This is a genomic window from Enterobacter sp. 18A13, from assembly GCF_007035975.1.
GTDB classification, from domain to species: domain Bacteria; phylum Pseudomonadota; class Gammaproteobacteria; order Enterobacterales; family Enterobacteriaceae; genus Enterobacter; species Enterobacter vonholyi.
The window spans coordinates 3,429,598-3,544,940 of sequence record NZ_AP019634.1 but is presented as its reverse complement, the minus strand read 5'-3'; the positions used below and the strand labels follow the sequence as shown (position 1 = coordinate 3,544,940).

Annotated in this window: 105 protein-coding genes, 1 tRNA gene, 3 rRNA genes, 1 other RNA gene and 1 other annotated feature (2 of these 111 only partly in view); of the genes, 67 read left to right on the top strand and 43 right to left on the bottom strand. The window is 54.2% G+C overall.

Annotated features, from left to right (window positions below; translation table 11 throughout):
• Window positions 1-179, top strand: partial view of a DEAD/DEAH box helicase gene (locus FOY93_RS17055; protein WP_143345424.1) — the end only. 2,632 nt of this gene lie to the left of the window's left edge; 179 of the gene's 2,811 nt are visible here — the last part of the coding sequence; its start codon lies off the left edge, out of view; its stop codon occupies window positions 177-179.
• Window positions 180-508: 329 nt separating this feature from the next.
• On the opposite strand, the gene FOY93_RS17050 is transcribed toward FOY93_RS17055, so the two are convergent.
• The 7 genes from FOY93_RS17050 to FOY93_RS17020 all read right to left on the bottom strand — a co-directional run bounded on the left by FOY93_RS17050 (window position 509) and on the right by FOY93_RS17020 (window position 5,841).
• Window positions 509-871: a hypothetical protein gene (locus FOY93_RS17050; protein WP_143345423.1), complete on the bottom strand. Its 363-nt coding sequence runs from the start codon at window positions 869-871 to the stop codon at window positions 509-511.
• Between the two features lie 35 nt (window positions 872-906).
• Window positions 907-1,347: a YfjT/YkfB family phage-associated protein gene (locus FOY93_RS17045; protein WP_143345422.1), complete on the bottom strand. Its 441-nt coding sequence runs from the start codon at window positions 1,345-1,347 to the stop codon at window positions 907-909.
• 8 nt (window positions 1,348-1,355) lie between these two features.
• Window positions 1,356-2,042 carry a WYL domain-containing protein gene (locus tag FOY93_RS17040; protein WP_143345421.1) on the bottom strand — a complete coding sequence of 229 codons (687 nt, stop codon included), beginning with the start codon at window positions 2,040-2,042 and terminating at the stop codon, window positions 1,356-1,358.
• A gap of 19 nt (window positions 2,043-2,061) precedes the next feature.
• The gene (locus tag FOY93_RS17035) at window positions 2,062-2,799 is read right to left on the bottom strand and encodes a YaaW family protein (protein ID WP_143345420.1); all 738 of its coding nucleotides are present in this window, start codon (window positions 2,797-2,799) and stop codon (window positions 2,062-2,064) included.
• Window positions 2,800-2,939: 140 nt separating this feature from the next.
• Window positions 2,940-3,530: a hypothetical protein gene (locus tag FOY93_RS17030; protein WP_143345419.1), complete on the bottom strand. Its 591-nt coding sequence runs from the start codon at window positions 3,528-3,530 to the stop codon at window positions 2,940-2,942.
• Between the two features lie 608 nt (window positions 3,531-4,138).
• Window positions 4,139-5,323, bottom strand: a complete 1,185-nt coding sequence (locus tag FOY93_RS17025) for a Rieske (2Fe-2S) protein (RefSeq protein ID WP_143345418.1) — start codon at window positions 5,321-5,323, stop codon at window positions 4,139-4,141.
• 302 nt (window positions 5,324-5,625) lie between these two features.
• Window positions 5,626-5,841: an AlpA family transcriptional regulator gene (locus FOY93_RS17020; protein ID WP_039024835.1), complete on the bottom strand. Its 216-nt coding sequence runs from the start codon at window positions 5,839-5,841 to the stop codon at window positions 5,626-5,628.
• A 191-nt stretch (window positions 5,842-6,032) separates the two neighbouring features.
• Here FOY93_RS17020 and FOY93_RS17015 point away from each other — a divergent pair, with 191 nt between their 5' ends.
• Window positions 6,033-6,833 (top strand): hypothetical protein, encoded by an 801-nt coding sequence (locus tag FOY93_RS17015; RefSeq protein WP_143345417.1) that lies wholly within the window; start codon window positions 6,033-6,035, stop codon window positions 6,831-6,833.
• A 127-nt stretch (window positions 6,834-6,960) separates the two neighbouring features.
• Here the strand turns inward: FOY93_RS17015 and FOY93_RS17010 are convergent, their stop codons facing one another.
• The gene (locus tag FOY93_RS17010; RefSeq protein WP_143345416.1) at window positions 6,961-10,164 is read right to left on the bottom strand and encodes an Eco57I restriction-modification methylase domain-containing protein; all 3,204 of its coding nucleotides are present in this window, start codon (window positions 10,162-10,164) and stop codon (window positions 6,961-6,963) included.
• 367 nt (window positions 10,165-10,531) lie between these two features.
• On the opposite strand from FOY93_RS17010, the gene FOY93_RS17005 reads away from it, so the two are divergent.
• From FOY93_RS17005 to FOY93_RS16995, 3 genes are read left to right on the top strand one after another with little or no spacing between them, the layout of a single operon-like run.
• Window positions 10,532-11,848: an ABC-three component system protein gene (locus FOY93_RS17005; RefSeq protein ID WP_143345415.1), complete on the top strand. Its 1,317-nt coding sequence runs from the start codon at window positions 10,532-10,534 to the stop codon at window positions 11,846-11,848.
• Window positions 11,832-12,536 carry an ABC-three component system middle component 1 gene (locus tag FOY93_RS17000; protein WP_143345414.1) on the top strand — a complete coding sequence of 235 codons (705 nt, stop codon included), beginning with the start codon at window positions 11,832-11,834 and terminating at the stop codon, window positions 12,534-12,536. The genes FOY93_RS17005 and FOY93_RS17000 overlap by 17 nt, the downstream gene beginning before the upstream one ends.
• Window positions 12,520-14,871, top strand: a complete 2,352-nt coding sequence (locus FOY93_RS16995; RefSeq protein WP_143345413.1) for an AAA family ATPase — start codon at window positions 12,520-12,522, stop codon at window positions 14,869-14,871. The genes FOY93_RS17000 and FOY93_RS16995 overlap by 17 nt, the downstream gene beginning before the upstream one ends.
• A gap of 236 nt (window positions 14,872-15,107) precedes the next feature.
• Here FOY93_RS16995 and FOY93_RS16990 read toward each other — a convergent pair whose 3' ends face one another.
• The 3 genes from FOY93_RS16990 to smpB all read right to left on the bottom strand — a co-directional run bounded on the left by FOY93_RS16990 (window position 15,108) and on the right by smpB (window position 17,489).
• Window positions 15,108-16,349 (bottom strand): integrase, encoded by a 1,242-nt coding sequence (locus tag FOY93_RS16990; protein ID WP_143345412.1) that lies wholly within the window; start codon window positions 16,347-16,349, stop codon window positions 15,108-15,110.
• A 204-nt stretch (window positions 16,350-16,553) separates the two neighbouring features.
• Window positions 16,554-16,917: a transfer-messenger RNA gene (gene ssrA / locus FOY93_RS16985) on the bottom strand.
• Between the two features lie 89 nt (window positions 16,918-17,006).
• Entirely contained in the window at window positions 17,007-17,489 is a 483-nt protein-coding gene (smpB, locus tag FOY93_RS16980; RefSeq protein WP_008502505.1) for an SsrA-binding protein SmpB, read from the bottom strand.
• A 156-nt stretch (window positions 17,490-17,645) separates the two neighbouring features.
• On the opposite strand from smpB, the gene FOY93_RS16975 reads away from it, so the two are divergent.
• Both FOY93_RS16975 and FOY93_RS16970 read left to right on the top strand, forming a co-directional pair.
• A complete protein-coding gene (locus FOY93_RS16975; RefSeq protein ID WP_014832955.1) occupies window positions 17,646-18,083 on the top strand; it encodes a type II toxin-antitoxin system RatA family toxin in 438 nt (145 codons plus the stop codon).
• Window positions 18,073-18,360: an RnfH family protein gene (locus FOY93_RS16970; RefSeq protein WP_023325903.1), complete on the top strand. Its 288-nt coding sequence runs from the start codon at window positions 18,073-18,075 to the stop codon at window positions 18,358-18,360. The genes FOY93_RS16975 and FOY93_RS16970 overlap by 11 nt, the downstream gene beginning before the upstream one ends.
• Before the next feature lie 98 nt (window positions 18,361-18,458).
• On the opposite strand, the gene bamE is transcribed toward FOY93_RS16970, so the two are convergent.
• From bamE to nadK, 3 genes are all read right to left on the bottom strand, one after another.
• Window positions 18,459-18,797 (bottom strand): outer membrane protein assembly factor BamE, encoded by a 339-nt coding sequence (gene bamE / locus FOY93_RS16965; protein WP_008502502.1) that lies wholly within the window; start codon window positions 18,795-18,797, stop codon window positions 18,459-18,461.
• A 138-nt stretch (window positions 18,798-18,935) separates the two neighbouring features.
• Window positions 18,936-20,597, bottom strand: a complete 1,662-nt coding sequence (gene recN / locus FOY93_RS16955) for a DNA repair protein RecN (RefSeq protein ID WP_023616819.1) — start codon at window positions 20,595-20,597, stop codon at window positions 18,936-18,938.
• An 85-nt stretch (window positions 20,598-20,682) separates the two neighbouring features.
• The gene (gene nadK, locus FOY93_RS16950) at window positions 20,683-21,561 is read right to left on the bottom strand and encodes an NAD(+) kinase (protein WP_008502500.1); all 879 of its coding nucleotides are present in this window, start codon (window positions 21,559-21,561) and stop codon (window positions 20,683-20,685) included.
• A 122-nt stretch (window positions 21,562-21,683) separates the two neighbouring features.
• Between nadK and grpE the strand changes: the two genes are divergently transcribed.
• The gene (gene grpE, locus FOY93_RS16945) at window positions 21,684-22,277 is read left to right on the top strand and encodes a nucleotide exchange factor GrpE (RefSeq protein WP_136195203.1); all 594 of its coding nucleotides are present in this window, start codon (window positions 21,684-21,686) and stop codon (window positions 22,275-22,277) included.
• Window positions 22,278-22,329: 52 nt separating this feature from the next.
• On the opposite strand, the gene FOY93_RS16940 is transcribed toward grpE, so the two are convergent.
• Window positions 22,330-23,616, bottom strand: a complete 1,287-nt coding sequence (locus tag FOY93_RS16940; protein ID WP_025759264.1) for an HlyC/CorC family transporter — start codon at window positions 23,614-23,616, stop codon at window positions 22,330-22,332.
• A gap of 18 nt (window positions 23,617-23,634) precedes the next feature.
• Window positions 23,635-24,426 (bottom strand): cytochrome C assembly family protein, encoded by a 792-nt coding sequence (locus FOY93_RS16935; protein WP_032623031.1) that lies wholly within the window; start codon window positions 24,424-24,426, stop codon window positions 23,635-23,637.
• A gap of 166 nt (window positions 24,427-24,592) precedes the next feature.
• Between FOY93_RS16935 and ffh the strand changes: the two genes are divergently transcribed.
• The 7 genes from ffh to FOY93_RS16900 all read left to right on the top strand — a co-directional run bounded on the left by ffh (window position 24,593) and on the right by FOY93_RS16900 (window position 30,010).
• Window positions 24,593-25,954 carry a signal recognition particle protein gene (gene ffh, locus FOY93_RS16930; protein ID WP_014884878.1) on the top strand — a complete coding sequence of 454 codons (1,362 nt, stop codon included), beginning with the start codon at window positions 24,593-24,595 and terminating at the stop codon, window positions 25,952-25,954.
• Between the two features lie 116 nt (window positions 25,955-26,070).
• Window positions 26,071-26,319: a 30S ribosomal protein S16 gene (rpsP, locus tag FOY93_RS16925; RefSeq protein ID WP_003863133.1), complete on the top strand. Its 249-nt coding sequence runs from the start codon at window positions 26,071-26,073 to the stop codon at window positions 26,317-26,319.
• A gap of 15 nt (window positions 26,320-26,334) precedes the next feature.
• Complete coding sequence (rimM, locus tag FOY93_RS16920) at window positions 26,335-26,874, top strand: ribosome maturation factor RimM (RefSeq protein WP_164850638.1); 540 nt, start codon at window positions 26,335-26,337, stop codon at window positions 26,872-26,874.
• Window positions 26,875-26,905: 31 nt separating this feature from the next.
• Complete coding sequence (trmD, locus tag FOY93_RS16915) at window positions 26,906-27,673, top strand: tRNA (guanosine(37)-N1)-methyltransferase TrmD (protein ID WP_014832949.1); 768 nt, start codon at window positions 26,906-26,908, stop codon at window positions 27,671-27,673.
• 43 nt (window positions 27,674-27,716) lie between these two features.
• Window positions 27,717-28,064: a 50S ribosomal protein L19 gene (gene rplS, locus FOY93_RS16910; RefSeq protein ID WP_002914145.1), complete on the top strand. Its 348-nt coding sequence runs from the start codon at window positions 27,717-27,719 to the stop codon at window positions 28,062-28,064.
• Window positions 28,065-28,196: 132 nt separating this feature from the next.
• Window positions 28,197-28,601, top strand: coding sequence for a DUF2946 domain-containing protein (locus FOY93_RS16905; protein ID WP_143345411.1), 405 nt, complete (start codon window positions 28,197-28,199; stop codon window positions 28,599-28,601).
• 38 nt (window positions 28,602-28,639) lie between these two features.
• Window positions 28,640-30,010 (top strand): PepSY-associated TM helix domain-containing protein, encoded by a 1,371-nt coding sequence (locus tag FOY93_RS16900; RefSeq protein ID WP_143345410.1) that lies wholly within the window; start codon window positions 28,640-28,642, stop codon window positions 30,008-30,010.
• A gap of 2 nt (window positions 30,011-30,012) precedes the next feature.
• On the opposite strand, the gene FOY93_RS16895 is transcribed toward FOY93_RS16900, so the two are convergent.
• The 4 genes from FOY93_RS16895 to FOY93_RS16880 all read right to left on the bottom strand — a co-directional run bounded on the left by FOY93_RS16895 (window position 30,013) and on the right by FOY93_RS16880 (window position 32,788).
• Window positions 30,013-30,498: an OmpA family protein gene (locus FOY93_RS16895; protein WP_115876096.1), complete on the bottom strand. Its 486-nt coding sequence runs from the start codon at window positions 30,496-30,498 to the stop codon at window positions 30,013-30,015.
• 12 nt (window positions 30,499-30,510) lie between these two features.
• Window positions 30,511-31,731, bottom strand: a complete 1,221-nt coding sequence (gene dgcN / locus FOY93_RS16890; protein WP_115876095.1) for a diguanylate cyclase DgcN/YfiN — start codon at window positions 31,729-31,731, stop codon at window positions 30,511-30,513.
• Window positions 31,724-32,275, bottom strand: a complete 552-nt coding sequence (gene yfiR, locus FOY93_RS16885) for a regulatory sequestration protein YfiR (RefSeq protein ID WP_223580273.1) — start codon at window positions 32,273-32,275, stop codon at window positions 31,724-31,726. Before yfiR ends, dgcN begins: the two co-directional genes overlap by 8 nt.
• A gap of 138 nt (window positions 32,276-32,413) precedes the next feature.
• Complete coding sequence (locus tag FOY93_RS16880; protein WP_115876094.1) at window positions 32,414-32,788, bottom strand: DUF2799 domain-containing protein; 375 nt, start codon at window positions 32,786-32,788, stop codon at window positions 32,414-32,416.
• Window positions 32,789-33,002: 214 nt separating this feature from the next.
• Between FOY93_RS16880 and aroF the strand changes: the two genes are divergently transcribed.
• The 3 genes from aroF to FOY93_RS16865 are packed head-to-tail and all read left to right on the top strand — an operon-like array spanning window position 33,003 to window position 36,138.
• Entirely contained in the window at window positions 33,003-34,073 is a 1,071-nt protein-coding gene (gene aroF, locus FOY93_RS16875) for a 3-deoxy-7-phosphoheptulonate synthase AroF (RefSeq protein ID WP_143345409.1), read from the top strand.
• Window positions 34,074-34,083: 10 nt separating this feature from the next.
• Window positions 34,084-35,205, top strand: coding sequence for a bifunctional chorismate mutase/prephenate dehydrogenase (gene tyrA / locus FOY93_RS16870; protein WP_143345408.1), 1,122 nt, complete (start codon window positions 34,084-34,086; stop codon window positions 35,203-35,205).
• Window positions 35,206-35,265: 60 nt separating this feature from the next.
• A complete protein-coding gene (locus FOY93_RS16865; protein WP_115876091.1) occupies window positions 35,266-36,138 on the top strand; it encodes an SMP-30/gluconolactonase/LRE family protein in 873 nt (290 codons plus the stop codon).
• On the opposite strand, the gene pheA is transcribed toward FOY93_RS16865, so the two are convergent.
• The 4 genes from pheA to bamD form a co-directional block, all read right to left on the bottom strand.
• On the bottom strand, window positions 36,135-37,295 hold the full coding sequence (gene pheA, locus FOY93_RS16860; protein WP_021242003.1) for a bifunctional chorismate mutase/prephenate dehydratase: 1,161 nt from the start codon (window positions 37,293-37,295) through the stop codon (window positions 36,135-36,137). The two genes, FOY93_RS16865 and pheA, sit on opposite strands and share 4 nt — an antisense overlap.
• A gap of 30 nt (window positions 37,296-37,325) precedes the next feature.
• Window positions 37,326-37,451: a sequence feature (Phe leader region), on the bottom strand.
• The gene (gene pheL / locus FOY93_RS16855) at window positions 37,403-37,450 is read right to left on the bottom strand and encodes a pheA operon leader peptide PheL (RefSeq protein WP_100249759.1); all 48 of its coding nucleotides are present in this window, start codon (window positions 37,448-37,450) and stop codon (window positions 37,403-37,405) included. It overlaps the preceding feature by 48 nt.
• A gap of 110 nt (window positions 37,452-37,561) precedes the next feature.
• Window positions 37,562-37,903, bottom strand: a complete 342-nt coding sequence (raiA, locus tag FOY93_RS16850) for a ribosome-associated translation inhibitor RaiA (RefSeq protein WP_003863162.1) — start codon at window positions 37,901-37,903, stop codon at window positions 37,562-37,564.
• A 268-nt stretch (window positions 37,904-38,171) separates the two neighbouring features.
• A complete protein-coding gene (gene bamD, locus FOY93_RS16845; protein WP_023308867.1) occupies window positions 38,172-38,909 on the bottom strand; it encodes an outer membrane protein assembly factor BamD in 738 nt (245 codons plus the stop codon).
• Between the two features lie 131 nt (window positions 38,910-39,040).
• Between bamD and rluD the strand changes: the two genes are divergently transcribed.
• The 8 genes from rluD to FOY93_RS16805 all read left to right on the top strand — a co-directional run bounded on the left by rluD (window position 39,041) and on the right by FOY93_RS16805 (window position 50,360).
• Window positions 39,041-40,021, top strand: coding sequence for a 23S rRNA pseudouridine(1911/1915/1917) synthase RluD (gene rluD / locus FOY93_RS16840; RefSeq protein WP_111964900.1), 981 nt, complete (start codon window positions 39,041-39,043; stop codon window positions 40,019-40,021).
• The gene (yfiH, locus tag FOY93_RS16835) at window positions 40,018-40,749 is read left to right on the top strand and encodes a purine nucleoside phosphorylase YfiH (RefSeq protein ID WP_133294950.1); all 732 of its coding nucleotides are present in this window, start codon (window positions 40,018-40,020) and stop codon (window positions 40,747-40,749) included. Before rluD ends, yfiH begins: the two co-directional genes overlap by 4 nt.
• A gap of 129 nt (window positions 40,750-40,878) precedes the next feature.
• On the top strand, window positions 40,879-43,452 hold the full coding sequence (gene clpB / locus FOY93_RS16830) for an ATP-dependent chaperone ClpB (protein ID WP_045909253.1): 2,574 nt from the start codon (window positions 40,879-40,881) through the stop codon (window positions 43,450-43,452).
• Window positions 43,453-43,879: 427 nt separating this feature from the next.
• Window positions 43,880-45,421, top strand: a 16S ribosomal RNA gene (locus FOY93_RS16825).
• A gap of 84 nt (window positions 45,422-45,505) precedes the next feature.
• Window positions 45,506-45,581, top strand: a tRNA-Glu gene (locus FOY93_RS16820).
• Between the two features lie 183 nt (window positions 45,582-45,764).
• Window positions 45,765-48,668, top strand: a 23S ribosomal RNA gene (locus tag FOY93_RS16815).
• A gap of 71 nt (window positions 48,669-48,739) precedes the next feature.
• Window positions 48,740-48,855: ribosomal RNA gene (gene rrf, locus FOY93_RS16810) — 5S ribosomal RNA — on the top strand.
• The 16S, 23S and 5S rRNA genes sit together here with 1 tRNA gene alongside, the layout of an rRNA operon.
• Before the next feature lie 209 nt (window positions 48,856-49,064).
• Window positions 49,065-50,360, top strand: a complete 1,296-nt coding sequence (locus tag FOY93_RS16805; protein WP_115876030.1) for an MFS transporter — start codon at window positions 49,065-49,067, stop codon at window positions 50,358-50,360.
• Here the strand turns inward: FOY93_RS16805 and FOY93_RS16800 are convergent.
• The 5 genes from FOY93_RS16800 to trxC all read right to left on the bottom strand — a co-directional run bounded on the left by FOY93_RS16800 (window position 50,357) and on the right by trxC (window position 56,078).
• Window positions 50,357-50,680 carry a YfiM family lipoprotein gene (locus FOY93_RS16800; protein WP_133294948.1) on the bottom strand — a complete coding sequence of 108 codons (324 nt, stop codon included), beginning with the start codon at window positions 50,678-50,680 and terminating at the stop codon, window positions 50,357-50,359. The two genes, FOY93_RS16805 and FOY93_RS16800, sit on opposite strands and share 4 nt — an antisense overlap.
• Window positions 50,681-50,725: 45 nt before the next feature.
• Window positions 50,726-52,081 carry a CDP-diacylglycerol--serine O-phosphatidyltransferase gene (pssA, locus tag FOY93_RS16795; protein ID WP_143345735.1) on the bottom strand — a complete coding sequence of 452 codons (1,356 nt, stop codon included), beginning with the start codon at window positions 52,079-52,081 and terminating at the stop codon, window positions 50,726-50,728.
• Between the two features lie 110 nt (window positions 52,082-52,191).
• On the bottom strand, window positions 52,192-54,855 hold the full coding sequence (locus tag FOY93_RS16790; RefSeq protein ID WP_133294947.1) for a bifunctional acetate--CoA ligase family protein/GNAT family N-acetyltransferase: 2,664 nt from the start codon (window positions 54,853-54,855) through the stop codon (window positions 52,192-52,194).
• A gap of 35 nt (window positions 54,856-54,890) precedes the next feature.
• Window positions 54,891-55,589: a tRNA-uridine aminocarboxypropyltransferase gene (gene tapT, locus FOY93_RS16785; RefSeq protein ID WP_127731990.1), complete on the bottom strand. Its 699-nt coding sequence runs from the start codon at window positions 55,587-55,589 to the stop codon at window positions 54,891-54,893.
• 69 nt (window positions 55,590-55,658) lie between these two features.
• Entirely contained in the window at window positions 55,659-56,078 is a 420-nt protein-coding gene (gene trxC, locus FOY93_RS16780; RefSeq protein ID WP_111965120.1) for a thioredoxin TrxC, read from the bottom strand.
• A 204-nt stretch (window positions 56,079-56,282) separates the two neighbouring features.
• Here trxC and FOY93_RS16775 point away from each other — a divergent pair, with 204 nt between their 5' ends.
• Window positions 56,283-57,416 (top strand): tRNA/rRNA methyltransferase, encoded by a 1,134-nt coding sequence (locus tag FOY93_RS16775; RefSeq protein WP_133294946.1) that lies wholly within the window; start codon window positions 56,283-56,285, stop codon window positions 57,414-57,416.
• A 40-nt stretch (window positions 57,417-57,456) separates the two neighbouring features.
• Here the strand turns inward: FOY93_RS16775 and ung are convergent, their stop codons facing one another.
• Complete coding sequence (gene ung / locus FOY93_RS16770; protein WP_133294945.1) at window positions 57,457-58,146, bottom strand: uracil-DNA glycosylase; 690 nt, start codon at window positions 58,144-58,146, stop codon at window positions 57,457-57,459.
• Between the two features lie 314 nt (window positions 58,147-58,460).
• On the opposite strand from ung, the gene grcA reads away from it, so the two are divergent.
• Window positions 58,461-58,844, top strand: a complete 384-nt coding sequence (gene grcA, locus FOY93_RS16765; RefSeq protein WP_047652709.1) for an autonomous glycyl radical cofactor GrcA — start codon at window positions 58,461-58,463, stop codon at window positions 58,842-58,844.
• A 51-nt stretch (window positions 58,845-58,895) separates the two neighbouring features.
• Here the strand turns inward: grcA and srmB are convergent, their stop codons facing one another.
• Window positions 58,896-60,224 (bottom strand): ATP-dependent RNA helicase SrmB, encoded by a 1,329-nt coding sequence (srmB, locus tag FOY93_RS16760; RefSeq protein WP_023344704.1) that lies wholly within the window; start codon window positions 60,222-60,224, stop codon window positions 58,896-58,898.
• Window positions 60,225-60,356: 132 nt separating this feature from the next.
• Between srmB and trmN the strand changes: the two genes are divergently transcribed.
• Window positions 60,357-61,094, top strand: coding sequence for a tRNA(1)(Val) (adenine(37)-N(6))-methyltransferase TrmN (gene trmN / locus FOY93_RS16755; RefSeq protein ID WP_115876025.1), 738 nt, complete (start codon window positions 60,357-60,359; stop codon window positions 61,092-61,094).
• Here the strand turns inward: trmN and nadB are convergent.
• Window positions 61,079-62,698, bottom strand: coding sequence for an L-aspartate oxidase (nadB, locus tag FOY93_RS16750; RefSeq protein WP_143345407.1), 1,620 nt, complete (start codon window positions 62,696-62,698; stop codon window positions 61,079-61,081). The two genes, trmN and nadB, sit on opposite strands and share 16 nt — an antisense overlap.
• A gap of 343 nt (window positions 62,699-63,041) precedes the next feature.
• Between nadB and rseD the strand changes: the two genes are divergently transcribed.
• The 12 genes from rseD to acpS all read left to right on the top strand — a co-directional run bounded on the left by rseD (window position 63,042) and on the right by acpS (window position 72,456).
• A complete protein-coding gene (rseD, locus tag FOY93_RS24085) occupies window positions 63,042-63,125 on the top strand; it encodes a rpoE leader peptide RseD (protein ID WP_223605340.1) in 84 nt (27 codons plus the stop codon).
• The gene (gene rpoE, locus FOY93_RS16740) at window positions 63,122-63,697 is read left to right on the top strand and encodes an RNA polymerase sigma factor RpoE (protein WP_006176728.1); all 576 of its coding nucleotides are present in this window, start codon (window positions 63,122-63,124) and stop codon (window positions 63,695-63,697) included. Before rseD ends, rpoE begins: the two co-directional genes overlap by 4 nt.
• Before the next feature lie 31 nt (window positions 63,698-63,728).
• On the top strand, window positions 63,729-64,379 hold the full coding sequence (gene rseA / locus FOY93_RS16735) for an anti-sigma-E factor RseA (RefSeq protein ID WP_008502186.1): 651 nt from the start codon (window positions 63,729-63,731) through the stop codon (window positions 64,377-64,379).
• Window positions 64,379-65,332, top strand: a complete 954-nt coding sequence (gene rseB, locus FOY93_RS16730; protein ID WP_023308851.1) for a sigma-E factor regulatory protein RseB — start codon at window positions 64,379-64,381, stop codon at window positions 65,330-65,332. Before rseA ends, rseB begins: the two co-directional genes overlap by 1 nt.
• On the top strand, window positions 65,329-65,805 hold the full coding sequence (gene rseC, locus FOY93_RS16725) for a SoxR-reducing system protein RseC (protein WP_023308850.1): 477 nt from the start codon (window positions 65,329-65,331) through the stop codon (window positions 65,803-65,805). Before rseB ends, rseC begins: the two co-directional genes overlap by 4 nt.
• Before the next feature lie 185 nt (window positions 65,806-65,990).
• Complete coding sequence (lepA, locus tag FOY93_RS16720) at window positions 65,991-67,790, top strand: translation elongation factor 4 (RefSeq protein ID WP_023308849.1); 1,800 nt, start codon at window positions 65,991-65,993, stop codon at window positions 67,788-67,790.
• A gap of 15 nt (window positions 67,791-67,805) precedes the next feature.
• Window positions 67,806-68,780: a signal peptidase I gene (gene lepB, locus FOY93_RS16715; RefSeq protein WP_023308848.1), complete on the top strand. Its 975-nt coding sequence runs from the start codon at window positions 67,806-67,808 to the stop codon at window positions 68,778-68,780.
• A gap of 222 nt (window positions 68,781-69,002) precedes the next feature.
• Window positions 69,003-69,683 carry a ribonuclease III gene (gene rnc, locus FOY93_RS16710; protein ID WP_003860711.1) on the top strand — a complete coding sequence of 227 codons (681 nt, stop codon included), beginning with the start codon at window positions 69,003-69,005 and terminating at the stop codon, window positions 69,681-69,683.
• Window positions 69,680-70,585 (top strand): GTPase Era, encoded by a 906-nt coding sequence (gene era / locus FOY93_RS16705; RefSeq protein ID WP_087449597.1) that lies wholly within the window; start codon window positions 69,680-69,682, stop codon window positions 70,583-70,585. Before rnc ends, era begins: the two co-directional genes overlap by 4 nt.
• A gap of 18 nt (window positions 70,586-70,603) precedes the next feature.
• Window positions 70,604-71,311: a DNA repair protein RecO gene (gene recO / locus FOY93_RS16700; RefSeq protein ID WP_133295452.1), complete on the top strand. Its 708-nt coding sequence runs from the start codon at window positions 70,604-70,606 to the stop codon at window positions 71,309-71,311.
• Window positions 71,312-71,344: 33 nt separating this feature from the next.
• Window positions 71,345-72,076, top strand: a complete 732-nt coding sequence (gene pdxJ / locus FOY93_RS16695; RefSeq protein ID WP_143345406.1) for a pyridoxine 5'-phosphate synthase — start codon at window positions 71,345-71,347, stop codon at window positions 72,074-72,076.
• Window positions 72,076-72,456 carry a holo-ACP synthase gene (acpS, locus tag FOY93_RS16690; RefSeq protein ID WP_023294331.1) on the top strand — a complete coding sequence of 127 codons (381 nt, stop codon included), beginning with the start codon at window positions 72,076-72,078 and terminating at the stop codon, window positions 72,454-72,456. The genes pdxJ and acpS overlap by 1 nt, the downstream gene beginning before the upstream one ends.
• Here acpS and FOY93_RS16685 read toward each other — a convergent pair.
• Both FOY93_RS16685 and FOY93_RS16680 read right to left on the bottom strand, forming a co-directional pair.
• On the bottom strand, window positions 72,453-72,713 hold the full coding sequence (locus FOY93_RS16685; RefSeq protein WP_008502177.1) for a YfhL family 4Fe-4S dicluster ferredoxin: 261 nt from the start codon (window positions 72,711-72,713) through the stop codon (window positions 72,453-72,455). The genes acpS and FOY93_RS16685 overlap by 4 nt on opposite strands.
• Window positions 72,714-72,759: 46 nt before the next feature.
• Window positions 72,760-73,608, bottom strand: a complete 849-nt coding sequence (locus FOY93_RS16680) for a MurR/RpiR family transcriptional regulator (protein WP_136195575.1) — start codon at window positions 73,606-73,608, stop codon at window positions 72,760-72,762.
• 117 nt (window positions 73,609-73,725) lie between these two features.
• On the opposite strand from FOY93_RS16680, the gene murQ reads away from it, so the two are divergent.
• The 4 genes from murQ to tadA are packed head-to-tail and all read left to right on the top strand — an operon-like array spanning window position 73,726 to window position 77,194.
• The gene (gene murQ / locus FOY93_RS16675; protein WP_133294941.1) at window positions 73,726-74,619 is read left to right on the top strand and encodes an N-acetylmuramic acid 6-phosphate etherase; all 894 of its coding nucleotides are present in this window, start codon (window positions 73,726-73,728) and stop codon (window positions 74,617-74,619) included.
• A gap of 11 nt (window positions 74,620-74,630) precedes the next feature.
• Window positions 74,631-75,992: a PTS transporter subunit EIIC gene (locus tag FOY93_RS16670; protein WP_136195574.1), complete on the top strand. Its 1,362-nt coding sequence runs from the start codon at window positions 74,631-74,633 to the stop codon at window positions 75,990-75,992.
• Between the two features lie 3 nt (window positions 75,993-75,995).
• Window positions 75,996-76,631: a phosphatidylglycerophosphatase C gene (gene yfhb / locus FOY93_RS16665; protein ID WP_039263757.1), complete on the top strand. Its 636-nt coding sequence runs from the start codon at window positions 75,996-75,998 to the stop codon at window positions 76,629-76,631.
• A 56-nt stretch (window positions 76,632-76,687) separates the two neighbouring features.
• The gene (tadA, locus tag FOY93_RS16660; RefSeq protein ID WP_220123739.1) at window positions 76,688-77,194 is read left to right on the top strand and encodes a tRNA adenosine(34) deaminase TadA; all 507 of its coding nucleotides are present in this window, start codon (window positions 76,688-76,690) and stop codon (window positions 77,192-77,194) included.
• Here the strand turns inward: tadA and mltF are convergent.
• Window positions 77,082-78,632 (bottom strand): membrane-bound lytic murein transglycosylase MltF, encoded by a 1,551-nt coding sequence (gene mltF / locus FOY93_RS16655; RefSeq protein WP_111965132.1) that lies wholly within the window; start codon window positions 78,630-78,632, stop codon window positions 77,082-77,084. The two genes, tadA and mltF, sit on opposite strands and share 113 nt — an antisense overlap.
• 266 nt (window positions 78,633-78,898) lie before the next feature.
• On the opposite strand from mltF, the gene purL reads away from it, so the two are divergent.
• The 5 genes from purL to glnB all read left to right on the top strand — a co-directional run bounded on the left by purL (window position 78,899) and on the right by glnB (window position 87,230).
• The gene (purL, locus tag FOY93_RS16650) at window positions 78,899-82,786 is read left to right on the top strand and encodes a phosphoribosylformylglycinamidine synthase (protein WP_115876016.1); all 3,888 of its coding nucleotides are present in this window, start codon (window positions 78,899-78,901) and stop codon (window positions 82,784-82,786) included.
• Between the two features lie 534 nt (window positions 82,787-83,320).
• Complete coding sequence (gene qseE, locus FOY93_RS16645; RefSeq protein WP_136195571.1) at window positions 83,321-84,748, top strand: two component system sensor histidine kinase QseE/GlrK; 1,428 nt, start codon at window positions 83,321-83,323, stop codon at window positions 84,746-84,748.
• A 1-nt stretch (window position 84,749) separates the two neighbouring features.
• Window positions 84,750-85,487 carry a two-component system QseEF-associated lipoprotein QseG gene (gene qseG / locus FOY93_RS16640; protein WP_143345405.1) on the top strand — a complete coding sequence of 246 codons (738 nt, stop codon included), beginning with the start codon at window positions 84,750-84,752 and terminating at the stop codon, window positions 85,485-85,487.
• A complete protein-coding gene (gene glrR / locus FOY93_RS16635; protein WP_021241871.1) occupies window positions 85,474-86,811 on the top strand; it encodes a two-component system response regulator GlrR in 1,338 nt (445 codons plus the stop codon). The genes qseG and glrR overlap by 14 nt, the downstream gene beginning before the upstream one ends.
• 80 nt (window positions 86,812-86,891) lie before the next feature.
• Complete coding sequence (gene glnB, locus FOY93_RS16630; protein ID WP_003860685.1) at window positions 86,892-87,230, top strand: nitrogen regulatory protein P-II; 339 nt, start codon at window positions 86,892-86,894, stop codon at window positions 87,228-87,230.
• Window positions 87,231-87,302: 72 nt separating this feature from the next.
• On the opposite strand, the gene hmpA is transcribed toward glnB, so the two are convergent.
• Window positions 87,303-88,493 carry an NO-inducible flavohemoprotein gene (gene hmpA / locus FOY93_RS16625; RefSeq protein WP_133294934.1) on the bottom strand — a complete coding sequence of 397 codons (1,191 nt, stop codon included), beginning with the start codon at window positions 88,491-88,493 and terminating at the stop codon, window positions 87,303-87,305.
• 304 nt (window positions 88,494-88,797) lie between these two features.
• Between hmpA and glyA the strand changes: the two genes are divergently transcribed.
• Entirely contained in the window at window positions 88,798-90,051 is a 1,254-nt protein-coding gene (gene glyA, locus FOY93_RS16620; RefSeq protein WP_008502165.1) for a serine hydroxymethyltransferase, read from the top strand.
• A gap of 54 nt (window positions 90,052-90,105) precedes the next feature.
• Here the strand turns inward: glyA and FOY93_RS16615 are convergent, their stop codons facing one another.
• Window positions 90,106-90,528 carry a DoxX family protein gene (locus FOY93_RS16615; protein ID WP_133294932.1) on the bottom strand — a complete coding sequence of 141 codons (423 nt, stop codon included), beginning with the start codon at window positions 90,526-90,528 and terminating at the stop codon, window positions 90,106-90,108.
• Window positions 90,529-90,701: 173 nt separating this feature from the next.
• Between FOY93_RS16615 and FOY93_RS16610 the strand changes: the two genes are divergently transcribed.
• Window positions 90,702-91,841, top strand: a complete 1,140-nt coding sequence (locus tag FOY93_RS16610) for a 3-phenylpropionate MFS transporter (protein WP_133294931.1) — start codon at window positions 90,702-90,704, stop codon at window positions 91,839-91,841.
• Here FOY93_RS16610 and csiE read toward each other — a convergent pair whose 3' ends face one another.
• Window positions 91,842-93,119 carry a stationary phase inducible protein CsiE gene (gene csiE, locus FOY93_RS16605; RefSeq protein WP_133294930.1) on the bottom strand — a complete coding sequence of 426 codons (1,278 nt, stop codon included), beginning with the start codon at window positions 93,117-93,119 and terminating at the stop codon, window positions 91,842-91,844.
• Between the two features lie 125 nt (window positions 93,120-93,244).
• Between csiE and FOY93_RS16600 the strand changes: the two genes are divergently transcribed.
• Together FOY93_RS16600 and FOY93_RS16595 are read left to right on the top strand one after the other, a co-directional pair.
• Window positions 93,245-93,883 (top strand): DUF1007 family protein, encoded by a 639-nt coding sequence (locus FOY93_RS16600; protein ID WP_143345404.1) that lies wholly within the window; start codon window positions 93,245-93,247, stop codon window positions 93,881-93,883.
• Window positions 93,874-94,854: a nickel/cobalt transporter gene (locus tag FOY93_RS16595; RefSeq protein ID WP_136195566.1), complete on the top strand. Its 981-nt coding sequence runs from the start codon at window positions 93,874-93,876 to the stop codon at window positions 94,852-94,854. Before FOY93_RS16600 ends, FOY93_RS16595 begins: the two co-directional genes overlap by 10 nt.
• 40 nt (window positions 94,855-94,894) lie before the next feature.
• Here FOY93_RS16595 and suhB read toward each other — a convergent pair whose 3' ends face one another.
• A complete protein-coding gene (gene suhB / locus FOY93_RS16590; protein ID WP_003860668.1) occupies window positions 94,895-95,698 on the bottom strand; it encodes an inositol-1-monophosphatase in 804 nt (267 codons plus the stop codon).
• 131 nt (window positions 95,699-95,829) lie between these two features.
• Here suhB and trmJ point away from each other — a divergent pair, with 131 nt between their 5' ends.
• The 11 genes from trmJ (at window position 95,830) to sseB (ending at window position 104,541) form a co-directional block, all read left to right on the top strand.
• Complete coding sequence (trmJ, locus tag FOY93_RS16585) at window positions 95,830-96,555, top strand: tRNA (cytosine(32)/uridine(32)-2'-O)-methyltransferase TrmJ (protein WP_143345403.1); 726 nt, start codon at window positions 95,830-95,832, stop codon at window positions 96,553-96,555.
• 216 nt (window positions 96,556-96,771) lie between these two features.
• On the top strand, window positions 96,772-97,263 hold the full coding sequence (iscR, locus tag FOY93_RS16580; RefSeq protein WP_045399615.1) for a Fe-S cluster assembly transcriptional regulator IscR: 492 nt from the start codon (window positions 96,772-96,774) through the stop codon (window positions 97,261-97,263).
• Window positions 97,264-97,382: 119 nt separating this feature from the next.
• Window positions 97,383-98,597 (top strand): cysteine desulfurase, encoded by a 1,215-nt coding sequence (iscS, locus tag FOY93_RS16575; protein WP_008502157.1) that lies wholly within the window; start codon window positions 97,383-97,385, stop codon window positions 98,595-98,597.
• A gap of 24 nt (window positions 98,598-98,621) precedes the next feature.
• Window positions 98,622-99,008 carry a Fe-S cluster assembly scaffold IscU gene (gene iscU / locus FOY93_RS16570; RefSeq protein WP_003860661.1) on the top strand — a complete coding sequence of 129 codons (387 nt, stop codon included), beginning with the start codon at window positions 98,622-98,624 and terminating at the stop codon, window positions 99,006-99,008.
• A gap of 13 nt (window positions 99,009-99,021) precedes the next feature.
• Entirely contained in the window at window positions 99,022-99,345 is a 324-nt protein-coding gene (gene iscA, locus FOY93_RS16565) for an iron-sulfur cluster assembly protein IscA (RefSeq protein ID WP_003860659.1), read from the top strand.
• A gap of 79 nt (window positions 99,346-99,424) precedes the next feature.
• The gene (gene hscB, locus FOY93_RS16560) at window positions 99,425-99,940 is read left to right on the top strand and encodes a co-chaperone HscB (protein ID WP_024908642.1); all 516 of its coding nucleotides are present in this window, start codon (window positions 99,425-99,427) and stop codon (window positions 99,938-99,940) included.
• A gap of 14 nt (window positions 99,941-99,954) precedes the next feature.
• Entirely contained in the window at window positions 99,955-101,805 is a 1,851-nt protein-coding gene (hscA, locus tag FOY93_RS16555) for a Fe-S protein assembly chaperone HscA (protein WP_143345402.1), read from the top strand.
• 1 nt (window position 101,806) lies between these two features.
• Window positions 101,807-102,142 carry an ISC system 2Fe-2S type ferredoxin gene (gene fdx / locus FOY93_RS16550; protein ID WP_003860652.1) on the top strand — a complete coding sequence of 112 codons (336 nt, stop codon included), beginning with the start codon at window positions 101,807-101,809 and terminating at the stop codon, window positions 102,140-102,142.
• Between the two features lies 1 nt (window position 102,143).
• The gene (gene iscX / locus FOY93_RS16545; RefSeq protein WP_003860650.1) at window positions 102,144-102,344 is read left to right on the top strand and encodes a Fe-S cluster assembly protein IscX; all 201 of its coding nucleotides are present in this window, start codon (window positions 102,144-102,146) and stop codon (window positions 102,342-102,344) included.
• Between the two features lie 60 nt (window positions 102,345-102,404).
• Complete coding sequence (pepB, locus tag FOY93_RS16540) at window positions 102,405-103,691, top strand: aminopeptidase PepB (RefSeq protein WP_047173878.1); 1,287 nt, start codon at window positions 102,405-102,407, stop codon at window positions 103,689-103,691.
• Window positions 103,692-103,764: 73 nt separating this feature from the next.
• Window positions 103,765-104,541 carry an enhanced serine sensitivity protein SseB gene (sseB, locus tag FOY93_RS16535; RefSeq protein ID WP_133294923.1) on the top strand — a complete coding sequence of 259 codons (777 nt, stop codon included), beginning with the start codon at window positions 103,765-103,767 and terminating at the stop codon, window positions 104,539-104,541.
• Between the two features lie 17 nt (window positions 104,542-104,558).
• On the opposite strand, the gene FOY93_RS16530 is transcribed toward sseB, so the two are convergent.
• From FOY93_RS16530 to FOY93_RS16515, 4 genes are all read right to left on the bottom strand, one after another.
• Window positions 104,559-105,329, bottom strand: coding sequence for a MurR/RpiR family transcriptional regulator (locus FOY93_RS16530; RefSeq protein WP_136195563.1), 771 nt, complete (start codon window positions 105,327-105,329; stop codon window positions 104,559-104,561).
• Window positions 105,329-106,174 (bottom strand): 3-mercaptopyruvate sulfurtransferase, encoded by an 846-nt coding sequence (gene sseA / locus FOY93_RS16525; protein ID WP_143345401.1) that lies wholly within the window; start codon window positions 106,172-106,174, stop codon window positions 105,329-105,331. The genes FOY93_RS16530 and sseA overlap by 1 nt, the downstream gene beginning before the upstream one ends.
• 90 nt (window positions 106,175-106,264) lie before the next feature.
• Complete coding sequence (locus FOY93_RS16520; protein ID WP_143345400.1) at window positions 106,265-107,632, bottom strand: 6-phospho-alpha-glucosidase; 1,368 nt, start codon at window positions 107,630-107,632, stop codon at window positions 106,265-106,267.
• A 12-nt stretch (window positions 107,633-107,644) separates the two neighbouring features.
• Window positions 107,645-109,189, bottom strand: a complete 1,545-nt coding sequence (locus FOY93_RS16515) for a PTS transporter subunit EIIC (protein ID WP_143345399.1) — start codon at window positions 109,187-109,189, stop codon at window positions 107,645-107,647.
• A gap of 286 nt (window positions 109,190-109,475) precedes the next feature.
• Between FOY93_RS16515 and FOY93_RS16510 the strand changes: the two genes are divergently transcribed.
• Together FOY93_RS16510 and pbpC are read left to right on the top strand one after the other, a co-directional pair.
• Window positions 109,476-114,428, top strand: coding sequence for an alpha-2-macroglobulin family protein (locus FOY93_RS16510; RefSeq protein ID WP_143345398.1), 4,953 nt, complete (start codon window positions 109,476-109,478; stop codon window positions 114,426-114,428).
• Between the two features lies 1 nt (window position 114,429).
• On the top strand, window positions 114,430-115,343 hold the start of the coding sequence (gene pbpC / locus FOY93_RS16505; RefSeq protein WP_143345397.1) for a peptidoglycan glycosyltransferase PbpC. It continues 1,411 nt past the right edge of the window; only the first 914 of its 2,325 coding nucleotides appear in the window; its start codon is at window positions 114,430-114,432; the stop codon falls past the right edge of the window.

The following is a 115,343-nucleotide window of genomic DNA, read 5'->3' as shown; positions in this document are numbered from 1 at the left end:
ATAGCGTTGTTGGAAATTTCCTACCATGGCTTCTCAGAGGCCTTGAGAGGCTTAGTAAGTTCGGAAGCGAGGAGGCAGCAGCAATCAATTGGTCGAATATGGCCAAGGACATCGAAGCTGCGCTAAGTGCTACGGGGGGCGAGACGGCAGCCGATGATTCTCTGGTGCCCATCGAATGAACAACTTAATATAAGGTTTTAGGTATTACATGATTGAAACACAAACATTCATGGTTACTATCACGTATTATTTCGAGCTGGCTGCCTAACAAAGTCGTTAACTTCCGCTTCTGGCACACAGCAGTCAGAGGCGGAGTTACAGTACACTAACGAACTGAAATAATGAGATGCATATTATGGTGAACCTGTTAAGGGGAGGGACCTTACGGGGGAGGGGTTTATAATGGCTATTAATACGCAGTATTAATACCTGATTTCTTTGATATTACGATTGATAGCACAACAGGGTCTGACAACTGATTGTCAGACCAGATATCGTGCATTCGAAGTTAGTACTTCATCAGCCAGTCCCCCTGACTGGTGATGACGTTAATCTCTGCCACACTGCACGGGCCTTTAATGTAGACGGCAATCTCTTTCCCATAGGGCAACGTTGAAGGTACCAGTGCTTCAGGTTTACTACCTGCGTAGACCGTGGGCATCTTCTGAATGGGGCAGTTACCCCGGTTAACGACAACATCGTTAATGGTGACGCTGTCAGTCAATGACTGAACATGAACACGCTGCTGATGCAGATTCGGGTAATACGGATTTTTAACCTGCTCAAGACCAATCCTGACCGGTGCCTCTGCTGCATGTGTCAGAGGAGTAATTATCAGTGCCAGGGTGAGGGCACTAATTGCTGTTTTCATTATTTTTTCCTTATGTTTGCTGGAGTAGTAAGGGTTCACATCCGGGTCAGACAGCCTGATTTATCAAACTCAGGCAGAATTATTGCGGTATTGCTGAAGGTGAAGGTAGTTGAGGTCAGTCCGGTCGCCGTTATATGAATCCGGTGTGACTGACGGACAGCGTCCCAGAAGGCTTCGAAGTTACTCCCTCCGGCATCAGACAGAGTGTCGTTAATCAGAAAGATGTCGCCTCTGTCGATTTGTGCCCGAACGCTGCGCCCGTCATCATTACCGCTGGTGAGCGTTTTGCCATCTGGTGATGTGTACTGGACGAACACATTGTCCTCCGGTGAACAGGTCAGCAGCAGTTCAGCGCCATTTTTCTCCTGTATGCGGTATTCCGTGACACCCTGAACCCAGGTACGGGTCCACTGGTTTACGGCTGCGCTGGCCTGCGCTGAAGAAAGCAGCGCCAGCAAAAATGCGATTTTTTTCATGATTATCCTTAATTTTCCGTTTCTGCCAGTACCGTGCGGATATACTGGAAGTGCGGCAGTGAGTGAATGAAATGTGGGTCGGCGGTCAGTGCATCGATGTGTTTTCTGCGCAGAAACTGTCTCGGTGTCAGGCAGACATCGGTAATGCTTTCCAGCAGAAAGACCTGCAGTTGCCGGGCGTACTCTCCGACCAGATACCAGCCGTTCTCGAAATAAATCAGGCGATAAGGTGCGAACCAGCGGTACTGCTGCCCCTCTGCGATCAGATCCAGCAGAGTTCGCTCCAGAATGGCCTGTGTGATACGCCAGAAACTGCCGAAGGGACCGGGCTTGCGCTCCGGTGGAGACTGCCAGACGATAAAAGGTGGCTCTACGGAGCTGTCAGTCAGCACCGATATCAGACGGTTATCCATCGCCGGGAACAGCTGCTCCGTGCGGGTTACTCGTGCAAAGTGCTGAATATGCCGGTTGGTGCGCAGGCCTTCGTGCTGGTGAGCCAATGACCAGCAACCCTGCTGGTATGTCAGTTCGAGGCAGCTCAGGCGTTCACGAAAATCCCGGCGTAGAGTGCGCTCCGAGATATGAAACTCCTGAGACAACCCACTAACTGACAACCGTTCCCCCATCAGCAGGCGACTGATGATGATCGCCAGCCGTGATGCCATGCGATCGTGCTGTTTTTCTTCCGCAGACATATTGAAGGGTTTCCGTTGATTACATTGATTTGTATAGATATTGCTGACGAAGACAAGCGACCAGTAGGCAGGCCGGAACCGTAACCCGCCGTGCTGGGCCTGCCATATCGGCAATCAGCCAGCCGGTGCTCAGGGCGATACCAACCGGCCCGGCCAGTACACTGATAGAGCGGGTCAGGGTCAGATAAGTCACGATGGGGAGCGTGCGCCCCAGAACAACCTTCGCAAGCGTACTGAGCATCACGACCGATAGACGATAGGCTGCAAAACCAGAAGACCGGACTGCAGTCTGTATCGCCATCAGTATCAGCGGCACCGTTGGTGCGGTCAGTTCCGTGCCCATGCTGTCAGCAAACTCCCGCAGCTCAGCCGAGGACATTTCGCTGAGGCTTTTTTCGAGCATCTTCATCAGCAGGGAGAGCTCGATGGTTTCGGTTGCCTCCTCTTTTTTGTATTTCACGCCCGTATGGTCACAGACATCGCATAACACTTCCCGGTACAACACGCCTTTCCCGCCCCTGAACATACTGGCAATACTGCTGGCACCAAAGGTCTGGATTTCAGCGGCAATCTCCTGCCAGTAATTACGGTGCGCCGGGTGAAAACGTTTGTAGTTGTCGCTGCTGGACAGCGTTTCCGTCCAGCGCAGGGTTTTATCCCTTGGGTCATGGGTAATTAGACTGACCAGTAAATCCAGGTCCTCATTATCACAATACCCCAGAAACCGCAGGTCAGCATCTTCGCGATAAACGGCCATTACCCCTCCATTCCGGTCTGTATCGTCAGGGTAAAACGATAACAAACCCGCCTGTAAGGACATGGCCGATGTGTCAGGAAAATCAGTGTGTTATACGAGTAATGACGGACAGGTGATGTCCGAAAATGAAATACAGAAGATTATGCTGTGCAGGGCGGAGTTACCGGTGGAATAAACAAACGAATGGCGAGTTGCCCCGTCAGGCGGGTGACGAGCCAGGCGGCACCACCGTTGATTACCCCGCCCAGTAACGGGAGCAGAAGGCTTTCCCTGAGTAACGCATTACTGCTTTTCAGCAGTAATGCGTCGCAAACCACCGTCAGCAGAGCGGTCTCGGCCTGAGGGTGGCTCAGTGTGCGGGTCAGTAACCGGGTGATGATGCCACTGATGGCATCATAACAGGCATCCCCGGCCAGCGCGCCCCAGCAAAGCAGGCGTACCCGTGGATCTGCTGTGTCATGGCCTCCGATGATGGCAACGGCGGCACACAGCCGCATCTGAATGAACAGCGAAGAGCAGACATCGGCGGTGACGGTCAGTGGCAGCAGAGCACCTCCGGCGAGCCCGCAGGAAAAGCCGGAGCCGCAGGCTTTCAGGGACTCGTACAGCACAAGTGATTCAGCCGCATCCACGCGACTCGTTTCGTTCTGCAGGTAACTGTCTGCCAGTACTATGGCAGAGTCCGTGACGGCGGTACCTTCCACCGCCAGGGCATACATCCCGTCGAACAACTGACGTAATACGGTAATATCCAGAGTATCCTCCTTAGCAATTGCCTCTGTGGTGTATCGCTGAGGTGATATAGGTCTGTCATTTTTTTATTTACGGTTTGTTCACGCTGACAATTGCTTACTGCATCTGAATTCGACAGCCTTAAACCTGATGGTCGTAAATCTGAATGGAACAAACCTGTGTGAATAACATCATTCCGGTGTGAATATTATTCTTATTGCACCGCTCTGAAATGTTGGCGAAATGTATGCTTTTTGTTTGCTAATTTCGACGGTGGCGGAAGTTAAAAACTCCTGAACTATGAAGAGCGCTATTATTTAAACAGTGAAAAGGACATGCCGTCTTTACGTTCACAGCGAACAGGATAATTTTCCGTCCGGTGCTTCAGGGAGCGTGGTTTCTGTGTAAATTATCAGATGGCATTGTGCAGACTGTAGGTGATTGGTGTTATAAAAATGTTGTGTATATGTTTGCTGGGCTCTTTGTCTAATAAAGACTTAAATGGTTTTAAGGAGGAGTTTTAATATTTTAATCGTCTTACTATAAGTTAAAAAAAGCACCATCTATCCAGAGGTGCTTTTACGCTTATGATGACTCGTTATGAGAATCAAAAACCATTTGGGCTGATGATAATGTGACCCCCATCTTTTGCAAGTGCAGGCACCGTGAAAAATCTATTATAAAAATTAACACGCTCCTCCAGACAGGTCATATCAAGCCCAAAGTAACATTTCATATAGTTGTGGAGTCTACTGGTATACCAGCCATAAACCCCATTTTCTTGCATGTGAATTGGTATCGTTTCGGTTCTCTCCAGGTACCCAGGCAATTGTTGCATTTCTTTCAAAAAACTGTCGGCATCACCCTTTAACATTGCGTGAAAGCAGGCTACAGCAAGCAACTCATTATCAATGCCACCACTTTCTATACTCAGATGAGATGCCAGCGCCGTAATTGCGGCTCTGAGTTTAAAATGCCCCAGGCGCAGCGTCTCTTCTTTTAAAAGCTTCTCCAGCGGAGGTGAAAAAAACGTATTAATCGAAAACAGTCTGCGCGGCTTCTCTATGTCAACGAAGTTTAAATTCCGAATCCTTTTTAGCGCTATTTGTACAGTATCAACACCGTACCGGGAGGTCAGTGCTTTTAACAGTGTTGTTTTCACTGGTTCTTCATGACTGGCAGCAATAAAACCACGAAACTCATCTTCCGGTGTATAGGGCGGAATGGTATCTTTCAGCATCCTGTTGATCAGTTTAGGAGCAATGAGAAGATTTTTGCTTATGTTAGCGCCTCCTTTGGAGTTCGGATAGAGATGACTGACTTCAAGCTCAAGCCAGGGACGCAGACGAGAGAGTGGTAGCCCGTCATCACCTCTAATCCATTCATCATACAGAACATTGTAAGCCCTTTGATGACGTGACTTATTCCGGTACAACTGGAATATATCGACAACATCATCCGGGTCATTAATACTTCCTAACCCGCTAGGATTATTTTTCAGCATAGATTCGATGTTAAGCCACCAGGAGTGCTTCACCAGCTTAACGATATTGTCATCATCAATAATACGGTGAGCTTTATGGCGGCATTCATTGCTGCAAAAACGCTTATTACGGGAGTTCGACAGGTTTTTGTTACAACCTTTATAGTGGCATATTGCCTTCATCCTTTCTTCCCGTCTGGAAGCATTTTGTTTTCTCCCGTTATAATGCTCAGGGCAAAGACGGAGTTTACGCTCCTCATCTTTGACCCCTATGCTATTCTGGCAGTTATCCCGCTTACAAATAGCCATAATGTTTATACCATAAACAGAATGATAGAATAATAAAATAGGGTGTCATGCCACAAGCATAACACCTGATATAACTGGGGTATAAAAGTAATACCATAATCTATTTTATTGGTTAGGTGTTAATGTAACAGTGTTTATAATTTCTTATATGTGTTATCCTTAAATACTTATAAATATACTAGCAACCGATAAATATATATCCGGTGGCATTTTATTGGTTGCATCATTTCAAATGGCAGAAGCCGATATTGTTCTCTTTTTTCTGTGACACGCTGTCACGACAGGCCTGACCCTGTTGTGGGTTAGGGGGTTACGGGAGGGCAGTGCTCCAGTAACCACTGATCAATTTCAGACTCCAGCCAGCCAACAGATTGCATGCCCAGGCGACGTTGTTTCGGGAAAGTCGCATCATAGCGAGGCGACTTAGGGTTGAGCCAGTCGTAGATGGTTGCGCGGGCTATACCGGTTTTGAGCACGACATCGCGCATACGCAGAATTTTTACAGATTGTACGGTCATGGTGGTATTTATTCCTCTTTAGTAATGGGGTATCGCAATACTAGGCGTGATCAATCAGAAGAGATAGAACGGGAGCTCGCTAGACTTTCTACACCAGCACACGTAGTTTCACTTTTTTGTTAGTGTGGACTGTGTGCGCTAATTCGGGGAAACTTTCAAGAGGAAAACGGAAAGAGGGGGGGACTGATTACATGAAGGCTAATGATAACGATCTTCTGTTTGAAGAATTGTGTAGTGATTTTGAACGTAGGCTATCAAAGTTGACGGAGCCGACGGTCTACGGGGAAGGTTATGTTCAACATCATTATCCGGGTCTATTTGAAAGGGTCCTTAATGATGCTAAAACCTGGATAACCGACTGGTATCATCAATACGAAACAGATCCCGATGAAGAAAAGATAACCAGAGACATCATGATTCAGAGTATTGCTGCTCTTACTGGAGAAGTGATGTACAACGCCGAAGTTAATGGGATGTTTGATCGTTATCTTTTTTTATCGCAGGTGTTTCGTCATATTGGTGTGATGCAGTACAAGGCTGGCTGGAAGAAGGATGGGCGAGAAACGTTGCTTTCAGCACATTACTATTTGGGTAACTGGAAAGGGGCGATGGCATATGAAGAATGGCAGCTCTATGGAGATAACAGCCAGGCAGTCATTGAAGATAAAACCCGTAGGGGAGGCGAGGCCAGGGCGCGGAAGTTTGACTGGGTGAAATCTGAAGTCATCAGGCTCCTGGGTTCGGGAGCTGTGGCTGGTGAATGGAAATCAAAAGATGCGGCTATTCGGAGTATATCGGGTGAGCTAAAAGCATTCATCAGTCGTGAAGATAAAAAAATAAGGCAAGAGAACGAAAATATACCAAGAGGTAAGCAAGAAAGACAGCCAGTTGGATTAATTTTCAATAACTTACATCGAACCATTTCAGACTGGTCTAGGAATGATGAAAGAGTTAAAGCTGCATTTTTAGGCGTAATTAAACGAAGGAAATAAAGCAATTTATCTGGCGTGAATATTGGTGGTGTTTAATAATTTATTGTGAAATGAGTATAGCAATGTACAAGACGCCTAAACTAGGCGTCTTGTACAAATATGGTTATTAATGAATGTGAAATTTAACTTATGCTAAAAATTTATTACTCCAATTTGTAAGTATTTTTTCGGCTAATATTTTTATTTCTCCCACAATAGCTTTGCGGGTATTTCTATCATGTTCGTGGTGAGCTAACATTACTTTTTTTGCTAGAGTAATATGTTGATAGTCATCTTTAATAAACTCAGGTAAATCTAAGTGTTTGAATACATCAGCAACCTGTATAGAAACATTATGTGCCTCAATCCATTCTTTAACTGTTTGTGAATTCAGAAGTCCGCATAAATAGTAAGCAGTTTCTTTGTCATCAAAAGCTGAAAAATAAACTTTATGATCAGGTATGTAGGGACGAGTACCTATCAAGGGAACATCAGCGCTATCTGCTACAGCTGCATAGAATGATGAAGACATTTCGGGCCAGATTACTTTCCAAGGCTTGAATGTGTACTCACCGACATTATAAACGGCATGAAAAGGTGCACCTTTCATTTGTCTCCGATATGTTGAACGTGCTCGTAGTATTGGTTCAAATGAATCGAACCAAGCTGCAGTTTTTCTCAGTTCATGCCTATTTAAACGTTCTTCTGCTTCGGCATACTCGGCAGTTGATATTCCAGTATTGGGAACAAATGTGAAAAGACGGTCTTTATTATCAAAATCAGGCGCATTGATTTTGAGATAGCACTCTTCAAAATCCCCAGCGCCCTTAATTAGAGGGTAAAGATCTGTAGGCTCTACCCAAGCTTGTTTAACCGGACCTATATCTTTTTTACCAGCCTCGGGTCGGCTTCGAATTTGAACATGAGTTTCATTCACGTTGAGGATAGGTACGAAGAAAACACCATTAAGATCGGTCGTAATTCCTTTCCTGCCCTTGGTCCATGAGCATTGACGAGATAGAAATTTTATAGCTTCAAATCGGTCTGGAGTTAATATTGCCCATGGTGAGCCTGGTTCATTAACAGGGAAGGCCTCTTTTTCTTCATATTGGATAGTGTCCATGACCTCTTCAAGAGTCTGAGAGGATTTTATAGCCCTTTTGTTACCGATGCCAGGGCCCCAAACCCGGTATGATACGGGATACTCTGGCATATTTTTTGACTTCTCGAATACAGCAATCGTCGTGTGGTTACTGGCATCTTCGAAAGGTTTGAGGTCTTTCATATCATCAACAGATATAGGTTGAATGTATAAGGAATCTTCGCGTGAAGGCTCGATTTTGAATGTTCTGAAACCTGCTGATGATGGATTTTTAAACAACGTGCCTGTGATGACAAATGCTAAACGCCCACCGGCGTTAAGCCATTTATCTGCGACCGTATAGGTGATCATTGCGGAAATATCGAGCTCATTGCCTCCGTGCATTCGAGTATTCGAGAAAATCCCGTATTGCTCGCAGGTCGGTTTTACACGCTCACGATATAATTCTGGTAACTTTGACCATCTCACCCACGGCGGATTACCGATCACTAAGTCGAAATTACCTGCGGTGGCTGACCAGAAAAAGTTTCTGACAATCCTGAACCATATCCCATTCCAATTCTGGCGATGCAGATTCAAAATCTGATCGTAGGTGTAGCGCAGAGGGGCATCCCATTCTTTGAGCTGATCATCGGAAAAATAATGCCCTTTTCTAAGCTTCTCCATGGATTCATCAAAATCAAGCCCCAGCTCGACATCTTTACCCATGCGATTGAACATGACATCAAGACTGATGCGATCAAGCGCTAGTGCAGCTGGCAAGTGAATATCAAGCCTTGCAAACTGGCTGCCAATACGATACTGAATGATGGCGTCAGATGTTTGGGGTGACGATGCTGGAGAATATATCGCATCAGCCATTAGAACTGGGACTTCTAACTCTTGTCCTGGGCATTGCGACAATAAATCGGCGACTTCAATAAGAAAGTTTACTCTTGCTGTCTGTACAGCCAGTGGATTGAGATCAAAACCCCATACAGTGTCGCAGATAAGTTTCAATGTTTCCCTAGCGCTGAGATTTTTCTCTTTGGCCAATTGACGCTTCTTGCGAATAACAGCCAGCAAAAAAGCCCCTGACCCACACGTTGGATCAAGGACTCTTTTCGTCATAAGACTAGAATCGCTGACTTTATTCAAGGTGAAGTCAACTAACCAATCAGGTGTATAAAACTCACCCAGACTCTGACGCAATTTACCCGGCACTAATCCTTGATACAAATCACGTAATACATCACGTGTTTGAGAGAGCTGGTCAAGACGATAAAGTGATAAGACAGAGAGTAACCGCCTTAAGGTTGGTAGTAATTCAGGGACCGTGTTCAAGCTAGCTACATCGAGGTACCAACTAAAAATAGCCTCCTCAACGAAACCATTTATTCCAGCTTCTTGGAAAAGAGTGGAGCGTTCTATAGCCGAGCCGAGGAATTCAAGCATCTGAGCGTCATTCTTCAACGCAGCCATACTTTGTGCTGGCTGTTCTATTGAGGTAAGCCTATGTGCTGAAATTATCTCTGCTGCCAGCAATTTGATCAGCATCGAGTTGTAGGTATGAAGAACAAAAAGTCGAGCAGAAATTGAATCGGATGGTGATCCAGACCAGGTAAATTTCAGTTCTTTTGTAATGGCTTCAGCTTGCACTATGGATAGGTCAGCAACCTGACCATACAAAGTACGCCATTCTGCAAAAAGCATTTTTACTTTGTTATTTCCGCTGATAGCAAGTTGGTGAGCTAGCCCATCGGAGAGTTGTTGCATGAAAGCTCGCGCATTAGCGGAGCCATGTCCAAAATCTGCGAGCAAGTTTTCTGTAGTAAGCCCTTTACGGGTATCTGATCGAAGAGCATCAACTACCATTTCTACTGATTCAGGAGAAAATGGCATCAAGTGTTGGGTATTGATCTCACCATCAATGACTTGGGCAAAACAAATATGCTCGCCATCAATCGCAATACCGATGAAATCCGACACAGGGATTTTGGTCTCTGCTGCTTTTTTTTCTATATAAGGCAGCAATCGTTCTTTAGTGGCATTCAAAAACGCAGGACTGTCTTTCCTACCTTTAAAGTATCCAGGTGCTTTGTATTCAATGATGACGTGATTGTAACTAGCATCATTACGATCACGTTCTGCAAAAAGATGTAAACCTGTTGCGTCTTCTAAGGCTTTGTTCCAGGCAAACCGGACTTCTTCTTCTCCCTTCCATGGCTGAAGGCGTTTTTCTTGAATAGTGCTGTAAGCGGATTGCTTCATGTGCTCTGGCCTAGTAACAAAGTAAAAGTATGCAACCGGGCATTATGATCTCTGTACGGTTCTACTTCAAGGATTAGAGGTCGCACTTTGATTGTGTTGATAGGTTTACTTCTTAGAAGGCAAATGTGCTGCTTAAGTGGGACGTTATTGGGTGATGGTCGCTAGCGCTGGAAGTTAGTGAAAATTCTGTGTAAGACTTTGATTACCAACAAGCATGTAAATATAAGGGGTAGATCAATTTCTGTGTAAATTACAGAAGCATTTTATCTGTCAATAGGTTATACACTTAAAAATTGCTATTGGATGGGAAGAATCTCCGTGTTGAGAAGAACCCAGTTGATGCGAATCGAAGGTGATAAGGGATCTCATGGCAGTAGCTCCTCAAGTTTTACCACATACAGCTATTTCTACGTGGAGTGGATTTGTCTATCAGGGCAAGTTGGCGTTGTACCATTGTTTGAAGCTGATGTCGTCAGATTATGCCGCTAATCGGGATTTGAAACTGCAGTTAGAAAGCCAAGATGACTTCGCGATTTTTCGTCGCCAGCAATGCCTATCAATGCATCAGGTAAAAGCGTACAAAGACCCCCGCTTTTCTGCCTATAGTGATGGTATCAGCACTCAACGAGATAATGCGAGGCAACGGAGAGTACCACTCGCTTACTTTCATGTGGCACGTGAAGTAACAAACATTCCGGTAACGTTTGTGGCTGACTATGGACCAGTGAGATTTTATACTTACCCAATTCCGCCTGACGCAGATGGAAATGTCACACAATCGTTTTGTCCGCTGAATCAGGTAGATATGTTTATCCGGGATGAACTTTCCAGTCTGCTTGTGAATGCTGCAATGCAACCCGCCTGGAAGAATTATATTGTTGCGAATATTCAGAATACGCTTGAAGCAATAGTAAATTCGAAGGTCATTATGACCCACAGCAAGATACACGAGTCTACTCGTCATCAGACCGTAATTGCAGCCAGCGAATTCATTGAGTTTTCAGAACTGTATAGTGTAATCGAAGCAGATGATTATGCTCCGTTTGAGAATGAGGCATTCTTCCTTAGTCGTCTGCAGATTGATATTGGCACATACTACCAGGAGTTTTGTGAACGCCAAGACGGCCTCTCGCAGGCAGCATGCCAAAAGTTAGATGACTACCTGGCCGCTATTGCTGCGCTGAATGTTGGGGGAATGAAGGCATTCCTGCGAGCAACTATGCCGCATAAAAAGGGACGTTTTAAAACACTTAGTGAATTTAAGGACCAATCACTCGATCGTGATGCAATGCGACTTGGGATGTTTACGATTTTCTGGAAACTAGTTCAAGCTGCACGTAATGATGGTTCTGATGTTGCTTTCTCTTGGCTAAATGACGGGCTTTTCTACTATCCAACAGGTATCCACCATGCTGCAGAGCATCAAGATAGTATCTGTCATGACATCATGCAACAGGCAATTAGTGAAGATGTGGAGTGTTTATTTGAGTGTGGTGCACTTATCACTAGTGCCATAGACAGACCTTCAATTTCTGATGTAATCATAGGCATTGACGCTACTGAGGGAATGGATACCGCTGAATACGAATTGCTGAGGGAAAACCGCATTGGGAATTATAAGAAGGTGGCTATGATTTCTTTAAACAATGTACCTGAGAGTTTGAAAGATGCAGAACCTGATTGAACAATTGTTGGAATCAGAAGGATTAACGCGTCAGCTCTCCACTGACTTAGCGTTATACGAATACAGTAGTACTGGAAAGACAAATTATTGGTTGGTAATCCATGGCGAACCAATAATCACTCCTGAAGTTCAGGCTGGATGGTTAAGCAAATGTAAAAGTGCTACTGCCGATCCTGCTCTTGAGAAAAATATTAATTTATTGATTGTCTGGAATACTAATAGCAGCAAAGTGTTAGCCAGTAAACAAGTTAACCATATAGAGGAAGACAGCTATTTTTTTAAAAAGCATGTACTTCCTTACACCACCGAAGAATTAGAAGCGCTACGTCAACAGATTGAAACTCATGGTTTTTCAATAGTTTTCCGTGAATCAATTACTACTCCTAGCACCTTTACTGAATATAAATCAAACTATCTAGAAGGAGGCTGGCAAAGCCTATTATACAGGATTGCGATAAAGCTTCCCTTTATTGCAGTTAATAGTTCGGGTAATTCCGATCTAGCCAGTCTCGAGAGAAACATTCGAGAAAAAATCCAGCGTACATCGAATCCAGATGTACTGCTTACAACAGATTCGGCTATTGATTTTCTAGCAAATCAGATCACATCGCCGGATGTGCTGCCGGAAGATTTATTAACCTACATGGATGCGAAATTGTTGGAGGCAGGCTATGAAAGTGATAGTTAAGCGTCTAGAAGTACGTAATTTTAAAGTTTTTGAAAAGCTTGAGTTAACCCTTGAAAGCGATCATCTCGTCGTTCTTGATGGCCCCAACGGTTTCGGTAAATCATCTTTTTTTGATGCTATGGAGCTCCTGCTGACAGGAAAGATTCGCCGCTATATTGAGCTTGAAGAACTGACAGTGGATAGGCGTAGCCTGAAAACAGGCTGCCCTTGGCTATTCAAACAAGCAAAGGTAAATTCCTGGCTTTCCATTCGTGCAGAGATTGTAGTTAATGGTCAGAGCCATTTCCTTGAGAGAGCGGCCAGTAAAGCTGTACTGGACGAGCATAAAGGTGTAACTGATCTAAGGTTACCTCTTTATGAATTAGTAGACTTTAGTGCGGAGCGGGTTGAAGCCATTTCACATGAAGAAATTTATCTTTCTACCTTACTCGGTGAGCAATATCAGCGTGATTTTGAATTATTCCATTATGTTGAGCAGGAAGAAAATACTCGCTTATTAAAACAAAAGGAAAAAGACAGGCAGGGTCAGATTGCACATCTTTTCGATATTGGTGATATTCAGGGGAAAATTAATAACATTACACAGGCGTCGACCAAAATAGGAAATTTGTGTAACCCGCAGAAAAAAAACGAACTGAAAAAACTTAAAGATAAATGGGATACAGCTAAGCAGCAACTGTTACCGGCAGGTAGTTCTGTCACATACGAAAGAATTATCGAAGTTACGGATCAGCCATGGGATCGTGAAGTAGTAGAGTTTGGTGTAAAACAATTTGAACAGTGGCTATCTGCAGATGGGGAATTGTTTCGCGTTGGACGTTTTATAGATAATTTCAAGCATTATAAAAATCAACTGTATAATAATGAATTGGTGAATAAACTTCTTCCTAAAAAGGAACTGCAACAACGTCTGTTAATGTTTTATCGTCCACTTGAACACATAAATAAATGGGAGGAAGAGGTCGCTTGCTTTGATGCTGCACTAGCGATAAGTGACGCCTTCAAAGACCTAATAAAGTCTATTAGCGAGGATCGCCTGTCAATTACAGCTCCATTGGTACCACTCCTTCCGCCCAACATAACAGCAGAGGAGTTTCAGCAACAGGTCGCCGGACTCAAACAACAGTTGACTACCGCAGACAAAGTTCAGGAATGCTACGCGGAACTAATACAGACACGTGAACTCTTGTTGAATGCGTTCAGGGAGCATCAGTCACATTGCGATCCCACAAATATTTGTCCAACATGCGGACATCCTTGGCCGACGGCAGCAAAGCTTCTCGAAGGAATTGAAAGTCAGAGCAAATCACTTGAAACTTTAGCAGCTCAACAAAATAATCAATTCTCACAAACATTAGTAAGCTTCAGACGCAACTGGCAGGAGCCTATCGAACTGGCTCTGCAGTCCTGTCTAGAGCAAAAGAAAGAGATCGTTGAACGTAAGCGTCAACTCTTAAGCTTAACAGAAGAGCAAACCCAGTGGCTGGAAAATTATTATCAACATCTTCAGACGGCAGGTATCAATATTCAGGAGCTTCTGTCTGAAAATTTCGAGCCTGTAACGCAGCAAGCAACAGACGAACTAGAACGTCAGGTCCGGGAAAGGTTTAAATCCTTTGACGATAGCTGCATTTTTGATGATTACGAGAAGATTTATCGAGAAATTTTTAAAAACGATCCACTGGCCGTTGAACAAGTTACCCTCCAACGTCTTGAATTAAAAAAAGTATATCTGGAGCAACAGTATGCCATTGCGTCTTCTAAATTTATCTTGGAGTGTGAACAGGAGTATAACAAAGCAGATCTGCTGATCAAAAAAGCCATCAGATTTAAAGAGTATCTACGCAAACTCAAAAAAATATATGAAGACGAGAAAAGATTATATCTTGAATCTATCGTCAAAGAAATTGAGATCCTTTTTCATATCTATTCTGGCCGCCTTATGCAAAGTTATCAGCAAGGGCTAGGCATTTTTATAGAAAATGACGGTAATTCAATAGCTTTCAATGAAACACCTGGGCATGGGCATGATGCTGTCTTTTCCATGAGTTCGGGTCAGCTTTCAGCACTGGTGTTGTCATTTACGCTCGCGCTGAACCAGCGGTACGCAAAACATACTTTGTTGCTAGTAGACGATCCTGTCCAGACACTGGATGAAATCAATGTGGCAGGATTTGTAGAGTTGCTTCGTACTGAATTTCGGGACCGCCAGATAATCATGTCAACGCATGAAGATCGTATGTCGGCATATTTTCGTTATAAATACAAAAAATTTGGTATGTCGGCAGGAAGAATCAACTTCATGGAAGAAGCACGTGCAGGTATTAATGGTTGATAAGTGTAAAAGCCGCCTTCTTAGAAGGCGGTGCTGCTTTAGTCTATCCGTTTTTGCTGCAACATTGAAAGTTTACTTTAATATGTGAACTAAAGAGTTTCAATTTTTTAGTGAGTTAACGAATGACATTTAATTAATAGCTTTTTTATGGAACCTTACTTCCAATTGTAGAATATAGTGGGAATTAATATTAAACTTATTCGCCCCATAAATAAGTGCGCATCAGCCGATACTAATCAACCAACAAGCCGCATTCCTTTCATTCCCTCTTCAATTATACGCCCATGGTCTGCAGTCGTAACGAAGTCAGCCCACCACTGCATCATTGGGCGTCGTTGCTCAAGGTAATCGCTGCGGTTGTAAGCACGACGTACCTCATTCTTATCCACATGGGCTAATGCTGCTTCAATGGCATCAGGCAGAAACCCTTCCTCATTGAGGGCCGTACTAGCGATAGAACGTAAACCGTGTGATACGAGAACGCCTCCTAAGCCAGCACGCTTAAGGGCTGCATTCACAGTCTGGCTGTTCATCGGCTGGGTAGGCTTAATGCGACTGGGAAATATAAACTCTCGGCCACCACTGAGTGACTTCATCATTTCCAGAATAGAGAGAGCTTCATTGGATAGTGGAACAGTATGGTCCCGGTTCATCTTCATTCGGGCTGCTGGAATTTTCCATTCGCTAGCAACAAAATCGATCTCATCCCATCTAGCCTCAGCAGCTTCGGCAGGACGGGTGATGGTGAGAAGCTGCCACATGAACAGACACCGCGTGGACACACTGATACTTGCTGTACGCATTGTTTGCATTAACTGTGGAAGTTGATCCGGGCGGATACTCGGCATATTTTTCTTCTGCGGTTTCTCGAATGCTTTCCCGATGTTTACGCTGGGAACCGCATCAATCAGGCCCGTGTTCTGCGCATAAATCATGACTTCATTAATTCGCTGACAAAGGCGTCGAACAGTCTCTAATGCCCCTCTGGCCTGAACTGGCTGAACTGCTTTAACCAGGGTATTAGCCTTAATCTCAGTGACACTGATATCACCGATTGCTGGGAAAACATCTCTCTCAAGCGAGCGCCAGATATCGTAGGCATAGTCCTCTGTTACGCTGGCTTTCTTCACATTCCACCAACGCTCGGCAACTAACAGGAAAGTGTTGGTTTTAGCTTCTTGCGAATTTCTAACCTGTTCTTTCTGATGTTGCTGAGGATCAATGTCTTTCGCCAACAAAACTCGAGATTCAGCTCTGAGTTTACGCGCATCAGAAAGTGAGACAGCAGGGTAGGCTCCGAAGCTTTGCTTGGTTCGCTGTTTTGTCAAAGGTCGATAGTAACGGAACTGCCAGAGCTTACTACCGCTGGACTTGATTAACAGAGTAAGCCCATCACCATCATATAGCTGGTAATCGGCATCTTTAGGTTTGGCGGCTTTGATTTCCGTATCGGTTAACGGCTTGGTTTTTCGTGCCATGGGGGAGTCTCCATGCGTTTAGGCCCAACGAAAACAATAGAGCTTTTCGTTGGGCCTATCAATGGGCCTAAAAAGTTCGGATTTAATTAGTTCTCTTCGGACTTCGCGGGACAAATTCAAGGCACAAAAAAGCCCGCAGGGCTTGCGCCGTGCGGGCTCTTAGGACTTCATCGGATGACTCTGGTAATCATCGATGGAGAATTTTGGTGGAGCTGGCGGGAGTTGAACCCGCGTCCGAAATTTCTACATCCTCGGTACTACATGCTTAGTTTGTCTTTACATTCGCACGCCAGCTGCGGACAGACACGCCACTAACGAACTAGCCTGATTAGTTTTAACGCTTCAACCCCAGGCAGGGCTTCCACGCGATCTCTTTTGGGTTTGACCTCTCTTTGATCCCCGTCTTAAGAGCGGAAGCTAGGGAGAGAGGGCTCAGAGCAGGTTATTAAGCTGCTAAAGCGTAGTTTTCGTCGTTTGCGACTATTTTTTTGCGGCTTTTAACGAGGCAAACCGCCCCTCGGCATGCACCTTGGGTTTCGCAAATCCCGTCGAATCCAGAATCAGCCCCAATAGTGTTGAGCTAAGTATACCAGATTTCACTTCCTGGATACCAGCCCGGAACGCTAACTTATTGAATAGTACAATAAGTGTGCAGAATCAACGCCCTGCGTTTTTCATAATGCGCGCTTTGTCCAACTGCCATTCGCGCTCTTTCAGGTCAGTGCGTTTATCGTGCTGTTTTTTACCCTTCGCGACGCCAACTTTCACTTTGCACCAGGCGTTTTTCCAGTACAGAGACAGGGCGACCACGGTGAAACCTTCACGGTTGATGCGTCCGTAGAGGGATTCCAGTTCACGCTTGTTCAGCAGCAATTTACGCGTGCGCGTTGGGTCACACACGTAGTGTGAGGAGGCGACGGTCAGCGGCGTAAAGTTTGCGCCGAACAGGAAGGCTTCGCCATCTTTCAGGATCACGTAGCTATCGCCGATGTTGGCTTTCCCGGCGCGCAGCGATTTTACTTCCCAGCCCTGCAACGCAAGGCCAGCTTCGAATTCTTCTTCAATGAAATACTCGTGGCGAGCACGCTTGTTGAGCGCAATGGTCGCCGAGCCTGGTTTATGTGCTTTTTTCTTCGTCATAAGTGTCGTAAAGCCGTCGGTAATCTGATTTCAAAAAGTCACCTCATTGCGTCCTGTGAGGTCTAACGCGCTATCTTAGCACGAGATGAGGCTTAGCGTTTTTTTAACAGGTGATAAATGTTATTATTTGTCCGTTGTGTGACCATGGGAAATGCTATGCCTCAGATTAGCCGTACTGCGCTTGTGCCTTACAGCGCGGAACAAATGTACCAGTTAGTGAACGATGTTCAGTCTTATCCAGAGTTCATTCCGGGATGCACCGGGAGCCGCGTTCTGGAGTCCGGCCCGACGCAGATGACCGCGGCGGTGGATGTCTCCAAAGCGGGGATCAGCAAGACGTTCACCACCCGCAATACGCTGACGAGCAATCAGAGTATTTTGATGCATCTGGTGGATGGTCCGTTTAAGACCCTGATGGGGGGCTGGAAGTTTACGCCGCTGAGCGCTGACGCCTGCCGCATTGAGTTCCATCTGGACTTCGAGTTCACCAATAAGCTGATTGAGCTGGCGTTTGGCCGCATCTTTAAAGAGCTGGCATCGAATATGGTTCAGGCGTTCACCACCCGCGCCAAAGAGGTTTACAGTGTCGCATAAGATTGCTGTAGAAGTGGTGTACGCGCTGCCGGAGAAGCAGTATCTGCAGCGCGTGACGCTGGAAGAGGGTGCAACCGTAGAAGAGGCCATCCGCGCTTCCGGCATACTTGAGCTTCGCAGCGATATCGACCTGGCGAAGAATAAGGTCGGGATTTACAGCCGTCCGGTGAAGCTGGGCGATGTGCTGAAAGAGGGCGACCGGGTGGAGATTTATCGTCCGCTGATTGCCGACCCGAAAGAGTTGCGTCGTCAGCGTGCGGAGAAGGCCAGCAAGTAGCGCTTTCTTCCCCTTACCCTCTCCCCAAAGCGGCGAGGGGATCAACACAAAACAAAAAAGGTGCTCAATGAGCACCTTTTTGCATTTCTGACACCGGATTATTTGGTCAGGGCAGGCTTGTTGTCGATGTTGGTCAACACACCGGCGCTGCTGAAGGTCAGCGTCAGGGTCTGCTGGGTCGCATCTTCATGGCCCGGTTTCTGACGGAATACATAGAACCAGGTGTTAGTGCCGAACGGATCGGACATCATCGGGGTTCCCAGTGCATAAGCGACCTGCTGTTGTGTCATCCCCACGCGGATTTTGGACACATCGTTAGGGGTAAGGTAGTTCCCCTGGTTGATGTCAGGACGGTAAACCACTTTCTCCAGAGTGGAACAGCCTGCGGTCAACATCAGAAGAACCGCTGCGGCAGCGGTCAGCATTTTACAACGCATAGTGATTTGATTCCTTTTCGGGCCCGAGCAGAACGCGGCTCATATGTAATATGCCGATGATAATAGACCTTGCCCCACTTTGAAACCGGTCTGGCGGCGTTTTTGTTGTTCTGTATGACCCTGAGATCCCGAAAAAGTTTATGCCGCCAGCAGTTCTTTCGCGTTCGCAAGCGTATTACGCGTGACTTCGCTGCCGCCGAGCAGGCGTGCCAGCTCCTGCAGACGCGCACGTTTATCCAGCGGCTTCATGTGCGTTTCGGTCATTTCACCGTCGGTTTCTTTGCTGACGATAAAGTGATGATGACCGCAGCCCGCAACCTGCGGCAGGTGGGTGACACACATCACCTGCGTTGATTCGCCGAGCTGGCGCAGCAGTTTACCCACTACCGCCGCTGTCGGGCCGCTGATGCCGACATCCACTTCATCGAAAATCAGCGCCGGGGTGTCCATTTTACGCGCGGTAATCACCTGAATCGCTAGTGCAATACGTGACAGTTCACCACCGGAAGCCACTTTGGAGATGGCCTGTAAGGGCTGCCCTGGGTTGGTGGTGACGCGGAATTCGATGCGATCCGCACCTTCCGCCGTCAGGTGATTCTCTTCAAAGCGAACGTCAATGGTGAAGACGCCATGCGGCATCGCCAGCGTGTGCATGCTATCGGTAATATGCTGGCTTAACTCCTGAGCATAGTGCTGACGGATTTCATGCAGCTTTTGCGCTGTGGCCAGCGCCTGTTCATGGTGCAGGCTCACCGCCAGGGAGAGGGTTTCCAGCGAGTCTGCCTGATCGTCAAGCTGCTGCTGTTCTTCCAGCAGAGACTGATAGTAACCCGGCAGTTCTTCCGGCGTAACGTGGTGCTTGCGCGCCAGCGAGATCTGACGGGAGATACGCTGTTCCAGCTCAAACAGACGGTTCGGGTCGAGATCCAGACGCTCACAGTAGTGGCGCAGTTCATCACCGGCTTCAGAGATCTGAATGGCCGCCTCTTCCAGCATATCCAGGACGCCAGAAAGTTTGCTGTCCATGCCGACCAGTTCGGTAAGCAGCTGGCGGACGTTATACAGCTGGCTCTGCAGGTTCACGTCTTCGCCATCCGCCAGCAGGTTGAGCGCATTCTGACTGGTTGAGAGCAGATGCCCGCTGTTCGCCAGGCGCTTGTACTCTTCGTCGATTTGCTCAAACTCACCCGCCTGCGGGTTAAATTCATTCAGCTCTTTGAGCTGGTATTCCAGCAGCTCCGCGCGGGCGGCACGCTCCTGGCTTTGCTGCTGGTGCTGAGCGAGCTCGCGGCAGCTCTGATGCCACTGGCGATAGTGCTCGGCCATAAGCTGAGTAAGCGCGTACTCACCCGCATAGCCATCCAGCAGCGCTTTCTGCTGTTCGGGTTTGACGAGTTGCTGATGCGCGTGCTGACCGTGGATCTGAATAAGCAGCTGGCCGAGTTCACGAAGCTGGGAGAGCGGGACCGCCGTGCCGTTGATAAAGCCGCGGGAGCGACCGTCGCTGCTGATCACGCGGCGAAGTAAACACTCACGTCCATCTTCAAGCTGGTTCTGTTCCAGCCAGCGCTGGGCGGCAGGGGTATCTTTCAGGGAGAAGCGGGCGCACAGGTCGGCGCGGTTTGCGCCCATGCGTACCATGTCGCCCTCAGCGCGGCCGCCAAGGCACAAGCCGAGGGCATCAATGGCAATGGATTTACCTGCACCGGTTTCCCCGGTGATCGCCGTCATGCCGCTGTGGAAATCGATCTCAAGCTCACGAACAATGGCAAAGTTGCTGATGGTCAGTTGTGCCAGCATAATTGTTTTCCTGTATGAAAAACCATAACTGTGTTTTCATACAGTATAAACTGGTTTTATATACAGTAAAGTCCTGGATGCAAAATCAGAACAATTTTTTTGACCAGCCTAGCTTTGAGCTTAATGTGTTGAAATAGCTGTAATCTTTCGGATGAATCAAGTTCAGGTGGTAATCACACCGGCGAATAAGCACATCTTCACCTTCCTGAATTGGCAGCGCTATCTGGCTGTCGCAGCTGATCTCCAGGTCGTTACGGCGGTGCGAGAAGCGCAGACGAATCGTGCTGTCGCCGTTGATGACCAGCGGGCGGGCGGAGAGCGTGTGCGGGAACATCGGCACCAGGGTAATGGCGTCCAGAGAGGGGGTCAGGATCGGGCCGCCGGCAGACAGCGAGTAGGCGGTTGAGCCGGTCGGGGTGGAGATAATCAGCCCGTCAGAACGCTGGGAGAAGGCAAAGATCTCGTCGATATAGACTTCAAACTCGATCATGTGCGCCACTTTTCCGGGATGAAGCACGACCTCGTTAATCGCGGTGCTGATGCGCTTCTGACAGTCCTGCTGGCACACCTGCGCCTCCAGTAAAAAGCGTTTTTCACTGATATAGTGGCCTTCCAGCACGTCGGCCAGCTGCTGCTGGGCATTGTCCGGGTCGAGATCGGTTAAAAAACCGAGATTGCCACGGTTGATGCCGATGACCTTGATGTCATAGCGCGCCAGCGTGCGCGCCGCGCCTAGCATGTTGCCGTCGCCGCCCACCACCACGGCGAGATCGGCCTGTTGGCCAATTTCCGCCAGCGTGCCGGTTTTGACGCTCTTCAGCTGCAGCTCCTGAGCAATCTGCTGCTCGACCATCACTTCATAGCCTTTGCTACACAACCAGCGATACAACATTTCATGTGTCGTTAGTGCGGTAGGGTGACGCGGATGCCCGACGATCCCAATACACCTGAAATGATTATTCATTTTCTGGAGGTCCTTGTGCCTGATGAATGATGACAATCTGTCTTGTTCCCTTGAATCCCGGAAACTGATCCCCATAATAAGCGAAGTTAGCGAGATGAATGCAGAAAAACGCGGAGAAATTCATGAGTAGTAAAGAACAGAAAACGCCTGAGGGGCAAGCCCCTGAAGAAATTATCACGGAACAGCACGATGAAGTTGAGGCTGTAGAGCCAGACGCATCTGCTGAGCAGGTGGACCCGCGCGATGAAAAAATTGCGAATCTGGAAGCCCAGCTGGTAGAAGCACAGAATCGCGAACGCGAGAGTGTTCTGCGCATCAAGGCGGAAATGGAAAACCTGCGTCGTCGTACCGAGCAGGACGTTGAGAAGGCGCACAAGTTCGCGCTGGAGAAATTCGTCAACGAACTGCTGCCGGTGATCGATAGCCTCGATCGCGCGCTGGAAGTGGCTGACAAAGCGAATCCGGACAACGCGGCAATGATCGAAGGCATCGAACTGACGCTGAAATCCATGCTCGACGTGGTGCGTAAGTTTGGCGTGGAAGTGATTGCCGATACCGACGTTCCGCTGGATCCAAACGTTCACCAGGCGATTGCGATGGTTGAATCTGAAGAGATTGAAGCCGGTAAAGTACTGGGCGTAATGCAGAAAGGTTACACCCTGAACGGCCGTACCATTCGCGCGGCGATGGTGACCGTGGCGAAAGCGAAAGCGTAATTCGCAATCCGTAGTGCCGGGTAGCGGCGTTCGCCTTACCCGGCCTACAACCTTACTCCGCGATACTTTCGCGCAGGGGTTTTACGGGCAGGACTTTCACCTGCTTAATCATATTGTCCTGCACGTCCAGGATATCAATATCGTACTGTTCAATGCGCACCCGCGTGCCCGCTGCCGGTATCTCTTCCAGCGCTTCCAGAATCATCCCGTTAATGGTGCGAGCCTCATCTTCCGGTAAATGCCAGTTAAAGGCTTTGTTGAGTTCACGAATGTTCGCGCTGCCGTCAATCAGCACCGAGCCATCGTTTTGCGGGGTGACCTCTTCCGCGAGGGAAGGCGACATTGAGGTGGTAAAGTCCCCGACAATCTCTTCCAGAATATCTTCGACCGTCACCAGCCCCTGGATATCGCCGTACTCGTTGACCACCAGGCCGACCTTCTTCTTGTTTCGCTGGAATTTTACCAGCTGCGTGCTGAGCGGCGTTCCTTCCGGCACGTAGTAAATTTCGTCGGCGGCGCGCAGCATCACCTCTTTGGTGAACTCTTTTTTCTCGGTCATCAGACGGTACGCTTCGCGCACGCGGAGCATGCTGATAGCGTCATCCAGTGAATCACGATAGAGCACAATGCGCCCGTGCGGGGAGTGCGTCAGCTGGCGAACGATGGCTTTCCAGTCGTCATTGATGTCGATACCGACGATTTCGTTACGCGGCACCATGATGTCGTTCACGCTCACCTTTTCCAGATCCAGCACCGACAGGAGCATGTCCTGATTGCGCCGGGAAATCTGTGAGCGGGATTCATTCACGATAGTGCGCAATTCCTCTTTGCTGAGTGCGCTGCTGATAGTGACGTCGGCTTTGATTCCCACCATCCGCATCAGGACGCGCGTCACCATGTTCAGCAGCCAGACCAGCGGCATCATCAGGATCTGCAGCGGTGCCAGCAGGAAGCTGCTTGGGTAGGCGACCTTCTCCGGATAAAGCGCGGCGATGGTTTTCGGCAGCACTTCGGCAAAAACCAGCACCACGAACGTCAGCACGCCGGTGGCAATCGCCACCCCGGCGTTACCGTACAGGCGCATCCCGACGATGGTGCCGAGGGCGGAGGCCAGAATGTTGACGAGGTTGTTGCCGATGAGCACCAGGCTTATCAGGCGATCCGGCTTGCGGAGCAGCTTTTCAACGCGACGTGCGGCGCGGTTACCCTGTTTGGCACGATGACGTAACCGGTAGCGGTTCAGGGTCATCATGCCGGTTTCCGAGCCGGAGAAATAGGCGGAGATGACCACCATGACGATCAGGATAACGATCAGCGTGGTGGTAGAGATGTGTTCCAGGGGGAACTCCTTTGTTTCTTAGCCAGCAAATTGCTGTATGAAGCGGCTGCCAAAATAGGCAAGGGTGAGAATGCCCGCACCCGCGACGTTGAACCAGACCACGCGACGACCGCGCCAGCCTTCATGATAATGGCCCCATAACAGGACAATATAGACAAACCACGCGATGATGGAGAGCACCGCTTTATCGATATTCTCCACGCTGAACAGGTTCTTCATGTAAAACAGGCCCGTGCAGAGCGTGAGCGTCAGCAGCACCACACCCACCTGGGTGATGTGAAACATCTTACGCTCAATGACCATCAGCGGCGGCATTTCATGGTTAAACGCCAGCTTTTTGTTTTTCAGCTGGTAGTCAATCCAGGCGAGCTGCATGGCGTAAAGCGCGGCGATAATCAGCGTCGCGTAGGCAAAGAGCGACAGACCGATATGCACCAGCATCCCCGGCGTCGCCTCCAGATGCGTAATGAACTCATTAGGCATAAAGGTGGCGAGGGCCAGATTGATCAGCGCGAAGGTATAGACAATCGGCAGCAGCAGCCAGCCGCGATTTTTAGACGCGACGATGGTCATTACCGTACAGATCATCAGGCTGACCAGCGAGCCGACGTTGAGGACGCTCAGGTTTTGCACGCTGCCGTCGCCGGGGATAATGCGTGATTCCAGCGCAAAGGCGTGGCTAATCAGTGCGATCACCGCCGAAAGAATAGCCATGCGCCGCCAGCCGCTGTTTTTTTGCAGCAGTCCGGGAATAATCAGCGCGAGGCTGACAGAGTAGGCAACAAGGGCGATCAGTGCGAAAACAGGCATATAGGCATCGACAGTTGTCTTAATAAGAAAGAGAAGCAGTATAACGTTACGTGACGCCTGCTCCAACCGTTGCATAACAACAAAGGCGCCTTCATGTTATACTCCGGCAAAATTCTGTGTATGTGTCGCTCAATGCGGCCCAACGTTTCTACTCAGGCGAGAGACAATGTTTGATAATTTAACCGATCGTTTGTCGCGCACGCTGCGCAACATCAGCGGCCGCGGACGCCTTACTGAAGAGAACATCAAGGAAACGCTGCGCGAAGTGCGCATGGCGCTGCTGGAAGCAGACGTGGCGTTGCCGGTTGTTCGTGATTTTATCAACCGCGTAAAAGAGAAGGCGGTTGGTCATGAAGTTAACAAGAGCCTGACCCCGGGTCAGGAGTTCGTCAAAATCGTTCGTAATGAACTGGTTTCGGCGATGGGCGAAGAGAACCAGGTGCTTAACCTGGCCGCTCAGCCACCGGCCGTGGTGCTGATGGCGGGCCTGCAGGGTGCGGGTAAAACCACCAGCGTCGGTAAGCTGGGTAAATTCCTGCGCGAAAAGCACAAGAAGAAAGTGCTGGTGGTCTCTGCGGACGTCTATCGCCCGGCGGCGATCAAGCAGCTGGAAACTCTGGCTGAGCAGGTTGGCGTGGATTTCTTCCCGTCCGACGTGGCGCAGAAGCCTGTCGACATCGTTAACGCCGCGCTGAAAGAGGCGAAGCTGAAATTCTACGACGTGCTGCTGGTGGATACCGCCGGTCGTCTGCACGTTGACGAAGCGATGATGGACGAGATCAAGCAGGTGCACGCCTCTATCAACCCGGTAGAGACCCTGTTTGTTGTCGACGCCATGACCGGTCAGGATGCGGCGAATACCGCGAAAGCATTTAACGAAGCGCTGCCGTTGACCGGCGTAGTGCTGACCAAAGTGGACGGTGACGCCCGCGGCGGTGCGGCCCTCTCGATTCGCCACATCACCGGCAAGCCGATCAAATTCCTCGGCGTGGGCGAGAAAACCGAAGCGCTGGAGCCGTTCCACCCGGACCGTATTGCCTCCCGTATCCTCGGCATGGGCGACGTGCTGTCTCTGATCGAAGATATCGAGAGCAAGGTTGACCGCGCGCAGGCTGAGAAACTCGCCAGCAAGCTGAAAAAAGGAGACGGGTTCGATCTCACCGACTTCCTTGAGCAGCTGCGTCAGATGAAAAACATGGGCGGCATGGCCAGCCTGATGGGCAAACTGCCGGGCATGGGCCAGATCCCTGACAACGTGAAAGCGCAGATGGATGACAAGGTGCTGGTGCGTATGGAGGCGATCATCAACTCGATGACGCTGAAAGAGCGCGCTAACCCGGACATCATCAAAGGTTCCCGTAAACGCCGTATCGCAGCCGGTTGCGGCATGCAGGTGCAGGACGTTAACCGCCTTCTGAAACAGTTCGACGACATGCAGCGCATGATGAAGAAAATGAAGAAAGGCGGCATGGCGAAGATGATGCGCGGGATGAAAGGCATGATGCCTCCCGGTTTTCCAGGGCGTTAATCGCTTTTGAGATTGCTTTTTGCCCGAAAATGAGTAAAATTTTCGGGCTTTTAATATGACACCCGGGCTCCGTTCCTCGATGGGGCCCGGTTGTTTTATTCACACAAGAGGATGTTATGGTAACTATTCGTTTAGCACGTCACGGCGCTAAAAAGCGTCCGTTCTACCAGGTTGTTGTGACTGACAGCCGTAATGCACGCAACGGTCGCTTCATCGAGCGCGTTGGTTTCTTCAACCCACTGGCCGCTGGCGCAGAAGAAGAAACTCGTCTGGATCTGGATCGTATCGCTCACTGGGTTGGCCAGGGCGCTACTGTTTCCGATCGCGTTGCTACGCTGATCAAAGCAGCAAACAAAGCAGCTTAATCTGTCACGGTGGTCATGATGAGCAGTAAAGCACCTGTTGAACCGATCGTATTGGGAAAAATGGGTTCTTGCTACGGTATCCGTGGTTGGCTCAGAGTGTTTTCCTCCACTGAAGACGCTGATAGCATTTTTGATTACCAGCCCTGGTTCATCCAGAAAGGCGGTAAGTGGGAAGAGGTCGAGCTGGAAAGCTGGCGTCACCACAATCAGGACATCATCATCAAGCTGAAAGGCGTTGACGATCGTGATGCCGCGAATGCGCTGACTAATTGTGAAATTGTCGTGGATTCGTCGCAGTTGCCAAAGCTGGAAGAGGGCGACTACTACTGGAAAGACCTTATGGGTTGCCAGGTGGTCACTACCGAAGGCTACAGCCTGGGGAAAGTCATCGATATGATGGAAACCGGGTCAAATGACGTTCTCGTCATTAAGGCAAACCTGAAAGATGCATTTGGCATCAAGGAGCGGTTGGTCCCGTTCCTCGATGGACAGGTTATCAAGAAAGTCGATCTCACTACTCAAACCATTGAAGTAGATTGGGATCCTGGTTTTTAAATTCTCCGGATAAACGGTAAAAGACGGCGCTATGTGGATTGGCATAATTAGCCTGTTTCCTGAAATGTTCCGCGCGATTACCGATTACGGGGTAACTGGCCGGGCAGTAAAGAATGGCCTGCTGAGCATCCAGAGCTGGAGTCCTCGTGACTTTACTCATGACCGGCACCGTACCGTGGACGATCGTCCTTACGGCGGCGGACCGGGGATGCTAATGATGGTGCAACCCTTACGGGACGCCATTCACACAGCAAAAGCCGCGGCAGGTGAAGGCGCAAAGGTGATTTATCTGTCACCTCAGGGACGCAAGCTTGATCAAGCGGGCGTGAGCGAACTGGCGACGAATCAAAAGCTGATTCTGGTCTGTGGGCGCTACGAAGGGATAGATGAGCGCGTAATTCAAACCGAGATTGACGAAGAATGGTCTATCGGCGATTACGTTCTCAGCGGTGGTGAGTTACCGGCAATGACGCTGATTGACTCCGTCGCCCGGTTTATTCCGGGGGTTCTGGGCCATGAAGCTTCGGCAACGGAAGATTCCTTTGCCGATGGGTTGCTGGACTGTCCACACTATACTCGTCCTGAAGTGTTAGAAGGGATGGAAGTTCCGGCAGTGTTACTGTCTGGAAACCATGCCGAGATACGTCGCTGGCGTTTGAAGCAGTCGCTGGGCCGAACCTGGCTTAGAAGACCTGAACTTCTGGAAAACCTGGCTCTGACTGAAGAGCAAGCAAAGTTGCTGGCCGAGTTCAAAACTGAACACGCGCACCAGCAGCATGAACATGATGGGAATGCGTAATACGCTCCCGAATATCAGTTTACCCAGGATAAGAGATTAAATTATGAGCAACATTATTAAGCAACTTGAACAAGAGCAGATGAAGCAGGACGTACCTTCCTTCCGTCCAGGTGACACCGTGGAAGTGAAAGTATGGGTTGTTGAAGGTTCCAAAAAACGTCTGCAGGCATTCGAGGGCGTGGTTATCGCTATTCGTAACCGCGGTCTGCACTCTGCATTCACTGTTCGTAAAATTTCCAACGGCGAAGGCGTTGAGCGTGTCTTCCAGACTCACTCTCCGGTAGTTGACAGCATTGCTGTTAAACGTCGTGGTGCTGTACGTAAAGCTAAACTGTACTACCTGCGTGAGCGTACTGGTAAGTCTGCTCGTATTAAAGAGCGTCTGAACTAAGATTCGCTTAAGCGACATCCTGTTAGAAAGGGCTGGCCGAAAGGCTGGCCCTTTTTTTATCCCATCGCACCTCTCGAGTTAACCCTTTCGTCATAAATCCTTTACAATGCTTGCCTCTTGAGTGGAGGGGAAGTGGATAACGTACTGCATCAGCCTGACCGGAAACGCGCAGCGGCATTGACCGCGCTGTTTGCGATCCTGCTGATCGTGGTGGCGCCGCTGATCTCCGTCTCGTTGCAGAAAGATCCCATGAGCGCCATGCCGGGCATGCATCATGACATGAGCATGATGTCGATGGACGAGCATCACGGCGATATGCCGCACTCGATGCCTGTCGACCATGCGGAAGCGTGCGGCTACTGCGTGCTGTTAGCGCATGTCCCTGGCGTGATGCTGGCGCTCATCGTCCTGCTCAGCGTGGTGCTGCAGAGGCTTCGCGTTAAGCCGCCGCGTCAGGCGGTCAACCACTGGCACTTCTTCCCCTGGCTTTACCCTGATACCCGCGCGCCGCCGTGGCAGTCTGCTTTTTCCCAATAAAAAAATATCGATAACTTTTTGCCTTAAAAAGGAAAAGTATGACTACCTGCACCTCGCGCGTGGCATGGGGAAACCTGCTGCGTCGCCTTCATTTTTACGTTGGGCTGTTTGTCGGCCCGTTTATCTTCTTCGCCGCGCTGACCGGGACGCTGTATGTGGCGACCCCGCAGCTGGAGAATGCGCTCTACCGACACGCGCTCCACGCGGATTCCGTTGGCGAGCCGCAGCCTCTGGCCGAACAAATCGCCGTGGCGGAAAAAACCGTTGGATCAGATTTACGTTTGCACGCCGTTCGTCCTGGGCTGGCTGAAGGCGAAACCACCCGCGTGATGTTCGCTGACCCGAAACTTGGGTCATCGGAGAACCGCGCTATCTTCGTGGATCCGGTAAGCCTGACGGTACTGGGAGATCTGACGGTATACGGCACCAGCGGGATTTTACCGCTGCGTCAGACCATTGATTACCTGCATACGTCCCTGATGCTGGGCGACGTTGGGCGCCTTTACAGCGAGCTTGCGGCCTCGTGGATGTGGGTTGCCGCGCTGGGCGGTATTGCCCTGTGGTTTTATACCCGACCCAAACGACGGATCAACAATCGCTTCCAGAACCGGCGTCGGGTGCATGTGACGCTGGGCTGGGTTCTGCTGGGAGGAATGCTGCTGTTCTCGGCAACCGGCCTGACCTGGTCCCAGTGGGCTGGCGGGAACGTGGATAAGCTGCGTGCAGAGATGAACTGGCTCACCCCGCAGGTGAACATGACGATATCCGGCCAACATGAGATCGTGGATGAACATGCCGAACACCGTGGTCATCACGGTGGGATGATGATGCCGGAAATGGCGATGGATTTGACGCTGTTTGACGGGGTGTTAAGCGCGGCGCGTCACGCGGGGATTGATGCCAGCAAGCTGGAGATCCGCCCGGCGAAAACGAAGGATCGTGCCTGGACCGTGACGGAAATCGATCGCAGCTGGCCGACTCAGGTGGACGCCGTTGCGGTTGATCCCCATACGATGCAGGTCATGGACAGAACCCGATTCGAGGATTTCCCGTTAATGGCAAAACTGACCCGCTGGGGCGTGGATTTCCATATGGGGATCTTATTCGGCCTGGTGAATCAGCTGCTGCTCGTGGCGTTCGGCCTCGCCCTGTGCGTGCTCATTATCTGGGGATACCGGATGTGGTGGATGCGTCGTCCTGCGCAATCGGCAGTGAGTCCGGTACAGACGCTTTGTCAGAGCTGGCTGGCGCTGTCAGGATGGGGAAGAGGGGTTACGCTGATAACCAGCGTACTGCTGGGGCTGGCCCTGCCGGTCATGGGCGTGAGTCTGGCGCTGTTTATTCTGGTGGACTGGCTGCGCTGGCGAGCGGCAACCAGGGTGACGCTCGCCGAATCATCCGCTAAATAACCCTATGGCGTGCTGATCACCACTGCGACGCGGCGGTTTTCAGCGCGCCCTTGCGGGGTACTGTTGCTCGCAACCGGGTATTTTTGACCTAATCCCCGCGTGGTGAGATTGCTGCGCGGGATATTTGCCCCCTTTGCCCAGGCATCGGCCACGGCGTTGGCGCGTTTTAACGACAGCGCTTCGTTGTAGCTTTCTTCCCCGTAGTTATCCGTGTGACCGTCCATTCGCGCATGGGTCAGGCCGGTTTCCGCCAGGCGAGAGGCCATGGACTGGATCTGCGTTTCACTCTCAGAACGCAGTCTGGCGTCATTTTTATCAAACAGGATGGTGTCCGACATGCCAAGCGACCAGTCACCGTTCAGTTCGTTAAAACCGTAAGACTTCATCGCCGCAATTTGCTCAGGAGTGAATTTTCCTTCCGGCGGCGACTGACAGCCTGCCAGAACCAGTGAGGCCAGTACTAACGGCGCGAAGTAACGTTTTAACATAGTGTATCCTTTCTAACTTATTGTTTTCGTACGCTGGTTTTTAACCTGGTACATATTGCGGTCAGCCCTCTCCAGTAATGCTTCCACGGAAGCATTTTCCCACGCCAGAGCAAAGCCAATGCTGAGTGACATCGATGCTTTTTGCCCGTTATGAAGATCAAACGGACGAATAAACTGCTGCGAAAGCGCAGCACAAATGTGTTGAACCTCAAGCTCAGAGTGAACGCCGTACAGCACCATGGCAAATTCGTCACCGCCAAGACGGTAAGACTGATGACGTTTGTCGCCAAACTCCATCATCCTGCTGGCGACTTCGATCAGCACGCAGTCTCCTGCCGCGTGGCCCCAGGTGTCGTTAATAAACTTAAAGTTATCACCGTCGAGGAAGAGCAGGGCCGAGTTTGTTCTGGCTGAAGGGTCGTTCATTAAGGCCGCAATGCTGTTACGAAACGCTGCGCGGTTGGCAAGACCGGTGAGCGGGTCGTGCATGGCGGTCCGCAACAGCTGGGCGTTTTTCGCCTGGAGCTTCAGCTGCCACTCTTCCATTTCATCCAGAAGACTGTTGAAGTCTTCGCCAAACTGGTGAAACTCTTCGATACGCCCGTCTTTCACCCGGCGGGAGAAGTTGCGGTTTGTGCGTACGTCATGCACGACGTCGGTAATGTTCTGCAGGGCCATAACCATCCCACGATGCAAAGACTGGGTAATGATAAGCGCGACGACGGCGGCAAAGAGAATGCAGCCGGTAAGTACGGCAAACGACGTCCAGATGAAGTGGCTGATCAAACTGTCACGCGCGGTAAGGCGGATTTCGCCGATCCTTAAGCCGTTATGCATGATGGGCTGCGCAACCGGTACGGGGAAAAGCCAACGGCTGACCAGTGCGCCCAGCGTGTCGTTGTTATCTTCCGGGTTCCAGGACCAGTAGGCAAACCGCTTTTTATGCGCGTTAATCACCTCCGCAGCGGCAAACTGCCCCTGTTTGCCCAGGGCTGCAAGCGTTTCGTTGGCCGCCAGCGAGTCGTTGAAAACCAGCGAAGCTTCCAGGCTGTGGCTCATTGTGGCGCCGGTTAATTCGAGGTTCTTTTGCGCATATTGTTTTAACGTCACGACGGAAGCAAAACAGAGCAACAGCCATATTAACGTCATTGTGATAATGACGCTTATCATGCTGTTTCGCCTCAACGTTCTTTTAAACGTCGGACGTGGCGTTGAAGTGAAATCTTTATCCATGCTGCTTATTCCGTGCCAGCATTAATACATCCGGATTGACTCTTACGCCACTGCGCGTCAACGCATCCAGGTTGACGGAAAACCGTACCTGGCCGCGATCGATCATCAGGCAAAAGGCACTGCCAATTACACATTCCGGATTTTGCTCTGAGATTAATAGCAACGCTCTGCCCTGATATTGACTTATTAATTCAAGTTGTTTTGCCGGTGATTCAGACCCGAAATAAATCGCATCACACGTCGCGGCCAGGGCTTCCTGATCGTTACGTACAATAACGGGAGTATAGGGTAACTCGTTGTGCCCTTCGTCGCCGCTGAGCGCGTGCGTATAGTGAGAAGTGGCATAGACGCAAAGTTTAGGCTGCCCGGAAAGTGACGGCCATCGCGTATAGCTCACAATGCCTGAGACAATCGAGCGTACCGATTTATCCGTTTCCGTAAGCGTGCCTGCCGCCGCAGGGCCCACCATAAGGAACAGCATTAACACCAGAGTGAGTCGGAAAAAAGAGATCAAGAATAAATTTCTCACCAGAATCCGCCACATCGCTCCGGAAATAGATGTCCTTGAGAGTTGCGGGCAGAATACCATTGTTTATCAGAGCCGTCATTATGTCAGAAATAGCATCAGGCCAACCTAAGCTAAATCCTACAGTTGTTTATTTTTCGGTGGATAAAAATAGACTTAATTAAGTCTGCTGGAACGCATACTTTCATCCATCCCTTCCTGCCATGACGCACGCAGTTTTGTCGCGTTTTCGGCAGTATCGCAACTGGCAGGGAAAGATTTGCCCGCTAATCCCCAGGCATGAATAAACCCTTCTTCGCAGACTTTCTTTTGGCCGTCAGCGTAGCCGCGAAGATATTCACTACGATCAACGTGGGTGTCGTTAAAACTATCGGCCAGGGTCTGGTTATCTTTAACCGGCAGGCCATTCATGGCGTCTTCTTTACCTGCATCAAACCAGGAGGGACTGGTCCAGTCGGGCTGGAAGGTATAAGGATTGATCTGGCAGCCCGTTAAAAACAGCGACAACAGCATGAGAGCAATTGAACGCATAGCCATTCTCCTTTTTTCTTCAGCATAGCCTGGCTTAAGAATATATGTCTGTAATTTAAACTTTACGTTTTTGACGGCTGATTTTTGCAATAAATTGGCTTGTGTAAAGTAATGTGTACGTATTTTGGATTGAAATGTTTACTTTTTATGGTATCGTGGTTTCACCTCATTGAGGAAAACAACTATCGCAAACGAGCTTTACAGGATCGCCATCATGCAAAAAGACGCGCTGAACAACGTACATATCACTGACGAACAGGTTTTAATTACCCCGGATCAACTGAAAGCAGAATTTCCGCTGAGCGTCGCGCAGGAGGCTCAGATTGAGCACTCGCGTCAGACCATTTCAAATATCATCGCCGGCCGCGATCCGCGCCTGCTGGTGGTGTGTGGTCCTTGCTCCATTCACGATCCTGAAGCCGCCATTGAGTACGCTCGTCGATTTAAAGCATTAGCGGAGGAGGTCAGCGATAGCCTCTACCTGGTGATGCGCGTCTATTTTGAGAAGCCACGTACTACCGTCGGCTGGAAAGGGTTGATTAACGATCCGCACATGGATGGCTCGTTTGATGTAGAAGCAGGCCTGAAGATTGCGCGTCGCCTGCTGGTTGAGCTGGTCAGCATGGGGCTGCCGCTGGCAACCGAAGCGCTGGATCCGAACAGCCCGCAGTACCTGGGAGATCTGTTCAGCTGGTCCGCGATTGGCGCGCGTACCACGGAATCGCAAACCCATCGCGAGATGGCGTCTGGCCTGTCGATGCCGGTTGGTTTTAAAAACGGTACCGATGGCAGCCTGGCGACGGCGATTAATGCCATGCGCGCTGCCGCCATGCCGCACCGTTTCGTCGGTATCAACCAGGCAGGCCAGGTATGCCTCCTGCAAACGCAGGGTAACCCGGACGGCCACGTGATCCTGCGCGGCGGTAAAGCCCCTAACTACAGCCCGGCGGACGTGGCCCAGTGTGAAAAAGAGATGGAGCAGGCGGGACTGCGCCCGGCACTGATGGTAGATTGCAGTCATGGTAACTCGAATAAAGATTACCGTCGCCAGCCTGCGGTTGCGGAATCCGTGGTCGCACAGATCAAAGATGGCAATCGTTCGATTATCGGTCTGATGATTGAGAGCAACATTCATGAAGGCAATCAGTCATCTGAACAACCGCGCAGTGCCATGAAGCACGGCGTCTCCGTGACGGATGCCTGCATCAGCTGGGAGACGACCGATGCACTGCTGCGTGAGATCCATAAAGATTTAAACGGCCAGCTGGCGACGCGTCTGGCTTAAGAGGGTAGTTATGGTTGCTGAATTGACCGCACTGCGCGATCAAATTGATGAAGTGGATAAGGCGCTGCTGGATCTGCTGGCGCGACGCATGTCGCTGGTTGCCGAAGTCGGTGAGGTGAAAAGCAAATACGGCCTGCCGATTTACGTCCCGGAGCGCGAAGCCTCTATGCTCGCCTCCCGCCGTAAAGAGGCGCAGGCGCTGGGGGTTTCGCCGGACTTGATTGAAGATGTTCTGCGTCGCGTGATGCGGGAGTCCTATTCCAGTGAAAACGACAAGGGCTTCAAAACTCTCTGTCCTTCCCTGCGTCCGGTCGTGATTGTCGGCGGTGCTGGGCAGATGGGGCGCCTGTTTGAAAAGATGCTTACGCTTTCTGGCTACCAGGTGCGCATTCTGGAAAAAGAGGACTGGGCGCATGCTCCGGAACTCATGAAAGATGCCGGGATGGTTATCGTCAGCGTGCCGATCCACGTGACGGAGCAAATCATCGGGAAGCTGCCTCCTTTACCGAAAGATTGCATCCTGGTGGATCTGGCCTCCGTCAAAAATGGTCCGCTGCAGGCAATGCTGGCTGCTCATACGGGTCCGGTGCTGGGTCTGCACCCGATGTTTGGCCCGGACAGCGGCAGCCTTGCTAAGCAGGTGGTGGTTTACTGCGACGGTCGTCAGCCGGAAGCCTATCAGTGGTTCCTGGAACAGATTCAGGTATGGGGGGCACGACTGCACCGCATCAGCGCGGTTGAGCACGACCAGAACATGGCGTTCATTCAGGCGCTGCGCCACTTTGCCACGTTTGCCTACGGTCTGCATCTGGCGGAAGAGAACGTACAGCTTGAACAGCTTCTGGCGCTCTCTTCACCTATCTATCGTCTGGAACTGGCGATGGTCGGGCGTCTCTTTGCGCAGGATCCGCAACTTTACGCGGACATTATTATGTCCTCTGAAAACAACCTGGCGCTGATCAAGCGCTACTATCAGCGCTTTGGTGAAGCCATTACGCTGCTGGAGCACGGAGATAAGCAGGCGTTTATCGATAGCTTCCGCAAGGTCGAACACTGGTTTGGCGATTACGCGCAGCGTTTCCAGAATGAGAGTCGGACTTTATTGCGCCAGGCAAATGACAGTCGCCAGTAATGCGATGATGTATATACTGAAAGCCAGCAATGCTGGCTTTTTTCATTTTGGGGAACTGTCATGGCCGAACCGCAGCTGCTGTTGAATTACACCGGGCATTTGCCTGAATGCCCGACTTGGAGCGCCGAAGAGCAGGCGCTCTACTGGGCCGATATTCTGGAAGGAGAGATCCACCGCTACCATCTGCCGACGGCGGAACACACCGTACTCTCTTTCCACGAGGAGGTGGGCTGTTTCGCGTTGCGCGAGCAGGGTGGTTTTATCGTTGCGATGAGAACGGGTATCTGGCTGACCGATAAACACGGCCTGCTGCGCCGCAAGGTGTGTGATAACCCCTCTAACCCGCAGCTGGCGCGTTTTAACGATGGAGGTACCGATCACCAGGGCCGCTTCTATGCGGGCACGTTCTGGGGGCCGGGAGATTACAACGGCGCCCTGCTGATGCGCATCGACAACGACCTGACGCCGAAGGTGATCCAGTGCGATATCCACGGGCATAACGGCTTAGCGTTTAGCCCGGATAAGCAGTGGATGTTTACCTCAGATACGCCAAACGGTGTGATCTATCGTACGCCGCTTGATGAGCAGGGCGAACCCGGCAGGCGCGAGGTGTTTCGTCAGTTTAAAGAGGGCGAGGGGATACCGGACGGCGCGGCGATGGATGTGGAAGGCTGTTACTGGAGCGCGCTGTTTGACGGCTGGCGCATCGCGCGTTTTTCACCGCAAGGGGAGCAGCTGGAAGAATATCGCATGCCGGTGCGTTGCCCGACGATGGTCTGCTTTGGCGGCGATGATATGAAAACGCTGTTTATTACCACCACGCGGGAGAATATGGATGCGGAGGAGGTGGCGAAATATCCGCTATCCGGGGCCATCTTCACCCTGCCGGTGGGCGTGGCAGGGATGAAGAAAAGCCGCTTTATCGAACGTTAGATTGGATCGACCGGCACGACGTTTTCGCTCGGGTAGCAGCCCAGCACCTTCATGGAACGCGTGATCTCGCCCAGCTCGCGGAGAGCTTTCTGCATGGAAGCGGACTCCAGGTTGGCCTGGATGTCGAGATAGAACATCTCTTCCCACGGGTTACCGTGGATTGGGCGTGATTCCAGCCTGGTCATGATCAGGTTGTGATTACGCAGCACCAGCAGGGCTTCAACCAGCGCACCGGCCTGTTGGCCGGTGGCCATCAGCAGCGTGGTTTTTGCTGGCACCTGGTCAGACACATTGATTGCCTTGCGGGCCAGCACCACGAAGCGGGTAATGTTTTGCGTCTGGTTTGCCAGGTTGCGTTCCAGCACCTGCAGGCCATACAGCGCGCCGCCCGCTTCGCTGCCGAGCGCCGCGACGGTGGGGGAATTAGCCTGCGCCACTTTTTCCATCGCCGCCGAGGTGCTTTCGGTGTACTCAATTTTCCAGTTCGGATAGCGGTTCAGGAACTGGCTGCACTGCTGGAACGGCTGCGGATGACTGTAAACCGTTTCGATCGTGTTCAGGTCCGTTGAACCGGATACCAGCACGCAGTGATCGATAGGGATCGTCAGCTCGCCGACCAGCGACAGGCTGGTGTGCTGCAGCAAATCGTAGACATCGTTGATAGCGCCGGAGCTGGTGTTTTCAATCGGCACCACGGCGTAATCCGCCTGGCCGGTCTCGACCTGGTTAAAAATGTCGGCAAACTTCGCGCAGCCGCTCTCGATAAACTCTTCGAAATGGCGTGCAGCGTACTGACGTGCGGCCAGGTGAGAATAGGAGCCCTTTGGCCCGAGGAAAGCGATACGCGCAGAGTGCGGATTGGTTTTATTGAGATGCTGCTGCAGTAGCGCTTGCTGGGTCAGAACGGAATCTTCGATGATGAGCTGGAACAACCGGGTGATGTAGTGGGCATCGAGGTGATGCGCTTTGCCGAGCTGAATGAGACGTTCCAGAAGATCCCGCTCGCGGTCGATATCACGGACCGGACGATGGGAGTCCAGCTTGGCTTTGCCTACTTCAACGGCAAGGGCGCGGCGTTCGGCCAGCAGCGCCAGCAGTTTCTCATCCAGCGCGCTGATTTTTACTCGCAGATCCAGTAACGGGTTTTCCGGTGTCATAGTGTTGCCTGTCTCATCTTATCGTTATCAATAAAAAAGGCCCCCCGGTGTGGGAGGCCTTGTTGTTCGTCTTCGCATTCTTTATCACACGACGAAACGCCTCCCGTTCAGGGGAAGGTAAAAAAGAATGCGAAGAAGAACGGCGTAAGTTTCATAAAGTCATCCTGCGATTGATACCGTTAAAGTACCTGTACTGTTTTCACCCTGTCAATAAAAAACAAAAAACGCGCCCGAAGGCGCGTTGGCGGTACACTCAATTTAAAGGATTACTCTTCTTCAACTTCTTCCGCGAAGCTGGCGTCTTTCACCGACGTTGCGGCGCGACGGGCTTCACCTTTGTGTTGCACTTTATTGAGCTGCCGTTCCAGCTTGTTGATCAAATCGTTAATAGCTGTGTACATATCCTCGTGTTTTGCGCTGGCGACCAGATGGCCGTTTGGAGTATTGATAGTTGCGTCAGCGATGAAACCCTGCGGCTCCTTGGACAGGATGATATGTGGATTAATCAAATGAGTTTGCCATTTATCCAGTTTGGCGAGACGGTCTGCGACGTGCTGGCGAATTGCCGGAGTAATTTCCATTTGTTTACTGGTAATGTTCATTGTCATAAATTTTACCTCTTGTCTTTCCGTCTTGGTGATTCCAGCATACCCGACCCAATGTCAAAATGTGTGATTTATATCACGTTATTTTGTCGGTTTTTGTCAGGGAATCTTTTTTGTGAGGCAGGGCAGGAAGAGGTGAGATTTACCTTGTAGAAGGCATAAATTGGGGCCATAGTTGACAGGATGTGTTGAGGCTAAGGCGCTTCAGCAATGCTCAGAAACGAATAAAAAAACGGCAGCCTGCGGGCTGCCGTTTTGCATTGAGGCAAAATCAGGTGTTGCTGCTGTTCGCGGCGATGATTTTCGCCACTTTTTCAGCCTGAGCGGTCATCTGCATCTGACGGTAAGCATTTTCCATCAGCTTCAGGCCGTCGCGCGTTGCCTGAGTATCCGGGTAATCGCGCAGCATACCTTCTACGCGGTTAACCACGGCAACCCATGCGCCACGGCGGGTATAATATTCCGCCACGGAGTATTCATATTTCGCCAGACGATCTTTCAGGAACACCAGACGTTTGGTGGCGTCAGTCACGTACTGGCTGTTTGGATAGCCGCGCACCAGCTTGGAGAAGTCATTGAAGGCATCACGCGCATGCTGCGGGTCACGGTCGGAACGATCCACGCCGAAGAAGCCCTGCAGCGCACTGTCGTCCAGCGCCATGTTGGTGAGGCCGCGCATGTACATCACGTAGTCGATGTTAGGATGAGTCGGGTTCAGACGCATGAAACGATCGATGGTTGCCTGAGCCAGCGGCAGATCGGCATTTTTATAGTATGCGTAGATGAGATCTAACTGTACCTGCTGCGAATACGGACCAAATGGATAGCGATTATCCAACGCTTCCAGTTGCGTTATCGCCTGTTTCCAGTTACCGTCCTGCAACTTTTGTTGTGCAGTCGCATAGATTTCATTCGGCGGATTGTCAGGGACCTGTTCATTTGAACCGGAGCAGCCCACCAAAGCCAGGCTCAACGTGGCCGCTGCCACCAGATATTTCATGCGCGTCATGACGTTTTGACTTTCCTCAAATGTTTGTCCGGGAGAAACTCTGTTCCTGCTCCCGATTAAGACCAGCTACAATAGCACACTATATTAAACGGCAAAGCCGTAAAACCCAACGTTAAACGAAGAAGCAGTTTATGGCACAACGAGTAGAACTCACCGCAACAGTCTCCGAAAATCAGCTCGGTCAACGCTTAGATCAGGCTTTGGCCGAATTGTTCCCTGATTATTCGCGTTCACGCATAAAAGAATGGATCCTTGACCAGCGCGTGATGGTAAACGGCAAAATCTGGGACAAACCAAAAGAGAAAGTGTTAGGTGGGGAAGCTGTCGCCATCAATGCTGAAATCGAAGAGGAAATCCGCTTCGAGCCGCAGGATATCCCACTGGACATCGTCTATGAAGATGATGACATTCTGGTAATCAACAAGCCGCGCGACCTGGTTGTTCATCCGGGCGCGGGGAATCCTGACGGTACGGTACTTAACGCGCTTCTCCATTACTATCCGCCGATCGCGGATGTTCCGCGCGCGGGCATCGTGCACCGTCTGGATAAAGACACTACCGGTCTGATGGTGGTGGCGAAGACCGTTCCTGCTCAGACACGTCTGGTGGAGTCGCTGCAGCTGCGCGAAATCACCCGTGAGTATGAGGCGGTAGCCATTGGGCATATGACCTCTGGCGGGACGGTAGAAGAGCCCATCAGCCGTCACCCGACCAAGCGAACCCATATGTCGGTGCATCCGATGGGTAAACCGGCGGTGACGCACTATCGCATTATGGAGCATTTCCGTATTCATACGCGCCTGCGTCTGCGTCTGGAGACAGGGCGTACTCACCAGATTCGTGTGCATATGGCCCACATCACCCATCCGCTGGTGGGGGATCAGGTCTACGGTGGTCGTCCACGTCCGCCTAAGGGCGCGTCGGATGAGTTCATCAGCGTATTGCGTAAATTCGATCGTCAGGCGCTGCACGCGACCATGCTGCGCCTTTACCATCCGATCACCGGTATTCAGATGGAGTGGCATGCGCCTATCCCGCAGGATATGGTGGACCTTATTGACGCGATGCGTGTTGATTTCGAAGAACATAAGGATCAAGTGGACTGGTTATGACCAAACTGATTGTCCCGGAGTGGCCATTGCCTGCCGGCGTGGCCGCCTGCAGTTCAACCCGCACTGGCGGTGTTAGCCAGGGCGCGTGGGAGTCTTTGAACCTCGGCGCACACTGTGGCGATAACCTGGAGCATGTGGAAGAGAACCGCAGGCGTCTGTTTGCTGCGGGGAACCTGCCTTCAAAACCGGTCTGGCTGGAACAGGTTCATGGCAAGGCGGTGCTGAAGTTGACGGGGGAACCCTATGCTTCTAAACGTGCTGATGCCTCTTACAGCAATACTCCGGGAACCGTTTGTGCTGTAATGACCGCGGATTGTCTGCCGGTACTTTTTTGTAACCGTTCAGGCACCGAGGTGGCTGCAGCACACGCGGGCTGGCGTGGACTGTGTGAAGGCGTGCTGGAAGAAACTGTCGCCTGCTTTAAGGATGAGCCCGCCAATATTATGGCCTGGCTTGGCCCGGCCATTGGTCCTCGCGCTTTTGAAGTGGGGCCGGAGGTTCGCGAAGCCTTTATGGTTAAAGATCCGCAAGCGGCGGACGCCTTCCTGCCTTCCGGAGATAAATATCTGGCCGATATTTACCAGCTTGCTCGTCAGCGGCTGAACAGCGTCGGCATAACGCAGATCTTCGGCGGCGATCGCTGTACATTCACCGAAAAGGATGATTTTTTCTCTTATCGCCGCGACAAGACGACGGGCCGTATGGCAAGTTTCATTTGGCTGATATAACCTAAAGAATCAAGACGATCCGGCACGTGCCGTTTTCTTTTCACATAATTCAGGTCATTAACCTTGAATAATTGAGGGATGACCTCATTTAATCTCCAGTAGCAAATTTGACCTGTTATGGGAGGAGTTATGCGTCTGGATCGTCTTACTAATAAATTCCAGCTTGCTCTCGCCGATGCCCAGTCCCTCGCACTGGGGCACGACAACCAATTTATCGAACCTCTTCATTTAATGAGCGCCTTGCTGAATCAGGAAGGGGGATCGGTACGTCCTTTATTAACGTCCGCTGGCATTAATGCTGGCCAGTTACGCACCGCTATCGATCAGGCGCTGAGCCGTTTACCGCAGGTCGAAGGGACCGGCGGCGACGTTCAGCCGTCGCAGGATCTGGTTCGCGTCCTGAACCTTTGCGACAAGCTGGCGCAAAAACGTGGGGACAACTTTATTTCGTCAGAGCTGTTTGTTCTGGCGGCGCTTGAATCACGCGGTACCTTGACCGACCTGCTGAAATCTGCCGGTGCGACCACCGCCAACGTGACTCAGGCGATTGAGAACATGCGCGGAGGTGAAAGCGTGAACGATCAGGGAGCCGAAGACCAACGTCAGGCTTTGAAGAAATTTACGGTCGATCTGACCGAGCGTGCTGAACAGGGCAAACTTGACCCGGTGATCGGCCGTGATGAAGAAATTCGTCGTACCATTCAGGTACTGCAACGTCGTACCAAGAACAACCCGGTGCTGATAGGTGAACCGGGTGTCGGTAAAACTGCGATTGTTGAAGGGCTGGCGCAGCGTATTGTCAACGGTGAAGTGCCGGAAGGCCTGAAAGGCCGTCGCGTACTGGCGCTGGATATGGGCGCGCTGGTGGCCGGTGCGAAATACCGCGGCGAGTTCGAAGAGCGCCTTAAAGGCGTGCTTAACGACCTGGCGAAGCAGGAAGGCAACGTCATTCTGTTTATCGATGAACTGCACACCATGGTCGGCGCGGGTAAAGCGGATGGCGCGATGGATGCCGGGAACATGCTGAAACCTGCGCTGGCGCGAGGTGAACTTCACTGCGTCGGTGCCACTACGCTGGATGAGTACCGTCAGTATATTGAGAAAGATGCTGCGCTGGAACGTCGTTTCCAGAAAGTGTTTGTTGCCGAGCCAAGCGTTGAAGATACCATCGCGATCCTGCGTGGTCTGAAAGAGCGCTATGAACTGCACCACCATGTACAGATCACTGACCCGGCCATCGTTGCGGCGGCGACGCTTTCGCATCGTTATATTGCTGACCGTCAGCTGCCGGATAAAGCGATCGACCTGATTGATGAAGCGGCGTCGAGCATTCGTATGCAGATTGACTCGAAGCCGGAAGAGCTGGACCGACTCGACCGACGCATCATTCAGCTCAAGCTGGAACAGCAGGCGCTGAAGAAAGAGTCTGATGAAGCCAGTAAGAAACGCCTCGATATGCTCAATGAAGAGCTGGACGATAAAGAGCGCCAGTATTCTGAGCTGGAAGAAGAGTGGAAAGCCGAGAAAGCCTCCCTTTCCGGTACGCAGACCATTAAAGCTGAACTCGAACAGGCAAAAATTGCCATTGAGCAGGCGCGACGCGTGGGCGATCTGGCTCGGATGTCTGAACTGCAGTACGGCAAAATTCCTGAGCTGGAAAAACAGCTTGAGATAGCGACGCAGTCAGAAGGTAAAACGATGCGTCTGTTGCGTAATAAAGTGACGGATGCCGAGATCGCGGAAGTCCTGGCGCGCTGGACCGGTATTCCCGTGGCGCGCATGCTGGAAGGCGAGCGTGAAAAACTGCTGCGCATGGAGAACGATCTCCACAATCGTGTGATTGGTCAAAACGAAGCGGTTGAGGCGGTATCGAACGCTATTCGTCGTAGCCGTGCAGGGCTGTCCGATCCAAACCGCCCGATTGGTTCGTTCCTGTTCCTGGGGCCGACGGGTGTCGGTAAAACCGAGCTGTGCAAAGCGCTGGCTAACTTTATGTTCGACAGCGACGATGCAATGGTGCGTATCGACATGTCCGAATTTATGGAGAAACACTCCGTCTCGCGTCTGGTCGGGGCGCCTCCGGGATATGTGGGTTATGAAGAAGGTGGGTACCTGACGGAAGCGGTGCGCCGTCGTCCTTATTCTGTCATCCTGCTGGATGAGGTGGAAAAAGCGCATCCGGATGTGTTCAACATCCTGCTTCAGGTGCTGGATGATGGTCGTCTGACCGACGGGCAGGGGAGAACGGTCGACTTCCGTAATACGGTTGTCATTATGACCTCGAATCTGGGTTCCGATTTGATTCAGGAACGTTTCGGTGAACTGGACTACAGCCACATGAAGGATCTGGTGCTGGGTGTGGTAAGCCATAACTTCCGTCCGGAGTTCATCAACCGTATTGATGAAGTGGTGGTATTCCATCCTCTGGGTGAGAAACACATTGCGTCGATTGCGCAGATCCAGCTGCAGCGTCTGTACAAACGTCTGGAAGAACGTGGATATGAAATTCACATCTCCGACGATGCGCTGAAGCTGCTGAGTAAGAACGGTTACGATCCGGTGTACGGTGCGCGTCCATTGAAACGCGCTATCCAGCAGCAGATCGAAAACCCGCTGGCGCAACAGATCCTCTCCGGGGAGCTGGTTCCTGGCAAAGTTATCCGTCTGGAAGCCAACGACGATCGCATTGTGGCAGTGCAGTAAGTCACAAAACGCAAAAACGAGCCGCTTGCGGCTCGTTTTTGTTTAAAAACCAGGCGAAAATTGAGGTCTGGAGTTGGTTTTGCCTGGAAAGTGAGCAGTCAGTAAATAAATTTCACTTTATCCTTGCAGGTTCAGAATTACTCCCTATAATGCGCCTCCACTGACACGGAACAACGGCACACACGCCGCCTGGTCAGCAGAGAACAGCGTAAATAAACGCTTGACTCTGAAGCGGGAAAGCGTAATATGCACACCCCGCGCCGCAGCGAAAACGAAGCGGCACTGCTCTTTAACAATTTATCAGACAATCTGTGTGGGCACTCAAAGTGACATGGATTCTTAATGTCTTCGGACAATAAATGAATACCAAGTCTCTGAGTGAACATACGTAATTCATTACGAAGTTTAATTCACGAGCATCAAACTTAAATTGAAGAGTTTGATCATGGCTCAGATTGAACGCTGGCGGCAGGCCTAACACATGCAAGTCGAGCGGCAGCGGAAAGTAGCTTGCTACTTTGCCGGCGAGCGGCGGACGGGTGAGTAATGTCTGGGAAACTGCCTGATGGAGGGGGATAACTACTGGAAACGGTAGCTAATACCGCATAACGTCGCAAGACCAAAGAGGGGGACCTTCGGGCCTCTTGCCATCAGATGTGCCCAGATGGGATTAGCTAGTAGGTGGGGTAATGGCTCACCTAGGCGACGATCCCTAGCTGGTCTGAGAGGATGACCAGCCACACTGGAACTGAGACACGGTCCAGACTCCTACGGGAGGCAGCAGTGGGGAATATTGCACAATGGGCGCAAGCCTGATGCAGCCATGCCGCGTGTATGAAGAAGGCCTTCGGGTTGTAAAGTACTTTCAGCGGGGAGGAAGGCGTTGTGGTTAATAACCACAGCGATTGACGTTACCCGCAGAAGAAGCACCGGCTAACTCCGTGCCAGCAGCCGCGGTAATACGGAGGGTGCAAGCGTTAATCGGAATTACTGGGCGTAAAGCGCACGCAGGCGGTCTGTCAAGTCGGATGTGAAATCCCCGGGCTCAACCTGGGAACTGCATTCGAAACTGGCAGGCTAGAGTCTTGTAGAGGGGGGTAGAATTCCAGGTGTAGCGGTGAAATGCGTAGAGATCTGGAGGAATACCGGTGGCGAAGGCGGCCCCCTGGACAAAGACTGACGCTCAGGTGCGAAAGCGTGGGGAGCAAACAGGATTAGATACCCTGGTAGTCCACGCCGTAAACGATGTCGACTTGGAGGTTGTGCCCTTGAGGCGTGGCTTCCGGAGCTAACGCGTTAAGTCGACCGCCTGGGGAGTACGGCCGCAAGGTTAAAACTCAAATGAATTGACGGGGGCCCGCACAAGCGGTGGAGCATGTGGTTTAATTCGATGCAACGCGAAGAACCTTACCTACTCTTGACATCCAGAGAACTTAGCAGAGATGCTTTGGTGCCTTCGGGAACTCTGAGACAGGTGCTGCATGGCTGTCGTCAGCTCGTGTTGTGAAATGTTGGGTTAAGTCCCGCAACGAGCGCAACCCTTATCCTTTGTTGCCAGCGGTTAGGCCGGGAACTCAAAGGAGACTGCCAGTGATAAACTGGAGGAAGGTGGGGATGACGTCAAGTCATCATGGCCCTTACGAGTAGGGCTACACACGTGCTACAATGGCGCATACAAAGAGAAGCGACCTCGCGAGAGCAAGCGGACCTCATAAAGTGCGTCGTAGTCCGGATTGGAGTCTGCAACTCGACTCCATGAAGTCGGAATCGCTAGTAATCGTAGATCAGAATGCTACGGTGAATACGTTCCCGGGCCTTGTACACACCGCCCGTCACACCATGGGAGTGGGTTGCAAAAGAAGTAGGTAGCTTAACCTTCGGGAGGGCGCTTACCACTTTGTGATTCATGACTGGGGTGAAGTCGTAACAAGGTAACCGTAGGGGAACCTGCGGTTGGATCACCTCCTTACCTTAAAGAACCTGCCTTTGTAGTGCTCACACAGATTGTCTGATGAAAAGTAAATAGCAAGGCGTCTTGCGATTGAGACTACACGTCCCCTTCGTCTAGAGGCCCAGGACACCGCCCTTTCACGGCGGTAACAGGGGTTCGAATCCCCTAGGGGACGCCACTTGCTGGTTCGTGAGTGAAAGTCACCTGCCGTCATATCTCAAAACTGACTTACGAGTCACGTTTGAGATATTTGCTCTTTAAAAATCTGGATCAAGCTGAAAATTGAAACGACACATCTTTAATGGTGTGTTCGAGTCTCTCAAATTTTCGCAATCAGAAGTGAAACATCTTCGGGTTGTGAGGTTAAGCGACTAAGCGTACACGGTGGATGCCCTGGCAGTCAGAGGCGATGAAGGACGTGCTAATCTGCGAAAAGCGCCGGCGAGGTGATATGAACCTTTGACCCGGCGATGTCCGAATGGGGAAACCCAGTGCAATTCGTTGCACTATCGTTAACTGAATACATAGGTTAACGAGGCGAACCGGGGGAACTGAAACATCTAAGTACCCCGAGGAAAAGAAATCAACCGAGATTCCCCCAGTAGCGGCGAGCGAACGGGGAGCAGCCCAGAGTCTGAATCAGCTTGTGTGTTAGTGGAAGCGTCTGGAAAGTCGCACGGTACAGGGTGACAGTCCCGTACACGAAAGCACACAGGTTGTGAACTCGAAGAGTAGGGCGGGACACGTGGTATCCTGTCTGAATATGGGGGGACCATCCTCCAAGGCTAAATACTCCTGACTGACCGATAGTGAACCAGTACCGTGAGGGAAAGGCGAAAAGAACCCCGGCGAGGGGAGTGAAAAAGAACCTGAAACCGTGTACGTACAAGCAGTGGGAGCACCTTCGTGGTGTGACTGCGTACCTTTTGTATAATGGGTCAGCGACTTATATTCTGTAGCAAGGTTAACCGTATAGGGGAGCCGAAGGGAAACCGAGTCTTAACTGGGCGTTAAGTTGCAGGGTATAGACCCGAAACCCGGTGATCTAGCCATGGGCAGGTTGAAGGTTGGGTAACACTAACTGGAGGACCGAACCGACTAATGTTGAAAAATTAGCGGATGACTTGTGGCTGGGGGTGAAAGGCCAATCAAACCGGGAGATAGCTGGTTCTCCCCGAAAGCTATTTAGGTAGCGCCTCGTGAACTCATCTTCGGGGGTAGAGCACTGTTTCGGCTAGGGGGCCATCCCGGCTTACCAACCCGATGCAAACTACGAATACCGAAGAATGTTATCACGGGAGACACACGGCGGGTGCTAACGTCCGTCGTGAAGAGGGAAACAACCCAGACCGCCAGCTAAGGTCCCAAAGTCATGGTTAAGTGGGAAACGATGTGGGAAGGCACAGACAGCCAGGATGTTGGCTTAGAAGCAGCCATCATTTAAAGAAAGCGTAATAGCTCACTGGTCGAGTCGGCCTGCGCGGAAGATGTAACGGGGCTAAACCATGCACCGAAGCTGCGGCAGCGACACTATGTGTTGTTGGGTAGGGGAGCGTTCTGTAAGCCGTTGAAGGTGTGCTGTGAGGCATGCTGGAGGTATCAGAAGTGCGAATGCTGACATAAGTAACGATAAAGCGGGTGAAAAGCCCGCTCGCCGGAAGACCAAGGGTTCCTGTCCAACGTTAATCGGGGCAGGGTGAGTCGACCCCTAAGGCGAGGCCGAAAGGCGTAGTCGATGGGAAACAGGTTAATATTCCTGTACTTGGTGTTACTGCGAAGGGGGGACGGAGAAGGCTATGTTAGCCGGGCGACGGTTGTCCCGGTTTAAGCATGTAGGCGGAGGTTCCAGGTAAATCCGGTACCTTTTAACGCTGAGGTGTGATGACGAGGCACTACGGTGCTGAAGTAACAAATGCCCTGCTTCCAGGAAAAGCCTCTAAGCATCAGGTAACATCAAATCGTACCCCAAACCGACACAGGTGGTCAGGTAGAGAATACCAAGGCGCTTGAGAGAACTCGGGTGAAGGAACTAGGCAAAATGGTGCCGTAACTTCGGGAGAAGGCACGCTGATATGTAGGTGAAGCCCCTGCGGGTGGAGCTGAAATCAGTCGAAGATACCAGCTGGCTGCAACTGTTTATTAAAAACACAGCACTGTGCAAACACGAAAGTGGACGTATACGGTGTGACGCCTGCCCGGTGCCGGAAGGTTAATTGATGGGGTTAGCGGCAACGCGAAGCTCTTGATCGAAGCCCCGGTAAACGGCGGCCGTAACTATAACGGTCCTAAGGTAGCGAAATTCCTTGTCGGGTAAGTTCCGACCTGCACGAATGGCGTAATGATGGCCAGGCTGTCTCCACCCGAGACTCAGTGAAATTGAACTCGCTGTGAAGATGCAGTGTACCCGCGGCAAGACGGAAAGACCCCGTGAACCTTTACTATAGCTTGACACTGAACACTGGTCCTTGATGTGTAGGATAGGTGGGAGGCTTTGAAGCGTGGACGCCAGTCTACGTGGAGCCGTCCTTGAAATACCACCCTTTAATGGCTGGTGTTCTAACGTAGACCCGTGATCCGGGTTGCGGACAGTGTCTGGTGGGTAGTTTGACTGGGGCGGTCTCCTCCCAAAGAGTAACGGAGGAGCACGAAGGTTAGCTAATCCTGGTCGGACATCAGGAGGTTAGTGCAATGGCATAAGCTAGCTTGACTGCGAGAGTGACGGCTCGAGCAGGTGCGAAAGCAGGTCATAGTGATCCGGTGGTTCTGAATGGAAGGGCCATCGCTCAACGGATAAAAGGTACTCCGGGGATAACAGGCTGATACCGCCCAAGAGTTCATATCGACGGCGGTGTTTGGCACCTCGATGTCGGCTCATCACATCCTGGGGCTGAAGTAGGTCCCAAGGGTATGGCTGTTCGCCATTTAAAGTGGTACGCGAGCTGGGTTTAGAACGTCGTGAGACAGTTCGGTCCCTATCTGCCGTGGGCGCTGGAGAATTGAGGGGGGCTGCTCCTAGTACGAGAGGACCGGAGTGGACGCATCACTGGTGTTCGGGTTGTCATGCCAATGGCACTGCCCGGTAGCTAAATGCGGAAAAGATAAGTGCTGAAAGCATCTAAGCACGAAACTTGCCCCGAGATGAGTTCTCCCTGAGACTTTAAGTCTCCTGAAGGAACGTTGAAGACGACGACGTTGATAGGTCGGGTGTGTAAGCGCAGCGATGCGTTGAGCTAACCGATACTAATGAACCGTGAGGCTTAACCTTACAACGCCGAAGGTGTTTTGGCGAAGAGACAGAACAATCAATTTCAGCCTGATACAGATTAACAGAATTTGCCTGGCGGCTTTAGCGCGGTGGTCCCACCTGACCCCATGCCGAACTCAGAAGTGAAACGCCGTAGCGCCGATGGTAGTGTGGGGTCTCCCCATGTGAGAGTAGGGAACTGCCAGGCATCAAAATAGAAGAACCCCGTACCGAAAGGTGCGGGGTTTTTTGCTTTTGTTTTCCCACTCTGGCCTTTCTCTTAATCCCTTATCCTGCTAATGGAATGTGTGATCTCTGTCTCAATGTGATTTATAACAAAATTATAACATTTCATTTACGAGGTTATTGAGTCTCCTGGCTCAATACGCCGCAGTTTATGGCAGGAGCATAATCACAATGACAGAAAGCATGACATCAAACGGGACGCTGGGTCACAGTGATACCCGAAGAAGGGTATGGGCAATCGTCAGCGCCTCTTCAGGGAATCTGGTTGAATGGTTCGACTTTTACGTCTACTCATTCTGTTCACTCTACTTCGCACATATCTTCTTCCCCTCCGGCAACACCACAACGCAGCTGCTTCAAACGGCAGGGGTATTTGCCGCAGGATTCTTGATGCGACCCATCGGGGGCTGGCTGTTTGGCCGCATTGCGGATCGTCGCGGGCGTAAGGCCTCTATGCTGATCTCGGTGTGCATGATGTGCTTTGGCTCGCTGGTGATCGCCTGCTTACCGGGATATGCATCGATTGGTACCTGGGCACCGGCGCTACTTTTGCTGGCCCGCTTATTCCAGGGATTATCGGTGGGCGGTGAATACGGTACCAGTGCAACCTACATGAGTGAAATTGCACTGGAAGGTCGTAAAGGTTTTTACGCGTCATTCCAGTACGTCACGCTGATTGGCGGTCAGCTGCTGGCCATTCTTGTGGTGGTGATCCTGCAGCAAATTCTGACGGACGAACAGCTTCATGCCTGGGGATGGCGGATCCCTTTCGCAATGGGCGCAGTACTGGCGGTCGTTGCACTTTGGCTACGCCGTCAGCTAGATGAAACCTCTCAGAAAGAGGTCCGGATGCTGAAGGAGGCGGGAACATTCAAAGGGTTGTGGCGTAACCGCAAAGCTTTCCTGATGGTGCTGGGCTTCACCGCGGGCGGTTCTCTTAGTTTCTACACGTTCACCACCTATATGCAAAAGTACCTGGTGAACACCACCGGTATGCACGCCAACGTCGCCAGCGTGGTCATGACCGTGGCGCTGTTTGTCTTTATGCTCATACAGCCGATCGTCGGTGCGCTCTCGGATAAAATTGGTCGACGTACGTCGATGCTGATTTTTGGCGGGCTGTCGGCATTATGTACCGTTCCTATTCTGACTGCGCTTCAGCATGTCTCTTCACCGTATGCCGCCTTTGCGCTGGTGATGGTGGCGATGGTGATTGTCAGTTTCTATACCTCAATCAGCGGGATACTGAAAGCCGAGATGTTCCCGGCGCAGGTTCGTGCGTTAGGAGTAGGGCTTTCTTATGCGGTAGCCAACGCGGTGTTTGGCGGATCGGCGGAGTACGTTGCGTTGTCGCTTAAGTCATGGGGAAGCGAAACGACATTCTTCTGGTACGTAACGGGTATGGGGGCTCTGGCTTTTATTGTTTCCCTGATGCTGCATCGCAAAGGGAAAGGTATCCGACTTTAATAGCGCGCCATTTGCCACACGGCGTAGCCGGTCGTTGCGCCGGCAACATCCCAGGCGAAATCTTTCCAGCTCCAGCCGCTCCCTGCGGGGCGGCTATCCCACAGTTCTTTTGATGCCCCAAGACCTACTGAGAACATCAGCCCGATCGCCGCGCTACGGTCCCGGCTGTATCCCTGATGCTGGGCATATTCATTACCGGCTGCGGACAACATCGCGGAAGCGAGGAAATGCTGTGCTTTATCCTGTCCGGACCAGCTATCGTTGGCCATATGGCTACAGCCACTCAGGAAAAGGATGCTCAGTAACAGAGGAATACGCATCAACGGGCTCCATAAAAAAGCCCTGCGGGTGACAGGGCCTGGATATTACAGAATACGGCTGATAAGTCGGTCGATACGGATACGACGTAAGCGGCGAATAAGCTTGCGAACTTTTACCGGATAATCGGCAATGCTCTGCAGTTCGCGGTAGTGATTCACCACGGTCGTATGGGTGCGAATCAGCTCCAGCTCGCGTTCACGTTGGGCGGCTAACTCATGCTGCGGGTCATGAATCAGGATAGCGTTTTCCAGATCCAGTCGCCATGCGCGCGGGTTCAGGTTGTTACCGGTCAGCAACATCCACTCATCGTCGACCCACATGCCTTTCAGATGGTAACTATTGTCTTCATCTTTCCAGAGACGCACAACCAGCTGGTCAGTGTTGACGTAATACTGTAAGCGGCTCAGGAAACGACGCAGGTTAATCTCATAGAGATAAGGCAGCGCACCGATGATTTTGAACGGCTGATCTTCAGGAATGAAGAAGTCGTTTGCCGTTTTATCACCAACGATAATTTCTACTTTTTTACCATCGCGCAGCAGCTGAATGATATTACGCACCAGCACGGCAGGAAGGTTAAAGTACGGCGTACAGATGGTGAGTTTCTGCTCCGCACACGGCATCAGATGGAAGATCGTTTTGTTCAGCTGGCTTGATTTGCCGAGTCCTACCAGCGGGGTAACGGATAGCTCTTCGTTGTTCGCATCGCCCTGGAAATGATAGACCGCATCACGCAGCTCCTGGCGGAAGGCGCGAACATCGTTTTTGATTTCCGGGCTTTTAGGACGCTCGGGATCGTCAAGGCGGTTAACGCCACGGCCGTGGACCAGATTTTTATCAACCCAGTTAAACATGATATCGGCCATCTGCGGATTACGGATCAGATGGTAGCGGTCGTAGCGATATTTATCGAGTTGATGAAGGTAGACATCATTGAGGCTGGCGCCGCTGTACAGCACGCTGTCATCAATGATGAATCCCTTGAAATGAAGGACGCCGAGCGCTTCACGGGTATTAACCGGGACGCCATAAACAGGCACATCGACGCCAGGATTTTCCTGCGCCGTACGGCAATACCAGTCAGCATTGGTGTTTGACGCGGCAGCGCCAATACGGCCACGCTGAGCTCGATGCCAGTCTACCAGCACGCGAACATCAAGTTCCGGGCGCTGACGTTTGGCATCATAGAGCGCGTTCAGGATCGCGCGCCCGCCTTCATCCTTTTCAAGATACAGTGCCACAATGCAAATGCGTCGTGTGGCGCTGGCAATCTTTTCCAGAAGCGTCTCCCGAAAATGAGCGGGAGCGTAAAAGAACTCTACATCATCAACTGACTGAGAAATCTTCGGTAGTTGAGCAAGGTGTTGTTGATGTTTATTACGCTTAAATTTTGACAACATCACAGTGCGTATCTTCTCTGTTCATTGAAGGGTTGTCTGTACTATGCAAACAACATAAGCGGACAATGATACCACCAGTCCCGTCCAAAGTGGGTAACATTTCCAGTAGCTTACTCGCGTTTGCTGGCTGATGTCAGACTAAGGGACAAGGCAACAATACCTTCGTCAAGCTGAATATCAACGTCAAACCCAAGTTTTCGCGCCAGGGTCACCATACCGCGATTGTTAGGCATAGTAATGCCATTAAGGCGTAACAATCCGTGATCTCGCGTATAACTGATGAGTTTTTCCAGCAACCGTCTTCCCAGACCCAGGCCTTTAAGATCGGAGCGCACCAGCACCGCAAACTCCGCATCGACGTTATCCGGGTCAGAAATCGCACGCGTAACGCCGAGGATCTCATCACCCTTATCGGCGCGACGAACTGCAACAAACGCCATTTCTCGATCGTAGTCGATCTGGGTCATATTGGCTAAATCATCGTGGGTAAATTCGTTGATTTCGCTAAAATAGCGATAATAAAGATCCTCTTTCGTGACCTGAGAGATAAAGGCTCGCAGCTGGGGCTCATCTTCCGGCAGAATAGGGCGGAACAAGGCGCGTTCACCATTTTTCATCTCAACCCACTCCTCCAGCTGCAGGGGATACGGGCGGATTGCCAGGCGACTCTCTCTGTCTCCTTCAAATGGTGCGATATCCAGAGTCACGTCCAGCGCCGTAAACTCATTGCCGGAGGCGAGCAGCGGATGAATGTCCAGCCGCTGGATCTCGGCACAATCCACAATCAGGTTAGAGACCTGCACCAGGAACTGACTTAGCCCGGCAATATCGAGCGGACGCAGCGCGCTCCGGCCGCGGATCTTTTTACTTTTAATCGCCTGAATGATCAGATAACGCGCCAGATTCATGTTAAGAGGCGGCAACGCCACCACGGCCTGCTCTTCCGGGCGCCACTCAACGCCGCCTTCTCCCAGCATGATGAGCGGACCGAAGACGGGATCGTGTTCAACCACCACCCGTAATTCCTGAGCACCAGCGCGGTTGGCCATACTTTGCACCAGCAATCCGTGGATCCTCGCCTGCGGCCAGGCCATTTTGACCCGATCGAAAATGGCATCAGCTGCCTGCTGCACCTCCGTTGCCGTGCGCAGGTACAACATGACCCCCTGCACATCCGACTTATGCGGAATATCCGGGGAACGCAGCTTCAGGGCAACCGGATAGCCAATCTGCTCGGCAATATGCACGGCCTCAGCGCTGTCGCTGGCGATCCAGGTCGGCAGGGTTTGCATCCCGTAGCTGCCCAGAATCGGCTGGACCTCATGTGTATCCAGCGACGTTGCGCCTTCTTCAATGGCCTGCTGCAACAGCCTGTGAACGTCAACGGTATTGGCCGTCAAATTCCCGGGCAACGCCGGCGTCTCGCGCAGCTGTTTCTGGTTACGGCGATATTCCACCATATGCATAAACGCGGTGATGGTGCCTTCCGGCGTGCGGTAGGTTGGCAGCCCGGCCTCGCTGAACAAGCGCCGCGCCTCCTGAGAAGAAAACTCCCCGCACCAGTTGGTCAGCAGGGTGACATATTTGCCTCGCGGATGGTTGCGCACGGCGTCAATGAGCGCGCGCGCGCTTTCACTGCCCGGCGCGACCGCGCTGGGTGAGTGGATAATCATCAGCGCATCGAAATCCTGGCTATCCAGCAAAATGAAGATCGCCCTGATATAGCGGTCGCTGCTGGCGTCATCGCGCAAATCAAGCGGATTGCCGGGCGTCACGCTGGTCGGAAGCGCTTCTTTCAGGCGCTGCAGCGTCTCTTCACTTAGCGTTGCCAGCTTGCCGAAGCGCCGCCATAGCTCATCCAGAGCGAGCGCGGCAGGGGCGGCACCGTTACTGACGATCATTAGCTTCTCGCCGCGCAACGGGCGCATATGGCTTAACGTCTCAACGGCGGAAAAAAGCTCGTGCGTATCCTGCACCCGCAGCAACCCCGCGCGCTGAATGGCGGCGTCCCAGGCGGGATCCATGCCGGAATGAGAATGTAGCAGACGCTGTGCCGCAGGGCTGCGTCCGCTTTTGATCACCAGGATCGGCTTATTGCGCGAAGCGCTTCGCGAAGCCGAGACAAAACGACGCGCGTCGCTGAGGTGCTCAAGATAAAGCAGGATTGCACTGGTTTTGCCGTCACGTGCCAGAAAATCCAGTAGCTCATCAACGTCGATATCCAGGCTGTCGCCCAGGGCAATGAAGTAGGAGAATCCCATTTCACGCTGCTGCGCCCAGTCGAGGATAGTGTTCGATACTGCAGCCGACTGCGAGATAAACGCGAGCTTGCCTTTGCGGATCGGAACCGGAGAGAAGCTGGCATTTAAGCCCTGCCAGGGGGCGAGCAGGCCGAGACTGTTTGGCCCAAGAATGCGCATTTGATAGCGGCTGGCACAGGCCAGAAGCTCGGCTTTCTGTTCAGGCGGAGACGAGAGAATAATGCAGGTTTTACAGCCTTTCTTGCCGAGCGATTCCAGCAGCTCCGGATTCCGTTTCGCGTTTGTACACAGTACGGCCAGATCCGGTACGAAAGGCAGGCTCTGTACATCAGGCCATGCAAGCACTCCCTGAACCGCCTTATACGCCGGCGTGACGGGCATGACGGGACCATTAAATCCCCCGGCCAGCAGGTTGCGCATCATCAGATAGCCAGCACGATCCGGTTTCATTGATGCGCCGATGACGGCAATGGATTTAGGACGAAGTAGCGCTTCTAACCCTCGCTGGCTCATGCAGGCCTCCTGTGAATGCAAGCGACCTGATGATTTTAAACGCTTTCCGTCTCGGCTGCTGTGACGCTGCCCTTATGAACGGTTTTTCCCGCCAGATAGCGTTCCCGGAAACAGGAGAAATGGTTGCCCAGGGCGCCAGCCGCAGCGGTATCACCCGCCAGGTCCAGAAGCGCAATCGCCACTTCGGCGGTGCAGTATTGCCCGTCAGCATGCGCCTCTCGCAGGCGGTAGGCGGAGACGCGGGAAAGATCGACAGAAATCACCGGAAGTGCGTCGAGATACGGGCTTTTGCGAAACATTTTTCGCGCTTCGGTCCAGGTGCCGTCCAGCATAATAAATAGCGGCGGTTTACCGGATGGCGGCGTCGAAAGCACCTGGCGATCGATACCTGCATATGACGCAGGGAAAACGACCATCGGCTGATAGTCCGGGCTAGCCACTAAGTCGAGCAGGGCCTGAGGGGGCTCCGTGCGGGACCACTGAAACGCCGCGGTATCCGGGAGAATATCGGCGATAAGGCGTCCCGTATTGCTGGGTTTCATCGGCTCGGTATCGAACATGACCAGACAAAAACGGCTCTGTGCCGAACTCGGGGCCAGCGTCTCGCACAGGCAAACCTTCAGCGGCAGCAGGCAGCGCTGGCAGCGGCGAATACGGTTGCCTCGGGCAAGGAACGGTCGAGTGGCGCGCGCAAGGCGTTCGGCGCGTAGTTGAAGAACAGCGTTATCAGTCATGGGCGAAATGCAGGAAAAACCCTATTTTCGCAGAGGCGGCAGCGGGGCACAAGATGTGCCCCGTGAATGTTACAGCGACTCGTTTAACCAGCTTTCAAAAGGTGCTTTTGGAACTGCACCGTTGAGCATATCGATCACCTCACCATTTTTAAAAATCATAATGGTCGGGATGCTGCGGATGCGAAAACGGGCGCTTAGTTCGGGCTCAGCTTCAGTGTTGACCTTAACGAACCGCATTTTTCCGTTTCGCTCTTCGGCCACATCTTCGAAGATTGGCGCGAAGCTACGGCAAGGGCCGCACCATGGCGCCCAGAAATCGACCACGACAGGAAGATCGTCCTTGAGGAGTTTGTCCAGCGTAGCACCCGTTGCGTTAATGACGTCGCCATCAAACAATTCATGGCCGCAACGTCCGCATTTCGCACCATCTTCCATCCGATCGTCCGGAATGCGGTTAAGAGCCTGACAGTTGGCACATACGGTATTCATAACTAACCTCTGATAGAGCCGTGGGACAGCGGCGGAACGCCGATAATGTTTCTAATATGTTACATATTATCAATGAGCCTGTTTGAAACAACAATGCGTTTTATTCAATGAGAACAATAGTCACAGGCTTTTGTACGAAATTATGGCTATGCGCTGGCACATCGGGTAATCTGCGCGCTTCGCGCAGCGCTGGTGGAGAAAAGCATGAACGACGAAATGAAAAACAAAAGCGGCAAGGTCAAAGTGATGTATGTCCGCAGTGATGATGACTCTGATAAACGCACCCAAAATCCGCGTACCGGAAAAGGTGGCGGGCGTCCGGCGTCTTCTTCTCGTGCTGACGGTGGCCGTCGCCCCGCCCGCGATGACAGAAATAACCGCGGTGATGACCGCAAACGTGACGATCGTAAACGCGATGAACGTCCGCGTTCCGACCGCCCGCGTAGTGACCGTCCACGCGATGACCGTCCGCGGGAAGACTTCTCACGTGATAACGCCTCCCCGTGGCGTACCGTTTCTCGCGCCCCTGGCGATGAGACGCCGGAAAAAGCCGATCACGGCGGTATCAGCGGTAAAAGCTTTATCGACCCGGAAGTGCTGCGCCGCCAGCGTGCGGAAGAGACCCGCGTGTATGGTGAGAACGCCTGCCAGGCGCTATTCCAGAGCCGTCCTGAGTGTATCGTCCGCGCCTGGTTTATCCAGAGCGTAACCCCGCGCTTCAAAGAAGCCCTGCGCTGGATGGCCGCGAACCGTAAAGCTTACCACGTGGTTGATGATGCTGAGCTGACCAAAGCCTCCGGTACTGAACACCACGGCGGCGTTTGCTTCCTGATCAAAAAACGTAACGGCACGACCGTGCAGCAGTGGGTCAGCCAGGCGGATGCCGATGACTGCGTGCTGGCGCTGGAAGATGTGGGCAACCCGCATAACCTGGGCGCAATGATGCGCAGTTGCGCGCACTTTGGCGTGAAAGGCGTGCTGTTGCAGGATGCTGCACTGCTGGAATCCGGTGCCGCGATCCGTACTGCGGAAGGCGGAGCCGAGCACGTGCAGCCGATCACCGGCGACAGCGTGCTGGATGCTCTTGAGCAGTTCCGTAAAGCGGGCTATTCCATCGTGACCACCTCGAGCCATGCCGGTACGCCGCTGTTTAAAGCAACGCTGCCGCGTAAAATGGTGCTGGTATTAGGTCAGGAACGTGATGGTCTGTCTGACGCGGCGCTCTCCAGTGCGGATTTGAGCGTCTCTATTGATGGGACAGGCAATGTAGAAAGTCTGAACGTATCCGTTGCTACCGGCGTACTGCTGGCCGAGTGGTGGCGTCAGAATAAGGCATAAGCCTCTTCATGTGCCGGGGCATACCCGGCACATTCAATTACTACTCGCTCTCAGCCGGTAGCACTGGCATCCAGTCAATGGGCGTTTCGCCACGTTTTTCCAGCCATTCGTTCGCCAGAACAAAATGATTACTGCCAAAGAAACCGCGATGTGCAGACAGCGGTGACGGGTGCGGCGCTTTCAACACGTGATGGCGCTGACGGTCAATAATCTCCCCTTTCTTCTGCGCATGCGATCCCCAGAGTAAAAACACGACCCCTTCACGATGCTCGTTGATCAGGCTGATGACTTTATCGGTGAACGTCTCCCAGCCCAGGCTGGCGTGCGAGTGCGCCTGGCCAGCCCGTACGGTGAGTACCGTATTCAGTAACAGCACTCCCTGACGCGCCCAGCTTTCCAGGTAGCCGTGGTTTGGCCGGGTAAACCCGGGCACGGTTCCTTCAAGCTCTTTATACATGTTGAGCAGAGAAGGGGGGATCGCCACGCCCGGACGTACGGAAAATGCCAGCCCATGCGCCTGGCCCGGGCCGTGATAAGGATCCTGGCCCAGAATGACCACTTTCACATCGCTCAGTTCGGTGTAGCGAAAGGCGTTGAACACGTCTTTCTGCGGCGGGTAAATCGTCTGTCCTGACTGACGCTCAGCGGCAACGGTGCTGAGCGTATTGATAAAATAAGGCTGCTGCTTTTCTTCTGCCAGCACGTCATGCCAGGTTAAAGGTGTTGTCATCTCGCTCTCCTGCGAATCTCAATCTGTCACTAGCTTACCTGTTTAAACCCGGTGAGCAAAATTACACGCTGAAATGTGCGCTAAGTGGCTAAATTTATGTTGAAAATGTGCAGGTAAAATTGAATTGGTAAGGTCGTGAAATTGATCTAAAACAATAAATTCAAACCACACTCTTTATGTGGTTGGTGTTTTTGTTGATTTAAATCAATAAATCACCGGGGTGTGAATGATATATATACACACAAGAAACAATGGTTTTACCAATTGGCCGCGAGAGGCCGACATCAGTTAATGTAGCCTAAGGGAGGCAACACATGATTACAGGTATCCAGATTACTAAAGCTGCAAATGACGATCTGCTCAACTCTTTCTGGCTGCTGGACAGCGAGAAAAACGAAGCGCGCTGTGTCGTTGCGAAAGCGGGTTTTGCTGAAGATGAAATCGTGCCGGTGAACAAACTGGGCGAAATCGAGTACCGTGAAATTCCAATGGAAGTGAAACCGGAAGTGCGCGTGGAAGGTGGCCAGCACCTGAACGTAAACGTACTGCGTCGCGAAACGCTGATGGACGCGGTTGAGCACCCAGAAAAATATCCACAACTGACCATTCGCGTGTCTGGTTATGCGGTACGCTTTAACTCACTGACTCCAGAACAGCAGCGCGACGTCATCGCCCGTACCTTTACTGAAAGCCTGTAACGGCTTCTGCAGGGGGGGAATAAAAAAGCCGGGGATTTCCCCGGCTTTTTTTTACTCTTCAGTTTTCGTCTCTGGTGCGGCAGAGCTTGGCTTACGTCGCTTACCAATATTCTTGGTGTCGCGGTGGCGCTGCTTCACGCGCGGTTTCTCTTTTTCTTTCTCTTTTCTCTCAGCACGTTTCGCGAGCGCTTTCTTGGACGGTTTACCCGTCATTTTTTCACTCGGCGCACGCGTGGTTGGGCGCAGGCCGTCAATAACGCGCGCTTTCAGCGGCTCGTCAACATAGCGGCCAATTTTCTGCAGCAGCAGGTAGTCATGCGCTTCAACCAGTGAGATAGCAATACCTTTGCGGCCCGCGCGACCGGTACGGCCAATACGGTGCAGATAGGTATCGCCGCTGCGCGGCATATCGAAGTTGATCACGTGGCTGACGTCCGGAATGTCGATCCCGCGAGCGGCCACGTCTGTGGCAACCAGCACGTTAACGCGGCCATCGGTCAGGCGCTTAATGCCTTCGGTACGCTTGATCTGCGCCATCTCGCCTTCAAGATAGCAGTTATTGATCCCGGCGTTACGCAGCATTTCTGCCAGCTCGTGCACGCGCTCGCGCTTACGCACAAACACGATTGTGCGCAGCGCATCTTCCTGCTTCAGCAGGTGTTTCAGCAATTCAACCTTGTGCTCAAGGTTGTCCGCGCGGTAGTACCACTGGTGGATCTTCTTACGCTCACGGGTGGACGGCGTCGCCGACACTTCTACCGGATCTTCCAGCAGACGCTCTGCGAAGTCTTTAATCGCTTCACCTTCGAGGGTGGCAGAGAACAGCATCGTCTGGTTACGCCAGCGCGTTTCACCCGCAATATGCTCGATATCCTGTGCGAAGCCCATGTCCAGCATGCGGTCGGCTTCGTCGAGGATCAGCGTTTCAACCGCGCGGCAGTCGAAGTTCTCTTCTTTAATGTACTGCAGCAGGCGGCCCGTCGTCGCAACGACGATGTCCTGGTTTTCGCTGAACACTTCTGCGTGGTTCATATACGCAACGCCGCCGGTGATGGTCGCGATATCCAGATGGGTATTTGCCGCGAGTTCACGCGCGTGATCGGCCACCTGCATGGCCAGTTCGCGCGTCGGCGTCAGGATTAAAATACGCGGCGGGCCAGATTTTTTACGTGGAAAATCGAGCAGATGCTGCAACACAGGCAGCAAATAGGCTGCTGTCTTCCCCGTGCCGGTTGGCGCAGAACCGAGCACATCGCGGCCCTCAAGCGCAGGCGGAATGGCCGCTGCCTGAATGGCGGTCGGGCGTGTAAAGCCTTTGCTCTCAAGTGCATTGAGCAGGCTTTCATCGAGTTCAAGTTCGGAAAAAGTCGTTACAGTCATGTTCTACCTCTGTGTGGGGCGCTGATTATAGACGTTACGGCTGTAATCTTCATCTGTTTGTATGGATATCGCTTTTCGGCCACTTCGCTTTCCCCTATGCTACTCCAGTTTCACTTAGAAGGTTGCTCCGACATGTCTCAACTCAAAGCGCAGCTGCGCCGCGATGGTTTTACGTTTAAACAATTTTTTGTCGCTCACGATCGCTGTGCCATGAAGGTCGGTACGGACGGTATTTTACTGGGTGCATGGGCGCCTGTCGCAGGTGTTAAGCGTATTCTTGATATCGGTACCGGCAGCGGGCTGGTGGCGTTAATGCTGGCGCAGCGCACGGAAGAGCATGTCACCATCGATGCCGTCGAGCTTGATGCGGGGGCGGCAGAGCAGGCGAATGAAAATGTAGCCGAATCCCCCTGGGCTGCCCGCATGAAAGTGGAATGCGCAGATGTGCTCGCCTGGGCGCCTGAACAAACCGCGCGTTACGATCTGATTGTCAGCAACCCTCCTTACTACGAGCCCGGCGTTGAGTGCGGTACCCCCGAGCGTGAGCAGGCGCGTTATACCGGTTCCCTCGATCACAAGGCCCTGCTCACCAGTGCGGCCGAGCTTATCTCCGAAGAAGGTTTTTTCTGCGTGGTCCTGCCTGAGAGTACCGGCAACACGTTCATTGGTATCGCGCAGGAGATTGGCTGGACGTTACGCCTGCGTACCGATATTTCGGATACGGAAGGCCGACTGCCACACCGCGTGCTGCTGGCGCTCTCGCCGAAAGAGGGGGAATGCTTTAACGATCGAATGGTGATCCGTGGGCCAGACCAGCGTTATTCCGAAGATTACACTGCCCTGACCCAGGCGTTTTATCTGTTTATGTAAACCTGCGGGGCGAGTATCGACGGGCCGGACTCAGCAAGCTGATTCGGGTAGTCCAGGGTGTAGTGCAGCCCGCGGCTCTCTTTACGCATCATCGCGCAGCGAACAATCAGCTCGGCAACCTGCACCAGATTGCGCAGCTCCAGCAGATTATTCGATACGCGGAAATTGGCATAATACTCATCAATTTCCTGCTGCAGCATGGTGATGCGGCGCAATGCGCGTTCAAGACGTTTCGTGGTGCGCACAATTCCGACGTAGTCCCACATAAACAGCCGCAGCTCATGCCAGTTATGCTGGATCACGACCAGCTCGTCCGGGTTATCCACGCGGCTTTCATCCCAGGCTGGCAGGTGCTCAGTCTCACGGGCGTAGGGCATGCGCTTCGTGATGTCTTCTGCGGCAGACCAGCCGTACACCAGACATTCAAGCAGCGAGTTAGAAGCCATACGGTTCGCGCCGTGAAGCCCGGTATAGCTGACCTCACCGATAGCATAAAGTCCGTCCACATCGGTACGCCCATGATCGTCAACCATTACGCCACCGCAGGTATAGTGGGCGGCTGGCACAATCGGCACCGGATCGCGCGTTAAATCAATGCCAAGATTGAGCAGCTTTTCATAAATCATCGGAAAATGCTGGCGAATAAACGCTGCTGGCTTATGGCTGATATCAAGATACATGCAGTCCACGCCAAGACGCTTCATTTCATGATCGATGGCGCGAGCAACGATATCGCGGGGAGCCAGTTCGCCACGGGCGTCAAAGTCCGGCATAAAGCGGGTGCCGTCAGGGCGTTTCAGATAGGCGCCTTCGCCGCGCAGGGCTTCCGTCAACAGGAAGTTGCGCGCCTGAGGGTGGAACAGGGCGGTTGGGTGAAACTGATTGAACTCAAGATTCGCCACCCGGCAGCCGGCGCGCCAGGCCATAGCGATACCGTCTCCGGAGGCAATGTCCGGGTTCGTGGTGTACTGATACACTTTGGAGGCCCCGCCCGTAGCCAGTACTACAGCCTTTGCCTGACAGGTTTCCACCTTCTCTTTATTACGGTTCCAGACCCAGGCGCCCACCACGCGACGCGTGCCGGGCAGGCCAATCTTGTCAGAGATAATCAGGTCAACGGCATTACTCCGCTCAAGAACCCGAATATTAGGATGGTTCAGCGCTTTACCAACCAGCGTGGTTTCCACTTCTTTTCCGGTGGCATCTGCTGCGTGCAGGATGCGGCGGTGGCTATGGCCGCCTTCGCGCGTCAGGTGGTAGCTCTCTTCACCATTGGGTTGAACCTGCGTATCGAATAAGACGCCCTGGTCGATGAGCCACTGCACGCAATGACGGGCATTGCTGGCGACAAACTCTGCGGCGTGTGCATCCACGATCCCGGCCCCGGCAATCAGCGTATCTTCAACGTGGGATGCAATGCTGTCTGTCTCATCAAACACCGCGGCAATGCCACCCTGGGCATAAAACGTGGAACCCTCGCTTATCGGCCCTTTACTCAGAACGATAACGTTTTGATGCTCAGCCAGGCGCAGCGCCAGAGAGAGACCGGCAGCGCCGCTGCCGATGATCAGTACATCACAATGGAGTTCAGGTGTTGTGTTCATGATTGTTGTTTAATTTACTAAACAGTGTTGAGTCAGAATAGCACTCGAATGCGATATATCGCACGTATTTTTTTAGCGACTGTTGCAATGGCTAAACGCTTAAGTTGAGGTAAACGGAGGGTAAATGAGTGAAATTATTTTGCGAAGCAGATCGTTAGCGTCAGATTTTGTGGTGAAATAAAGCCTGTGTTGCGTTACTCTTCTGGCGGGAAAAAGATGTTTCTTGTCAGAAACTGGTGCGTATCGTGAACAGACTTATAATGAGAGAAAATGAACAGTCTGCGGCGCGATGAACAAAAACAAAGGCGTTACGGAACTTATTGAAGATCAGACACTCTAACTTGTGCTTGCTCAAAGTGCGGTATTTTTAGAGTGGCGTTTCGATAACGCGTGGAATTTAGGTTTGGGGAGACATTACCTCGGATGAGCGAGCAGTTAACGGACCAGGTCCTGGTTGAACGGGTCCAGAAGGGAGATCAGAAAGCCTTTAACCTACTGGTGGTGCGCTACCAGCATAAGGTGGCGAGCCTGGTTTCCCGTTATGTACCGTCAGGCGATGTGCCTGATGTGGTGCAAGAGTCTTTTATTAAGGCCTATCGCGCGCTGGATTCTTTCCGGGGAGATAGTGCTTTTTATACCTGGCTGTACCGTATTGCGGTCAATACGGCTAAGAATTATCTGGTCGCTCAGGGCCGTCGTCCGCCTTCTAGTGATGTGGACGCAATCGACGCCGAAAACTTCGAAAGTGGCGGCGCATTGAAAGAAATTTCGAACCCTGAGAACTTAATGTTGTCAGAAGAACTGAGACAAATCGTTTTTCGCACGATCGAGTCGCTCCCGGAAGATTTACGCATGGCAATTACGTTACGGGAGCTTGATGGTCTGAGCTATGAAGAGATAGCCGCTATCATGGATTGTCCGGTCGGCACGGTACGTTCACGAATTTTCCGTGCGCGAGAAGCTATTGATAATAAAGTTCAACCGCTTATCAGGCGTTGACGATAGCGGGATACTGGAAAAGGTATTAGGCATGCAGAAAGAAAAACTTTCCGCTTTAATGGATGGTGAAACGGTAGATAGTGAGCTGCTCAACGAGCTGTCTCATTCTCCCGAAATGCAAGAGACCTGGGAGAGTTACCATCTCATCCGTGACACCCTTCGCGGTGACACCGGCGAGGTTCTCCATTTCGATATCTCAGCCCGCGTAATGGCGGCGATTGAGAATGAGCCTGTTCATCAGACCACTCCGCTGATTCCTGAAGCTCAACCCGCACCTCACCAGTGGCAGAAAATGCCATTCTGGCAAAAGGTGCGCCCGTGGGCCAGCCAGCTTACCCAAATGGGTGTGGCTGCATGCGTATCGCTTGCAGTTATTGTTGGCGTCCAGCACTATAATACTCAGTCTGAAACTAATCAGCAGCCAGAAGCGCCAGTGTTTAACACACTGCCGATGATGGGCAAAGCCAGCCCGGTAAGCCTGGGCGTACCGGCTGATGCTTCCGCCAGCGGCGGCCAGCAACAGCAGGTTCAGGAGCAGCGCCGTCGCATTAATGCGATGTTGCAGGATTACGAGTTGCAGCGTCGTCTGCACTCTGAACAGCTTCAGTTTGAGCAGGCGCAGACACAGCAAGCTGCTGTGCAGGTGCCCGGAAACCAAACTTTAGGAACGCAATCGCAGTAATGAAGCAACTTTGGTTCGCCATGTCTCTGATGGCGGGTAGCCTGTTCTTCTCTGCCAACGCCTCGGCTGATGTATCATCCGGGGCGTTGTTGCAGCAAATGAATCTGGCCAGCCAGTCACTCAATTACGAGTTGGCATTTATCAGCATCAACAAGCAGGGCGTCGAGTCGTTACGCTATCGCCATGCCCGTCTTGATAACCAGCCGCTCGCCCAGCTTTTACAGATGGATGGTCCGCGTCGGGAAGTTGTCCAGCGTGGTAACGAAATCAGCTATTTCGAGCCCGGCCTGGAGCCTTTCACGCTGAATGGCGACTATATCGTTGATTCCCTGCCGTCACTCATTTACACCGACTTCAAACGGCTTGCCCCTTACTACGATTTTATTTCGGTAGGGCGTACGCGTATTGCGGACAGACTTTGCGAGGTGATCCGCGTTGTCGCCCGGGATGGAACGCGTTACAGCTATATTGTCTGGATCGACGCTGAAACTAAACTCCCGATGCGTGTAGACCTGCTTGACCGTGACGGTGAAACGCTGGAACAGTTCCGCGTTATCTCCTTCAGCGTGAACAATCAGGTTGGCAACAGCATGCAGAATCTGGCTAAGGCCAGCCTGCCGCCGCTACTTTCTGTTCCTGCCGGGGATTCCGTTAATTTCAACTGGGTACCTGCCTGGATCCCACAAGGGTTTAGCGAAGTGTCCAGCAGCCGTCGTCAGCTGCCAACGATTGAAACGCCGGTGGAATCGCGCCTCTATTCAGATGGTTTGTTTAGCTTCTCGGTGAATATCAATCGCGCAACGGCAAACAGCGCTGAACAAATGCTGCGTACCGGGCGCCGTACGGTGAGTACAACGGTACGCGATAATGCAGAGATCACCATTGTGGGAGAACTCCCTCCGCAAACGGCGAAGCGCATCTCCGACAGCATTAAATTCAGGGCCGCACAATGATCAAAGAGTGGGCGACGGTAGTCTCGTGGCAAAACGGCATTGCGCTGGTGAGCTGCGATGTTAAAGCCTCATGTAATAGCTGCGCATCCCGCGCTGGCTGTGGCAGCCGCGTGCTGAACAAGCTCGGGCCACAAACATCGCACACGATTTCAGTGCCAAGCGAACAGCCGCTGATGGCCGGGCAGAAGGTGGAACTGGGCATCGCGGAAGGCAGCCTGCTCAGCTCCGCTATGCTGGTGTATCTCTCTCCGCTGGTCGGCCTGTTTATCATGGGTGGTCTGTTTCAGATGCTGTTTGGTACCGATGTGGCCGCTATGTGCGGTGCCGCATTGGGTGGCGTAGGGGGATTCTGGCTTGCCAAAGGTCTCTCCCCAACACTCGCCGCGCGCGAGGAGTGGCAGCCTGTCATTCTCAGCGTTGGGCTGGCGCCAGACCAGCTTCGTGTTGAAACGCTCTCTTCTGAGGCCCGGTGATCCATCGGGCTTTATCTTTTTTTACACCCTAAAACAGAAAACGTCCTTTCTTCACGCTATACCAGTCTCTAAGTGCATTTCCAGGTAGCGAGGATGTAGTGTAGAATGCTGCGTTTTCGCACTGAAAAACGTCAGGCTAAGAACAGCGGCCTCCAGGAATTCGTAAGGCATAATTATTTAACTATATGAAGAACATACGTAACTTTTCGATCATTGCTCACATTGACCACGGTAAGTCGACGCTGTCTGACCGTATTATCCAGATTTGCGGTGGCCTGTCTGATCGTGAAATGGAAGCCCAGGTTCTGGACTCCATGGACCTGGAACGCGAACGCGGTATCACCATTAAAGCGCAGAGCGTTACGCTTGATTACAAAGCGGCTGATGGTGAAACCTATCAACTAAACTTTATCGACACCCCAGGCCACGTTGACTTCTCCTATGAAGTTTCACGCTCGCTCGCGGCCTGTGAAGGCGCGCTGCTGGTGGTGGATGCCGGGCAGGGCGTTGAAGCCCAGACCCTGGCAAACTGCTACACCGCGATGGAAATGGATCTCGAAGTTGTGCCGGTTCTGAACAAGATCGACCTGCCAGCCGCCGATCCTGAGCGCGTAGCGGAAGAGATTGAAGATATTGTCGGTATTGACGCGACCGATGCCGTGCGCTGCTCCGCGAAAACCGGTGTCGGCGTCACCGACGTGCTGGAACGTCTGGTGCGTGATATTCCGGCCCCGGAAGGCGATCCGGATGCCCCGCTGCAGGCGCTGATTATCGACTCCTGGTTCGATAACTATCTGGGCGTTGTCTCCCTGGTGCGTATTAAAAACGGCACCATGCGCAAAGGCGACAAAATCAAGGTAATGAGTACCGGACAGGTCTACAACGCCGACCGTCTGGGTATCTTCACGCCAAAACAGGTTGACCGCACCGAGCTGACATGCGGCGAAGTAGGCTGGCTGGTCTGCGCCATCAAAGACATCCTCGGCGCGCCGGTGGGTGATACCCTGACGGGTGCGCGCAACCCGGCAGATAAAGCGCTACCAGGCTTTAAAAAGGTGAAACCGCAGGTTTACGCGGGCCTGTTCCCGGTCAGCTCTGACGACTACGAAAACTTCCGTGATGCCCTTGGCAAGCTGAGCCTGAACGATGCCTCCCTGTTCTATGAGCCAGAAAGCTCAACGGCGCTGGGCTTCGGCTTCCGCTGCGGCTTCCTCGGTCTGCTGCACATGGAGATCATTCAGGAACGTCTGGAGCGTGAATACGATTTGGACCTGATCACCACCGCGCCGACGGTAGTGTATGAAGTTGAAACCACCTCGAAAGAAGTGATCTACGTCGACAGCCCGTCCAAGCTGCCGCCGCTGAACAATATTCACGAGCTGCGTGAGCCGATTGCCGAATGTCACATGCTGCTGCCGCAGGAGTTCCTGGGTAACGTCATTACGCTGTGTATTGAGAAGCGCGGCGTGCAGACCAACATGGTTTACCACGGTAACCAGGTCGCGCTGACCTACGAAATCCCGATGGCGGAAGTGGTGCTCGACTTCTTCGACCGTCTGAAGTCGACCTCCCGTGGCTATGCATCACTGGATTACAACTTCAAACGCTTCCAGGCCTCCAACATGGTGCGTGTGGACGTGCTGATCAACGGCGAGCGTGTGGATGCGCTGGCGCTGATCACCCACAACGACAATGCACCATACCGTGGCCGCGAGCTGGTTGAGAAGATGAAAGATCTGATCCCGCGTCAGCAGTTCGATATCGCGATTCAGGCGGCCATTGGCAACCATATTATCGCGCGTTCAACCGTGAAACAGCTGCGTAAAAACGTTCTGGCGAAGTGCTATGGCGGTGACGTCAGCCGTAAGAAAAAGCTGCTGCAGAAGCAGAAAGAAGGTAAGAAGCGTATGAAGCAGGTCGGTAACGTCGAGCTGCCGCAGGAAGCATTCCTTGCCATCCTTCATGTTGGTAAAGACGGCAAATAACCCTAAGGAGTTGGCATGGCGAACATGTTTGCCCTGATCCTGGTCATTGCTACCCTGGTGACAGGTCTGCTGTGGTGTCTGGATAAGTTTATCTTCGCCCCAAAACGTCGCGAACGTCAGGCTGCCGCACAGGCAGCCACTGGCGATGGGATTGACGCGAAAACCCTGAAGAAAGTCGGCCCGAAACCGGGCTGGCTTGAAACGGGCGCCTCGGTATTTCCGGTGCTGGCGATTGTGCTGGTGGTACGTTCGTTTATTTACGAGCCGTTCCAGATCCCATCAGGTTCAATGATGCCAACGCTGCTGATCGGTGATTTTATTCTGGTAGAGAAGTTTGCCTACGGCATTAAAGATCCGATCTACCAGAAAACGCTGATCGAAACCGGTCATCCGAAACGCGGCGACATCGTGGTGTTCAAATATCCGGAAGATCCGCGCCTCGACTACATCAAGCGCGCGGTAGGTCTTCCGGGTGATAAAGTGACTTACGATCCGGTTGCGAAAGAAGTCACCGTTCAGCCGGGCTGCAGCTCCGGTACCGCATGCGAAAACGCGCTGCCAATCACCTACTCAAACGTTGAGCCAAGTGATTTTGTGCAGACCTTTGCTCGTCGTAACGGCGGCGAAGCGACCAGCGGATTCTTCCAGGTACCGAAAGGTGAAACCAAAGAGGACGGCATTCGTCTGGTTGAGCGTAAAGAGACGCTGGGCGATGTGACGCACCGAATCCTCACCGTGCCGATCGCGCAGGATCAGCTGGGTATGTACTATCGTCAGCCGGGCCAGCAGCTCGCGAGCTGGATTGTACCGCCAGGGCATTACTTCATGATGGGTGACAACCGCGATAACTCAGCGGACAGCCGTTACTGGGGCTTTGTGCCGGAAGCGAATCTGGTCGGTAAAGCTACCGCCATCTGGATGAGTTTTGAGAAGCAGGAAGGCGAATGGCCGACCGGTGTACGCCTGAATCGTATCGGCGGAATCCATTAATTCTCAATAAATGAACGCGTAGCCGCTTTAATTAGCGGCTACGTGAATTATTTCCACGATAAATCTCTTCGAACTAACGACATCCCCTGTCGTTGTGTATAGAATATTCCCCCGAAGTTTAAGGTTGGCCCTGCAAGGGTGCCACGGCACACGAAACCGCGTTGGTTTTCTCAGGTCGGTTTCGTGTGCTGCATTTTTGACGCATTCATTTATTGGTATCGCATGAACCCCATCGTAATTAATCGGCTTCAACGGAAGCTGGGCTACACTTTTCATCATCAGGAGTTGTTGCAACAGGCATTAACCCACCGCAGTGCCAGCAGCAAACATAATGAGCGTCTCGAGTTTTTAGGCGACTCTATTTTAAGTTTCGTGATTGCGAATGCGCTTTATCATCGTTTCCCGCGTGTGGATGAAGGGGATATGAGCCGCATGCGCGCCACGCTGGTTCGGGGTAATACCCTTGCGGAAATCGCGCGCGAATTTGAACTGGGCGAATGTCTGCGTCTTGGGCCGGGTGAACTGAAAAGCGGCGGCTTCCGTCGTGAATCTATTCTTGCCGATACGGTCGAAGCATTAATTGGTGGTGTGTTCCTGGACAGCGATATCCAGACCGTAGAAAAGCTGATCCTTAACTGGTATCAGACCCGTCTGGACGAAATCAGCCCGGGCGATAAACAAAAAGATCCGAAAACGCGTCTGCAGGAATATTTGCAGGGCCGTCATCTGCCGCTGCCGTCTTATCTGGTGGTGCAGGTTCGTGGTGAAGCGCACGATCAGGAATTTACCATCCATTGCCAGGTCAGTGGCCTGAGTGAACCGGTGGTGGGCACAGGTTCAAGCCGTCGTAAGGCTGAACAGGCTGCCGCCGAACAGGCGTTAAAAATGCTGGAGCTGGAATGAGCGAAGAAAAGACCTATTGCGGATTTATTGCCATCGTCGGACGTCCGAACGTTGGCAAATCCACTCTGCTGAATAATCTGCTTGGGCAGAAGATTTCTATCACCTCGCGTAAGGCGCAGACCACGCGTCACCGCATCGTCGGTATCCATACTGAAGGCGCGTATCAGGCGATCTACGTCGATACCCCGGGCCTGCACATGGAAGAGAAGCGTGCCATCAACCGTCTGATGAACAAGGCGGCGAGCAGCTCAATTGGCGACGTGGAGCTGGTGATCTTCGTTGTGGAAGGCACCCGCTGGACGCCGGACGACGAGATGGTGCTGAACAAGCTGCGTGACGGCAAAACGCCGGTCATCCTCGCGGTCAACAAAGTGGACAACGTGCAGGAAAAAGCCGATCTGCTGCCGCATCTGCAGTGGCTGGGTAGCCAGATGAACTTCCTCGACATCGTTCCGCTGTCTGCGGAGACGGGTCTGAACGTGGACACCATCGCGGGCATCGTGCGTAAGCATCTGCCGGAAGCGATTCATCACTTCCCGGAAGAGTACATCACCGATCGCTCTCAGCGCTTTATGGCGTCTGAAATCATTCGTGAAAAGCTGATGCGTTTCCTGGGCGCTGAACTGCCGTATTCTGTGACGGTGGAGATCGAGCGTTTCCAGAGCAACGAGCGTGGCGGCTACGACATCAACGGCCTGATCCTCGTTGAGCGTGAAGGGCAGAAGAAGATGGTGATCGGCAATAAAGGCGCCAAGATCAAAACCATCGGCATTGAAGCCCGTAAGGACATGATGGAGATGTTCGAAGCGCCGGTTCACCTCGAACTGTGGGTGAAAGTGAAATCTGGCTGGGCCGATGATGAGCGTGCTCTGCGCAGCCTCGGTTACGGCGAAGACCAGTAACTCAAGACGACGAGTATGATGGAAGGATGGCAGCGCGCCTTCGTTCTGCATAGTCGTCCCTGGAGCGAAACCAGCCTGATGCTGGACGTCTTCACGGAAGAGTCGGGCCGCGTGCGCCTTGTTGCCAAAGGCGCACGTTCCAAACGTTCTAACCTGAAAGGCGCCCTACAGCCTTTCACGCCGCTGCTGGTTCGCTTTGGTGGGCGAGGGGAAGTTAAAACCCTGCGCAGCGCCGAAGCCGTCTCCCTGGCGCTTCCTCTCTCCGGCATCACGCTCTACAGCGGTCTGTATGTCAATGAACTCATCTCTCGCGTTCTTGAACATGAGACTCGCTTCTCTGAACTTTTCTTTGATTATCTGCACTGTATCCAGGCGCTAGCTGGCGCAACCGGCACGCCCGAGCCTGCGCTGCGGCGTTTTGAGCTGGCGCTGCTGGGTCATCTTGGGTACGGGGTCGATTTTCTGCACTGTGCGGGCAGCGGTGACGAAGTGGAAGACTCCATGACCTACCGCTACCGCGAAGAAAAAGGCTTTATTGCCAGCGTCGTGATCGACAACAGCACCTTTACCGGGCGCCAGCTCCGGGCGCTGTATGAGCGCGAATTTCCCGATCAGGATACCCTGCGCGCAGCAAAACGCTTTACCCGGATTGCCCTCAAGCCGTATCTTGGCGGCAAGCCCTTAAAGAGCCGCGAATTATTCAGGCAGTTTGTGCCGAAACGTTAGACCACAGAATCGAAAAGAAAACCGAGGATTGTCATGGCTGAATTACTGTTAGGCGTCAACATCGATCATATCGCCACGCTGCGTAATGCGCGCGGCACGGCGTATCCCGATCCGGTTCAGGCGGCATTTATCGCTGAACAGGCTGGCGCCGACGGCATTACCGTTCATCTGCGCGAAGACCGCCGCCACATCACTGACCGCGACGTGCGCATTCTGCGCCAGACGCTGGACACCCGTATGAATCTGGAGATGGCGGTCACCGAAGAGATGCTGACCATTGCCTGTGAGACTCAGCCGCACTTCTGCTGCCTGGTGCCGGAAAAACGCCAGGAAGTGACCACCGAAGGCGGTCTGGATGTGGCCGGCCAGCTCGACAAAATGCGCGATGCCTGCAAGCGCCTGGCGGATGCCGGTATCCTGGTTTCTCTGTTTATTGACGCTGATTTCGCCCAGATTAAAGCGGCGGCCGACGTGGGCGCGCCGTATATCGAAATTCACACCGGCTGCTATGCTGATGCCAAAAACGATGCCGAGCAGGCGAAAGAGCTGGAGCGTATTGCTAAAGCGTCCACCTACGCGGCGAGCCTGGGCCTGAAGGTCAATGCCGGTCACGGCCTGACCTACCATAACGTGAAGGCCATTGCCGCCATTCCGGAAATGCACGAGCTGAACATCGGTCACGCGATCATTGGCCGCGCGGTGATGAGCGGCCTGAAAGAGGCGGTTTCAGAAATGAAACGCCTGATGCAGGAAGCGCGTCAGTAATGGCCATTCTGGGCTTGGGTACCGATATCGTTGAAATAGCCCGCATTGAAGCGGTGATCGCCCGCAGCGGCGATCGCCTCGCAAGGCGCGTGCTGAGCGATAACGAATGGGCCATCTGGGAAGCGCATCAGCAGCCGGTGCGTTTTCTGGCAAAGCGCTTTGCGGTAAAAGAGGCGGCGGCCAAAGCCTTCGGGACCGGCATTCGTAACGGTCTGGCGTTCAACCAGTTTGAAGTGTTTAACGATGAGCTGGGTAAGCCAAGCCTGCGTTTATGGGGCGAGGCGCAAAAGCTTGCAGAGAAGCTGGGCGTGAATCACATGCACGTGACGATCGCGGATGAACGCCACTATGCCAGCGCAACGGTGATCATCGAAAGTTAAAGTTTGTCCGCGTGGTGCATCAGGACAAACTTATCCCACAGCTGCTCTTCGCTCTCGACGTGCGCCGGATCCTTCAAAATGGTATTCGGGATTGGGCACACCTTCTGGCAGGTCGGCGTTTCATAGTGGCCGATGCATTCGGTGCAGCGGTCGCTGTTAATCTCATAAATGCTGTCGCCCATCGAAATGGCCTGGTTCGGGCATTCGGGCTCGCACATATCGCAATTAATGCATTTTTTGGTAATTAACAGCGCCATCAGGAAATTCTCAGAAACAACACAAACTGGGCGGGCATTATACGCGTCAAACCAGTTTCTTTACCAGTTCTTCGCTGTGGCGAATGCGCTCTGGCGCTCGCTCCAGATCCTGCTGCACCAGCGCCATAAACAGCAGGTCCGTCAGCATCATTTGTGCGCTGGTGGACGAGATAGCCGCGCTGCGCGTGGCCTGCTCCTCGGCAATGGTATATAAACAGCGCGTGGCCCGCTGCTGCAGGGCATTTGGCGTAAAACCGGTGATCGCCAGAATTTTACCGCCGACGCGCAGGACTTCGTCGGTGGCCATGTTGATCTCGCGGCGCTCGCCGGAATAGGAGATGGCCAGCAGCAGATCGTCAGGATCCATCGCCTGTACGGTCGCCAGCAGGGCGTGCATATCCTGTTCGACGATGGCGTTAAGGCCAATTTTTGTCAGCTTCCAGCCAAAGTTACGCGCCACAAGTCCGGACGCGCCGATGCCGGTCAGAATGATTCGCCGCGCGCCGCGCAGCATCGCCACGCTCTCCAGCAGCTTCTCTTCCGTATTCACATCGAGCGTCGCATGCATGGCGGCCACGTTCTCTTTGATCAGCTTTTCGCCGACCAGCCGCATCGGGTCATCGCCGCGGATCTGATTATGCACCGGCATGGACTGCGGATTGGGGTTGCTGACCAGCGCTTCGCTGATGGCCAGCTTGAGGGCAGGGAATCCCTTAAAGCCAATCTTCTGGGCAAATTTCACCACGCTGGACTGGCTCACGCCGGCTTCACTCGCCAGCTGCTGCGAGCTGAGATGGCGCGCGCGATCGGGTTGAGAAAGCAAAAAATCCGCCAGCTTCTTGTCGCTTTGGGCAAAGCCTGCGTAGCGCTGGCGAATGCGAATTAAACAGTTCATACGGTCTCCTGGCGAAAATGTGATTATCTACGCAAATACGAATTTTGCTCGCCTGAATGAATTTTATATTCCATTATAGTGTGATTATTATGAATTAAAAATTCTTGAGGTACAAAAATGAATCTTGGCTCACTTGTTTCTGAAACGCGTAACCCGCAAACCATGGATCTGGATGCGCTCTCCACCCTGGAGCTGGTTAACCGCTTTAATCAACAGGATACGCTGGTCGCGCAGGCAGTGAAAGAGACATTACCCGAGGTGGCGAAAGCGGTCGATGCGGCGGCGGAAGCCCTCAGGGCCGGCGGACGCATTATCTACATGGGGGCGGGGACCAGCGGGCGTCTTGGGGTCCTGGATGCGTCAGAATGTCCGCCCACCTTTGGGGTGCCGCATGGTCTGGTCGTTGGGTTAATTGCCGGTGGACCCGGTGCGCTGCTGAAAGCCGTTGAAGGGGCGGAAGATAACAAACAGCTGGGCGAGGATGACCTGAAGGAGCTGAATCTGACGGAGAAGGATCTGGTGGTCGGGCTAGCGGCATCCGGGCGCACGCCGTACGTCATTGGCGGCCTGGAATACGCCAACCAGACCGGCTGCACGACGGTGGCCATCTCCTGTAATCCAGGCTCCCCGATTGCGCAGGTGGCCGCTATCGCTATCTCTCCGGTGGTCGGGCCGGAAGCGCTCACCGGCTCCACGCGCCTCAAGTCGGGGACCGCGCAAAAGCTGGTGCTCAATATGATCTCCACCGGCGCGATGGTTAAGTTCGGTAAGGTGTATCAGAACCTGATGGTGGATATGCAGGCCACCAACGTCAAGCTGGTGGACAGAGCCTGCCGCATGGTGATGGAGGCGACGGGCGCAGGCCGTGAAGAGGCCGAAGCGGTACTCAAACAAACCGATCATGATGTTAAACCTGCCATTCTGATGATCTTAAGCGGGCTGGATGCGGCGACCGCGAGAGCAAAACTCGATGCGCATAACGGCTTCTTACGGGCGGCATTAGAAAACTAACAGAGGCGTCTATGGACAAAACAGCAGCGCTCGCCAGCGATATCCTTCAGGGGATAGGTGGGGAAAAAAATATTCAGCGTCTCGAAAACTGCATGACGCGCGTGCGCGTCGAGGTGCATGACGACGACCAGCTTGACGTGTCGCGTCTGAAGCAACTGTCCGGGGTCAGCGGCTACGTGAAACAGGGCCAGCAGCATCAGCTGATCGTCGGGCCGGGGAAAGCGGCGCAGGTTGTTGACGCCATGCGCGCGCTGATGGGCGTTAGCGCGAGCGTGTCGATTGACGATACTGAGCGCACCAAAGCGCAGGCGAAAGCCAAATATAAAGCCCCGATGAGCGATGCGCTGCGACAGCTGGCAAACGTCTTTATTCCGCTAATCCCGGCGTTTATTGCCTCGGGCCTGATCACCGGGATCATCAATATCCTCAAGCGACCGGATATTGTGGGGGATTTCGCCACGCAGTATCCGAACCTGCTGGGGATTCTCGGGATCTTCGGCAGCGCTGTTTTCGCCATCATGAACATTCTGGTTGGGGTGAATACCGCGAAGGTGTTTGGCGGATCGCTGGCGATGGGCGGGGTGATGGCGGGCATTTTGTCCAGCCCGCAGCTGGCGCAGATTACGCTGTTTGGTGAGGCGCTTCAGCCGGGCCGTGGCGGGGTGATAGCGGTGCTGCTGGTGGTCATCCTGATGTGCTGGATCGAGAAAAGGCTGCGCGCGGTTTTGCCCGGCTCGATTGAGCTTATCCTCAACCCGCTGCTGACTACGCTGATTACCGGTAGCGTAGCGATTGTGGCCCTCCAGCCGTTAGGCGGGTGGATCTCTGAGGCCATCGCCCACGGTGCGTCTCTGGCGATTGACCGCGGTGGGCTGCTGGTTGGCGCTGTGCTTTCCGGTACCTTCCTGCCGCTGGTGCTGACCGGCCTGCATCAGGGGCTGGTACCGATCCACGTCGAGCTGGTGCAGGCGCACGGCTATAACGCGCTGCTGCCTATCCTGTCGATGGCGGGTGTAGGGCAGGTCGGTGCGGCAATTGCGGTACTGATGAAAACCCGCAACGCGCGTCTGAAAAAAATGATTAAAGGCGCACTCCCGGTCGGACTGCTCGGCATCGGCGAGCCGCTGATTTTCGGCGTTACGCTGCCGCTGGGTAAACCGTTCCTCGCGGCCTGTCTGGGCGGAGCGGTAGGCGGGGCGCTGATCAGCTACTGGAAAGTCGCCACCGTGATCACCTTTGGGCTTTCCGGTTTACCGCTGGCATTAACCATCGTGACCGGAAAAGTGATGCTCTATCTGTTAGGCTATTTAGTAGCGGTGATCGCCGGGTTCCTTTTTACCTGGCTATTAGGATTCAACGACCCAGAGGAGTAAGGTTTGGCAAATCACGCGCGTCGCGTTGTCTTTTTCGATCTGGATGGAACGCTGCATCAGCAGGATATGTTTGGTACGTTTATGCGTTACCTGCTGCGGCGTCAGCCTTTGAATGCGCTGCTCGTGCTACCGCTCTTACCCGTTATCGGTATAGCGCTGCTGGTGAAAGGCCGTGCGGCGCGATGGCCGATGAGTCTGCTGCTGTGGGGATGTACCTTTGGGCACAGCGAAGCGCGGCTCAAACAGCTCGAAAAGGATTTTGCGCACTGGTTTCGCGGTCACGTTGCGGCCTTTCCTGTTGTACAGGCGCGCCTGACCAGCTACCTCGACGCGAACGATGCCGACATCTGGCTGATTACAGGCTCCCCGCAGACGCTTGTGGAGCAGGTCTACTTTGATACCCCCTGGCTTCCGCGCGTGAATCTTATCGCCACGCAAATTGCCCGCGGTTACGGCGGCTGGGTGCTAACCCTGCGCTGTCTGGGGCATGAAAAAGTGGTCCAGCTGGAGAAACGCATCGGTACGCCGCTGCGCCTGTACAGCGGCTACAGCGACAGCAAACAGGACAACCCGCTGCTCTATTTTTGCCAGCATCGCTGGCGCGTCACGCCGTCAGGTGAACTCCAGCAACTCGAATAGTCTTATCCATAAGGGGTGTGTATAATGCCGCCGCTTTTCGACTGGAGAATCAACCGTTGTCCATCCCTGAATACAATCATGAATACTGGATGCGCCACGCGCTAACGCTCGCTCAGCGTGCCTGGGACGAGGGCGAAGTGCCCGTAGGCGCCGTGCTGGTCCACAATAACCAGGTGATTGGCGAAGGGTGGAACCGTCCGATTGGCCGCCACGATCCTACCGCGCACGCCGAAATTATGGCGCTTCGTCAGGGCGGTCTGGTGCTGCAAAACTATCGCCTGCTTGATACCACGCTGTATGTGACGCTGGAGCCGTGCGTGATGTGTTCCGGGGCGATGGTGCACAGCCGGATCGGGACTCTGGTTTTCGGGGCGCGGGATGAAAAAACCGGCGCGGCCGGCTCACTGATGGACGTGTTGGGGCACCCCGGAATGAACCACCAGGTGAAGACTATCGGCGGGGTGCTCGCACCAGAGTGTTCGGGGCTATTAAGTGATTTCTTTCGAATGCGCCGTCAGCAGAAAAAGCAGCAAAAGGCAGAATTGAAGCTGTTGGGCGATTAAGTTCGTCCGGCGCCACGACAGGGTAGCTTTGAGCCAGCCGTTTGGCCTCTGTCGCCTCTTTCTCTTTCTCCAGCAGATACCCGACCAGGCTAATCTGATATTTACGGATATTTTCCACGTAGGCGTAGGCTTCATGCCCGCGCGCGTAGCCGTATGTCAGTTTGTTATACCATGGCTTCTGGCTCAGCAGCGGCAGGCGCTGCTTTACGTCTGACCAGCTGTCCGGGTTGCCTTTCGTTTTGGCCGTTAATGCTCGCGCATCCAGCATATGCGCATAGCCCATATTGTAGGCCGCCAGCGCGAACCAGATCCGCTCCTCTTCCGGCACCGTTTCCGGTACTTTGGCCATCATATCCTGCAGATAACGCGCGCCGCCGCTGATGCTTTGTTCGGCATCGGTACGGTCATTCACGCCCAGGCTCAGCGCGGTATTTTTGGTTAACATCATCAAACCACGCACGCCAGTCGGGGACGTGGCCTGGGTATCCCAGTGGGATTCCTGATACGAAATAGCCGCCAGCAGTTTCCAGTCAATTTCCTGGGCGTATTTTTCGAACAGCGGCTGCAGGTCCGGCAGGACGCTGTCTACCGCGCGCAGGAAGCTGCGGGTGTCAACGTAGTCAAAGTCATCGCCGTGCCCGAGGTACTTCTCCTCCAGACGCGCCAGGGTACCGTCTTCATTGATGGTGTTGAAAAAATCAAGCATCGCGGCAGAGAAGGTCTGATCGTCATCAAGCTGGCTAAACCAGGTCACGGGCTGCTCGTCGGTAACGTCCAGCGCCACGGCGATTTCAGGGTGCACGCGCTGGAACAGGCTGATTGCGACCGAATCGGCAATGGTGTAGGGCACTTTCTGGTCTTTTACCTGCTCAAGCAGCTCCGTCGTGCCGAGTTTCGGATCCACCGTCCAGCTCAGGTCGGGATATTTTTTCTCCTTGAGCTCACGCAGGTCGTCAATCACCACGTGGCCGGGCGCAATCGTCAGCTGCCGATCGTTAATCGAAGCCAGCGAGCGCGGGCGCAGGCTCCCGACGCGGTAAACTAGCTGCTGCGAAACGGAATAGTAGGTCGGGCCCGGCTGGTAGTTCTTGCTGCGCTCGCTGTTATACACCAGCCCGGCGGCAAGCATGTCGGCATCGTCGTTATCGAGGTCGTCAAAAAGCTGATTTATATTCTGGCGGACGGTGATTTTAAGCTTCACGCCAAGATAATCGGCGAACTGTTGTGCCAGCTCATAATCCAGACCAATGATTTTGCCGTTGATGTCGCTGTAAATGAGCGGGGAGTTGAGGGTACTGACGCGCAATTCCCCCCGCTCCTGAATGGCGGCGATACGGTTTTCGGCTTTGCCGAACCAGGGGATAGAAGGCCAGAGGGCCACTGCCAACAGCAACGTTACAATGCCGATGAGCAGATAATTAATCTTTAATTTTTTCAATTAGTTAATTCTCTGCGACGCCGGTTGCCTCAGTTTGCTGTAGCCATGTTAATAATAAGGTTTGCCATTGAATGAGCGGCATTTTGCGTAAACTTGCGCCACTTGGCAACCAATTAGAGAGACAGGTCACATCTATTGTTAAACCTCTGGGCAAATTTTATTTCGACGCAAACGGTTTCGTCGGCGCTCAGGATTCTCTATAATGACGCCCGTTTTCCCCCTTGCGCACACTGTAAGCGCCCCGGCGCTTCGAAGACGAGAGACTTATGATGGAAATTCTGCGTGGTTCGCCTGCACTGTCTGCCTTCCGTATCACTAAACTGCTGGCACGTTTTCAGGCGGCCGACCTTCCGGTAAGCAATATTTACGCTGAGTATGTCCATTTTGCTGACCTGAATGCCCCCCTGAATGCAGAGGAGCGCGTACAGCTGGAACGCCTGCTCAAGTATGGCCCAAGCCTCAGCAGCCATACGCCAACCGGCAAACTGATCCTTGCGACGCCGCGTCCGGGCACCATCTCCCCCTGGTCTTCCAAAGCCACCGACATCGCCCACAACTGTGGCCTGAGCCAGATTAACCGCCTGGAGCGCGGCGTGGCGTACTACGTGGAAGCCTCAACCCTGAGCGACGCGCAGTGGCAGGCGGTTGCGGCTGAGCTGCACGACCGCATGATGGAGAGCGTATTTGCCTCTCTCGATGACGCACAGAAGCTTTTCTCCCACCATCAGCCTGCGCCAGTACAGAGCGTGGACCTGCTGGGGCAGGGCCGTCAGGCACTGATCGACGCCAACCTGCGTCTCGGCCTGGCGCTGGCAGAAGACGAAATCGACTACCTGCAGGATGCGTTCGTTAAGCTCAACCGTAACCCGAACGACATCGAACTTTACATGTTCGCGCAGGCTAACTCTGAGCACTGCCGCCATAAGATTTTCAACGCCGACTGGATTATTGACGGCGAACAGCAGCCGAAGTCGCTGTTCAAAATGATCAAAAACACCATGGAGCAAACCCCTGACCACGTGCTGTCTGCCTATAAAGACAATGCCGCGGTGATGGAAGGCTCCGAGGTGGGCCGCTTCTTCGCCGATCGCGAAGCAGGGCGCTATGACTTCCATCAGGAGCCCGCGCATATCCTGATGAAGGTTGAAACCCACAACCACCCGACGGCAATCTCCCCGTGGCCGGGTGCGGCTACCGGCTCCGGCGGTGAAATCCGTGACGAAGGGGCGACCGGTCGTGGCGCTAAACCTAAAGCGGGCCTGGTCGGTTTCTCCGTCTCCAACCTGCGTATCCCGGGCTTTGAACAGCCGTGGGAAGAAGATTTCGGCAAGCCAGAGCGCATTGTAACCGCCCTGGATATCATGACCGAAGGCCCGCTGGGCGGCGCGGCGTTTAACAACGAGTTTGGCCGTCCGGCGCTGAACGGTTACTTCCGTACCTATGAAGAGAAAGTGGACAGCCACAACGGCGAAGAGCTGCGCGGCTACCACAAACCGATCATGCTGGCAGGCGGGATCGGCAACATCCGTGCCGATCACGTGCAGAAAGGCGAGATCGTCGTCGGCGCGAAGCTGATCGTACTCGGCGGCCCGGCGATGAACATCGGTCTGGGCGGCGGTGCGGCCTCTTCGATGGCCTCCGGCCAGTCTGATGCGGATCTCGACTTCGCGTCCGTGCAGCGTGACAACCCTGAGATGGAGCGCCGCTGCCAGGAAGTGATCGACCGCTGCTGGCAGCTGGGTGATGCCAACCCAATCCTCTTCATCCACGACGTGGGCGCGGGCGGCTTGTCCAACGCCATGCCGGAGCTGGTGAGCGACGGCGGCCGCGGCGGTCGCTTCAACCTGCGCGACATCCTGAGCGATGAACCGGGCATGAGCCCGCTGGAAATTTGGTGTAACGAATCCCAGGAGCGCTACGTGCTGGCCGTTGCGGCGGACCAGCTGCCGCTGTTTGACGAGCTGTGCCGCCGCGAGCGCGCGCCGTATGCCGTCATCGGTGAAGCGACCGAAGAGCAGCATCTCTCCTTGAGCGATACACATTTCGACAACCAGCCGATCGATCTGCCGCTCGACGTCCTGCTCGGTAAAACGCCGAAGATGACCCGCGACGTGCAGACCCGCAAGGCTGCGGGAAAAGCGCTGGATCGCCAGGGCATCACCGTGGCAGAAGCGGTTAACCGCGTGCTGCACCTGCCTGCTGTGGCAGAGAAAACCTTCCTGGTGACCATCGGCGACCGTACCGTGACCGGTATGGTATCCCGCGACCAGATGGTCGGCCCTTGGCAGATCCCGGTGGCGAACTGCGCCGTGACCACCGCGAGCCTCGACAGCTACTACGGCGAAGCGATGGCGCTGGGCGAACGCACCCCGGTGGCGCTGCTGGACTTCGCCGCATCTGCCCGTCTGGCGGTCGGTGAAGCGCTGACCAACATCGCCGCGACGCAGATTGGCGACATTAAACGTATCAAGCTCTCCGCAAACTGGATGGCCGCAGCCGGCCACCCTGGCGAAGATGCTGGCCTGTATGAAGCCGTGAAGGCGGTGGGTGAGGAGCTGTGTCCAGCCCTCGGCCTGACCATTCCGGTGGGTAAAGACTCCATGTCGATGAAAACCCGCTGGCAGGAGGGTAACGAGCAGCGCGAGATGACCTCTCCACTGTCGCTGGTGATCACCGCGTTTGCCCGCGTGGAAGACGTGCGTCACACCGTTACGCCGCAGCTTGCGACCGAAGACAACGCCCTGCTGCTGATTGACCTGGGTAAAGGCCACAACGCGCTGGGCGCCACCGCGCTGGCGCAGGTTTACCGTCAGCTTGGCGATAAGCCAGCCGACGTGCGCGACGTGGCGCAGCTAAAAGGCTTCTACGACGCGATTCAGGCGCTGGTGGCGCAGCGTAAGCTGCTGGCCTACCATGACCGTTCCGACGGCGGCCTGCTGGTGACCCTGGCAGAGATGGCCTTCACCGGCCACTGTGGCGTGGAAGCCAACATCGCTACGCTTGGCGAAGACCGTCTGGCTGCGCTGTTCAACGAAGAGCTGGGCGCCGTGATTCAGGTGCGTGCGGCGGATCGCGATGCGGTTGAAGCGATTCTGGCGAAGCACGGACTGGCAGACTGCGTGCACTATCTGGGTAAAGCCGTTCAGGGCGACCGCTTCGTCATTGAAGCAGACGGCCATGCCGTGTTCAGCGAAAGCCGCACCACGCTGCGCATGTGGTGGGCGGAAACCACCTGGCAGATGCAGCGCCTGCGTGATAACCCGGAATGTGCCGATCAGGAGCACAACGCGAAGGCCAATGACCAGGATCCAGGCCTGAACGTGAAGCTCTCCTTCGATATTAACGAAGACATCGCTGCGCCGTACATTGCGACCGGCGCGCGTCCAAAAGTGGCGGTGCTGCGCGAGCAGGGCGTTAACTCCCACGTTGAGATGGCTGCGGCCTTCCACCGCGCGGGCTTTGACGCTATCGACGTCCACATGAGCGATCTGCTGGCCGGACGTACCGGTCTGGAAGATTTCCAGGCGCTGGTGGCGTGCGGCGGCTTCTCCTACGGCGACGTGCTGGGCGCAGGCGAAGGCTGGGCGAAGTCCATCCTGTTTAACAGCCGCGTGCGCGACGAGTTCGAAACCTTCTTCCACCGTCCGCAGACCCTTGCGCTGGGCGTGTGTAACGGCTGCCAGATGATGTCTAACCTGCGCGAACTGATCCCGGGCAGTGAAGCCTGGCCGCGCTTTGTTCGTAACCAGTCTGACCGCTTCGAAGCGCGCTTTAGCCTGGTGGAAGTGACCCAGAGCCCGTCTCTGCTGCTGCAGGGAATGGTCGGTTCACAGATGCCAATCGCCGTTTCCCATGGCGAAGGTCAGGTAGAAGTGCGTGATGCTGCGCATCTGGCTCAGCTGGAGAGCAAAGGCCTGGTGGCACTGCGCTTTGTCGATAACTTCGGCAAAGTCACAGAAACCTACCCGGCTAACCCGAACGGCTCCGCCAACGGTATTACGGCGGTAACCAGCGAAAGCGGTCGCGCGACCATCATGATGCCGCACCCGGAACGCGTGTTCCGCACCGTGAGCAACTCCTGGCACCCGGAAAACTGGGGCGAGGACAGCCCATGGATGCGTATCTTCCGCAATGCGCGTAAGCAATTGGGTTAAGTTTTAGTCCCACATCCTTCCAGGCCCGGTAAGCGAAAGCTCAACCGGGCTTTTTTATTTGTGTCGCAATTATGCGACAGACCGGCAACTTAAGTGTCTCCAAAAAGAGACATTTAAGTTATTGATTTATATATGGCAGGAAAGGTTTCCGTTAAGATGTTGCTTAATAGCGACACTTAGCATGAAAATCATTCAACCGATAATTAACAAACTTAACGAGTAAAAACGTTATATTTCAATATGTTAATATTTTGTTTTGCATTCTGGCACGGGTGTTGCATAATATTAACCAGTGGCTCATTCACCTTCTTATGTCAGCCCCTTCGGGAAGCGCTACATAAACTTCGAATGACGCACAAAAAGGTGCCTGCCGTCCAACTACTGATCATAGCGATGCTTTATCAGGCCAGGGCGAAACGTCGAGTTAGGCACCGCCTCATTCCATGACAAAGCCGGGTTTTTACCCGGCTTTGTTGTATCTGAAGGGCAGACTCAGTTACGCTCTGCGTAAACCCCCATAAAGAGAGTAATGCGTTGAAACGCTGGCCCGTTTTCCCCCGCTCCTTGCGGCAGCTCGTCATGATGGCCTTCCTGCTGATTCTGCTGCCGCTGCTGATCCTTGCCTGGCAGGCGTGGCAAAGTCTGAACGCGCTGAGCGCGCAGGCGGCATTGACCAACCGCACGACGCTCATCGACGCCAGACGCAGTGAAGCGATGACCAACGCAGCCCTGGAGATGGAGCGTAGCTATCGTCAGTATTGCGTGCTTGACGATCGAACGCTGGAAAAGGTTTATCAGAGTCAGCGCAAACGCTACAGCGAAATGCTGGACGCTCATGCGGGGGTTTTGCCTGACGACAGGCTGTATCAGGCGTTACGTCAGGATCTGAACGATCTCGCGCAACTGCAATGCAGTAACAGCGGCCCGGATGCGGCGGCCGCCGCACGCCTCGAAGCTTTTGCCAGTGCCAACACCGAGATGGTGCAGTCAACGCGTACGGTGATTTTCTCCCGCGGTCAGCAGCTTCAGCAGGAGATTGCCGAGCGCGGCCAGTTCTTCGGCTGGCAGGCGCTGGTGCTGTTCCTGGTGAGCCTCGGGCTGGTTCTGCTCTTTACCCGCATGATCATCGGCCCGGTGAAGGGTATCCAGCGGATGATCAACCGCCTGGGGGAGGGGAAATCGCTCGGGGATACGGTCGCCTTTAAAGGTCCCCGCGAGCTGCGATCCGTAGGCCAGCGCATTATCTGGCTGTCCGAGCGCCTGGCATGGCTCGAATCACAGCGCCATCAGTTCCTGCGCCATATCTCCCATGAGCTTAAAACGCCCCTGGCCAGCATGCGCGAAGGAACGGAGCTGCTGGCGGATGAAGTGGCAGGGCCACTTACGCCCGAACAGAAAGAAATTGTCGAGATCCTGGATAACAGCAGCCGGAATCTACAGAAGCTGATTGAGCAACTGCTGGATTACAACCGCAAGCTGGCTGACGGGGCGGTCGTACTGGAAAACGTCGAAATTGAACCGCTGGTGGATATGGTGTTATCCGCCCATAGCTTGCCAGCAAGAGCTAAAATGATGCATACCGGTGTAGAGCTGAATGCGCCGACCTGTCTGGCTGAACCCATGCTGCTAATGAGCGTGCTGGATAATCTTTATTCCAATGCGGTGCACTATGGTACTGAATCCGGTAACATTTATATCCGAAGCTATACGAAGGGTTCCCGGGTGTTTATCGACGTCGCTAACACCGGCACCCCGATCCCCGATGACGAAAAAACCATGATCTTCGAGCCCTTTTTCCAGGGGAGTCATCAGCGGAAAGGTGCGGTGAAAGGAAGCGGTCTGGGCTTGAGCATTGCCCGGGACTGCATACGACGCATGCAGGGTGAGCTAAACATTGCCACGGACGAACGTTCGGATGTTTGCTTCCGTATTGAACTGCCCCTGAGCCGGAAAAATCAATAAAATGAATCTATGTCTGGTGAGTATGTCACACGTCTTTTCCCGCGCCGTACGCGCGGTGTTTTCCCGCAGCACGCTTCGCCTGAGCCTGCCCTGTTTATTTCTGGCAGGGTGTGTTTCCCATGTGCCGCAAAGTGCCATTAGCGATAAACAAGAAGATAAATGGCCCGATAACCAGCTGGCCGATTTCCTCTCGACCCGCTGCGAAGACATCTGGAACCTGTCAGGGCATGACGTCGAAAGCAACCCGCTGTTCTGGCTGCGTGGAATAGATTGCGCCCAGCGTCTGGCGCCGGTAGACGCCCGCTCGAAGGCGGCGATGCTGGACGACGACACCTGGCAGGACGCTTTCAAGCGCGGCATTTTGCTGGCTGATGCCAAAATCACCCCCGTCGAACGCCGCGTCAATGTAACCCGACTGGACACGTTTGTGGTCAATCTACCCGTACAGGTACGCCCGGTATACCAGCTCTGGCGCGATGGCCAGACGCTACAGCTTCAGCTTTCTGAAGAGCGCTCCCGCTACAGCAAGCTGCAACAGTCAACCGACAGCGAGCTTGATACGCTGCGTCAGCAGCAGCAACATTTACGTACCCAGCTGGATACCACGACGCGTAAGCTGGAGAACCTGACCGATATCGAAAGACAGCTCTCGTCGCGTAAATATCAGCCGGGGAGTTCATCCGCTGCGCCGGACAGCGATACGCCGAAACAAGAGGACGTGAAGCATGACGAGCCGTAAACCAGCCCATCTCTTACTGGTGGATGACGATCCCGGGCTATTAAAGCTGCTGGGGATGCGTCTGGTGAGTGAGGGCTACAGCGTCGTGACCGCGGAAAGCGGGCTGGAGGGGCTGAAAATTCTCAGCCGCGAGAAAATCGATCTGGTGATAAGCGACCTGCGGATGGATGAAATGGACGGCCTGCAGCTGTTCGCGGAGATCCAGAAGCAGCAGCCGGGTATGCCCGTGATTATCCTGACCGCGCACGGGTCTATCCCGGATGCGGTTGCCGCGACGCAGCAGGGGGTATTCAGCTTTCTGACCAAGCCGGTGGACAAAGACGCGCTGTATAAGGCTATCGACAGCGCGCTGGAACATGCCGCCCCGGCGGGGGATGAAGCGTGGCGGGAGTCTATCGTCACCCGCAGCCCCGTGATGCTGCGCCTGCTAGAGCAGGCGAGGATGGTGGCGCAGTCTGACGTCAGCGTGCTCATCAACGGCCAGAGCGGAACCGGGAAAGAGATCCTGGCGCAGGCGATCCATAACGCCAGCCCGCGCAGCAAGAACGCTTTTATTGCGATTAACTGTGGCGCGCTCCCGGAGCAGCTGCTTGAATCCGAACTGTTTGGTCACGCCCGCGGCGCATTCACCGGGGCGGTAAGCAGCCGGGAAGGGCTATTCCAGGCCGCGGAAGGTGGCACGCTGTTCCTGGACGAGATTGGTGACATGCCCGCGCCGCTGCAGGTCAAGCTGCTGCGCGTGCTGCAGGAGCGCAAAGTGCGCCCGCTGGGCAGCAACCGCGATATCGATATTAACGTGCGAATTATTTCGGCGACCCATCGCGATCTGCCAAAAGTGATGGCCCGCAACGAGTTTCGCGAAGATCTCTACTACCGTCTGAACGTGGTTAATCTGAAGATCCCTGCGCTTGCGGAACGTGCGGAAGACATTCCGCTGCTGGCGAACCATCTTTTGCGCCAGGCGGCCGACCGCCATAAACCGTTCGTGCGCGCATTTTCCACCGATGCGATGAAGCGGCTGATGGCCGCAAGCTGGCCGGGTAACGTGCGTCAGCTGGTGAACGTGATTGAGCAGTGCGTGGCGCTGACCTCGTCACCGGTGATCAGCGACGCGCTGGTGGAGCAGGCGCTGGAAGGGGAAAACACGGCTCTGCCGACGTTTGCAGAAGCGCGCAATCAGTTCGAACTGAACTATCTGCGCAAGCTATTGCAGATCACTAAAGGCAACGTGACCCACGCGGCGCGCATGGCCGGACGCAACCGCACCGAATTCTACAAGCTGCTGTCACGTCATGAGCTTGAAGCGAACGATTTTAAAGAGTAGTACCGCAAAATTCGCTTGAATATGATACTGTGAGCAATCGATTACGAGGCAGCTTACAGGCAAGAGTTTAAGGACCCACCATGAAAAAGATTGATGCGATTATTAAACCTTTCAAACTGGATGATGTGCGTGAAGCGCTGGCGGAAGTCGGCATCACCGGGATGACCGTGACGGAAGTGAAAGGTTTTGGTCGTCAGAAGGGCCACACCGAGCTTTACCGTGGCGCAGAGTACATGGTCGACTTTCTGCCGAAAGTGAAAATTGAAATCGTGGTCAGCGACGATATCGTCGATACCTGTGTGGACACCATTATCCGCACGGCGCAGACCGGCAAGATTGGCGATGGTAAAATCTTCGTCTTCGACGTGGCGCGCGTGATCCGTATCCGTACCGGCGAAGAAGACGACGCGGCGATTTAAATATTTTCCAGGCCGGGTAAGGCGCAGCCGCCATCCGACGAAAAAAGCCCCTCGTTTGAGGGGCTTTTTGCATTACAGCACCTTATGCGGGCCGAAGCATTCGTAATGAATGTTGTCCTTGTTCACGCCCAGCTCAACCAGCTGCTTCGCGGCATACTGCATAAACGCCACCGGTCCACAGACGTAGAACTGCATGTCCGGTGCGCTGAATAGGCCTTCGTGCTGGCTAAGATTCATCAGACCTTCGCTGTCAAAGCGGGCAGCTGCGCGGTCAGCTTCCGTCGGCAGGCGATACCAGGTATGCGCGGTGAAACGCGGCAGGGAGGCTCCGAGCGTTTTCACCTCATCCGCAAAAGCGTGCACGTCGCCGTTTTCGGCCGCATGGAACCAGTTAACCTGCGCCCCGTGGTGTGATCTTGCCAGCGTATCGAGCATCGCCAGCATCGGCGTTTGGCCGACGCCCGCAGAGATCAGCGTGACCGGCGTATTGGTGTCAACGGCCATAAAGAAATCGCCCGCCGGCGCGGCCAGATGCACCACGTCGCCCACGTTAGCTTCGTTGTGCAGCCAGCTGGAAACCTGACCGCCGTCCTCACGCTTCACCGCAATGCGGTAGCCTTTGCCGTTTGGCTTGCGGGTAAGGGAATACTGGCGGATCTCCTGATGCGGGAATCCTTCAGGCTTCAGCCACACGCCCAGATACTGCCCTGGCTGGTAATCGGCCACCGGTTGACCGTCCACCGGCTCAAATTCGAAGCTGGTGATTAACGCGCTGCGCGGCGTTTTCTCAACGATGCGGAACGCGCGCGTGCCTTTCCAGCCGCCGTTCTTGCTGGCGTTTTCGCTGTAGATCTGCGCTTCACGGTTGATAAACACGTTTGCCAGTACCCCGTAGGCTTTACCCCAGGCGTCCAGCACCTCCTGACCCGGGCTGAACATCTCGTCCAGGGTTGCCAGCAGGTGTCCGCCCACAATGTTGTACTGTTCAGGTTGGATCTGGAAGCTGGTATGTTTCTGCGCGATTTTTTCCACCGCAGGCAGCAATGCTGGCAGGTTTTCAATATTGCTGGCGTAGGCCGCGATGGCGTTGAACAGCGCTTCACGCTGATCGCCGTTACGCTGGTTGCTCATGTTGAAAATTTCTTTGAGCTCCGGGTTGTGCGTGAACATGCGATCGTAGAAATGGGCGGTGAGTTTAGGGCCGGTTTCCACCAGCAGGGGGATGGTGGCCTTTACGGTAGCGATGGTTTGAGCGTCGAGCATAGCTGCTTCCTTCCGATGTGACTTTAATGATGTATTTTAAATGCATCTTATAAAAAATACCCCTGCGTTGTAAATGGTTCTTTGCAAGATGAAAAATATGCATCACAAACCTGAAAAGAAATCCGCTGGAAAGGGCGAGAGCTTTATTCCTCAAACCCTTGCGTGGCGGGTAGGAAAACGTTTGCGTAAAATCGTTTGTCAAGACCTGTTATCACAGAACTAATCAGTTATACTGTTGCCCGTCGTCCAACAGGACTGCCTTTTCAGGCCAAAATTTACTTGTTAGCTGAGTCAGGAGATGCGGATGTTAAAGCGTGAAATGAACATTGCCGATTATGATGCCGAACTGTGGCAGGCTATGGAGCAGGAAAAAGTACGTCAGGAAGAGCACATCGAACTGATCGCCTCCGAAAACTACACCAGCCCGCGCGTTATGCAGGCGCAGGGTTCTCAGCTGACCAACAAATACGCTGAAGGTTACCCGGGCAAACGCTATTACGGCGGTTGCGAGTATGTTGATATCGTTGAGCAGCTGGCTATCGACCGTGCGAAAGAACTTTTTGGCGCTGACTACGCAAACGTGCAGCCGCACTCTGGCTCTCAGGCTAACTTCGCGGTCTACACCGCGCTGCTGCAGCCGGGCGATACCGTTCTGGGTATGAACCTGGCGCAGGGCGGCCACCTGACTCACGGCTCCCCGGTTAACTTCTCCGGCAAACTTTACAACATCATCCCTTACGGTATTGATGAGTCCGGTAAAATTGACTACGAAGACATGGCGAAGCAGGCTAAAGAGCACAAGCCGAAGATGATCATCGGTGGCTTCTCTGCTTACTCCGGTATCGTTGACTGGGCAAAAATGCGTGAAATCGCAGACAGCATCGGTGCTTACCTGTTCGTTGACATGGCGCACGTTGCGGGTCTGATCGCCGCAGGCGTTTACCCGAACCCGGTTCCACACGCTCACGTTGTGACCACCACCACCCACAAAACCCTGGCGGGTCCACGCGGTGGCCTGATCCTGGCGAAAGGCGGTGACGAAGAGCTGTACAAAAAACTGAACTCCGCTGTATTCCCAAGCGCGCAGGGTGGCCCGCTGATGCACGTTATCGCGGCAAAAGCGGTAGCGCTGAAAGAAGCGATGGAGCCAGAGTTCAAGGTTTACCAGCAGCAGGTTGCTAAGAACGCCAAAGCGATGGTGGAAGTCTTCCTGAACCGTGGCTACAAAGTGGTATCCGGCGGTACTGAAAACCACCTGTTCCTGTTGGATCTGGTTGATAAAAACCTGACCGGTAAAGAAGCTGACGCTGCCCTGGGCCGCGCCAACATCACCGTGAACAAAAACAGCGTGCCAAACGATCCTAAGAGCCCGTTCGTGACCTCCGGTATTCGTATCGGTTCTCCGGCCGTAACTCGCCGCGGCTTTAAAGAAGCGGAAGTGAAAGAGCTGGCTGGCTGGATGTGTGACGTTCTGGACAACATCAATGACGAAGCGGTTATCGAGCGCGTCAAAGGTAAAGTTCTGGATATCTGCGCACGCTTCCCGGTCTACGCATAATTCCTCTGCCCTGCAGAAATAAAAAAGGCCGCACTTGCGGCCTTTTTTTATGGCTTAACGCCGGTCCAGGGAAATAGCCCCCGGCCCAACAATGGCCAGCAAAATAAAGGAGCCAGCAATACTGACGTTCTTATAGAAGTTAATCATATTCGGCACGACCGCATCACCGGTCATATCCCAGTAATGGTGACCGATAATCGCCGTGCCCAGGGTATAGAACACAAACAGTACCGCGAGAGGACGGGTGAAAAAGCCGAGTACGATCAGAATGGCGGCAGGCACTTCCATCACTACCGCAATAATGGCCGCCAGCATGGGCATCGGCGTTCCCAGCGAGGTCATGTATTGTACGGTGCCGCTAAACCCCGTCAGTTTTGGATAACCAAAGATAATAAACAGCACGACAAGTGCGATGCGGCCAATGAGCAGCAGCAGGTGACGTGACTGGCCGAAATCGAGATAACGTAGTGAGTTCATGGCAGAAAAACCTCTGCAAGTGGAGTAATTTAAACGTAATACATATTTTCATTCCCTGCCATAAGCCAGACGATTACACAGGATGTTAAATTTTCGTTAATTTATAGCAGGCTATCTACTTGCTTAATTTTTATATTCTCGCCAGACTATGGCCTCGATTTCGGGAGGGATTCATGGTCTTGCATTCCACGCGCTGGCTGGCGCTCAGTTATTTCACCTATTTCTTTAGCTACGGCATTTTTCTGCCTTTCTGGAGCGTCTGGCTTAAGGGTATCGGCCTGACGCCCGAGACCATCGGCGTCCTGCTCGGGGCAGGGCTGGTGGCGCGTTTCCTCGGCAGCCTGCTGATTGCCCCGCGCGTCAGCGATCCCTCCTTACTGATCAAGGCCGTGCGCATTCTTGCTCTGCTGACCCTGGTCTTTGTTGCCTGCTTCTGGGTCAGCCACCAGTTTGCCTGGCTGATGGTGGTGATGGTCGGCTTTAACCTGTTCTTCTCGCCGCTGGTACCGCTGACGGATGCCCTGGCGAACACCTGGCAAAAGCAGATCACCATGGACTATGGACGCGTGCGCCTGTGGGGCTCTATCGCCTTTGTGATTGGCTCTGCGCTGGTGGGGAAACTGGTCAGCCTTTACGATTACCGCGCCATTCTTGCCCTGCTGAGTATCGGTATTGCCTCGATGCTGCTGGGCATGCTGCTGCGACCGTCAGTGATGCCGCAAGGGGAAAGTCGCCATCAGGAGAGCGCGGGCTGGCCCGCGTGGCAGAGCCTGGTTGCACAGAGCTGGCGTTTTCTGGCGTGTGTCTGTCTGCTTCAGGGGGCACATGCGGCGTACTATGGCTTCAGCGCCATCTACTGGCAGGGAGCGGGATATTCTGCTTCTGCAGTGGGCTATCTTTGGTCGCTGGGCGTGGTGGCCGAAGTCATTATTTTCGCCCTGAGCAAGAAGCTGTTTCGACGCTTTGGCGCACGTGACCTGCTGCTGCTTTCCGCCGTGTGCGGCGTGGCGCGCTGGGGGATTATGGGCTGGACGACCGATCTGCCGTGGCTGATTGTGGCGCAAATCCTTCACTGCGGCACCTTTACCGTGTGCCATCTGGCGGCCATGCGCTATATCGCAGCGCGCGAGGGCGGAGACGTTATTCGTCTGCAGGCCGTCTATTCGGCGGTAGCCATGGGGGGCAGTATCGCGATCATGACGGTCTTTGCGGGGTTCCTTTACCAGCACCTGGGTAATGGAGTGTTCTGGGTAATGGCGCTGGTGGCGCTACCGGCAATGTTTGTTCGACCGAAAGTGGCCGCACGCGCGTAACTACGATTCCAGCATGGCGCGAATATGTTCTTGCTGCTGCGCGTTCAATGTCTCAACGGCATGAATCAACGGCGGCGAGAACAGCGGCAGGGCCGTAGGGTAGGGGGTGATAACCAGCGCGGCTTCGCGCGGTGCCCCCTCTTTCTGAAAAGCCTGTAGCGTCAGATAGCGAATGTTGAGCGGCAACAGCGTCAGCTCGCGAAGCTGCTGTTCAATCAGGTCCTCACTGGCTTTATCCTCTCCCGTCAGCAGGATCACCTGTTTTTCGTGCAGATCGGTCTCCTGCATCAGCCAGGCGCCGAAAATCACCGCCACGAGGCTCATCTCTTCATCGGAAAAACGCAGCCCAAACTCCGCTTCCAGCTCAAACAGCGCTTCCTTCGTGGTGCGTAACAGCCGGGGATAGAGACGGTGGATCTCCTCCGGCAGGCTATTGTCGATGCCGATCTCAAACAGCGAGCGGTCCAGCGCCTGAGCAAGGTGGATATACAGCTGATCGGTGAGCCCTTGCTCATCGCTGAAGTTCATCCCGGTCTGCGAGCGAAAGCGGGCGACCATGCGTACGATGGCCCGGCGCAAACGCTGATCCTGCTGGTGTTTATCGAGCACCGGGTCGGGCGTGCGGAGCATCATAAACAGCAGCGCCAGAAACAGCTGTTCATCCCCGTGGGCACCCTGCGGGACGCGCCGTCTCCAGTGGCGCACGATCTCCTGCGCTGTAAAATACTCCCCTCTTGACTGGGTCCAGCTGCGCTGAACGTGAGAAAACTGCGGCGTATTCCCGAGCTGGTGCTGAATAAGGCAGTATTGCAGATAGAGCTGTAAAAACTGGACGTCGCGGCATTCAAACTGGCGCTGCAGCTTGCGAGAGCAGAAGCCGATCAGCGCCCGCAGGTTCGCATCGTCGTAAAGCGGACGCGCGATGCCGTGTTGTTTAAGCGCGGTTTTTAATGCGGGGGTAAACTGGTGCGAGACAAACTGCGGGCAAAGCCGCAGCGCCCGGCGCAGCCAGTGCAGCAGGCATAAACGCTGATTCAGGGCTGTACCTTCAATCCGGTAGCTGCCGTCGTGGTGCGTGACGATATCCAGCCGGTGATAGCGCTGGATTTCATCGCGTGTCTCGGCTATATCTTGCCGTGCCATCGCGTCGTCCACGCCGTTGGCAGCAATTATGCTCTGTGCGGTGACGGCAGCATCGGGCAGGTAAAGCATCAAAAGCACCTGGCAGCGGCGCTGCGAACTGGAAAGCACAGATGGAATTTCAAGCGTCGTCATCATCTGTCGGGTATCCAGTGTGAATGTTTGATAAGAATAGCTAAAGGATGAACGCTGAAAAGCGCGCCGGCAGGCCTTTCATTCAGGATTGCTGGGGAACATCACAGAATTTTTGACGTGAGGAATTGATGCAAACAGTTAAACAAAGTGCGATGGCGTTATTTTTGGCGGTTATCAGCTTCACCGCCAGCGCACACCCTCACAGTTTTATTGACCTCCAGACCGAGCTGGTCACCGACGGCACGCAGCTCAGCGGCCTGAAAATGCGCTGGACGATGGATGAAATCACCTCGGCCGATCTGCTCTATGATGCGGGAAACGCGAAGCCCGGTGACGAAATATGGAAAAAGCTGGCGGCAGAAGTGATGGCTAACGTGCTCGGCCAGCACTATTTCACCGAGTTCTGGCATAACGGGCAAAAGGTCAAATTTCTGAACCGACCCACGGAATACGGGATGACGCGCGACGGGCACCAGGCGGTGCTGACGTTCGTGCTCCCGCTGGCGCACTCTCAGCCGCTGGCGGGGCAAACGTACCGCTTTTCCACCTTTGACCCTACCTACTATGTCGACATGCGCTATGGCAAAGACAGCGACGTGCGGCTGCCGGACGCGCTGCAAAAAAGCTGCAAAATCGGCGTTCATACCCCGAAGCCCAGCGAAGAGACGCTGAACTTTGCGGTCTCTCTCGACAAGGAAGATGCCCCGCCAGAGGACATGGAATTGGGTAAACAGTTCGCGCAGGAGGTGACGTTACAATGTCAGTGATCTCCTCTCCGGTTCGAAAACAGCGCCGCTGGCTTCACCTCTGGCCGCTGGCGATCTTTTTGCTGTTCGCCGTTTGCGGCGCGATGTGGCTTTGGCAGGCCTGGCCGCAGGTCATGATGAAAAGCATTATCTGGCAGCGTGAGGTCAACCAGCAGATGAGCGGTCTGCTGAAGGCGGTGGCGGAGAATCCGACAAAGGCGGGCGGTTCCCTGCTGGCGTTCAGCTTTATCTATGGCGTGCTGCACGCGCTGGGGCCGGGGCACGGCAAAATCGTCATTACGACCTGGCTCGCCACCCATCCGTCAAAGCTGAAATCAAGTATCGGCCTGACGCTGGCCTCCTCGCTGCTTCAGGGCGGCGTGGCGATTGCGCTGGTCGTGGTCGTCCTTTCGCTGTTACAGCTTCCCGCGCGCCAGCTGCACATGAGCAGCTTCTGGCTTGAGAAGGGCAGCTACGCGCTGGTGGGCGTGCTGGGGCTGATCCTGTGCTGGCGGGCGCTGAAAAAGCTGCGCGCGCTGCTGCGAAAGCCAACGTTCAAATCCTTTACGCCGCACCACGTTCATGATGAACACTGCGGCTGCGGGCATCAGCATTTGCCCACGCAGGAACAGTTGCAGAACGGCGACGACTGGCGCGCGCGGTTGATGATTGTTCTCTCGATGGGTATGCGCCCGTGCTCGGGTGCCATCATGGTGCTGCTTTTCAGTAAGGTGATTGGCGTGTTCGGCTGGGGCATGCTGTCCGCGCTGGCGATGGCGGCAGGAACCTCTCTCACTATTTCGTCGTTAGCGCTGCTGGTACACAGCTTCCGTCAGCTGGCGGTCAAACTCAGCGGCAATAAAACGCCGGTGCTGTGGCGACAGGTAGGGTGGACCACGCTTGCGCTGGCGGGCGGGGTCATTCTGCTGGTGGCGGCGGTAACAATGTGGATGAGTGCGGTGCCGGTGGGAAGGGGATTACGGCCGTTTTAGTTGGGATCCCCTCTCCCACAGGGAGAGGGAATTACCGGGATTAACGCTTCAGCGCATCGCTCAGTTCATCACGCATGTTTGCCAGCATGGCTTTAACAACGCGTGGGTTACCCGCAACGATGTTTCCGGTAGACATATAGTTATGGCCGCCGGTGAAGTCACAAACAATGGCGCCTGCTTCACGTGCGATCAGCTCGCCCGCTGCAAAATCCCATGGCTTCAGTGAGAGTTCGAAGTAACCGTCAACGCGGCCGGTTGCCACGTAGGCCAGATCCAGCGCAGCAGAACCGGTGCGACGGAAGTCCGCGCATTCGGTGAACAGTTTGCCCAGGATATTCATGTAGGTGGTCGCGTGCTGTTTCGCCTTGAACGGGAAACCGGTCGCCAGAATGGTGCCGTCCAGATCGCGTGCGTTGCTGCAGCGCAGACGGTAGCCGTTCAGCTGTGCGCCCTGACCGCGGGTCGCGGTGAACAGTTCGTTACGCATTGGATCGTACACAACGGCGACTTCAGTACGGCCTTTAATGCGTACTGCGATAGACACAGAGAAGTGTGGCAGGCGTTTAACGAAGTTGGTGGTGCCATCCAGTGGATCGATAACCCATTGAACATCCTGATCGGTACCTTCATGTTCACCGCTTTCTTCGGTGATGATGGTGTGCTGTGGGTAAGATTTGCGGATCGTTTCGATAATAATCGCTTCTGCGGCTTTATCGACGTTAGTCACGAAATCATTGCTGCCTTTCTGGCTGGTTTCTACGGAGTCTGGCGTTTCGTAGTGTTTGGCAATTACATTACCCGCCTTGCGCGCTGCGCGCACGGCGATGGTCAGCATCGGATGCATCGGTCTCTCTCACTGGATGTTAAAGAACAGGAAAATCGGCGCAGAGTATAGCAGCGGGATCGGATTATGTCTCCCGTTTATGATAATATGCCCGAATATTCTTCAGACACTGAATTCAGACATTAAAAATTATGCTGCAAAACATTCGAATTGTGCTGGTTGAAACATCGCATACCGGCAACATGGGCTCCGTTGCCCGCGCTATGAAAACCATGGGCTTAACGAACCTGTGGCTGGTTAACCCGCTGGTGAAGCCTGACTCTCAGGCGATTGCTCTGGCGGCCGGTGCCAGCGACGTAATCGGCAATGCCCAGATCGTCGATACCCTTGACGAAGCGCTGGCCGGCTGCAGCCTCGTTGTCGGTACCAGCGCGCGTTCACGCACGCTGCCGTGGCCAATGCTCGATCCGCGTGAATGCGGCCTGAAAAGTGTCTCGGAAGCAGCACAGGCACCGGTTGCGCTGGTGTTTGGCCGCGAGCGCGTAGGCCTGACTAACGACGAGCTGCAGAAGTGTCATTATCACGTCGCGATTGCGGCAAACCCGGAGTACAGCTCGCTGAACCTGGCGATGGCGGTGCAGGTTATCACTTACGAAGTACGAATGGCGTGGCTGGCGACGCAGGAGAAAGAGGTCGAGCCAAAAGAAGAGACGGCTTACCCGCTGGTGGATGACCTTGAGCGCTTCTACGGTCATCTGGAGCAGACGCTGCTCTCAACCGGCTTTATTCGCGAAGGCCACCCGGGGCAGGTGATGAACAAGCTGCGCCGTCTGTTTACCCGCGCGCGTCCGGAAAGCCAGGAGCTGAACATCCTGCGCGGGATTCTGGCGTCGATTGAGCAGAAGAATAAAGAGTAGTGTCGATTTCCCCCTCTCCCTGTGGGAGAGGGCCGGGGTGAGGGCATCAGCCCGCACCTGGGTTATGAAGGCACAGAAGGTTAAATACCTGACTAAAACAGTCAAGTAAATAGTTGACCATTTTAGTCAGGAATGTCAGACTTGGCCCTGCTATGCAATACCCCCATTTTACAATAAAAAACCCCGGGCAGGGGCGAGTTTGAGGTTAAGTAAGACATGAGACTGACATCTAAAGGGCGTTATGCCGTGACCGCGATGCTGGACGTTGCGCTCAACTCCGAAGCGGGCCCGGTTCCGTTGGCTGATATTTCTGAACGACAAGGGATCTCCCTCTCTTACCTGGAACAGCTGTTCTCCAGACTGCGTAAAAATGGACTGGTTTCCAGCGTTCGTGGCCCAGGCGGCGGTTATCTGCTGGGTAAAGACGCGGGCAGTATTGCAGTTGGCGAAGTGATCAGCGCAGTTGACGAATCCGTTGACGCGACCCGTTGCCAGGGTAAAGGCGGCTGTCAGGGCGGCGACAAATGCCTGACCCACGCGCTGTGGCGCGATCTGAGCGACCGTTTGACCGGCTTCCTCAACAACATCACCCTCGGTGAGCTGGTGAATAACCAGGAAGTTCTGGACGTATCGGGCCGTCAGCACGGCCATGATTCCCAACGCAGCACCCGCGCGCAGGACGCTATCGACGTCAAACTTCGCGCGTAATAAAACGATAAGTATTTCAGAATCAGGCCGGGGCGAAGACTCGCCCCGTGTACTCGGTCGTACATCCAGCCGGTTGCCTGATTCCTTGCATTGAAGAGATGTACGGAGTTTATAGAGCAATGAAATTACCGATTTATCTCGACTACTCCGCAACCACGCCGGTGGACCCGCGTGTTGCCGAGAAAATGATGCAGTGTCTGACCCTGGACGGAAACTTTGGTAACCCAGCTTCCCGTTCACACCGTTTTGGCTGGCATGCTGAAGAGGCGGTTGATATCGCCCGTAATCAGATTGCTGACCTGGTCGGTGCCGACCCGCGTGAAATTGTTTTCACCTCCGGCGCGACCGAATCCGACAACCTGGCGATCAAAGGTGCAGCCAACTTTTATCAGAAAAAAGGCAAGCACATCATCACCAGCAAAACCGAACACAAAGCCGTGCTGGACACCTGCCGTCAACTGGAGCGTGAAGGGTACGAAGTCACCTATCTGGCGCCACAGAGCAACGGCATTATCGATCTGAAAGAGCTCGAAGCGGCCATGCGTGATGACACCATTCTGGTCTCCATCATGCACGTTAACAACGAAATCGGCGTCGTTCAGGACATCGCGACCATCGGCGAAATGTGCCGCGCGCGCGGTATCATCTATCATGTGGACGCGACTCAGAGCGTGGGCAAACTGCCTATCGACCTGAGCCAGCTGAAAGTGGACCTGATGTCCTTCTCCGGCCACAAAATCTATGGCCCGAAAGGGATCGGCGCGCTGTACGTTCGTCGTAAACCACGTATCCGTATCGAAGCACAGATGCACGGCGGCGGTCACGAGCGCGGCATGCGTTCCGGTACGCTGCCTGTTCACCAGATCGTGGGCATGGGCGAAGCCTACCGCATTGCAAAAGAAGAGATGGAAACCGAGATGGCACGCCTGCGCACGCTGCGTAACCGTCTGTGGGACGGCGTGAAAGATATGGAAGAAGTGTATCTGAACGGCGATCTCGAGCAGGGTGCTCCGAACATCCTCAACGTCAGCTTCAACTATGTTGAAGGCGAATCGCTGATCATGGCGCTGAAAGACCTGGCGGTTTCTTCCGGTTCTGCCTGTACGTCTGCAAGCCTTGAGCCATCCTACGTGCTGCGTGCGCTGGGTATGACTGACGAGCTGGCACACAGTTCTATCCGTTTCTCTTTAGGTCGTTTCACTACCGAAGAAGAGATTGACTACACCATCAAGCTGGTTCGCAACTCCATTGGCCGTCTGCGCGACCTTTCTCCACTGTGGGAAATGTTCAAGCAGGGCGTGGATCTGAACAGCATTGAATGGTCACATCACTAATCGGTACATAAGGAGAATTCAATCATGGCATACAGCGAAAAAGTCATCGATCATTACGAAAACCCACGCAACGTTGGCTCTTTTGACAACAGCGACGAATCTGTTGGAAGCGGCATGGTCGGTGCGCCAGCGTGTGGTGACGTGATGAAGTTGCAGATTAAAGTCAACAATGAAGGTATCATTGAAGACGCGCGCTTCAAGACCTACGGCTGCGGTTCTGCAATTGCGTCCAGCTCCCTGGTTACCGAATGGGTTAAGGGCAAGTCTCTGGACGAAGCACAGGCAATTAAGAACACGGATATTGCTGAAGAACTCGAACTGCCACCGGTGAAAATTCACTGTTCAATTCTGGCAGAAGACGCGATCAAAGCCGCCATTGCGGATTACAAAAGCAAACGTGAAGCAAAATAATTGAGGTTTGAGTATGTCGATTACCCTTAGCGACAGCGCTGCCGCGCGAGTAAGCTCTTTTCTGGCGAACCGTGGTAAAGGCTTTGGCCTGCGACTGGGCGTACGTACCTCCGGCTGTTCTGGTATGGCTTACGTACTGGAGTTTGTTGACGAACCGGCGTCTGACGACACCGTGTTTGAAGACAAGGGCGTGAAGGTGGTGGTCGATGGCAAAAGCCTGCAATTCCTCAACGGCACTCAGCTGGACTTCGTTAAAGAAGGCCTGAACGAAGGGTTTAAATTCACGAACCCGAACGTCAAAGACGAGTGTGGTTGCGGCGAAAGCTTCCACGTTTAACCGCGCGTCATCCGAAACCCCACCGTGGCGTACCCGCTGCGCGTGGGGTTTGTTCTAACAGGCTACCCCTGAGATTGTTATGGATTACTTCACTCTCTTCGGACTACCCGCTCAATACCCGATCGATCTCCAGGCGTTGACGATCCGTTTTCAGGATCTGCAGCGTCAGTACCATCCGGACAAATTCGCGAGCGGTACTCAGGCAGAGCAGCTGGCTGCGGTTTCCCACTCTGCCACCATCAACCAGGCCTGGCAGACGCTGCGCCACCCGCTGGCGCGCGCTGAATATCTGCTCTCGCTCCACGGTTTTGATCTGGCGAGCGAACAGCACACCGTGCGCGACACGGCGTTTCTGATGGAGCAGCTGGAGCTTCGCGAAGAGCTCGATGAGATTGAACAGGCCAAAGACGAAGCGCGTCTGGAAAGCTTTATCACGCGCGTGAAGGGCATGTTCGATACCCGCCATCAGCAGATGGTGGAGCAACTGAACAACGAGACCTGGGACGTGGCGGCAGACACTGTGCGCAAACTCCGTTTTCTCGATAAACTGCGAAGCAGTGCTGAACAACTCGAAGAAAAGCTGCTCGATTTTTAATTTCGGAAGCAATTATGGCCTTATTACAAATTAGTGAGCCTGGCTTAAGTGCCGCACCGCACCAGCGTCGTCTGGCGGTGGGTATCGATCTGGGCACCACCAATTCCCTCGTGGCGACCGTGCGCAGCGGCCAGGCGGAAACGCTGGCTGACGAGCAGGGCCGCCATCTGCTGCCTTCCGTGGTCCACTACCAGCAGCAGGGTCACGCGGTAGGCTATGACGCCCGCGCTAACGCCGCGCGCGATCCGGCGAATACCATCAGCTCCGTCAAGCGCATGATGGGCCGCTCGCTGGCCGATATTCAGACCCGCTACCCGCATCTGCCGTATCAGCTGCAGGCCAGTGAAAACGGCCTGCCGATGATCGCGACCGCGGCCGGTCTGCTGAACCCGATTCGCGTTTCCTCCGACATCCTCAAAGCGCTGGCGGCGCGCGCGACGGCGACGCTCGGCGGCGATCTGGACGGCGTAGTCATTACCGTTCCGGCCTATTTTGACGACGCACAGCGCCAGGGCACCAAAGACGCCGCGCGTCTGGCGGGCCTGCACGTGCTGCGTCTGCTGAACGAACCGACGGCGGCGGCGATTGCCTACGGCCTCGATTCCGGTCAGGAAGGGGTGATCGCGGTTTACGATCTCGGCGGCGGGACGTTTGATATCTCTATCCTGCGCCTGAGCCGCGGGGTGTTTGAAGTGCTGGCGACCGGCGGGGATTCCGCGCTGGGCGGTGATGACTTCGACCACCTGCTGGCGGACTACATCCGCGAGCAGGCGGGCATCAGCGATCGCAGCGATGCGCGCGTACAGCGTGAACTGCTGGATGCGGCCATCGACGCCAAAATCGCCCTGAGCGATGCGCAGACGGTTACCGTCAATGTTGCGGGCTGGCAGGGTGACATCACCCGCGACCAGTTCAACGAACTTATTGCGCCTTTAGTTAAACGCACCCTGCTGGCCTGCCGTCGCGCACTGAAAGATGCGGGCGTTGAGGCGAACGAGGTGCTGGAAGTGGTCATGGTGGGCGGTTCGACCCGCGTGCCGCTGGTGCGCGAGCGCGTGGGCGAATTCTTTGGCCGCACGCCGCTAACCTCCATCGACCCGGACAAAGTGGTTGCCGTGGGCGCCGCGATCCAGGCCGATATTCTGGTTGGCAACAAGCCGGACAGCGAAATGCTGCTGCTGGACGTCATCCCGCTGTCGCTGGGCTTAGAAACCATGGGCGGCCTGGTGGAGAAAGTGATCCCGCGTAATACCACCATTCCGGTGGCGCGCGCGCAGGAGTTTACCACCTTCAAAGACGGCCAGACCGCGATGTCCATCCACGTAATGCAGGGCGAGCGCGAGCTGGTGCAGGACTGCCGCTCTCTGGCGCGCTTTGCGCTGCGCGGAATTCCAGCGCTGCCTGCGGGCGGGGCGCACATTCGCGTTACCTTCCAGGTGGATGCGGACGGCCTGCTGAGCGTCACGGCGATGGAAAAATCCACCGGCGTGGAATCGTCCATTCAGGTGAAGCCGTCCTACGGCCTGACCGATGGCGAAATCGCCTCCATGATTCAGGACTCAATGAGCTACGCCGAGCAGGATGTGAAGGCGCGTATGCTGGCTGAACAAAAAGTGGAAGCCGCACGCGTGCTGGAGAGCCTGAACGGCGCGCTCGCTGCCGACGCCGCGCTGCTCAGTGCCGCTGAGCGCCAGGTGATTGACGAAGCCGCCGCGCGCTTAAGCGCCGTGGCCGAAGGCAATGACGCTGACGCAATAGAAGAAGCCATTAAAAACGTTGATAAACAAACCCAGGACTTCGCTGCTCGCCGCATGGACAAATCTGTCCGCGTCGCGCTGAAAGGCCAGTCCGTGGACGAGGTTTAATATGCCAAAGATTGTTATTTTGCCTCATGCGGACCTCTGTCCGGATGGCGCTGTTCTGGAAGCGAAGACCGGTGAAACCATTCTCGATGTAGCCCTGCGTGCAGGTATCGAAGTGGAACACGCCTGTGAAAAATCCTGTGCCTGCACCACCTGCCACTGCATCGTGCGTGAAGGTTTCGACTCTCTCGCCGAGAGCACCGAAGATGAAGACGACATGCTGGATAAAGCATGGGGTCTGGAGCCAGACAGCCGCTTAAGCTGCCAGGCCGCGGTGACCGATGAAGATCTGGTCGTGGAATTCCCACGCTACACCATCAACCACGCACGCGAGCATTAATATGGGACTGAAGTGGACAGACAGCCGTGAAATCGGCGAAGCGCTCTACGACGCGAACCCGGATCTCGATCCGAAGACCGTACGATTCACCGATATGCATCAGTGGATCTGCGATTTAGAGGATTTCGACGACGATCCAAACGCATCCAATGAAAAAATTCTGGAGGCGATTCTGTTAGTCTGGTTAGATGAAGCAGAATAAATAACAAAACGGGCTGCCTTCAGGCGGCCCGTTTGCTAGTTGCTAATAAGGAAAAATAAAATGACCGAAGCGATGAAGATTACGCTCTCTACGCAGCCCGCCGACGCGCGCTGGGGCGAGAAAGCCAGCTACAGCATCAACAACGACGGTATTACCCTGCACCTGACGGGCAACGATGATTTGGGCCTGATCCAGCGCGCCGCGCGTAAAATTGACGGTCTGGGCATTAAGCATGTCTCGCTGGAAGGCGAAGGGTGGGACACCGACCGCAGCTGGGCATTCTGGGCGGGTTACAAAGGGCCGAAAGGCAGCCGCAAAATTGAGTGGGCGAACCTCGACGAAGCCGGTCAGAAAGAGCTGGAAAGCCGCCTGCAAATCATCGACTGGGTACGCGACACCATTAACGCTCCGGCGGAAGAGTTAGGCCCTGAGCAGCTGGCGCAGCGCGCGGTTGACCTGCTGTGCGGCGTGGCGGGCGACAAAATGTCCTACCGCATCACCAAGGGTGAAGACCTGCGCGAGCAGAACTACATGGGTATCCACACCGTGGGCCGCGGCTCCGAGCGTCCTCCGGTCCTGCTGGCGCTGGACTACAACCCAACCGGCGATAAAGCAGCGCCGGTCTTTGCCTGCCTGGTAGGTAAAGGCATCACCTTCGACACCGGCGGCTACAGCCTGAAGCAGAGCGCGTTCATGGACTCCATGAAGTCCGACATGGGCGGTGCGGCAACCATCACCGGCGCGCTGGCGTTTGCGATTACCCGCGGTCTGAAAAAGCGCGTGAAGCTGTATCTGTGCTGCGCGGACAACATGGTGAGCGGTAACGCCTTCAAGCTGGGCGACATCATTCGCTACCGCAACGGTAAAAACGTTGAGGTGATGAACACCGACGCCGAAGGCCGTCTGGTGCTGGCCGATGGCCTGATCGACGCGTCTGCCCAGAAGCCTGAGCTGATCATCGACATGGCGACCCTGACCGGCGCGGCGAAAACCGCCCTGGGCAACGATTACCATGCGCTGTTCAGCTTCGACGACAAGCTGGCCGCTCGCCTGCTGGCAAGCGCCGCTGCGGAAAACGAACCGTTCTGGCGTCTGCCGCTGGCCGAGTTCCACCGCAGCCAGCTGCCGTCCAACTTTGCCGAGCTGAACAACACCGCGAGCGCGGCGTACCCGGCGGGTGCAAGCACCGCGGCAGGCTTCCTGTCCCACTTCGTTGAGAATTATCACGAAGGCTGGCTGCACATTGACTGCTCCGCAACCTACCGTAAAGCAGCGGTTGAGCAGTGGTCCGCGGGCGCGACCGGTCTGGGCGTGCGTACCGTGGCGAACCTGCTGACGGCTGAGTAATCTTCATTGCCCTCACCCTAACCCTCTCCCACGGGGAGAGGGCCGGGGGGGAAATGCATCATCTGGAATTGCTATGTCCGAAACCAAAAACGAATTAGAAACCCTGCTGGAGCAGGCGGCGACCGAGCCCGCCCACCGTCCGGCATTTTTTCGCACCCTGCTGGAATCGACCGTCTGGGTGCCGGGTACCGCCGCGGAAGGTGAGCAGGTCGTAGAAGACAGCGCGCTGGATCTGCTGCACTGGGAGAAAGACGACGGCACGTCGGTGATCCCGTTCTTCACCTCGCTGGAAGCGCTTCAGAAAGCGGTAGAAGATGAACAGGCGTTCGTGGTGATGCCGGTGCGTACTCTGTTTGAAATGACGCTCGGCCAGACGCTGTTCCTCAATGCGAAGCTGCCGACCGGGAAAGAGTTTACGCCGCGTGAAATCAGCCACCTGATTGGCGAAGAGGGCAACCCGCTCAGCACGCAGGAAGTGCTGGAAGGGGGCGAAACGCTGCTGCTCTCTGAGGTGGCCGAGCCACCCGCGCAGATGATTGATTCCCTGACGACGCTGTTCAAAACGCTCAAGCCCGTCCGGCGCGCGTTTCTCTGCTCCATTAAAGAACGTGCGGACGAACAGCCGGTGCTGTTGATCGGTATTGAAGCCGATGGCGATATCGACGAAATCATTCAGGCGGCGGGCAGCGTGGCAACCGACACGCTACCGGGCGACGAGCCGATTGATATCTGTCAGGTGAAAAACGGTGAGAAGGGCATCAGCCACTTTATTACCGAGCACATCACCCCGTTCTACGAGCGTCGCTGGGGCGGCTTCCTGCGCGATCTTAAAACTAACCGCATCATCTGATTACGGCGGGGTGAATATCACCCCGTTGCTTCCAGCAGCAGTAAATCCATCAGCAGCACCAGATTCGACTCAAACGACGTCACCCCCGCGGCTTCGGCGGCGAAGTGCACCGCTTCGTCATAGAGAGCAAAATGCACGTCCGCCATTCCCGCCAGCGTATTGGCTGAGGCGCGGGTAAACGCGACGATCGTCATACCGACGTTTTTGGCTATCCTCGCTTTATCCAGCACCTGTTCCGTTTCGCCGCTGCGCGAGACGGCAATAAACACCTGATAGCGGGCGGCATTGCTGAGAAAAATATTCCGGCTGTCGCCCGGCCCGGAGATAAACGCCGTTTTGCCCAGTACCTGCAGCTTCTTGGTCAGGTACTCCGCAAACAGATAAGAAAACCCGGCCCCGTAGAGAAAGAAACTCTCTTTCTGGCGCAGCAGGTTAGCAAACTGCTGGCGTTTCACTTGGGTAACCCACTGAAAGGTATGCTGATAGTTGGCTATAAACTGATTAAACAGCACCGGGAGTTCAGGACGCGACTGCGCCTGAGCGGCAATATGCGGCGTGTCGGAGAGCAGCTGCTTGCAGTGCCAGATAAACTCGCTAAAGCCGCTGAACCCCAGCTTCTGGCACAGCCGCATAATAGTGGCGGTAGAAACGAACGTCGCCTGCGCCAGCTCGCGAACCGTGATGTTGCCCACCAGCAGCGGATGCTCCGTGAGGTGGGCGAGGACGCGATACTCCGCGCGGGTCAGCGACGCCCCGCGCGTTAACAGCGTGGCCAGGCGGTTATCCATTATTTCGCGGGTTCGACAGGCAGATCGTCTCGCGCACCCCATTCGCTCCAGGCGCCGTCGTAGAGCGTGACGTCGCTTACGCCGAGCGTGGCGAGCGCCAGAATCACTACGCAGGCCGTCACGCCGGAACCGCAGCTGGCAATAATCGGACGATGTAAATCAACCCCTGACTGGTCAAAAATAGCGCGCAGCTCGTCGGTGGTTTTCAGCTCGCCCTCAAACACCAGATTGCCCCACGGCACGTTCAGCGCGCCCGGAATATGTCCGCGCTTCAGCCCCGGACGTGGTTCATCCGCTTGGGCATTGAAGCGCGGAGCAGGGCGGGCATCGACGATTTGCGCCGTTTTTTCATGGCTCACGACCAGTACGTCGGTCAGGCGTTTCACCACATGGGCGTCAAAGGTCGCGTCGAATTCGCCTTCCGGCAGCGTTACGTCACCCTGCTGAAGGGGCAGCTCGTCGCGCTTCCAGCCCGCCAGCCCGCCCGCCAGAATCGAGACTTTTTCTACGCCGAAGTTTTTCAGCATCCACCACGCGCGCGGTGCGGAGAAGAGGTTACCTTCATCATACACAACGAGGTGCTTATCTTTGCTGATGCCCAGCTCGCGCATCGCCACGGAAAACGCTTCCGGGCGCGGCAGCATGTGCGGCAGGGGAGAGTTGCGATCGGAAAGGGCTTCGATATCAAAAAATACCGCGCCAGGCAGATGCCAGGCACGGTATTCTCCGGGCACGTCACGATGCTCTTGTCCCGGAGGGGCCATACGCGCGTCAATAATCTGAACTTCCGGATCGTCGCCGTGCTCAATCAGCCAGTCGGCAGCGACAAAATATGAGGTGGACATGGGTTGCCTCCATTCTTTTCCGTAAAAAAGGATTGTCGGTGTTTTTTCTGACACCGACAAGCAAACCACGTTCAACTCGCGAGCAAGCCCCTATTTTTTCACCGGTTCGCCGTCCTGCCAGGCTTTTTGCAGCGCAGGCCAGTAGTCGCGGTTGGCCTCGATCATCTCGTCAAGAATCGCTTTCGCATGTTCCATGGTCGGCACGGTGCGGTTGAGGGTGAACGCCTGCAGGGCTTTCTCATAGCTGCCCTCGATGGTCGCCTCCACCAGAAGCTGTTCCGAGGCGAGCTGCTGTTGCAGCAGGGTCTGATGGAACAGCGGCACCTGACCGAAGCGAATCGGTTCCGGGCCTTCGGCGGTGATATAAGCGGGCACTTCCACCACGGCATCGTACGGCAGGTTGGCGATCGCCCCGCGGTTTTCCACCATTACCAGATGTCGGCTGCGCAGGTTAAAGGCCAGCGAGCAGGCGACATCAACAATAAACTCGCCGTGGACGCCCACATGGAAGGCATCCGGTAGGATCCAGGTTCGCTTATATTCTTCGGCAGCGGCGAACAGCTTTTTCTCACGCCCGTCCATCACTTCATTGGCGCGGGTATAGTCCGGGTTCTGATGCTCCACAATCTGGTTCGGCATCAGGTAGTACTGCAGATACGGGTTCGGCAGATACTCCGGGAAGTTGTCCATGATCGGCTTGATATTGCGCCAGGTCTTCACCCATGAAGGATCGGAATGCTGCGGATCGGTTTTAGCCGCGTCTTCCGTCAGCAGGCCAAACTTTGCGATATGCTTACGCAGCTCGGGCAGCTTATCTTCGCCGTCCACCAGCACGCGGGTAAACCAGCCGAAGTGGTTCAGGCCGAAGTAGTCGACCTCCAGCTTGTGGCGATCGACACCCAGAATTGCCCCCATATTGCGCATCGCGGCCACCGGCATATCGCAGATATTCAGCACCCTCGCGTTCGGGCGCAGACGCCGCACGCCCTCCGCGACGATCGCCGCCGGGTTGGAATAGTTCACGATCCAGGCTTTTTCATGCGCGTAGCGATCGACCAGATCGATAAGCTCCACCATCGGCAGGATCGTGCGCAGGCCGTAGGCAAGCCCGCCGGGTCCGCACGTTTCCTGGCCCACCACGCCGTGACGCAGCGGGATCTTCTCATCCTGCTCGCGCATTTTATACTGGCCGACGCGCATCTGGGCGAAGACGAAATGCGCGCCGCTGAAGGCCACTTCCGGATCGCTGGTGACGGTAAATTTGATGCTCTGACTGTGGTCGCGAATCACCTTCTCGACGACGGGCGCAATGGTGTTTTGACGCGCCTCGTCGATGTCATAAAGGCGGATTTCGGCCAGAGGGAAATCCTGCAGGCGCACCATCAGGCTTTTCACAATACCCGGCGTGTAGGTGCTGCCGCCGCCGGCAATCGACAGAATGAATGGGGGTGTAAACATCTTTAGCTCCTTTCAGAGAAACGTCTCAACGGCTTCTCGCATTTTTTTGACGTGCAGCCCGTAGACCACCTGAACGTTGTTACCTTGTTTGATAATCCCTTTCGCGCCGGTCTCCTTCAGCCGCGGCTCGTCGATAATGGCGACGTCCTTCACCGTGACGCGTAAGCGGGTGTAGCAGTTATCCACGACCTGAATATTTTCCCGGCCTCCGAGACCTACCACGATGGATTCGCCGAGCCCGTCGTTATTCCCCTTCGCCTGGTACTCCTGCTTGCTGTAAAGACGCGTTTCCTTGTCGTCATCCTCACGGCCCGGCGTTTTCATGTTGAAGTGCAGGATCAGGAAGCGGAACACCACGAAGTAGAGGACAAACACGATCAGCCCCACCACGATGTACATCGGCCAGTTGGACTTCTCCGTGCCGAGCGGCAGGTTGTAAAGGATGAAGTCGATAATCCCGTTGGCGCCGATGGCGTGAACGCCCAGCAGCGAGAACAGCATCATGCCGATGCCGGTCAGCACCGCGTGCACCACGAACAGCAGCGGGGCGACGAAGAGGAATGAAAACTCAATCGGCTCGGTCACGCCGACCAGCAGCGAGGTCAGCGCCGCGGGGATAAGAATGGCTTTCGCAATGACTTTACGCTCCGGCTTTGCGGTCATATACATCGCCAGCGCGGCGGCAGGCAGGCCGAACATTTTGCTGATGCCGCGCGCGTCCCACACCACCGTGCTGCTGAGCTGCTTCACGTTCGGGCAAGCCATCTCGGCGAAGTAGATATTGCGCGCGCCCTGATAGGTTGCGCCGCACACCTCCTGCGTACCGCCCAGCTCGGTATAGAGAAACGGCGTATAAACCAGATGGTGCAGGCCAGTGGGAACCAGAATACGTTCCAGGAAGCCGTAGATGGCCACGCCAAACGGTCCGGAGCCTTTGATGGCAAGCGCCAGGGCGCTGATGCCGTGCTGGGCAAAGGGCCACAGTTCACTCATCACCACGCCGAGCAGCATGGAGACCGGAAGCATTACAATGGCGACAAAACAGTGGCCGGAGTAAATCGCCATCGCGCCGTTAAACTGTACGCCGGAGTATTTATTGTACAGATATCCGGAGAGCGCTCCGGTCAGGATCCCGGCAAAGACCCCCATCTCCAGCACCTGCACGCCCAGCACCATGGTCTGTCCGGCCGCTTTCATCTGGGCAACTGGCGCCAGCGCGCCCTGCAGCTGCAGCGTGACGTTCATGGCGTTGATGAACACGATAAAGGTGACCAGGCCAATCAGTGCGGCATAGCCTTTATCACGCGTCGCCAGACCAATCGGAATACCGACGGCAAACACCAGCGCCAGGTTAACCAGCACCGACACGGCAGATTTCGCGATAAGCTGACCAGTATGCTGAATCAGAGGATGTCCGAGAAACGGCAGGTACTCCGCGAGATTACCGTTACCCAGCACGTTACCAAAGGCGATAAACAGACCGACGATCGGTAAGATAAGTACCGGTCCGTACAATGATTTTCCGAAATTTTGTAGGGCGTTCACGGCTCGTTTCATGGCTTTCTCTCTTATTGAACCGCGCACTCGGGGTGCGTCATGGTCATAAAACTAGCAGTCTTCAGGCACGTTTATCCAGCTATCTTATTGTTTTAAAAACAAATGACCTGGAAAGTAACATGTGACGTTATGTCTTGTGATCGTGGTTCCATCACGGCGTAGCGGCGTGATGCCATTCTGCGAGGCGCTTTCCAGACTCTAAAATTGGACTTTTTGAATTAATGAAACTTGCGGATAATACTTATCCGGACGACGACCAACAGGCCCCCTGGGCCAGGGACAAAGGATGAAACCGTTTCGCTTAGCCGCGCTCTCTCTTGCGCTGCTTACCACGTTTACGCTTGTCGGCTGTGATAACAGCGACGATAAATCTCAGGCTGCGGCTCCCGCGGCATCCACCGCATCCACACCAAAAGCCGCGGAAAAGCCCAATGCTGAAACGCTGGCTAAACTGGCCGCCCAGAGTCAGGGAAAAGCGCTGACCTTGCTGGATGCCTCTGAAGTCCAGCTAGACGGTGCTGCCACGCTGGTGCTGACCTTTTCTGTTCCGCTGAATCCTGAACAGGATTTCGCGAAAACAGTGCATGTCGTGGATAAGAAAAGCGGCAATGTTGACGGGGCGTGGGAACTTGCGCCTAACCTGAAAGAGCTTCGCCTGCGCCATCTGGAGCCTAACCGCAACCTGGTCGTCACCGTTGAACCTGGCCTGCAGGCGCTGAACAAAGCGACGTTTGGTACTGATTATGAGAAAGCCCTGACCACCCGGGACGTTGAACCCACCGTCGGTTTTGCCAGCCGCGGCTCGCTGCTGCCGGGTAAAGTGGTGGAAGGGCTGCCGGTTATGGCGCTCAACGTCAACAATGTCGATGTCAACTTTTACCGCGTGAAGCCTGAATCGTTGGCCTCCCTTGTTAGCCAGTGGGAGTACCGTAACTCGCTGACCAACTGGGAATCCGACAACCTGCTGAAGATGGCGGAACTGGTTTACACCGGTCGATTCGATCTTAATCCGGCGCGCAACACGCGCGAAAAATTGCTATTGCCTCTGAAGGATATTAAACCGCTCCAGCAGTCTGGCGTTTATATCGCGGTCATGAACCAGGCCGGGCACTACAACTACAGCAACGCCGCGACGCTCTTTACCTTAAGCGATATTGGACTGTCCGCTCACCGTTATCATAACCGCCTGGACATCTTCACCCAGAGCCTGGAAAACGGGGCGGCGCAGTCCGGGGTTACCGTTACCCTGCTGAATGACAAAGGGCAGACCCTTGCCGAAGCAAACAGCGATGCCGACGGCCATGCGAAGCTTGAAACCGACAAAGAGGCCGCGCTGATCCTGGCCAGCAAAGACGGCCAGACCACGCTGCTTGACCTCAAGCTGCCGGCGCTCGATCTGGCGGAGTTCGATATTGCCGGTAGCCCCGGCTACAGCAAGCAGTTCTTTATGTTTGGCCCGCGCGATCTCTACCGCCCGGGTGAAACGGTGATCCTCAACGGCCTGCTGCGCGACAGTGACGGTAAGCCACTTCCCGATCAGCCCGTGAAGCTTGACGTGCTGCGTCCGGATGGACAGGTCGCGCGTACCATTGTCGTCAAGCCAGAGAACGGGCTCTATCGCTTTAACTATACGCTGGACAGCGGAGCGCAGACCGGCATGTGGCATATACGCGCCAACACGGGCGATAACCTGCAGCGTCTGTGGGACTTCCATGTCGAAGACTTCATGCCAGAGCGCATGGCGCTCAACCTGAGCGGACAAAAAACGCCGGTATCACCGCAGGATAACGTCGACTTTAACGTGGTGGGCTATTACCTTTATGGCGCACCGGCCAACGGTAATTCTCTGCAGGGCCAGCTTTTCCTGCGTCCGCTGCGAGACGCGGTGTCTGCGCTGCCGGGCTTCCAGTTTGGCGATATCGCCGAAGAGAACCTGAGCCGCAGTCTTGATGAAGTGCAGCTTACGCTTGATGAGCAGGGGCGTGGGCAGGTTTCTACCGAAAGCCAGTGGAAAGAGGTGCATTCTCCGCTGCAGCTTATCCTGCAGGCCAGCCTGCTGGAGTCGGGCGGTCGCCCAGTGACGCGTCGTGCTGAGCAGGCCATCTGGCCCGCAGCGGAATTGCCGGGTATCCGTCCTCAGTTCGCCAGCAAGGCGGTTTACGATTACCGCACCGATACCACCGTCAACCAGCCGATTGTTGATGAGAACGGCAACGCCAGCTTCGATATCGTTTACGCCGATGCCAGCGGCGCGAAAAAACCGGTGTCCGGTTTGCAGGTTCGCATGATCCGCGAGCGCCGCGACTACTTCTGGAACTGGTCTGAGAGCGAAGGCTGGCAGTCTCAGTTCGATCAGAAAGACCTGGTCGAGGGCGAGCAGGAGCTAACTCTCAAGGCCGATGAGACGGGTAAAGTCACCTTCCCGGTGGAGTGGGGCTCTTATCGTCTGGAGGTGAAAGCGCCTGATGAGATGGTCAGCAGCGTGCGCTTCTGGGCGGGGTACAGCTGGCAGGATAACAGCGACGGCACCGGAGCTGCACGCCCTGATCGCGTGACGCTGAAGCTGGATAAGCCAGCCTATCAGCCAGGCGATACCATCAACCTGCACATTGCAGCGCCGGCCGCAGGCAAGGGCTATGCGATGATCGAATCCAGCGAAGGGCCGCTGTGGTGGAAGGAGATCGACGTACCGGCAAACGGGCTTGATCTCGCTATCCCGGTCGACAAAGCCTGGAAACGTCACGATCTTTATCTGAGTACGCTGGTGGTGCGTCCTGGGGATAAATCAAAATCCGCTACGCCGAAACGCGCGGTCGGCCTGCTGCATCTGCCGATGGGCGACGAAAACCGTCGCCTGAATATTGCGCTCGATAACCCACAGAAAATGCGTCCAAACCAGACGCTCTCGGTGAAGGTGAAAGCCAGCGTGAAAGAGGGGGCCGTGCCGCAGAAGGTGAACGTCCTGGTATCGGCGGTGGACAGCGGCGTGCTGAACATTACCGATTACGTGACGCCTGATCCCTGGCAGGCTTTCTTTGGTCAGAAGCGCTACGGCGCGGATATCTACGACATTTATGGCCAGGTCATTGAAGGGCAGGGCCGCCTGGCCGCGCTGCGCTTCGGTGGCGATGGGGATGAACTGAAGCGCGGCGGCAAACCGCCGGTGAACCACGTCACCATCATTGCCCAGCAGGCACAGCCGGTCACGCTGGATGCCAACGGGGAAGGCACGATTACGCTGCCGATTGGAGACTTTAACGGTGAGCTGCGTCTGATGGCGCAGGCCTGGACGGAGGACGATTTCGGCAGCAGTGAAAGCAAGATTATTGTAGCCGCGCCGGTTATTACCGAGCTGAATACCCCACGCTTCCTGGCAAGCGGAGACACCTCGCGGCTGACGCTGGATCTAACCAACCTGACCGACCAGCCGCAAACGCTGGACGTTGCCCTGACCGCAACAGGCAAACTATCGCTGGAAGGCGGGCAGCCGCAGCCGGTGCAACTGCCTCCGGGGGCACGAACCACCCTCTTTATTCCGGTGCGTGCGCTGGAAGGCTATGGTGACGGTGAGGTGACAGCACAGGTTACCGGCCTGCAGATTCCGGGCGAGACCTTTGCGCCACAGCAGAAGAGCTGGAAAATCGGCGTGCGTCCGGCGTTCCCGGCGCAGACGGTCAATACCGGTGCCATGCTGAACCCTGGCGAATCCTGGACCGCACCGGCGCAGCACAGTAACGGTTTCTCTCCTGCCACCCTGCAGGGGCAACTGCTGCTGAGCGGAAAACCACCGCTCAACCTGGCGCGCTACATTCGTGAGCTGCAGGCCTATCCGTATGGCTGCCTGGAGCAGACCGCAAGCGGCCTGTTCCCGTCGCTCTACACTAACGCGGCGCAGCTTACGGCGCTTGGCATCAAAGGTGATACGGACGATAAACGCCGTGCCGCCATTGATATCGGTATTTCCCGTCTGCTGCAGATGCAGCGTGAAGACGGCGGGTTCGCGCTGTGGGATAAAAACGGTCCGGAAGAGTACTGGCTGACGGTCTACGTGACCGACTTCCTGGTGCGCGCGGGCGAGCAGGGTTACAGCGTACCTGCCGATGCGGTGAATAACGCCAATAGCCGCCTGCTGCGCTACCTGCAGGATCCGGGCATGATGTCCATTCGCTACAGCGACGATACTCAGGCCAGTAAATTTGCCGTGCAGGCCTATGCCGCTCTGGTGCTGGCACGTCAGCAAAAAGCACCGCTGGGAGCTCTGCGTGAAATCTGGGAACGTCACGCTCAGGCGGCGTCCGGGCTACCGCTGATGCAGCTGGGCATGGCGCTCAAGCTGATGGGCGATGCGCCGCGCAGCCAGCAGGCGCTGGATCTGGCGCTCAAAACACCGCGTAAGGACAGCAAAACCTGGATGGCCGATTACGGCAGCCAGCTTCGCGATAACGCGCTGATGCTATCCCTGCTGGAGGAGTACAAGCTGCTGCCGGATGCGCAGAATACGCTGCTGAATGCTCTGTCTGAACAGGCCTTCAGCCAACGCTGGCTGTCAACGCAGGAGAGCAACGCGCTGTTCCTAGCCGGACGTTCGCTGCAAACCTTGTCCGGTACATGGCAGGCGAAAACCTCTCTGTCTGAGACCGCATCTGGCGGCGATAAGTCACTGGTACAAAACGTGAGCGGCGACCAGCTTGGCGCGCTGCAGGTGACCAATACCGGCACGACTCCGCTGTGGGTGCGTCTGGACAGCACCGGATATCCGGAATACGCCCCTCAGCCGAGCGCGAACGTGCTGCAGGTTGAACGTCATATCCTGGCAACCGACGGCAGCACTAAATCACTCTCTTCCTTGAAGAGCGGTGAGCTGGTGCTGGTGTGGCTGGAAGTTAAAGCCAGCCAGAACGTGCCGGATGCGCTGGTGGTGGATCTCCTCCCTGCGGGTCTGGAGCTGGAAAACCAGAACCTGGCGAGCAGCAGCGCCAGCCTGCAGGACAGCGGTAGTGAAGTACAGAACCTGCTCAGCCAGATGCAGCAGGCGGACATTCAGCATATGGAATTCCGCGACGACCGCTTTGTGGCCGCCGTGCCGGTAAATGAAGGTCAGCCGGTCACGCTGGTCTATCTGGCGCGCGCCGTGACGCCGGGAACCTACCAGGTGCCGGTTCCGATGGTCGAGTCCATGTATGTGCCGCAGTGGCGGGCAACGGGGGCGGCCAGTGGCCCGCTGATTGTTGTTCCGTAATATGCGAATGGCACGTTTGACACGCCCCCGCTGGCTCTGGCTGGCGGGAGCGCTTCTCGTTTTATGGGGGCTAATTGTCGCCGCCGACCGCCTGTGGCCGTTGCCTCTGAAAGAGGTTAACCCTGCCCGGGTGGTGGTGGATGAGAAGGGCACGCCGCTCTGGCGTTTTGCCGATAGCGATGGGATCTGGCGCTATCCGGTGACGATCGAAGAGGTATCTCCCCGTTATCTTGAGGCGCTGATCCAGTATGAAGATCGCTGGTTCTGGGATCACCCCGGCGTAAACCCGCTCTCTGTTCTGCGCGCTGCCTGGCAGGATCTCACTTCCGGAAGAGTGGTTTCTGGCGGCAGCACGCTCACCATGCAGGTCGCGCGACTGCTGGACCCGCATCCGCGCACCGTTGGCGGCAAAATTCGCCAGCTCTGGCGTGCCATGCAGCTGGAGTGGCATCTTTCCAAGCGTGAGATCCTCACGCTCTATCTCAACCGCGCCCCGTTTGGCGGTACGCTGCAGGGCGTGGGGGCTGCAAGCTGGACGTATCTGGGCAAGCCGCCGTCGCAGCTCAGCTATTCCGACGCGGCGCTGCTGGCGGTGCTGCCGCAGGCACCGAGTCGTTTACGCCCGGACCGCTGGCCTGAACGGGCCGAAGCGGCGCGCAACAAAGTGCTCGACCGCATGGCGACGCAGGGCGTCTGGTCCGCAAAGCAGGTCAAAGAATCCCGTGAAGAATCAGTATGGCTGGCGCCCCGGCAGATGCCGCAGCTGGCGCCGCTCTTTGCACGGATGATGCTCGGCAAAAGTCGCGACACGAAAATTGTCACCACGCTGGATGCCGGACTGCAGCGGCAGCTGGAAGAGCTGGCAATGAACTGGAAATCCCGCCTGCCGGCACGCAGCTCGCTGGCGATGATCGT

Coding starts and splice junctions, on each gene's coding strand:
- FOY93_RS17050 (WP_143345423.1), bottom strand. CDS start 871: ATGAAAACAGCAATTAGTGCCCTCACCCTGGCACTGATAATTACTCCT.
- FOY93_RS17045 (WP_143345422.1), bottom strand. CDS start 1,347: ATGAAAAAAATCGCATTTTTGCTGGCGCTGCTTTCTTCAGCGCAGGCC.
- FOY93_RS17040 (WP_143345421.1), bottom strand. CDS start 2,042: ATGTCTGCGGAAGAAAAACAGCACGATCGCATGGCATCACGGCTGGCG.
- FOY93_RS17035 (WP_143345420.1), bottom strand. CDS start 2,799: ATGGCCGTTTATCGCGAAGATGCTGACCTGCGGTTTCTGGGGTATTGT.
- FOY93_RS17025 (WP_143345418.1), bottom strand. CDS start 5,323: ATGGCTATTTGTAAGCGGGATAACTGCCAGAATAGCATAGGGGTCAAA.
- FOY93_RS17020 (WP_039024835.1), bottom strand. CDS start 5,841: ATGACCGTACAATCTGTAAAAATTCTGCGTATGCGCGATGTCGTGCTC.
- FOY93_RS17015 (WP_143345417.1), top strand. CDS start 6,033: ATGAAGGCTAATGATAACGATCTTCTGTTTGAAGAATTGTGTAGTGAT.
- FOY93_RS17010 (WP_143345416.1), bottom strand. CDS start 10,164: ATGAAGCAATCCGCTTACAGCACTATTCAAGAAAAACGCCTTCAGCCA.
- FOY93_RS17005 (WP_143345415.1), top strand. CDS start 10,532: ATGGCAGTAGCTCCTCAAGTTTTACCACATACAGCTATTTCTACGTGG.
- FOY93_RS17000 (WP_143345414.1), top strand. CDS start 11,832: ATGCAGAACCTGATTGAACAATTGTTGGAATCAGAAGGATTAACGCGT.
- FOY93_RS16995 (WP_143345413.1), top strand. CDS start 12,520: ATGAAAGTGATAGTTAAGCGTCTAGAAGTACGTAATTTTAAAGTTTTT.
- FOY93_RS16990 (WP_143345412.1), bottom strand. CDS start 16,349: ATGGCACGAAAAACCAAGCCGTTAACCGATACGGAAATCAAAGCCGCC.
- smpB (WP_008502505.1), bottom strand. CDS start 17,489: ATGACGAAGAAAAAAGCACATAAACCAGGCTCGGCGACCATTGCGCTC.
- FOY93_RS16975 (WP_014832955.1), top strand. CDS start 17,646: ATGCCTCAGATTAGCCGTACTGCGCTTGTGCCTTACAGCGCGGAACAA.
- bamE (WP_008502502.1), bottom strand. CDS start 18,797: ATGCGTTGTAAAATGCTGACCGCTGCCGCAGCGGTTCTTCTGATGTTG.
- recN (WP_023616819.1), bottom strand. CDS start 20,597: ATGCTGGCACAACTGACCATCAGCAACTTTGCCATTGTTCGTGAGCTT.
- nadK (WP_008502500.1), bottom strand. CDS start 21,561: ATGAATAATCATTTCAGGTGTATTGGGATCGTCGGGCATCCGCGTCAC.
- grpE (WP_136195203.1), top strand. CDS start 21,684: ATGAGTAGTAAAGAACAGAAAACGCCTGAGGGGCAAGCCCCTGAAGAA.
- FOY93_RS16935 (WP_032623031.1), bottom strand. CDS start 24,426: ATGCCTGTTTTCGCACTGATCGCCCTTGTTGCCTACTCTGTCAGCCTC.
- ffh (WP_014884878.1), top strand. CDS start 24,593: ATGTTTGATAATTTAACCGATCGTTTGTCGCGCACGCTGCGCAACATC.
- rpsP (WP_003863133.1), top strand. CDS start 26,071: ATGGTAACTATTCGTTTAGCACGTCACGGCGCTAAAAAGCGTCCGTTC.
- rimM (WP_164850638.1), top strand. CDS start 26,335: ATGATGAGCAGTAAAGCACCTGTTGAACCGATCGTATTGGGAAAAATG.
- trmD (WP_014832949.1), top strand. CDS start 26,906: ATGTGGATTGGCATAATTAGCCTGTTTCCTGAAATGTTCCGCGCGATT.
- rplS (WP_002914145.1), top strand. CDS start 27,717: ATGAGCAACATTATTAAGCAACTTGAACAAGAGCAGATGAAGCAGGAC.
- FOY93_RS16900 (WP_143345410.1), top strand. CDS start 28,640: ATGACTACCTGCACCTCGCGCGTGGCATGGGGAAACCTGCTGCGTCGC.
- FOY93_RS16895 (WP_115876096.1), bottom strand. CDS start 30,498: ATGTTAAAACGTTACTTCGCGCCGTTAGTACTGGCCTCACTGGTTCTG.
- dgcN (WP_115876095.1), bottom strand. CDS start 31,731: ATGGATAAAGATTTCACTTCAACGCCACGTCCGACGTTTAAAAGAACG.
- yfiR (WP_223580273.1), bottom strand. CDS start 32,275: ATGTGGCGGATTCTGGTGAGAAATTTATTCTTGATCTCTTTTTTCCGA.
- FOY93_RS16880 (WP_115876094.1), bottom strand. CDS start 32,788: ATGCGTTCAATTGCTCTCATGCTGTTGTCGCTGTTTTTAACGGGCTGC.
- aroF (WP_143345409.1), top strand. CDS start 33,003: ATGCAAAAAGACGCGCTGAACAACGTACATATCACTGACGAACAGGTT.
- tyrA (WP_143345408.1), top strand. CDS start 34,084: ATGGTTGCTGAATTGACCGCACTGCGCGATCAAATTGATGAAGTGGAT.
- FOY93_RS16865 (WP_115876091.1), top strand. CDS start 35,266: ATGGCCGAACCGCAGCTGCTGTTGAATTACACCGGGCATTTGCCTGAA.
- pheA (WP_021242003.1), bottom strand. CDS start 37,295: ATGACACCGGAAAACCCGTTACTGGATCTGCGAGTAAAAATCAGCGCG.
- raiA (WP_003863162.1), bottom strand. CDS start 37,903: ATGACAATGAACATTACCAGTAAACAAATGGAAATTACTCCGGCAATT.
- bamD (WP_023308867.1), bottom strand. CDS start 38,909: ATGACGCGCATGAAATATCTGGTGGCAGCGGCCACGTTGAGCCTGGCT.
- rluD (WP_111964900.1), top strand. CDS start 39,041: ATGGCACAACGAGTAGAACTCACCGCAACAGTCTCCGAAAATCAGCTC.
- yfiH (WP_133294950.1), top strand. CDS start 40,018: ATGACCAAACTGATTGTCCCGGAGTGGCCATTGCCTGCCGGCGTGGCC.
- clpB (WP_045909253.1), top strand. CDS start 40,879: ATGCGTCTGGATCGTCTTACTAATAAATTCCAGCTTGCTCTCGCCGAT.
- FOY93_RS16805 (WP_115876030.1), top strand. CDS start 49,065: ATGACAGAAAGCATGACATCAAACGGGACGCTGGGTCACAGTGATACC.
- FOY93_RS16800 (WP_133294948.1), bottom strand. CDS start 50,680: ATGCGTATTCCTCTGTTACTGAGCATCCTTTTCCTGAGTGGCTGTAGC.
- pssA (WP_143345735.1), bottom strand. CDS start 52,081: ATGTTGTCAAAATTTAAGCGTAATAAACATCAACAACACCTTGCTCAA.
- FOY93_RS16790 (WP_133294947.1), bottom strand. CDS start 54,855: ATGAGCCAGCGAGGGTTAGAAGCGCTACTTCGTCCTAAATCCATTGCC.
- tapT (WP_127731990.1), bottom strand. CDS start 55,589: ATGACTGATAACGCTGTTCTTCAACTACGCGCCGAACGCCTTGCGCGC.
- trxC (WP_111965120.1), bottom strand. CDS start 56,078: ATGAATACCGTATGTGCCAACTGTCAGGCTCTTAACCGCATTCCGGAC.
- FOY93_RS16775 (WP_133294946.1), top strand. CDS start 56,283: ATGAACGACGAAATGAAAAACAAAAGCGGCAAGGTCAAAGTGATGTAT.
- ung (WP_133294945.1), bottom strand. CDS start 58,146: ATGACAACACCTTTAACCTGGCATGACGTGCTGGCAGAAGAAAAGCAG.
- grcA (WP_047652709.1), top strand. CDS start 58,461: ATGATTACAGGTATCCAGATTACTAAAGCTGCAAATGACGATCTGCTC.
- srmB (WP_023344704.1), bottom strand. CDS start 60,224: ATGACTGTAACGACTTTTTCCGAACTTGAACTCGATGAAAGCCTGCTC.
- trmN (WP_115876025.1), top strand. CDS start 60,357: ATGTCTCAACTCAAAGCGCAGCTGCGCCGCGATGGTTTTACGTTTAAA.
- nadB (WP_143345407.1), bottom strand. CDS start 62,698: ATGAACACAACACCTGAACTCCATTGTGATGTACTGATCATCGGCAGC.
- rpoE (WP_006176728.1), top strand. CDS start 63,122: ATGAGCGAGCAGTTAACGGACCAGGTCCTGGTTGAACGGGTCCAGAAG.
- rseA (WP_008502186.1), top strand. CDS start 63,729: ATGCAGAAAGAAAAACTTTCCGCTTTAATGGATGGTGAAACGGTAGAT.
- rseB (WP_023308851.1), top strand. CDS start 64,379: ATGAAGCAACTTTGGTTCGCCATGTCTCTGATGGCGGGTAGCCTGTTC.
- rseC (WP_023308850.1), top strand. CDS start 65,329: ATGATCAAAGAGTGGGCGACGGTAGTCTCGTGGCAAAACGGCATTGCG.
- lepA (WP_023308849.1), top strand. CDS start 65,991: ATGAAGAACATACGTAACTTTTCGATCATTGCTCACATTGACCACGGT.
- lepB (WP_023308848.1), top strand. CDS start 67,806: ATGGCGAACATGTTTGCCCTGATCCTGGTCATTGCTACCCTGGTGACA.
- rnc (WP_003860711.1), top strand. CDS start 69,003: ATGAACCCCATCGTAATTAATCGGCTTCAACGGAAGCTGGGCTACACT.
- era (WP_087449597.1), top strand. CDS start 69,680: ATGAGCGAAGAAAAGACCTATTGCGGATTTATTGCCATCGTCGGACGT.
- recO (WP_133295452.1), top strand. CDS start 70,604: ATGGAAGGATGGCAGCGCGCCTTCGTTCTGCATAGTCGTCCCTGGAGC.
- pdxJ (WP_143345406.1), top strand. CDS start 71,345: ATGGCTGAATTACTGTTAGGCGTCAACATCGATCATATCGCCACGCTG.
- acpS (WP_023294331.1), top strand. CDS start 72,076: ATGGCCATTCTGGGCTTGGGTACCGATATCGTTGAAATAGCCCGCATT.
- FOY93_RS16685 (WP_008502177.1), bottom strand. CDS start 72,713: ATGGCGCTGTTAATTACCAAAAAATGCATTAATTGCGATATGTGCGAG.
- FOY93_RS16680 (WP_136195575.1), bottom strand. CDS start 73,608: ATGAACTGTTTAATTCGCATTCGCCAGCGCTACGCAGGCTTTGCCCAA.
- murQ (WP_133294941.1), top strand. CDS start 73,726: ATGAATCTTGGCTCACTTGTTTCTGAAACGCGTAACCCGCAAACCATG.
- FOY93_RS16670 (WP_136195574.1), top strand. CDS start 74,631: ATGGACAAAACAGCAGCGCTCGCCAGCGATATCCTTCAGGGGATAGGT.
- purL (WP_115876016.1), top strand. CDS start 78,899: ATGATGGAAATTCTGCGTGGTTCGCCTGCACTGTCTGCCTTCCGTATC.
- qseG (WP_143345405.1), top strand. CDS start 84,750: ATGAATCTATGTCTGGTGAGTATGTCACACGTCTTTTCCCGCGCCGTA.
- glrR (WP_021241871.1), top strand. CDS start 85,474: ATGACGAGCCGTAAACCAGCCCATCTCTTACTGGTGGATGACGATCCC.
- glnB (WP_003860685.1), top strand. CDS start 86,892: ATGAAAAAGATTGATGCGATTATTAAACCTTTCAAACTGGATGATGTG.
- hmpA (WP_133294934.1), bottom strand. CDS start 88,493: ATGCTCGACGCTCAAACCATCGCTACCGTAAAGGCCACCATCCCCCTG.
- glyA (WP_008502165.1), top strand. CDS start 88,798: ATGTTAAAGCGTGAAATGAACATTGCCGATTATGATGCCGAACTGTGG.
- FOY93_RS16615 (WP_133294932.1), bottom strand. CDS start 90,528: ATGAACTCACTACGTTATCTCGATTTCGGCCAGTCACGTCACCTGCTG.
- FOY93_RS16610 (WP_133294931.1), top strand. CDS start 90,702: ATGGTCTTGCATTCCACGCGCTGGCTGGCGCTCAGTTATTTCACCTAT.
- csiE (WP_133294930.1), bottom strand. CDS start 93,119: ATGATGACGACGCTTGAAATTCCATCTGTGCTTTCCAGTTCGCAGCGC.
- FOY93_RS16600 (WP_143345404.1), top strand. CDS start 93,245: ATGCAAACAGTTAAACAAAGTGCGATGGCGTTATTTTTGGCGGTTATC.
- FOY93_RS16595 (WP_136195566.1), top strand. CDS start 93,874: ATGTCAGTGATCTCCTCTCCGGTTCGAAAACAGCGCCGCTGGCTTCAC.
- suhB (WP_003860668.1), bottom strand. CDS start 95,698: ATGCATCCGATGCTGACCATCGCCGTGCGCGCAGCGCGCAAGGCGGGT.
- trmJ (WP_143345403.1), top strand. CDS start 95,830: ATGCTGCAAAACATTCGAATTGTGCTGGTTGAAACATCGCATACCGGC.
- iscR (WP_045399615.1), top strand. CDS start 96,772: ATGAGACTGACATCTAAAGGGCGTTATGCCGTGACCGCGATGCTGGAC.
- iscS (WP_008502157.1), top strand. CDS start 97,383: ATGAAATTACCGATTTATCTCGACTACTCCGCAACCACGCCGGTGGAC.
- iscU (WP_003860661.1), top strand. CDS start 98,622: ATGGCATACAGCGAAAAAGTCATCGATCATTACGAAAACCCACGCAAC.
- iscA (WP_003860659.1), top strand. CDS start 99,022: ATGTCGATTACCCTTAGCGACAGCGCTGCCGCGCGAGTAAGCTCTTTT.
- hscB (WP_024908642.1), top strand. CDS start 99,425: ATGGATTACTTCACTCTCTTCGGACTACCCGCTCAATACCCGATCGAT.
- hscA (WP_143345402.1), top strand. CDS start 99,955: ATGGCCTTATTACAAATTAGTGAGCCTGGCTTAAGTGCCGCACCGCAC.
- fdx (WP_003860652.1), top strand. CDS start 101,807: ATGCCAAAGATTGTTATTTTGCCTCATGCGGACCTCTGTCCGGATGGC.
- iscX (WP_003860650.1), top strand. CDS start 102,144: ATGGGACTGAAGTGGACAGACAGCCGTGAAATCGGCGAAGCGCTCTAC.
- pepB (WP_047173878.1), top strand. CDS start 102,405: ATGACCGAAGCGATGAAGATTACGCTCTCTACGCAGCCCGCCGACGCG.
- sseB (WP_133294923.1), top strand. CDS start 103,765: ATGTCCGAAACCAAAAACGAATTAGAAACCCTGCTGGAGCAGGCGGCG.
- FOY93_RS16530 (WP_136195563.1), bottom strand. CDS start 105,329: ATGGATAACCGCCTGGCCACGCTGTTAACGCGCGGGGCGTCGCTGACC.
- sseA (WP_143345401.1), bottom strand. CDS start 106,174: ATGTCCACCTCATATTTTGTCGCTGCCGACTGGCTGATTGAGCACGGC.
- FOY93_RS16520 (WP_143345400.1), bottom strand. CDS start 107,632: ATGTTTACACCCCCATTCATTCTGTCGATTGCCGGCGGCGGCAGCACC.
- FOY93_RS16515 (WP_143345399.1), bottom strand. CDS start 109,189: ATGAAACGAGCCGTGAACGCCCTACAAAATTTCGGAAAATCATTGTAC.
- FOY93_RS16510 (WP_143345398.1), top strand. CDS start 109,476: ATGAAACCGTTTCGCTTAGCCGCGCTCTCTCTTGCGCTGCTTACCACG.